This window comes from Blastococcus colisei (genome assembly GCF_006717095.1).
Classification (GTDB): domain Bacteria; phylum Actinomycetota; class Actinomycetes; order Mycobacteriales; family Geodermatophilaceae; genus Blastococcus_B; species Blastococcus_B colisei.
On sequence record NZ_VFQE01000001.1, the window covers coordinates 3,714,345 to 3,829,687 of the forward strand.

At 70.8% G+C, this 115,343-nt stretch carries 97 protein-coding genes, 2 pseudogenes and 1 riboswitch (2 of these 100 cut by a window edge); of the genes and pseudogenes, 49 read left to right on the plus strand and 50 right to left on the minus strand.

The genetic code is table 11. From position 1 onward, the window contains the following. The 4 genes from FHU33_RS17680 to FHU33_RS17695 all read right to left on the minus strand — a co-directional run. Positions 1-679: the 5' portion of an SAF domain-containing protein gene (locus FHU33_RS17680; RefSeq protein ID WP_142026500.1), read on the minus strand. It extends 8 nt beyond the left edge of the window; 679 of the gene's 687 nt are visible here — the first part of the coding sequence; the start codon lies at positions 677-679; the stop codon falls past the left edge of the window. Next, on the minus strand, positions 679-1,593 hold the full coding sequence (locus FHU33_RS17685) for an ATP/GTP-binding protein (RefSeq protein WP_142026501.1): 915 nt from the start codon (positions 1,591-1,593) through the stop codon (positions 679-681). The genes FHU33_RS17680 and FHU33_RS17685 overlap by 1 nt, the downstream gene beginning before the upstream one ends. Continuing rightward, positions 1,587-1,970: a hypothetical protein gene (locus FHU33_RS17690; RefSeq protein ID WP_246063795.1), complete on the minus strand. Its 384-nt coding sequence runs from the start codon at positions 1,968-1,970 to the stop codon at positions 1,587-1,589. The genes FHU33_RS17685 and FHU33_RS17690 overlap by 7 nt, the downstream gene beginning before the upstream one ends. A 412-nt stretch (positions 1,971-2,382) precedes the next feature. Then, the gene (locus FHU33_RS17695) at positions 2,383-2,832 is read right to left on the minus strand and encodes a helix-turn-helix domain-containing protein (protein WP_142026503.1); all 450 of its coding nucleotides are present in this window, start codon (positions 2,830-2,832) and stop codon (positions 2,383-2,385) included. Positions 2,833-3,718: 886 nt separating this feature from the next. Here FHU33_RS17695 and FHU33_RS17705 point away from each other — a divergent pair. After that, complete coding sequence (locus FHU33_RS17705; RefSeq protein WP_170182499.1) at positions 3,719-4,684, plus strand: M48 family metalloprotease; 966 nt, start codon at positions 3,719-3,721, stop codon at positions 4,682-4,684. Between the two features lie 127 nt (positions 4,685-4,811). On the opposite strand, the gene FHU33_RS17710 is transcribed toward FHU33_RS17705, so the two are convergent. From FHU33_RS17710 to FHU33_RS17725, 4 genes are all read right to left on the minus strand, one after another. Beyond that, complete coding sequence (locus FHU33_RS17710; RefSeq protein WP_142026505.1) at positions 4,812-5,036, minus strand: hypothetical protein; 225 nt, start codon at positions 5,034-5,036, stop codon at positions 4,812-4,814. Between the two features lie 340 nt (positions 5,037-5,376). Continuing rightward, positions 5,377-6,831 carry a protein kinase domain-containing protein gene (locus FHU33_RS17715; protein WP_142026506.1) on the minus strand — a complete coding sequence of 485 codons (1,455 nt, stop codon included), beginning with the start codon at positions 6,829-6,831 and terminating at the stop codon, positions 5,377-5,379. A 787-nt stretch (positions 6,832-7,618) separates the two neighbouring features. Further along, on the minus strand, positions 7,619-7,915 hold the full coding sequence (locus tag FHU33_RS17720; RefSeq protein WP_142026507.1) for a twin-arginine translocase TatA/TatE family subunit: 297 nt from the start codon (positions 7,913-7,915) through the stop codon (positions 7,619-7,621). 37 nt (positions 7,916-7,952) lie between these two features. Continuing rightward, positions 7,953-8,369: an NADPH-dependent FMN reductase family protein gene (locus FHU33_RS17725; protein ID WP_170182500.1), complete on the minus strand. Its 417-nt coding sequence runs from the start codon at positions 8,367-8,369 to the stop codon at positions 7,953-7,955. 578 nt (positions 8,370-8,947) lie between these two features. Here FHU33_RS17725 and FHU33_RS17730 point away from each other — a divergent pair. Next, the gene (locus FHU33_RS17730; RefSeq protein ID WP_142026511.1) at positions 8,948-10,363 is read left to right on the plus strand and encodes an alkaline phosphatase PhoX; all 1,416 of its coding nucleotides are present in this window, start codon (positions 8,948-8,950) and stop codon (positions 10,361-10,363) included. A gap of 669 nt (positions 10,364-11,032) precedes the next feature. Here the strand turns inward: FHU33_RS17730 and tatC are convergent. From tatC to FHU33_RS17750, 4 genes are all read right to left on the minus strand, one after another. Then, a complete protein-coding gene (gene tatC, locus FHU33_RS17735) occupies positions 11,033-11,890 on the minus strand; it encodes a twin-arginine translocase subunit TatC (RefSeq protein ID WP_142026512.1) in 858 nt (285 codons plus the stop codon). Between the two features lie 79 nt (positions 11,891-11,969). Continuing rightward, positions 11,970-12,260 carry a Sec-independent protein translocase subunit TatA gene (gene tatA / locus FHU33_RS17740; protein WP_142026513.1) on the minus strand — a complete coding sequence of 97 codons (291 nt, stop codon included), beginning with the start codon at positions 12,258-12,260 and terminating at the stop codon, positions 11,970-11,972. Positions 12,261-12,530: 270 nt separating this feature from the next. Then, entirely contained in the window at positions 12,531-13,178 is a 648-nt protein-coding gene (locus FHU33_RS17745; RefSeq protein ID WP_142026514.1) for a class F sortase, read from the minus strand. 11 nt (positions 13,179-13,189) lie between these two features. After that, positions 13,190-13,597: a hypothetical protein gene (locus FHU33_RS17750; RefSeq protein ID WP_142026516.1), complete on the minus strand. Its 408-nt coding sequence runs from the start codon at positions 13,595-13,597 to the stop codon at positions 13,190-13,192. A 402-nt stretch (positions 13,598-13,999) separates the two neighbouring features. Here FHU33_RS17750 and FHU33_RS17755 point away from each other — a divergent pair, with 402 nt between their 5' ends. Both FHU33_RS17755 and FHU33_RS25090 read left to right on the plus strand, forming a co-directional pair. Next, the gene (locus FHU33_RS17755; protein ID WP_142026517.1) at positions 14,000-14,212 is read left to right on the plus strand and encodes a hypothetical protein; all 213 of its coding nucleotides are present in this window, start codon (positions 14,000-14,002) and stop codon (positions 14,210-14,212) included. A gap of 40 nt (positions 14,213-14,252) precedes the next feature. Next, on the plus strand, positions 14,253-14,411 hold the full coding sequence (locus FHU33_RS25090) for a hypothetical protein (protein WP_170182501.1): 159 nt from the start codon (positions 14,253-14,255) through the stop codon (positions 14,409-14,411). A 1,128-nt stretch (positions 14,412-15,539) separates the two neighbouring features. Here FHU33_RS25090 and FHU33_RS17760 read toward each other — a convergent pair. Beyond that, the gene (locus FHU33_RS17760; protein WP_142026518.1) at positions 15,540-16,172 is read right to left on the minus strand and encodes a TetR/AcrR family transcriptional regulator C-terminal ligand-binding domain-containing protein; all 633 of its coding nucleotides are present in this window, start codon (positions 16,170-16,172) and stop codon (positions 15,540-15,542) included. Positions 16,173-16,467: 295 nt separating this feature from the next. On the opposite strand from FHU33_RS17760, the gene FHU33_RS17765 reads away from it, so the two are divergent. Next, positions 16,468-17,268, plus strand: coding sequence for a Dph6-related ATP pyrophosphatase (locus FHU33_RS17765; protein WP_142026519.1), 801 nt, complete (start codon positions 16,468-16,470; stop codon positions 17,266-17,268). Between the two features lie 149 nt (positions 17,269-17,417). On the opposite strand, the gene FHU33_RS17770 is transcribed toward FHU33_RS17765, so the two are convergent. Beyond that, entirely contained in the window at positions 17,418-19,151 is a 1,734-nt protein-coding gene (locus FHU33_RS17770; RefSeq protein WP_142026521.1) for a PP2C family protein-serine/threonine phosphatase, read from the minus strand. A 249-nt stretch (positions 19,152-19,400) separates the two neighbouring features. Between FHU33_RS17770 and FHU33_RS17775 the strand changes: the two genes are divergently transcribed. From FHU33_RS17775 to FHU33_RS17790, 4 genes are all read left to right on the plus strand, one after another. Next, positions 19,401-19,823: an ATP-binding protein gene (locus FHU33_RS17775; protein ID WP_142026522.1), complete on the plus strand. Its 423-nt coding sequence runs from the start codon at positions 19,401-19,403 to the stop codon at positions 19,821-19,823. Between the two features lie 52 nt (positions 19,824-19,875). Continuing rightward, the gene (locus FHU33_RS17780; protein ID WP_142026523.1) at positions 19,876-20,178 is read left to right on the plus strand and encodes a hypothetical protein; all 303 of its coding nucleotides are present in this window, start codon (positions 19,876-19,878) and stop codon (positions 20,176-20,178) included. 35 nt (positions 20,179-20,213) lie between these two features. Next, positions 20,214-20,798 carry a biotin transporter BioY gene (locus FHU33_RS17785; RefSeq protein ID WP_142026524.1) on the plus strand — a complete coding sequence of 195 codons (585 nt, stop codon included), beginning with the start codon at positions 20,214-20,216 and terminating at the stop codon, positions 20,796-20,798. A 576-nt stretch (positions 20,799-21,374) separates the two neighbouring features. Further along, positions 21,375-21,563, plus strand: coding sequence for a DUF5999 family protein (locus tag FHU33_RS17790; RefSeq protein WP_246063801.1), 189 nt, complete (start codon positions 21,375-21,377; stop codon positions 21,561-21,563). A gap of 164 nt (positions 21,564-21,727) precedes the next feature. Here FHU33_RS17790 and FHU33_RS17795 read toward each other — a convergent pair whose 3' ends face one another. Further along, positions 21,728-22,057, minus strand: coding sequence for a histone-like nucleoid-structuring protein Lsr2 (locus FHU33_RS17795; protein WP_142026528.1), 330 nt, complete (start codon positions 22,055-22,057; stop codon positions 21,728-21,730). A 414-nt stretch (positions 22,058-22,471) separates the two neighbouring features. Continuing rightward, a complete protein-coding gene (locus FHU33_RS17800; protein WP_142026530.1) occupies positions 22,472-24,439 on the minus strand; it encodes a sensor domain-containing diguanylate cyclase in 1,968 nt (655 codons plus the stop codon). 479 nt (positions 24,440-24,918) lie between these two features. On the opposite strand from FHU33_RS17800, the gene FHU33_RS17805 reads away from it, so the two are divergent. Next, the gene (locus FHU33_RS17805; protein WP_142026531.1) at positions 24,919-27,129 is read left to right on the plus strand and encodes a putative bifunctional diguanylate cyclase/phosphodiesterase; all 2,211 of its coding nucleotides are present in this window, start codon (positions 24,919-24,921) and stop codon (positions 27,127-27,129) included. Positions 27,130-27,984: 855 nt separating this feature from the next. Here FHU33_RS17805 and FHU33_RS17810 read toward each other — a convergent pair. Together FHU33_RS17810 and FHU33_RS17815 are read right to left on the minus strand one after the other, a co-directional pair. Next, positions 27,985-28,794, minus strand: coding sequence for a TetR/AcrR family transcriptional regulator (locus tag FHU33_RS17810; protein ID WP_211355175.1), 810 nt, complete (start codon positions 28,792-28,794; stop codon positions 27,985-27,987). A gap of 399 nt (positions 28,795-29,193) precedes the next feature. Continuing rightward, positions 29,194-29,706 carry a TetR/AcrR family transcriptional regulator gene (locus FHU33_RS17815; RefSeq protein ID WP_170182503.1) on the minus strand — a complete coding sequence of 171 codons (513 nt, stop codon included), beginning with the start codon at positions 29,704-29,706 and terminating at the stop codon, positions 29,194-29,196. 323 nt (positions 29,707-30,029) lie between these two features. Between FHU33_RS17815 and FHU33_RS17820 the strand changes: the two genes are divergently transcribed. From FHU33_RS17820 to thiD, 8 genes are all read left to right on the plus strand, one after another. Then, positions 30,030-30,647, plus strand: a complete 618-nt coding sequence (locus FHU33_RS17820; protein WP_142026533.1) for a TetR/AcrR family transcriptional regulator C-terminal ligand-binding domain-containing protein — start codon at positions 30,030-30,032, stop codon at positions 30,645-30,647. A gap of 490 nt (positions 30,648-31,137) precedes the next feature. After that, positions 31,138-31,250, plus strand: a riboswitch (TPP riboswitch). Next, positions 31,240-32,619, plus strand: a complete 1,380-nt coding sequence (locus FHU33_RS17825) for a purine-cytosine permease family protein (RefSeq protein ID WP_142026534.1) — start codon at positions 31,240-31,242, stop codon at positions 32,617-32,619. It overlaps the preceding riboswitch by 11 nt. After that, positions 32,616-33,386 (plus strand): thiamine phosphate synthase, encoded by a 771-nt coding sequence (thiE, locus tag FHU33_RS17830; protein ID WP_246063803.1) that lies wholly within the window; start codon positions 32,616-32,618, stop codon positions 33,384-33,386. Before FHU33_RS17825 ends, thiE begins: the two co-directional genes overlap by 4 nt. Further along, positions 33,383-34,492, plus strand: coding sequence for a glycine oxidase ThiO (gene thiO, locus FHU33_RS17835; RefSeq protein WP_142026536.1), 1,110 nt, complete (start codon positions 33,383-33,385; stop codon positions 34,490-34,492). The genes thiE and thiO overlap by 4 nt, the downstream gene beginning before the upstream one ends. 5 nt (positions 34,493-34,497) lie before the next feature. Then, positions 34,498-34,701 carry a sulfur carrier protein ThiS gene (thiS, locus tag FHU33_RS17840; RefSeq protein WP_142027251.1) on the plus strand — a complete coding sequence of 68 codons (204 nt, stop codon included), beginning with the start codon at positions 34,498-34,500 and terminating at the stop codon, positions 34,699-34,701. A 4-nt stretch (positions 34,702-34,705) separates the two neighbouring features. Then, entirely contained in the window at positions 34,706-35,518 is an 813-nt protein-coding gene (locus FHU33_RS17845; RefSeq protein WP_142026537.1) for a thiazole synthase, read from the plus strand. Then, positions 35,515-36,102, plus strand: coding sequence for a thiamine phosphate synthase (locus FHU33_RS17850; RefSeq protein ID WP_142026538.1), 588 nt, complete (start codon positions 35,515-35,517; stop codon positions 36,100-36,102). Before FHU33_RS17845 ends, FHU33_RS17850 begins: the two co-directional genes overlap by 4 nt. Continuing rightward, positions 36,099-36,929, plus strand: coding sequence for a bifunctional hydroxymethylpyrimidine kinase/phosphomethylpyrimidine kinase (gene thiD, locus FHU33_RS17855; RefSeq protein ID WP_142026539.1), 831 nt, complete (start codon positions 36,099-36,101; stop codon positions 36,927-36,929). The genes FHU33_RS17850 and thiD overlap by 4 nt, the downstream gene beginning before the upstream one ends. 114 nt (positions 36,930-37,043) lie before the next feature. On the opposite strand, the gene FHU33_RS17860 is transcribed toward thiD, so the two are convergent. Then, complete coding sequence (locus FHU33_RS17860) at positions 37,044-37,664, minus strand: hypothetical protein (RefSeq protein ID WP_142026541.1); 621 nt, start codon at positions 37,662-37,664, stop codon at positions 37,044-37,046. 562 nt (positions 37,665-38,226) lie between these two features. Between FHU33_RS17860 and FHU33_RS17865 the strand changes: the two genes are divergently transcribed. Then, positions 38,227-38,793, plus strand: a complete 567-nt coding sequence (locus FHU33_RS17865) for a hypothetical protein (RefSeq protein ID WP_142026542.1) — start codon at positions 38,227-38,229, stop codon at positions 38,791-38,793. Between the two features lie 1,442 nt (positions 38,794-40,235). After that, positions 40,236-41,276: a flagellar motor switch protein FliG gene (gene fliG / locus FHU33_RS17870; RefSeq protein WP_142026544.1), complete on the plus strand. Its 1,041-nt coding sequence runs from the start codon at positions 40,236-40,238 to the stop codon at positions 41,274-41,276. Positions 41,277-41,770: 494 nt separating this feature from the next. Here the strand turns inward: fliG and FHU33_RS17875 are convergent, their stop codons facing one another. Further along, positions 41,771-42,664 carry a glycerophosphodiester phosphodiesterase gene (locus FHU33_RS17875; RefSeq protein ID WP_142026545.1) on the minus strand — a complete coding sequence of 298 codons (894 nt, stop codon included), beginning with the start codon at positions 42,662-42,664 and terminating at the stop codon, positions 41,771-41,773. A 604-nt stretch (positions 42,665-43,268) separates the two neighbouring features. On the opposite strand from FHU33_RS17875, the gene FHU33_RS26495 reads away from it, so the two are divergent. Next, positions 43,269-43,775, plus strand: a complete 507-nt coding sequence (locus tag FHU33_RS26495) for an alkaline phosphatase family protein (protein WP_170182504.1) — start codon at positions 43,269-43,271, stop codon at positions 43,773-43,775. A 408-nt stretch (positions 43,776-44,183) separates the two neighbouring features. Beyond that, the gene (mobF, locus tag FHU33_RS17885) at positions 44,184-49,838 is read left to right on the plus strand and encodes a MobF family relaxase (protein ID WP_142027252.1); all 5,655 of its coding nucleotides are present in this window, start codon (positions 44,184-44,186) and stop codon (positions 49,836-49,838) included. A gap of 256 nt (positions 49,839-50,094) precedes the next feature. On the opposite strand, the gene FHU33_RS17890 is transcribed toward mobF, so the two are convergent. The 3 genes from FHU33_RS17890 to FHU33_RS17900 all read right to left on the minus strand — a co-directional run bounded on the left by FHU33_RS17890 (position 50,095) and on the right by FHU33_RS17900 (position 53,187). Further along, the gene (locus FHU33_RS17890; protein ID WP_142026549.1) at positions 50,095-50,331 is read right to left on the minus strand and encodes a hypothetical protein; all 237 of its coding nucleotides are present in this window, start codon (positions 50,329-50,331) and stop codon (positions 50,095-50,097) included. A 20-nt stretch (positions 50,332-50,351) separates the two neighbouring features. Further along, on the minus strand, positions 50,352-52,391 hold the full coding sequence (locus FHU33_RS17895; protein ID WP_142026551.1) for a DEAD/DEAH box helicase family protein: 2,040 nt from the start codon (positions 52,389-52,391) through the stop codon (positions 50,352-50,354). Between the two features lie 325 nt (positions 52,392-52,716). Continuing rightward, a complete protein-coding gene (locus tag FHU33_RS17900; protein WP_142026553.1) occupies positions 52,717-53,187 on the minus strand; it encodes a hemerythrin domain-containing protein in 471 nt (156 codons plus the stop codon). Between the two features lie 247 nt (positions 53,188-53,434). Here FHU33_RS17900 and FHU33_RS17905 point away from each other — a divergent pair, with 247 nt between their 5' ends. The 3 genes from FHU33_RS17905 (at position 53,435) to FHU33_RS17915 (ending at position 55,315) form a co-directional block, all read left to right on the plus strand. Continuing rightward, on the plus strand, positions 53,435-53,659 hold the full coding sequence (locus tag FHU33_RS17905) for a DUF2188 domain-containing protein (protein WP_142026554.1): 225 nt from the start codon (positions 53,435-53,437) through the stop codon (positions 53,657-53,659). Positions 53,660-54,030: 371 nt separating this feature from the next. Next, on the plus strand, positions 54,031-54,426 hold the full coding sequence (locus tag FHU33_RS17910) for a hypothetical protein (protein ID WP_142026556.1): 396 nt from the start codon (positions 54,031-54,033) through the stop codon (positions 54,424-54,426). A 181-nt stretch (positions 54,427-54,607) separates the two neighbouring features. Then, entirely contained in the window at positions 54,608-55,315 is a 708-nt protein-coding gene (locus FHU33_RS17915) for a TIGR02391 family protein (RefSeq protein ID WP_246063955.1), read from the plus strand. Positions 55,316-55,354: 39 nt separating this feature from the next. Here the strand turns inward: FHU33_RS17915 and FHU33_RS17920 are convergent, their stop codons facing one another. Both FHU33_RS17920 and FHU33_RS26265 read right to left on the minus strand, forming a co-directional pair. Beyond that, positions 55,355-56,530, minus strand: a complete 1,176-nt coding sequence (locus FHU33_RS17920) for a hypothetical protein (protein ID WP_211355176.1) — start codon at positions 56,528-56,530, stop codon at positions 55,355-55,357. A 61-nt stretch (positions 56,531-56,591) separates the two neighbouring features. Beyond that, the gene (locus tag FHU33_RS26265) at positions 56,592-58,106 is read right to left on the minus strand and encodes an exonuclease domain-containing protein (RefSeq protein ID WP_170182505.1); all 1,515 of its coding nucleotides are present in this window, start codon (positions 58,104-58,106) and stop codon (positions 56,592-56,594) included. 464 nt (positions 58,107-58,570) lie between these two features. Here FHU33_RS26265 and FHU33_RS17930 point away from each other — a divergent pair, with 464 nt between their 5' ends. Continuing rightward, positions 58,571-59,164: a hypothetical protein gene (locus FHU33_RS17930; protein ID WP_142026562.1), complete on the plus strand. Its 594-nt coding sequence runs from the start codon at positions 58,571-58,573 to the stop codon at positions 59,162-59,164. A gap of 156 nt (positions 59,165-59,320) precedes the next feature. Here FHU33_RS17930 and FHU33_RS17935 read toward each other — a convergent pair whose 3' ends face one another. From FHU33_RS17935 to FHU33_RS17965, 7 genes and pseudogenes are all read right to left on the minus strand, one after another. Further along, positions 59,321-60,526 carry an AlbA family DNA-binding domain-containing protein gene (locus FHU33_RS17935; RefSeq protein WP_170182506.1) on the minus strand — a complete coding sequence of 402 codons (1,206 nt, stop codon included), beginning with the start codon at positions 60,524-60,526 and terminating at the stop codon, positions 59,321-59,323. A gap of 301 nt (positions 60,527-60,827) precedes the next feature. Beyond that, positions 60,828-61,325: a recombinase family protein gene (locus FHU33_RS17940; protein ID WP_342778687.1), complete on the minus strand. Its 498-nt coding sequence runs from the start codon at positions 61,323-61,325 to the stop codon at positions 60,828-60,830. A 1,915-nt stretch (positions 61,326-63,240) separates the two neighbouring features. After that, positions 63,241-64,032, minus strand: coding sequence for a DUF3152 domain-containing protein (locus FHU33_RS17945; protein WP_246063805.1), 792 nt, complete (start codon positions 64,030-64,032; stop codon positions 63,241-63,243). A gap of 602 nt (positions 64,033-64,634) precedes the next feature. Then, positions 64,635-65,943: pseudogene (locus tag FHU33_RS26500) on the minus strand (SpoIIE family protein phosphatase). A gap of 174 nt (positions 65,944-66,117) precedes the next feature. Beyond that, positions 66,118-66,459: a PAS domain-containing protein gene (locus tag FHU33_RS17960; protein ID WP_170182508.1), complete on the minus strand. Its 342-nt coding sequence runs from the start codon at positions 66,457-66,459 to the stop codon at positions 66,118-66,120. Positions 66,460-66,784: 325 nt separating this feature from the next. Then, entirely contained in the window at positions 66,785-67,303 is a 519-nt protein-coding gene (locus FHU33_RS26270; protein ID WP_281281658.1) for a PP2C family protein-serine/threonine phosphatase, read from the minus strand. A gap of 380 nt (positions 67,304-67,683) precedes the next feature. Next, positions 67,684-68,634 (minus strand): annotated as a pseudogene (locus FHU33_RS17965) (PAS domain-containing protein); the annotation flags it as partial. A gap of 369 nt (positions 68,635-69,003) precedes the next feature. Here FHU33_RS17965 and FHU33_RS25100 point away from each other — a divergent pair. From FHU33_RS25100 to FHU33_RS17995, 6 genes are all read left to right on the plus strand, one after another. Then, positions 69,004-69,513: an ATP-binding protein gene (locus FHU33_RS25100; RefSeq protein ID WP_246063807.1), complete on the plus strand. Its 510-nt coding sequence runs from the start codon at positions 69,004-69,006 to the stop codon at positions 69,511-69,513. Positions 69,514-70,371: 858 nt separating this feature from the next. Next, the gene (locus FHU33_RS17975; RefSeq protein ID WP_170182509.1) at positions 70,372-72,312 is read left to right on the plus strand and encodes a putative bifunctional diguanylate cyclase/phosphodiesterase; all 1,941 of its coding nucleotides are present in this window, start codon (positions 70,372-70,374) and stop codon (positions 72,310-72,312) included. A gap of 1,395 nt (positions 72,313-73,707) precedes the next feature. Further along, on the plus strand, positions 73,708-74,040 hold the full coding sequence (locus FHU33_RS17980; protein WP_142026570.1) for a hypothetical protein: 333 nt from the start codon (positions 73,708-73,710) through the stop codon (positions 74,038-74,040). Positions 74,041-74,651: 611 nt separating this feature from the next. Next, a complete protein-coding gene (locus FHU33_RS17985; RefSeq protein WP_142026571.1) occupies positions 74,652-75,596 on the plus strand; it encodes an ABC transporter ATP-binding protein in 945 nt (314 codons plus the stop codon). After that, positions 75,593-76,441, plus strand: coding sequence for an ABC-2 transporter permease (locus tag FHU33_RS17990; protein WP_211355179.1), 849 nt, complete (start codon positions 75,593-75,595; stop codon positions 76,439-76,441). The genes FHU33_RS17985 and FHU33_RS17990 overlap by 4 nt, the downstream gene beginning before the upstream one ends. Before the next feature lie 227 nt (positions 76,442-76,668). Further along, on the plus strand, positions 76,669-77,085 hold the full coding sequence (locus FHU33_RS17995) for a GtrA family protein (RefSeq protein ID WP_142026575.1): 417 nt from the start codon (positions 76,669-76,671) through the stop codon (positions 77,083-77,085). Positions 77,086-77,136: 51 nt separating this feature from the next. Here the strand turns inward: FHU33_RS17995 and FHU33_RS18000 are convergent, their stop codons facing one another. The 5 genes from FHU33_RS18000 to FHU33_RS18015 all read right to left on the minus strand — a co-directional run bounded on the left by FHU33_RS18000 (position 77,137) and on the right by FHU33_RS18015 (position 80,926). Beyond that, complete coding sequence (locus FHU33_RS18000) at positions 77,137-77,835, minus strand: response regulator (protein WP_142026576.1); 699 nt, start codon at positions 77,833-77,835, stop codon at positions 77,137-77,139. Then, entirely contained in the window at positions 77,832-79,016 is a 1,185-nt protein-coding gene (locus FHU33_RS18005) for a sensor histidine kinase (RefSeq protein WP_246063960.1), read from the minus strand. The genes FHU33_RS18000 and FHU33_RS18005 overlap by 4 nt, the downstream gene beginning before the upstream one ends. 432 nt (positions 79,017-79,448) lie before the next feature. After that, positions 79,449-79,625, minus strand: coding sequence for a hypothetical protein (locus tag FHU33_RS25105; protein ID WP_170182510.1), 177 nt, complete (start codon positions 79,623-79,625; stop codon positions 79,449-79,451). A gap of 104 nt (positions 79,626-79,729) precedes the next feature. Continuing rightward, the gene (locus FHU33_RS18010; protein WP_170182511.1) at positions 79,730-80,071 is read right to left on the minus strand and encodes a PAS domain-containing protein; all 342 of its coding nucleotides are present in this window, start codon (positions 80,069-80,071) and stop codon (positions 79,730-79,732) included. Positions 80,072-80,614: 543 nt separating this feature from the next. Further along, a complete protein-coding gene (locus FHU33_RS18015; protein WP_142026581.1) occupies positions 80,615-80,926 on the minus strand; it encodes a hypothetical protein in 312 nt (103 codons plus the stop codon). A 940-nt stretch (positions 80,927-81,866) separates the two neighbouring features. Between FHU33_RS18015 and FHU33_RS18020 the strand changes: the two genes are divergently transcribed. Continuing rightward, positions 81,867-82,499 carry a TasA family protein gene (locus FHU33_RS18020; RefSeq protein ID WP_170182512.1) on the plus strand — a complete coding sequence of 211 codons (633 nt, stop codon included), beginning with the start codon at positions 81,867-81,869 and terminating at the stop codon, positions 82,497-82,499. 546 nt (positions 82,500-83,045) lie between these two features. Beyond that, the gene (locus tag FHU33_RS18025) at positions 83,046-83,399 is read left to right on the plus strand and encodes an STAS domain-containing protein (RefSeq protein WP_142026584.1); all 354 of its coding nucleotides are present in this window, start codon (positions 83,046-83,048) and stop codon (positions 83,397-83,399) included. 215 nt (positions 83,400-83,614) lie between these two features. Here FHU33_RS18025 and FHU33_RS18030 read toward each other — a convergent pair whose 3' ends face one another. The 3 genes from FHU33_RS18030 to FHU33_RS18040 all read right to left on the minus strand — a co-directional run bounded on the left by FHU33_RS18030 (position 83,615) and on the right by FHU33_RS18040 (position 88,099). Continuing rightward, positions 83,615-85,558, minus strand: a complete 1,944-nt coding sequence (locus FHU33_RS18030; RefSeq protein ID WP_170182513.1) for a putative bifunctional diguanylate cyclase/phosphodiesterase — start codon at positions 85,556-85,558, stop codon at positions 83,615-83,617. 770 nt (positions 85,559-86,328) lie between these two features. Next, positions 86,329-86,544 (minus strand): helix-turn-helix transcriptional regulator, encoded by a 216-nt coding sequence (locus FHU33_RS18035; protein ID WP_246063809.1) that lies wholly within the window; start codon positions 86,542-86,544, stop codon positions 86,329-86,331. A gap of 541 nt (positions 86,545-87,085) precedes the next feature. Further along, complete coding sequence (locus tag FHU33_RS18040; protein ID WP_246063811.1) at positions 87,086-88,099, minus strand: tyrosine-type recombinase/integrase; 1,014 nt, start codon at positions 88,097-88,099, stop codon at positions 87,086-87,088. A gap of 1,183 nt (positions 88,100-89,282) precedes the next feature. On the opposite strand from FHU33_RS18040, the gene FHU33_RS18045 reads away from it, so the two are divergent. The 4 genes from FHU33_RS18045 to FHU33_RS18060 all read left to right on the plus strand — a co-directional run bounded on the left by FHU33_RS18045 (position 89,283) and on the right by FHU33_RS18060 (position 95,051). Beyond that, positions 89,283-91,136, plus strand: a complete 1,854-nt coding sequence (locus FHU33_RS18045; RefSeq protein WP_142026589.1) for a DUF4331 domain-containing protein — start codon at positions 89,283-89,285, stop codon at positions 91,134-91,136. Between the two features lie 104 nt (positions 91,137-91,240). Beyond that, positions 91,241-92,056, plus strand: coding sequence for a class F sortase (locus FHU33_RS18050; RefSeq protein ID WP_142026591.1), 816 nt, complete (start codon positions 91,241-91,243; stop codon positions 92,054-92,056). 2 nt (positions 92,057-92,058) lie between these two features. Then, positions 92,059-93,369: a tetratricopeptide repeat protein gene (locus tag FHU33_RS18055; protein ID WP_142026593.1), complete on the plus strand. Its 1,311-nt coding sequence runs from the start codon at positions 92,059-92,061 to the stop codon at positions 93,367-93,369. After that, complete coding sequence (locus FHU33_RS18060) at positions 93,366-95,051, plus strand: hypothetical protein (RefSeq protein ID WP_211355180.1); 1,686 nt, start codon at positions 93,366-93,368, stop codon at positions 95,049-95,051. Before FHU33_RS18055 ends, FHU33_RS18060 begins: the two co-directional genes overlap by 4 nt. Before the next feature lie 587 nt (positions 95,052-95,638). On the opposite strand, the gene FHU33_RS26275 is transcribed toward FHU33_RS18060, so the two are convergent. After that, complete coding sequence (locus FHU33_RS26275) at positions 95,639-95,761, minus strand: hypothetical protein (RefSeq protein WP_281281659.1); 123 nt, start codon at positions 95,759-95,761, stop codon at positions 95,639-95,641. Positions 95,762-95,914: 153 nt separating this feature from the next. Further along, positions 95,915-96,055, minus strand: coding sequence for a hypothetical protein (locus FHU33_RS25110; protein ID WP_170182514.1), 141 nt, complete (start codon positions 96,053-96,055; stop codon positions 95,915-95,917). 198 nt (positions 96,056-96,253) lie between these two features. Between FHU33_RS25110 and FHU33_RS18070 the strand changes: the two genes are divergently transcribed. Then, a complete protein-coding gene (locus FHU33_RS18070; RefSeq protein WP_142026594.1) occupies positions 96,254-96,493 on the plus strand; it encodes a hypothetical protein in 240 nt (79 codons plus the stop codon). A gap of 7 nt (positions 96,494-96,500) precedes the next feature. Here the strand turns inward: FHU33_RS18070 and FHU33_RS18075 are convergent, their stop codons facing one another. Genes FHU33_RS18075 through FHU33_RS18085 form a run of 3 tightly spaced genes read right to left on the minus strand, consistent with a single transcriptional unit; the run spans position 96,501 to position 99,054 of the window. After that, complete coding sequence (locus tag FHU33_RS18075) at positions 96,501-96,800, minus strand: hypothetical protein (RefSeq protein ID WP_142026596.1); 300 nt, start codon at positions 96,798-96,800, stop codon at positions 96,501-96,503. 46 nt (positions 96,801-96,846) lie between these two features. Then, complete coding sequence (locus FHU33_RS18080) at positions 96,847-98,655, minus strand: potassium channel family protein (protein ID WP_142026597.1); 1,809 nt, start codon at positions 98,653-98,655, stop codon at positions 96,847-96,849. 12 nt (positions 98,656-98,667) lie between these two features. Beyond that, positions 98,668-99,054: a DUF6394 family protein gene (locus tag FHU33_RS18085; RefSeq protein ID WP_142026598.1), complete on the minus strand. Its 387-nt coding sequence runs from the start codon at positions 99,052-99,054 to the stop codon at positions 98,668-98,670. A gap of 160 nt (positions 99,055-99,214) precedes the next feature. On the opposite strand from FHU33_RS18085, the gene FHU33_RS18090 reads away from it, so the two are divergent. The 5 genes from FHU33_RS18090 to FHU33_RS18110 all read left to right on the plus strand — a co-directional run bounded on the left by FHU33_RS18090 (position 99,215) and on the right by FHU33_RS18110 (position 105,740). Then, the gene (locus tag FHU33_RS18090) at positions 99,215-101,407 is read left to right on the plus strand and encodes a CocE/NonD family hydrolase (RefSeq protein ID WP_170182515.1); all 2,193 of its coding nucleotides are present in this window, start codon (positions 99,215-99,217) and stop codon (positions 101,405-101,407) included. Positions 101,408-101,558: 151 nt separating this feature from the next. Then, on the plus strand, positions 101,559-102,728 hold the full coding sequence (locus FHU33_RS18095; protein ID WP_142026601.1) for an MFS transporter: 1,170 nt from the start codon (positions 101,559-101,561) through the stop codon (positions 102,726-102,728). Positions 102,729-102,770: 42 nt separating this feature from the next. After that, positions 102,771-103,856, plus strand: a complete 1,086-nt coding sequence (locus tag FHU33_RS18100; protein WP_142026603.1) for an FAD-dependent oxidoreductase — start codon at positions 102,771-102,773, stop codon at positions 103,854-103,856. Between the two features lie 118 nt (positions 103,857-103,974). Continuing rightward, positions 103,975-104,910: an ABC transporter ATP-binding protein gene (locus FHU33_RS18105; protein WP_142026604.1), complete on the plus strand. Its 936-nt coding sequence runs from the start codon at positions 103,975-103,977 to the stop codon at positions 104,908-104,910. Then, on the plus strand, positions 104,907-105,740 hold the full coding sequence (locus FHU33_RS18110; protein WP_142026606.1) for an ABC-2 transporter permease: 834 nt from the start codon (positions 104,907-104,909) through the stop codon (positions 105,738-105,740). The genes FHU33_RS18105 and FHU33_RS18110 overlap by 4 nt, the downstream gene beginning before the upstream one ends. A 32-nt stretch (positions 105,741-105,772) precedes the next feature. Here FHU33_RS18110 and FHU33_RS18115 read toward each other — a convergent pair whose 3' ends face one another. After that, positions 105,773-106,897 (minus strand): helix-turn-helix transcriptional regulator, encoded by a 1,125-nt coding sequence (locus FHU33_RS18115; RefSeq protein ID WP_142026608.1) that lies wholly within the window; start codon positions 106,895-106,897, stop codon positions 105,773-105,775. Positions 106,898-106,984: 87 nt separating this feature from the next. On the opposite strand from FHU33_RS18115, the gene FHU33_RS18120 reads away from it, so the two are divergent. Together FHU33_RS18120 and FHU33_RS18125 are read left to right on the plus strand one after the other, a co-directional pair. Next, positions 106,985-107,479 (plus strand): quercetin 2,3-dioxygenase, encoded by a 495-nt coding sequence (locus FHU33_RS18120; RefSeq protein WP_142026610.1) that lies wholly within the window; start codon positions 106,985-106,987, stop codon positions 107,477-107,479. A gap of 31 nt (positions 107,480-107,510) precedes the next feature. Then, a complete protein-coding gene (locus FHU33_RS18125) occupies positions 107,511-107,936 on the plus strand; it encodes a hypothetical protein (RefSeq protein WP_246063813.1) in 426 nt (141 codons plus the stop codon). Here the strand turns inward: FHU33_RS18125 and FHU33_RS18130 are convergent. Further along, a complete protein-coding gene (locus FHU33_RS18130; protein WP_246063815.1) occupies positions 107,858-109,027 on the minus strand; it encodes an MFS transporter in 1,170 nt (389 codons plus the stop codon). The two genes, FHU33_RS18125 and FHU33_RS18130, sit on opposite strands and share 79 nt — an antisense overlap. Positions 109,028-109,081: 54 nt before the next feature. On the opposite strand from FHU33_RS18130, the gene FHU33_RS18135 reads away from it, so the two are divergent. Beyond that, positions 109,082-109,627 carry a DUF488 domain-containing protein gene (locus FHU33_RS18135; protein WP_142026612.1) on the plus strand — a complete coding sequence of 182 codons (546 nt, stop codon included), beginning with the start codon at positions 109,082-109,084 and terminating at the stop codon, positions 109,625-109,627. 155 nt (positions 109,628-109,782) lie between these two features. Here FHU33_RS18135 and FHU33_RS18140 read toward each other — a convergent pair whose 3' ends face one another. The 3 genes from FHU33_RS18140 to FHU33_RS18150 all read right to left on the minus strand — a co-directional run bounded on the left by FHU33_RS18140 (position 109,783) and on the right by FHU33_RS18150 (position 113,893). Then, positions 109,783-111,174, minus strand: a complete 1,392-nt coding sequence (locus FHU33_RS18140) for a transposase (protein ID WP_142025713.1) — start codon at positions 111,172-111,174, stop codon at positions 109,783-109,785. A gap of 147 nt (positions 111,175-111,321) precedes the next feature. Beyond that, complete coding sequence (pruA, locus tag FHU33_RS18145; protein ID WP_142026614.1) at positions 111,322-112,947, minus strand: L-glutamate gamma-semialdehyde dehydrogenase; 1,626 nt, start codon at positions 112,945-112,947, stop codon at positions 111,322-111,324. Positions 112,948-112,963: 16 nt separating this feature from the next. Continuing rightward, positions 112,964-113,893, minus strand: a complete 930-nt coding sequence (locus tag FHU33_RS18150; RefSeq protein WP_211355181.1) for a proline dehydrogenase family protein — start codon at positions 113,891-113,893, stop codon at positions 112,964-112,966. Positions 113,894-114,068: 175 nt separating this feature from the next. Here FHU33_RS18150 and FHU33_RS18155 point away from each other — a divergent pair, with 175 nt between their 5' ends. Together FHU33_RS18155 and FHU33_RS18160 are read left to right on the plus strand one after the other, a co-directional pair. Further along, positions 114,069-115,217, plus strand: coding sequence for a PucR family transcriptional regulator (locus tag FHU33_RS18155; RefSeq protein WP_211355182.1), 1,149 nt, complete (start codon positions 114,069-114,071; stop codon positions 115,215-115,217). A gap of 43 nt (positions 115,218-115,260) precedes the next feature. Further along, positions 115,261-115,343, plus strand: partial view of a biliverdin-producing heme oxygenase gene (locus FHU33_RS18160; RefSeq protein WP_142026617.1) — the 5' end (the start) only. The gene runs 553 nt beyond the window's last position; 83 of the gene's 636 nt are visible here — the first part of the coding sequence; the start codon lies at positions 115,261-115,263; the stop codon falls past the right edge of the window.

A 115,343-nucleotide genomic window follows, 5' to 3' on the forward strand; every position in this document is an offset into this window, starting at 1 on the left:
CCGGTACCACGACGATGACGACCAGACCGGCGGCCGCCCGGGCGGCCACATCCGCGCCGTCGACGTCGTCCACGAGCACGTCCACGACCCGGAGCCCGTCGACCCCGACCGGCCCGGTGTTGGCGACCGTCGCCTGAACCGGGCCCGGCGTGGGGGCACCGGCCGGTGCCATGCCTTCGGTGGCCATCGGCACCAGCAGCACCTCGTCGCCGGAGCGCAGCGGGGTCGCGGGCACCTGGGCGGTGGTCACCGCAACCCCGACCAGGTGCTGCCCCGGCGGCGGGAACCGCTCGTCGGTCAACGCCTCGCGGGTGAGCAGCGACCCCGCAGTCAGGTCGGTGGCCGCGATCATGCCGATGACCTCGTCGCGGTCGGCGTACGGGATCGGCGACAGTGCCGGATCGGCTGCGATCCGCGCCTCCACCAGGTCGGCGTCGGTGACCTTCTGTCCCCACGGCACGGCGCGGGTGAGCGCGACGACCGAGGTGGTCTGTCCCAACGACGTCGCCACGAAAGAGGCGCCCAGCGCACCGAGGACCACCATCGCGACCGCCAGGGCGAGCAGCGCCGGCCGGCGGCGACGCCGGGGCGGGAACAGCGTGGGCGCCCTCGAGAGACCCGGGGGCTCGACCGGGGTGTCCAGCCGGGAGGGAGAGTCGTCGGTGCGGGCCCGGGTCATCAGGTGCCGTCCTGGTTCAGCACGTGCAACTCACCGACCGAGAGCTCGGCATCCGACGAGAGCTCCAGCACCTCCGTGCCCGACTGGCCGCCGCCGGACCAGGTGATCGTCCACGTGCTGGTGGCGGTGATCGGCCACGGCCCGCCGCCGGGTACGTGATTGGCCGAGGCAGTCGCGTAGGTATAGCCGCAGTCCGGCGACTCGCCGTCCGAACCGGCCGGATACGGCGTGCCTGCGCCGCAGATCACCGTGTTGCCGTCGCCCATGTCCCAGACGATCCGGCTGACCTCGCCCACCGCGGTCACCGTCACGCCACCGGCGGACGCCGACTGCCGGGTAGGCCCGGTGGTGTGCTCGCCGCGCTCGGTCCACATCCAGACCGGCAGCCCGACCAGGCCACTCGCCGAGCCCGGCGGCGGGGCCATGCCGATCTGCGGGGCATGCATCACCATCGATGCGATCGCCTGCTCAGCCAGCATCCGCGGATCGACTTGCGTGGCCGGCGTCGGATCAGCGCCATTGGGCAGGAAAATGCGCGCCACCCAGTCGCGGGAGAACCCGGCTGGCGGTGGACAGACCATCAACCAGATCGTGCCGCTCTCCGGCGTCTGACCGGCCCAGACCGGATCCAACGCCCACGGCTGCGGATCAGCTATCTCGTAGGTGCAGGGATTCGGGTCTTCGGCGGCGCCTTCGCCACCAGTATCAGCCGGTCCGGCCGCGGAGCCGTCTTCGCCTCCGCGACCACCGTCCCCGTCGCCCGGCGGGGCCGGGACCCAGATAACGCAGATACCCGTGCGCGGATCGGTCCGCTGACACTCGACCGGCGGAGCCCCAGCTGCAGTGCCCGGCGCTGCGAGGCTCACTGTCACGAGGGCTGCCGCCAGTCCCGCAATCCGGGCCAGCGTCAGCACGGTTGATCCGTCCGCGGCTCCAGCGTGCTGACCAGCCACGGTTCGCCGGGTTCGGACAGGTACTGGATGACCGTGATGTCCCAGACGTACCGGGGCGGAGTCCCCGGCGGAACGACCTCACCGCTGTCGGCCTTCACCAGCTGCGTGCTCTGGCTGTCATAGCAGCCGGTCATGGCCACGGTCGGCCCCTCCGGCGCGGCAAGACCTACGCTCATGACCTCGACGTCCACCTGCGAGTCGCCGACCTGCCGGAGGCCCAGCACCGCATAGTCACGAGCCGCCTGGACGGCGAGGTAGGCGGCGGGGTCACCGGCGTACTGGCGGATCTCCGGCTCCCAATCCCTCAGTCCCGGGTCTTGGCTGGCCGCGTCCGTCACGCGCAGAAACTCACTGAAGGCGGTAGTCGCGGCCTCCTCCGCCAACTCCTCCCGGGTCGGCGGCGGCGCGGTTGTCGTGGTCGGTGCCGCCGCCGAGCTGGACGTCGTCGCCCGTGGCGGAGTCTCTCCTCCGCTACAGCCGGAGAGAGCCAGGAACAGCGCCAGAGCGGCAGATGTCCGAGCGGCTACCCGCGGGCCTGTCATCGCCGTGGTCCTGCCGAGAGGACCGGCGCCGGGGCTCCGGGCAACGGCACTGGTTCGCAGGACGAAACGTGCGCGTCAGGAGTCAGAACAGCGCTTCGCCAGCACACGACTGTGGCGCTGTCCATAGGGACCTCCCCGACCGGCGTTCGGACGGGAAATTACCATCCCACCCGGTGAGCGCAACCCCCAGCTGAACCGGCTCGTGCAGTTACCTGAGGGAGGTCTCGGCGGGATGGTCACTTCGGGAGCGACGGATGGCTGACTGAACCAGCGCCGCATCGATCCGTAATACCGCGGCGATCGCCGCGATCACCTTGTCGGTCGGTTCTGAACCCGGGCGACCGTCTTCGAGGCGCACGTACGTCATCACAGACATCCCCGGTGCGCCCATCTCGTTCGTGGCCAACCCGGCGGCCACGCGCAACGCCGCTAGCGGCGGATCGTCCGGGTCGACATCGAGCAGTGAGAGCGGTTCGACGCCCAATACTGCCGCGAGTTTCGGCACGAACCGTGGCCTCGGCCGCTCGATGCCCGACTCCCACACCTTGATCCGGGAAGGGCTGGACAGCCCGAGCGCCAGGGTCAGGTCCTCCCTCGTCAGTCCCACGGCCTCCCGGGCGGCCAGGAGACGATCACCGCGGAGAAGTGGCCGCGCCACAGCACCTCCATCGACCCAGCCCGGTCAGATGCCCGCCGGTAGTCGTGCACCCTATCGACGGCGGTAGGCGCTGGCAGCAAGTCCCGGTGCGCGCAAATCCCGTCGATGTCATACGGCCGTCGACCGTGCCTCGCGATAGCCGGTCTCATGGCCCCGCCTTCCGCTCGCCGGCAGGAGGACGTCCCAGGAAGCTTTGTGCGCAGGCCGCCTGGAAGCAGACTCGGGGATCGCGACCGAGTGGTGTGGCGGCAAGGTGAGGAGGTCGTCCGCTCCAGTGGCTTCCCGCGCTCTAGCAGCGCCGAGTCATCCGTCTAACGCGAGAGAAGTGGTCCACGCCATTCTCCTGCAGCCGTGATGGCACCGATCCGACCGGCGCGGGAACCGAGCGGACGATCAACGGGCCCAGCTCAGCGACCTCATGAAGTACTGAAGAGGCACTGGAGAATCTGAGGCAGTGTCATCGGCACAGGATGCCTCTGCGGACCTGCGGGGTGAGCTCGACGGGACTCGACGGATGGCTGGGCGACCCGCTCGCGGCTTCCTCGAGAGTTCTCTCGCCGATCCCCGCTTCCTGAGACCGAGAGAATGGCCATGGATTTGGCCCGGGCGACAGAAACCGCGACGCATCAGCAGTAGCTGACCCTGATCGAGGCGGCTGCCCTCCTTCGACCCCGATCGCAGCACTATGGTATTGGCGGCAACGAGGTCTAAGTGCCGACGGCTTCCGGCTGGGTCGCCGTGTCGTCTACCAATCGCGCGGACCACGACCGCTGAGGCCTCATGCGCCCCCAACGCCGAGACACACAATAGGTCCACCCGGCATTGTTGTCAGTACCGGCTGACAGTGTCGGTCATCTCAAATGTCACGCAGGGCAAGGTGGCCGACATGAAGCACAGCTGTGAACGTCCCCGACACTCCGCAGAGTGGCGCCTGCTGTGCGCCGCCCCGGCGATCCTGCTCAGCGCGATGCTAGTGACGGTCGCCTTCAGCTGGTTGAGGCCGTACACCCTCCTGCCCGTCGCCGCCTGGTTGCTCCTGGTCCCCGTGTTGTTGCTGATCCGCCCGATCGAACGGCTCGCGGTCGGCACTGCCTACCGGTTCGAGATACCTACCGGCCGAGACGCCGAATGGCTGACCTGGCTTCAACAGCGGACCGAAAACCGATGCGGGGTCGCTGCTGACCGCCTCGACTGGTACGTCCGCACCGACCCAACACCGAATGCGTTCGCTGTCGGTCTGCGCTCGATCACCGTGACCACCGGTTTCCTGCACCTCCTCGAGAGCGGCCGACTGACCCCGGAACAGGCGGTAGCCGTGGCCATGCACGAGGTGGGACACCACATCACCCGCGGCCCCCGCTACGGGCTGATCATCAACTGGCTGACCCTTCCGTGGCAGATCCTCTACCGGGCTGCTATCCGCATCGGCCACAGGCTTCCGCTCTCCCGCGCCGGCACGCTACTGATGCCGATCGTGTCCGTCGTCGCCATCGTCGACCTCGTACGCGAAGATCGCCCACCCCAACATGTCGTACCCGTCCTCATCACGCTGATCACCGTGGCCATCGCCGTCATGGCCTCTCCCGTCGCTGACGCCGCTGCCTGCCGCGCCGGCGAACGCGCCGCCGACTCCTACGCCGCCGGACTCGGTGCGGGCCCGGACCTCGCCCGGGCACTGGACCAGGTGGCCCCCTGCTACGCCGGGACCCTGCTCGAGATGCCCCTGTCCAGCCACCCGGCGACCGCCGCCCGGCAACTACGGCTCTCCAGCGCTCCTGCCGGCCTCGCCCACGCCGGCCCATACCAGGCCGACCTTGCAACAGCGGATGGCAGTGCACTGACGAAGGAATGACCCGGGGGCGGGTTCAGGTTTGCGCAGACCGTGTTAAGCGCGGGACGGCCAAAGTCGGAACGGGTGGCTATTCCCGCAGGAGGCCGGCGCTGTCCGTTCACGCCCTCCGCGGGTAGGGATCCCCGGGTCAGTCGTCCTGATCGTCGTCCTGATCGTCGTCCTGGTCGTTGTCGTCGTTCTGGTCGTTCCCGTCGTCGTCGTTGACCGTGTCCTCGATGACGTCGGTTCCCGCCTCAGAGCCGCATGCGGTCAGCGTGGCGCTGCCACAGAGCAGGGCCGTCAGGGCAGACAGGACGGCGATTGAGCGTCGCATTCGCATGATCGGACCGTAACGGCTCACCTGAGAAAGCACTCCCTCGATGAGAACCCGCTCATACCGCTCTCATCCAGCTGTCGGCGTACACGCGCTGCCCGAACTCCTGAGAGAAGCGCCGAGCGGTCCTCCGCCCACGCGGCTATCCTCCGCATCCCTTCAACGAGGAGGGGACCGAGCGAGCCGGCCCTCGTGGTGGGCGACTGATGCCCGACGATCAGCTCGTCGCATTCGGTCAGCTTTAGGAACCGGTCGAGGTACTCCCTACCTCGGCAAGGGTGCCCATCGCTATGTCAGCGTGCCCTGCTGCACACGTCAACCCGCGGGGCGACTCCCGCCGACATCCCCCTCTGTGCGACATCCCTCCGCGCGACCGACGTCAGTCATCATCGTCGTCGTCACGCTCATCACCGTTCCCGCGGCCGTTCCCGCCGTCACCGTTCCCGCGGCCGTTCCCGTCCTTGCCGCTGTCCTCGTCCGGGTCCCCGTCGTCGTCGCGCTGCTCGTCCTGGCCGCGCTCGACCGGTTGCTCCACCGGCGGGGGTACCACCACCGGCGGGGGCACCACCACCGGCGGAACGGCGTAGGTGACGGTGACGACGCCACCCGGCGCCACCTCGCCCACGGGGTCGATGCCGGTCACCTGTCCCGCGAGGACGTCCGCCGTCTCCGCCGGCACAAGTTCTACGCGCAGTCCGCGGCCGATCAGTTCGGCCTGGACCTCCGCGACGGGCCGGTCGAGGTAGTCCTCGGCGACCACACTGATGCCGGGCTCGGCCGTCTCCTCGGAAGTCGCGCCGTCCGCGGGGACCTGCCGGCTTCCCCACGAGAGGGCGAGGACCGTCGCGTGGACCATCAGGGCGGCCAGCGCGCCGAGGAGGACACGGACCGCGGTCCGGCGTGGGGTCGCCCTGGCCCGGGAGGCTACGGACGTGGTCGCTCCTGTGATCCCTGCGGGCGGGAGAGGCATCACGGCGGTGCGCGCCGCAGCCGGCGCCGCCCCGGGGCGGCCGGCGATGACGTCGTCGACGGCGGCGAGCAGCGCGGCGCCGTTCGGAAAGCGTTCGGCGGGGTCCTTGGCCATCGCCCGCCGGACCAGCCTGCGTACGCTCTCCGGCAGGTCGGCCGGCAGCGGATCGGGCTCGTCGCGGATCTGCATGACCGCGATCTGGACCGAGCTCTCCCCGTCGAACGCCCGCCGGCCCGCCAGGCACTCGTAGGCCACCGCGCCCAGGGCGTAGACGTCGCTCGCCGCGCCGGCCTTCGCTCCCTGCGCCTGCTCCGGGGACAGGTAGTGCGCGGTTCCAATGACCTGGCCGGTCTGGGTCAGCGGCACGCTGGACGCCGACCAGGCGATCCCGAAGTCGGTGATCTTGACGACGCCGTCGCCGCCCAGCAGCACGTTGCCCGGCTTGACGTCGCGGTGCACCACGCCGGCGGCGTGCGCCGCGGCCAGGGCCGCCGCGCACGAGCGCACGATGCCCAGAGTCGTCGGGACGTCGAGACGCCGTTCGCGGGCGAGCAGCGTCGCCAGCGACTCCCCCTCGACCAGTTCCATGACCAGATAAGCCAGGCGCTCGCCGTCCTCGTCCAATTCCCCGTAGTCGAACACCGAGGCGATGTTGGGGTGGGTCAGGAGGGCGGTGTGCTGCGCCTCGGCGCGGAAGCGGCGGAGGAATGCCGCGTCACCGGTGAACTCGCTGCGCAGCACCTTCACCGCGACCGGCCGCTGCAGCACGGTGTCGCGGGCCCGCCAGACCCGGCCCATGCCGCCGCTGGCGAGCAGGGCCTGGAGCTCGTAACGGTCACTCAGGAGGCGTCCCCTCGGTTCCATCCGATCCCCCCCGCTCGTCGGCGCTGCCTCGGAATGCACATCGTCCGCGTCCGTGCAGGTATTGCCCGCGCCAGTGTGGAGGGTGCCCCGCGGACTGGCGCCTCAACTGAACGACGCGCCAGAGCGGAGGGCCTAGACCGCGGCGACCCGTAGAGCACCAGACGACACCGAGCATTCCGGGAGCGCCTCGACACGGGCGAGCACCAGACATTCGACGCGATGAAACCTGTGCCCGCGACACCTGACCGTCCGCGGCCACCGAGCGACGCCGGATGGCTCAGTCGCGAGAGGCCCCACTGCCTCGGCCAGCGGGGAGGCTGATCCTCGCCGGCGTAACCGGTCGTTGATCAACGTGACGGTGGGACCCGGATCCCGCGGGTCCCACACACTCGTGACCGCACGTCCACCGCGCCGTCACGGTGAACAGCTTGCTCCACTCGCACGTCACCGACCGCGCACGATCCGCTTAAGCCTTCCCGACGCCGGGAGTGTGGTTGCCGAGCTGGTCAGGGACCTGCACAGCCTCGCTCGCCTGGTGCGGGGCTCCTGCGTCAACCGCAACCCAACTGATAGGTCAGGCCAGCACTCCGGCCCTCCTCGGACGCTGCCCGTCGACGTCACGACACGGGCCCGGTGGCGCGGCGAGATTCGCGCCGACGTTGACCCACGGTCGTGGTCGATCAGCTGCGAGCGCGTGCCACTACCGGTTCCTGAACGCGCACGGCACTCGACGACGGCCTTGGTCGCAATCTGTTCCCAGCCCCCGCCCGATCCCTGAGCCCTCCGGTCAGGGTGAGCCGGGACGGTGGCCGCGCTGCGCCGGGGGCGTGTCGTCCTCACCGATGAGGTGCTCGCGGACGAACGTCTTCGGGTGGTACCTGCGCAGGTCAAGGTCGCGCAGGTGGTCGAAGTCCTCACCGAGTGATTCGTGCACCTGGCTCCGCACCCCGGTCATCGCGCCCCGAACGCGCTTCAGACCCCCAGCGGCGTCCTTCGCCAGGTCCGGAAGCCGCTCCGGGCCGAAGATGAACAGGGCGGACAGACCGAGGACGACGATCTCGCCCCAACCGATCGAGTTGAACACCGACGCTCCCTTCGTGTGATCGGCACGGCGCAGGCCTTCAGCCCGCCATGGGGGCTGCCTGCCGAGCGGCAAGTTCAGTGGCGATCTCCCCGGCCCAGGCACGGACGGCCGGCCAGTCCCGGAAGTCTCCCGCCATGCCTGGCCCTGCGCCCCAAGCGTGCCGCTCGGCCGCGGACAGCACCCGCCGCTCCACCCGGCCAGGGAACACCTGGTGACCGAGTGCGCCGATCGAGTCGCCGATCCATCGGCCGTCGTCCCCACGCTGCGGAAACGGGGTGGGTCCGCCGGTGATCCCGCTGGAGAACAACCACGTGGGGCGGGCTCGCAGTTCCGGAGCGACCGCCCCGACGTAACGACAAGCCGGCTGCAGCCACCCGCCCGCGTAGACCGCACTCCCGAGCACCACCGCGTCGAAGGCCGCCGGATCCGGACCTCGCTCGACCGGCGCGAGCACTGCGGACAACCCAACGCGTCGACCGTCGTGGCACTCGGGCAGCCAACGGGCCAGCCCTGTGCCGCCGCGATCTCCCGGGTGGCCCCGTGCCGACTGGCGAAGGCAACGAGCACCCGCGGGCCCCCACCGCCCGCACCGAAGACGGGTGCCGCGCCCGGCCGGGACCGCCACCGGTGCGAATGGCCGACGGACCGTCGCGTCGCAAACGCCGGATAAGCGGTCATCGTTCTCCCTGCATCGAGTCCCTGCATCGAGTCGGCCACCCGACGGACGCTAGGTGCCAGGCGAGGCGCCGACATGGTCGACAGGAGAACAACAGGGAAAATCGAACCTCGCGGCCGTCAGCCACCGACGACGAATGATCCCGCTGATCGCCGCGTCGCACCGCGCCATTCCGGTCAACCGGTCACGGACCGCAGCCGACACGCGGCACCAACCGTCGCATCGGCGGTCTCTCCTGATACCCGAGCCGGGGTGCCCACCGTTTCCCTGGGATTCGTCTGCCCGCCGACTGCTGGCTGTCCGCTCTACCTAGCGTCCAAAGCGCCCTATCTCAGGACTCCCAAGGAGCGCATTTCATGACCACCTCATTCGATCGCCGCAAATTCCTTCAGCGCGGGGCCGCGGTCACCGCCGGCACGCTGCTCGTAGGCGGCGGCACCCAGGCTCTGGCGGCGCACGGTGCCCTCGCCGCCCCCGGCCGACGCGGCCAGGAGCTCAAGGCCGAGAACAACGGTGGCTACGGGCCCATTGCGCCGGTCAACGACATGGCGACCGGTCTGCCCCTGCTGGCCCTGCCGTCCGGCTTCGACTACACGTCGTTCGGCTACAGCGCTGCCTACGCGACCGCCCTGGGCAAGCCCGCGACCGGCTCCGACGGCTACCCGACGCCGGACCGGCATGACGGGATGGCCACCTTCGCCACCGGCGACGACAACGTCATCCGACTGGTCCGCAACCACGAGCGTGGCTACGGGCCCGCCGAAGGGCTGCAGGGCGACCCCGACAACGCCTACGACCCGGTGGGCGGCGGTGCCTGCACGACGCTCACCTTCGACACGGACCGCTTCGAGCTGACCGACAGCTTCATCAGCATCAACGGCACGTCGGTCAACTGCGCCGGCGGTCCCACCCCGTGGGGCTCGTGGCTGACCTGTGAGGAGACCGTCAACGGCAGGCAGAACGGGTTCACCCGCGACCACGGCTACGTCTTCGAGGTGCCGGCGGAGGGCGGCGTCGTGACCGACCCGGAGCCCTACCGCGCCATGGGTCGCTTCGTGCACGAGGCCGTGGCCATCGACCCGGCCAGCGGCATCGTGTACGAGACCGAAGACAGCGGAAACACCTCCGGCTTCTACCGGTTCCTCCCAACTGACCCGCGGAACCTCGCCGCCGGCGGGCAGCTGCAGATGCTGGCCGTGAAGGGGAAGCCCGGGTTCCAGACCTACACCGGCGTCAACGACCGGGTCGGCAACCCCATGCCGGTCGAGTGGGTGACCATCGCAGACCCGGACCCCGCGGCCATCACCACCGAGTCAGTCTTCAGCCAGGGCGCCGCGCAGGGTGGTGCCGCGTTCGCCCGGCTGGAGGGCTGCTGGTACGACGGCGGCAGCATCTTCTTCAACGCCACCAGCGGTGGCGACGCCCAGGCCGGGCAGGTCTGGGAGTACCGGCCCCGCGGCCGTTCCGGCGGCCAGCTGATCCTGCTGTTCGAGTCGCCGTCACGGGAGGTGCTGGACGCGCCGGACAACATCACCGTCAGCCCCCGCGGCGGCCTCGTGCTGTGCGAGGACGGAGGCGGCGACCAGTACGTCCGCGGACTCAACGAGCGGGGCGAGATCTTCGACTTCGCACTGAACAACATCCAGACACCGGCGGACGCAGAGTTCGCCGGAGCATGCTTCAGCCCCGATGGCGAGATCATGTTCGTCAACGTCCAGACCCCGGGCGTGAGCTTCGCCATCCGTGGCCCCTGGGAGAACGGCGCCCTCTGAGCCCAGCACCGCGTGGGCACCACCGGGAGCTGAACTCCTCCGGGTCAAGCCCTCGCCCGTACTACTGCGCCCCGGCATCCCGCCCCGGATGCCGGGGCGCAGCCGGCTCTACGGGTAGGACGGATGCGACTTCTTACAACTTCTCCGCCTCGCCCCTCGGAATCGGCTTCCTCCGAGCCTTCCGCCGTCCGGCAGATTCGATGCCGGTAAAGGCCCGCGGGATCGGCACACGTCGCACGGAAACCTTCCAGACTGCAGCCGGTTCCAGTTCTGCTCTGAACTGGTTGATCGGTCCGCCCAGATGCGGATGCCCGCGGTGCCGAACCAGTCTGACGTGGCCCACAGGCACATCCGCAGCGACCTGTAGCGGCCGACGGGGCGCCAATTCCCGTGGTGCTGGAGGCAGCGCCGGAACTCCTCGAGCGGCTCTCCGACCCCACCAATCACGCCCGACTGCTTCACGATCATCGCCGTCCTGAGGCCAGGCCATCCCCGCGACTTGCAGATCAAGCCGCGAGGATTTCTGGGGCGACCGGGCGCTGGGCGCGACCAGCGGACATCGAGGACCCCTACGTGGTCGGGGCACCTATGCAGCTGATCCCTGACTCGACTGGGGCGCCCTTTCCCTCCGGACGGAGCAGCACCCGGCCGCGCCCGGGTGCGTGAGGTTCATGTCGACGGGCTGTGCAGCGGTTCGCTTTGAGTCGCCCGACCATCGAGTGCCGACGGAGCCGCGTCCAGCGGCGAGGCCTCGTCGTCGTCGAGATCGTGGAAGGACTCGATCGCCGCCCGGCGGGCGCGCCGCTTGTCCACCACCCGCGCCACCTGGATCGCCCCCTCGAACAGCACGATCATGGGCACGGCCATCACCAGCATGGTGAACGGATCCTGGGTCGGTGTCACGAAGGCGGCGAAGACGAAGGTCAGGAAGACGATCCAGCGGCGCGCGGAGGACAGCGCCGCGTAGCTGAGGGCGCCGACCAGATTCAGCATCACGGCGATCAGGGGCAGCTCGAAGGAGACCCCGAAGGCGAGCAGCAGCGAGATGACGAAGCCGATGTAGTCCTGCGCGGTGAGTGCGACGATGACGCCGTCGCCGGCCAGGCCCAGCAGCAGCCGAAGCCCCGCCGCGAGGGATACGTAGGCGAGCGCGGCGCCGAGCGCGAAGAGCCCGGACGAGGCGGCAACGAAGGACACTCCGTAGAGCTTTTCGTTCCGCTTGAGCCCCGGCGTGATGAAGCGCCACAGCTGGAAGAGCCAGAACGGTGCCGACAGAACGATCCCGACGATGAAGCTGATCTTGAGCCGGATCAACGCGCCGCCGAAGACATCGGTGATCAGCAGTCCGCAATCACCGTCGGCGTCGTTGTAGCGGAGGTCTTCCGGGAGGCCGCAGTACGGGGCCCTGATGAAGGCGCCGAGCCCGTGCTCGTACCACCAGAACGCCAGTGCGGTGCCCAGCAGGATGAACAGCAGCGACAGGCCGACCCGCTTCCGCAGTTCGGTGAGATGCGCGACGAGGGTCATCGTGGCCGTGCCGTCCCTCGAGGAGCGACGACGGCGAGGGCGCCCGCGACCCTGAACGTTCACGGTGAGTCGGCGTCGGTCAGCGGGCGCCGTCGAGCCCGGTTGACAGCGCGCCATCGTGCCGGCGGGGGCTCCCGCCCGAACGGGCATCGATGTCCGTGGCCCGCACCGGGGCGGCGATCTCCCGGCTGACCGGTATGCCGTCGTCAGCGGTCTTGCCGCCGTCGTCGTCCTTCATGCTCTTTATCTCGCCCTTGAAGATGCGCAACGACCGGCCCAGCGACCGAGAGGCGTCCGGCAGCTTCTTGTAACCGAACAGCAGCAGGATCGCCAGGAGGATCAAGCCGATCTCCATGGGTCCGAGACTCATTGGGTTTCTCCTTCGTCGTGGGGGCACTGCGGGGCTCACCGCGCTGCGGGCCGACGTGCTCGGCCCGGGATGCGGGCTGAGTCGCAGCTCACTGACGGCGACGCTACGAGGTGCCAGAGACACGGAGGTGGCCGAGGAACAGAATCGGGGTGAACCCACCGCTTCCCCGTGTCCGGCCGAACGAGCCCAGGGCGCACCGAGCCCGGAGACTCGGCCCTCTGCTCTCTCGCGTCACGGGTCGGTCCTGGACGCGGGCGTCGAGGACCCGCCTCACCGGCGGACCAGGTCGGCGTAGACCACGACGTTGCCGAGGTAACTGCGTTCGGTGCGGTCGAACTCCCCGCCGCAGGTGATCAGCCGGAGTTCCGGGTCCGGCGTCCTGCCGTAGACGCGCTCGGTGGGGAACTCGTCCTTCGCGTACGCCTCGACCGCGCGCACCCGGAACGTCGCCGTGGTGCCGTCCCCCCGGTCGATGAGCACCTCGTCACCGACCTCGAGGGTCTCCAGCCGGTGGAAGACCGCCGGCCCGGTGTAGTCGTCCACATGACCGACCACCACGGCGGGTCCTGGCTCCCCCGGTTCCGGGCCGTCCACATACCAGCCGGCCGCGTCGAAGTCCGTGGGCACCTCCAGCGCGCCACAGACATCCAACCCGAGCCCGCCGACCGGCGCGTCCACGTCGAGAACCGGGACGCGGACCCGCGACGGGTCTGCGACCGGCAGGTTCTCCGGTGCGGTGGAGACAGCACGGGGCACCGACGGAGGCGCCGTCGGCGAGCCGGAGTTCGCGCCACTCGGGTGCGCAATGTCCCGGTCCGCCGTTGTGGCCGAGGTGGCGCAACCGCTGAACAGCGCGGTGGCGAGTGCCACGGTGGCCGCCGCCGCACCCGGCGTACGACCACCGCGGGCCCTCGTCATCAACGAACGGATCATTCGCGGGTCTGCTCCGGACGCCGCCGGAGGAGCACCGACCCGGCGACGGCACCGGGGCCCAGCGTGCCGGCACCGAGCAGGATCACCGAGCTGACGCCGCCCTCCTCCGTGCCCGCCGTACCGCCGACACCGGTGTCCACACCCCCGGCCGGGGCGCTGCCGTCGTCATCGTCGTCGCTGCCGTGGTTGCTGGTGAGCGTGCCCCCGGCACCGGTGTCGACGCCCCCGGCCGGGGCACTGCCGTTGTCGTCGGCGTCGTCGTCTCCGTTGTCGTCGTGCTGACTGGTGCTGGTATCACTCCCGCCGTCGGCATGCGCGATGCCCACGACGCCCAGGGTGGCAGCTGCCGTCGCCACGAACGCGGCGGCAGTGAGGGTGGTGAGTCGCTTGAGAGTGACGTTCACGGTGACCTCCTGTGCGGACTGGTGTCGGTACAGGAGGAACTGTGTCCGCGCGGAGTGAACGGCTGGTGGCAACGAGCTGAATCGCGTGGATGCCCCCCTGCCGGGCCGTCGGGCGCCGCCGCGCGACAGCGGGGGCTCAGCCTCCGTAGTGCCCGCCGGGGGTACGAGCACCCAGCCCCGTGATGGTGCGGCCCCTGACCCGCGGGGGCCCGCACGCGCGGGCGTCGTCCCGGTACGGGGTGGGCGGGCCGGCCTGGAAATCACGTGTCGCGGCGTGTCCGGCACCTAAATGCAGCGTGTTGCTCCGCCGGCCTGGACATCGCCTGCGAACCGGACCGACCATCTGTCATGGCGTCAGCGGCGCGTGGTGTCACGGCGAGACAGCCCGGCCCGTCGGGTCGGATGCGCCTGGAGATCACCCGCCAGCTACGCCAGCTGGCGATGAATCGGCAGTCGGCGGCCGTGCTCCGCGCGCGGGCCGACCGGGCCGGCCGGAACGCGCAGCCGCAGGTGGCCGAGCTGCTGGGCGCGCTCGCCCAGCGGCGCCGGGAGGCAGCCGAGAGCAGTGCGCGGGCCCTGGCCATGCTGGGGGTGACCGTTGGCGGTCGACGCTAGGCGGCGTGACCGCCGCCTCGTCGTTGGTATGGGCAGCAGGATGGAGCTGCGGCCACAGTGGACGGTGCAGCTCGAAACGCTGTGCCACCACGGTATGGACCTCTCCGGCCGGCCACAGCAGGGTGCCGGCAGGCTCGACGATAACGGTGATCGTTTCCCGCGCTTCGACCGCGACGTCCTCGACGCGCATACGCGCTAGTCGGAGGGCCGCGGGACAACGGCGGCGCATCAGCACTCACACCGACCGCACCGACTGGCCAGGCAGCCTCTCCAGCGACGACAAGGTGCACACAGCCAGCTGCGGCTGTGCGTGTGCTCACTCTCACGGGTCAGCCAGGCGCGCCCGCCGGTTCAGGCGGGGCGCCAGCGTGCCGATCGTTCCGATCATGACCGCAACGCGACCGGCTTCCCCGGCCCGGCACGGCGCCGCCGGACCGGTGAAGGTGTGGTGCTGGTGGGCCCACGACAGCGCCTTGGCTGAGGACCTAGTGTTCATCGTGGCGGTGCGCCGCCGCGCGCAGCTGGCCGATCTCTGCCGACAGTGGGGGGCCGGCAGGCCCGAGCGGGCACGGCCCCTTCATCCCGGTGAACGCGGATACTCGGACGCCATGCTCTGCCCCGAGCGCCTGCTGTGGATGACATTGGATCGATTCGTCAACCGTGCCCACGCCTGGCGAAACGAAGCGCAGTTGGCAACGGCGCGGGCCGAGGCAGCCCCGGTGACCGAGGCCGGGCGGTCGATGCCCACCCGGTGTCGGCCGACCGAGATGCCCTTGGCTCGGAGCGCGCGGTCAATCCACGGAACGCCGTAGTAGGCGAATCGTCCGTGCAGCACCCGGATCTGGGCGATCGGCTCAAGGTTCTCCGCGACTCTGCCCCGGGTGGTGCATGACTGCGGGCGGCCCAGTCGTATTGGCCGGGCGTGGAGACCCCCAGTAGCTGGCAGAGCACGGTGATTTGTAGCGTTGGCTTCCTCGCCTTCCGCCGCGATGTAGCGGTAGATCTCTACTGCTCCGAACTTCGGCGCGCGGGGAGCCTCGTATGCGGGAGCAGCGGCGGCTGTGACGGGATGATCGGCGTGTCCCAGATCCGTGTCATCGCCGGGGCCGACACAGGGACTTCGCCGACCCCTACGCCTCCGGCTCAGCGACCGGAGAACAGGTCGGGCACGCCCTCGCGCTCAAGCTCTGATACTTCACCCCAACCTGCCCCTGCGCGCTCCGCTGGCCCGACGAGCACCGGCTCAACCGGAGGGGTGCGCGCTGTTGGACGACCGTGCTGCCTGGCATGCCTCAGCACTGACACCGCCCGGCACGCCGCTCGGCGGTCAGTGCCGCCGCAGCAGCGGAAGCAGGATCTCGTCGACGACGACGGTGACCACCGCGGAATCCAGCGGCTGCCCGGTCACTGCCCACCGCTGAAGGAGGATGCCCGGCCCGGCTTCAGCCGCCATCCGCACGCCTGTTCCCGGTCGGAGCTCTCCCCGGTCCACGGCGCGATCAATGACCTCAGTGAAGGCCTTCTGCCAGCGGGCCAGCGGCCCCTGCCGGAAGACCTCGGCCAGCGTGGGTTCATGGTGCAGGGCGCCGAGCAGGGTGCGGCTCGCCCGGCCTGAGGGGCCGGCGAGGACCTCGGCGAGGGAGTGCAGAAGGACCAGAAGATCCTCACGCAGACAGCCGGTGTCGGGTCGGGTCAGCTCGTCGGCGGTGGCATCGTCGATGACGCTCAGCAGCAGATCGCCCTTGCTGGCCCAGCGACGGTAGATGGTGGCCTTGCCTACCCCGGCCGCGGCGGCGACGGCATCCATGGTCAGACCGCAGTAGCCGGCCCCTGCCAAGACCTGCAGCGCAGCGACCTTGATCGCATCATCACGGGAGGGGTCGCGTGGACGCCCCACGGGAGGGCGCTGACACGCCGGATCCCGTGCCCAGGAGCGCTGGAAGGCATCGTGTCCAGGCACGGTGACCGACCGTAGCTGCGGCGTTGCTGCGGCGCTACCCGCTCACCGGAAAGAATGAAGCGCCGCCGGTGCCCGGAGCGGAGCTGTTCGCGTACCGGCATCCGACCACGGTTCCGCGCAGCCGCACGACATGGTGAAGAAGACCCGCGGGCACAGGGCTCCAAGACCACCCCACCAGCTCGATCTGCCTCGACCACGCTGCCGCAGCACCCGCCATCCGCGAGGCCTGCCGGGGCACGCTATCGCCGAACTGCGGCCCGATGTCCCTCGTGGATCTGATGCCTCGTGATCATGGATGAGCCTCGCCGTTGTGCTGTGGATGCGTGACCTGCCCGATGCCGAAGATGCCGGTGTGCGCACCCGGTCTGCGAACGGAAGGATCCATGACGTGGATCGGAGGACAGCCGCGTTGCACTGGAGCGGCGGCAAGGACTCGGCACTCGCCCTCACCGTGCTGCTTGCCCAGGCCGACGTCCATGTGGAGCGTCTGGTGACGACGGTCCACCCCCGGCGTGATGAGTCCACGGTTCACGGGATCCCGGTGGAGCTGCTCGAAGCCCAGGCGCGCAGCATCGGGATCCCGTTGCAGACGGTCCCGATGCGAGGAGCGGGCTTGGACGGATATGTGGATGTCATGAACGCGGCTGCGGTGCAGATGCGCCGCGAAGGCATCGATGCTTTCGCGTTCGGTGACTTGACCTCCTCTGACGTGCGCCATCACAAAGAGGAGCAGTTCGGACCGTTGGGCATCGAGGTGCTGGAACCCCTGTGGGGATTGTCCTCCCGGGCGTGCGTCGAGAAGTTCCTGACTTCGGGCATGCGTGCAGTGACCGTGGTGGTCAATGCCGACGTGCTGGACGTCGGTCATGTCGGGGTGCCCCTCGACAGGCACTTCATCGACCACCTGCCCGAAGACATGGACCCGAGCGGGGAGCTCGGCGAGTACCACACGTTCGTCTTCGACGGGCCCTTGTTCCGGTGCCCGATTCCCTTTCGGCCTTCCGGGCCGCGACTCCTCGAGCGCGAAATCGAAACCACCGAGGGTCCGCGCTGCTACAAGTACTGGCTCGCAACCCCGCAGCCCCACCAGGGGTAACGGTCCAGCCCGGCAGAGCACCGGTCATCGCCAGGGCCGGGATGGCTGAGGATCGGAACACCGCCGGGACCGGCGCCCGCGGCCGGCGAGAAGTGGGCTCGCACACCCGCTGACCTGCGATGGAGCCGCTCGGCGGCGCCCCGCAAGTGCTAGTCCTTGGCGTCGACCGGCTGGTCGTGAGAAGACGGGCCGGAGGCGTCGTGGGGGTGGCATCGCACCACCACGATCGCGATGTCGTCGTCGGAGCGATGCCGGACGATGCGCTCGAGCAGCTGGTCGCACAGCTCATCGACGGTCAGGTGAGCGGCTTCGGCGGTCACGCGGACGAGTCGGGCGATCCCCTCGTCGATCAAGGAGCGGCCGTGCTCGACCAGCCCATCGGTGTAGAACAGGAGCGTGTCCCCGGGCCGCAGTCGGGCTTCGTGGTCAGTGCGCCGGTTACGCGATTCCGCGCCGAGGAGGATCTCCGGCCGGGTGTCCAGCACCGCCACGCGCCCATCAGGATGCAGCACCAGCGGCGGGAGGTGCCCCGCTGAGGACCAGCGGAGGGTGCGCAGACCGTCCTGGGCTCGTTCGGTCGGCTGTTCGAGCCGGGCGATGAGCGCGGTCGCCAGGGTGCCGATCCGCAGCCCGGTCAGGACCTCGTCCACGCGGGTCAGGATGCTCGCCGGTCCTTCCTGCCGGTCGTAGGCGATGCCACGCAGGATGCTGCGGACCTGCCCCATCGCCGCTGCGGCCTCGACGTTGTGGCCGATCACGTCACCGATCACCAGCAGCGTGGCGCCGTCGGGCTGCTGAAAGGCGTCGTACCAGTCGCCGCCGACATGCATGTTGCTCGCCGCCGGCTGATAGCGGACGGCGATCTCCAGATGATCCGGCTGCGGAGGCGGCGTCAACAGACTGCGCTGCAGGGTTTCGGCGACCTTCGACTGTTGCTCATAGAGGCGGGCGTTGTCCAACGGCAGGGACGCACGCCGGGCCACCTCCATCGCCGTGGCGATCTCCATCTCGCTGTGCGGTGGCCGCTGGGACGTGTTGATGAGCCCGATTGCGCCGAACGTCTCACCCCGGGCCCGCAGCGGCACCATCGTGAAGGAGCCGGCATCCAGCCGCCGCCACGCCTCCCGAACCTCCTCGGTCGCCAGCGAGGCCTCGACGAGGCTCGGGTCGATGACGTCCATCTGCACCGGCTCACCGGAGAACAGCGCCGCGGCCAACGGGGAGTCGTCACCGGTCCCCCGCACTCGCCCGGTGAGGTAGGTGTCCAGATCGGCCAGCCTTCCGGGATCGCGGTGCCCCCGGCCCACTTCGGAGGGGCGACCGTCCTCCCCGATGACGGTCACGATCGTCCAGTCGCACAGCCGCGGCACCAGAAGGTCGACCAGCCTGGCCACCGACTCGCCGGTGTCCAGGGTGCCGATCATCGACTCCCTGATCTCGGCCAGAAAGCGGAGCCTCTCCAGGTCAACGCCCCCGGGGCCCTCCACCGGCCGTTCGCCCCGGTGTGTGGCCAGCGGGTGCTCCTCCAGTGGTGCGGGGACCTCGCGGAAGCTCACCTGCAGCCGGTCGCCGATCCGCACGGCTGTGGCGCTGAGAAAGCGGCCCGTCGGCGCGTAGTAGCCCTGCCACGTCAGCTGTTCACCGATGCTGCGGGCGTGCAGCAGAAAGCTGTGAAAGATGGATCCGCCGAGCTCGGGCAGGGCGATCCAGATGTTGCGGTCGACCAGCTGGTCCCGCCCCCGCGCCAGCAGCCCCGCGCCCACCGGGTTCACGTAGACGATGGTCCAGTCGACGTCGAAGATCGCGATGCCTTCGGGGAGCGCGTCCAGTGCCGCACCCAGCAACTCCGGCGGGAGCAGCGCGGAGGAGGCGGCATCAGTCATGATGCCCCTCCCCCGCGCGCATCGGTACCGACAGTTGTTCGGCCGTCTGTCCCCGGACATTACTGCAGCCGTCACCGCCGTCCGTGGATACGACGACGGGCACAGCGACGACGGCCCGATCAGGACAGACGCCGCCCGGAGGGTCCCTGCGGACAGGCCCCAGCCCGCTGTCGCGGAATGTTCGGCGGGATGCTTCCCTGGAAAACGCCCACCCTTACCCGGTGAGCCCTGTCGAACCGATGTGAGGACATGCTCGACGACTCCTGGCCGCAGAAATCCCCGCCCGGCCTGCGGGGCGACGTCTGGCAGTGGGACCTCTCATCCGTCGCGCAGCTGCCGACGGTGCGAGCCGACCTGCGCCGGGTGCTGGGCGACGCCCCGGCCGTCGACACGGACGAGTCGTTCGAGGAACGCTTCCTGCTGGCCTTCGAAGAGCTGGCCTCCAACGGCCTACGACACGGGGGCAGACCAGTACGGGCTCGCGTGACCGCTACCGGGGACGGCTGGCTCATCGACGTCAGCGACTCACTGACCGAACGGCCACCGCAACCGGCGATCGGACGCGACCCCGCCCAGGGCGGGCTCGGCCTCCTCCTGACCGCCAGGCTCACCTCGGCGCACGGCTGGCACGTCACCGCCGGCCGCAAGCACGTCTGGGCCTGCTGCCGGTAGCAGCGAAGTCTTCCCGGAGTTTGGCTGGTCGCGGCTGGCAGGCCGTCATTCCATGGATGATCTCGGGCTGCCTTCGCCCTCCACCGCTGCCAGTCCCGCGGATCCGCGCCGCTCGCTGCTGTGTGCTCTGCATCTGCTGTCGGCCGATCAGATGACTCCGGTCGTCGCTGAGCATGCGCGCGGCCTGGGGTTGCACGACACGGTCATCTACCTGATCGACTACGAGCAGCTGGCGCTGGTTCCGTTGCCAGGGTCCGCTGTCCCGCCCTGCCACGCGCTGTCCGTGGACGGCACGGTCGCCGGTTTGGCGTTCCGCCGGGTGGCAGGTCAGGCGAACGCCGGCTCGATACGGTGATCCTTCCTGACCTCGGAAGGAAGGACTCGGTATCGATGTCGAATGCCGCTCATCCTCTGCCCCGACGCGTCATCGCTGACGCCCTACCCGGCGGCCTGGCTCGAGACGTCACTCTGGTCATTGGGGCGAGGCTGTTCTTGGCGGTGTTCAACCAGATCTCAATTCCACTGCCTTTCACACCCGTGCCGGTGACCGGCGGGACGTTCGGCGCCCTGGTCATCGGCGCAGCCCTGGGGCCAGTGCGGGGTGGCGCCGGTGCGCTGCTGTACCTGGCCGTCGGCGTCGCAGGACTGCCCTGGTTCGCCGACGGGCAGGCCGGCTGGGCGTTCGCCTCGTTCGGCTACCTCCTCGGATACGTCGCGGCGGCCATCGTCGTCGGGGCGCTGGCCCGCCGCGGAGCGGATCGCACTGCGCTGCGGACGTTCGCCCTCATGGCGCTGGGCAGCCTCACCATCTACGCCCTCGGCGTCCCGTGGCTCATGGCCTTTCTCGGCATCGACCTGGCCGAAGTCCTGTCGCTCGGAGTGCTGCCGTTCCTGCTCGGGGACACTCTCAAGGCGCTACTGGCCGCAGGTCTGCTTCCCGGAGCCTGGAAACTCCTGGACCGGCGGCCGCGCTGACACCGGAAGCTCTGACAGGGCGACGATCAGCGTCGACGCAGGAGGGGGCCATAACCTCGTCGACTGGCTGCCCGGTCATCCACCACCGCTGAAGCAGGATCCCCGACCCCTCGGCGGCCAGCTCCCCGACCGAGCTTCACCCCGGATCACGGCCCGGTCGCCGACCTGGGTGAAAGCGTGCGTCCAGCAGGTCTGAAGGCGGATCCGCCCCCTGAGGCGATCCGGCGACCTGATGCGACTGGTCCTCTCCAATCAGACCGACCAGCTACTGGACGACGCCAGCATTCGTCTTGATCGAATGGCCACCGGCGCGGAGCAGACGCTGCAGCTGTGACCGTCGGGGACGGTTCCGCGGCGGTCTGGCCCGTGGATCGGGCGACCCAACGAGGTGTTGCCTGCGACAGGGCGACATATGGACAGACCCGACAACCTCATGCGCTGGACACTGTGACATGCATCGCATGACGGGGCGGGACGCGAGGCGCACACTTGATCTCGCCGAGTAATCGGCTCGGCACAAAGCGTAACGCCGCTCCCCCGGTCCGAACGGATGCGATCACCATGTGCCACCACAGCATGCCCTGCCCCGACGCAGCCAACGACGCGCGCGACCTGGCCGCCGTGGTCAGCAGCCACCCCGAGCAGGGTTGGAGCTTGCTGTGCAACGGCGTGGTCCTGTTCGACGACGATGGCGAACTGCTCCCCGACGGCAGCGTCGTCCGGCACCACCACACCTGGCTGACCCCGGAACTCGTAAGCCGCTGACCCTTGCTTCCGCGCACCCCGCGGGCGGTCGAGCGCCGCTTGCTTCCACCAAGCTGCTCCGCAGCTGGTCGGAGAGCCGCCCGTCCCGCTAGCAGGCCGTCACGGACAGCGGACAGGCCGCTGCCCGGGGAGACGACGGGCGGACCGTCGACTGGATGGGGCGCTCAGTTGGCGGCTTCGTACGCCTCGACGATGGCGCTCGGGATGCGGCCACGCTCGGAGACGTCATGCCCATTCTCCCGCGCCCAGGTGCGAATGACAGCGGTGTCCTGGCGGGCCCGGGCGCCGCGCCGCCCGGCGGACTGGCGACCGACCTTCCGGCCGGCCTCCACGTAACGCTTGAACAGCTGCCGCAGTGCGTCGGCGTCGTCCTTGGTCAGATCGATCTCGTAGGACGTGCCCTCCAGGGCGAAGCTGACCGTTTGACCCTGACCGTCCGGCAGTACCTGGCCGGTCAGGTCGTCCACGAGCACGACCTTCGTCTTCTGCGCCATACGTCAATCTCCTCAGGGTGCGGATCGCTTGACCGCATAATGGCGGTAGCCATGATCTCAGGGTTCGTGGCCCACACTAGAGGTTCTCGGGATGGCCTTGCGTGCTGATTTCACCAGGAATGAACGACCCGAGACGCTCCCTGCCGGCGACACCCAGCTTGCCATTCTGGTGGCCTGTTGGAGGCATGCGCGCCCCACGTTTACGAGGTCTGTAACGATGTGGCCCGAAGCGAATGCGGCCGGCTAGATGGCTCGCCTGACTGTTCGAACCGCTCTCCGTCTGCCGCCCTGCGGGGACGCTGATCGCCTCGGCCTACCGGCGGCGGGCAAGCCCTGGCCGGGCATGTCGTGGGCTCGGCCGCTGTGTCCACATCCCCGACAGCGACTGGGCCGATTTGGCATGCGCCGCAGTCTTCATGCGAAGAGGGAGATCGCGTCGTGCAGCTCCGCCCGGCCTCGTCCGTTGGCCTTGGCCCGATACATGGCGGCATCGGCGTGGGCGATGAGTCGGTCGGGGTCGGCTCCGGGGTGTTCGGCGAGCGCGATACCGACGCTGACGGTGACCGTCAGCTCGAGGCTTGGTAGCGCCAGTGGGGTCCGAAAGGCGTCGATGATGCGCTCGGCGATCGCGGTGGCGTGGGCGGCGTCGACGACGTGCTCGCAGAGGATGGCGATCTCGTCTCCGCCGAAGCGGGCCACCGTGTCCTCCGGGCGGAGGGCGTCGGTGAGTCGGGCACCGAGCGCGCAGAGCACCTGGTCGCCTGCCCCGTGACCGAAACGGTCGTTGATCTGCTTGAACCGGTCGACGTCGAGATACATGACCGCCACCGGCCCGGGGTGACGCTCCAGACGGGTGAGGGCGTGCTCCAGGCGCTCAAAGAACAGCGTCCGGTTGGCCAGGCCGGTGAGGGGATCGTGCAATGCTTCCCGGCGCAGGCGTTCGGCCTCCTTGGCGGGGGTGACGTCGCGGAACACCGACAGCCCTCCGACCACCCCGCCCGAGTCATCGCGGATGGGCGAGTAGGCGGTGGTGAACCAGCCCTGCACACCGGTCTCCGGGACGTCGAAGTAGCGCTCGGGGGTGCTGACGTGCTGGCCATCGAGCGCGTCCCGGAAGAACCGGTCGTCACCGGACTCCACAATGGAGGGGAACCGCTGAAAGGCCACCTGGCCGAGCACCTCGGAGGCAGGAACACCGGTGAGCTTCTCCATCGCCGGGTTCCACAACGTGTACCGGAAGTGTTGGTCGAAGGCGAGGATGCAGTCCGACGTGCTCTGCACGAGACGCGCGGAGAAGTCCCGCTCCCAGTTGAGGGCCTGCTGCGCCTCCCGCTCCGCCTCGGCGAGCCAGATGCGTTCCAGGGCCAGATCGAGCAGGCTCGCCAGTGCCTCGACGCGGTGGAGTTCCTCCTGCCCGAAGAAGGGCGTGTAGGGGCTGACCCAGAGGGACAGCCGTCCGGCGCGCAGGCCGAAGTCGATGCGGTGCGGCGACGCAGCACCCTCGGCAGCGTCGAGGCCGCTCGCGCGAGGCGACTGCTCGGCCCCGGGGAGGTCACCGTGGGCGGCGAGCACGCCCTGTTCCTCGTCGAGCAAGGCGGCGCCGCGGCCGCCCACCACCCGGACCAGGTGGGGCAGGAGCGCCTCGGCGATGTCCTCGCGCCGGGTGGCCGACACCAGGCTCTGCACGGCCTGGTTCAGGTCGGCCTCGTCCCGGTGACGCCAGGACGCCAGCAGGAAGCGAGGGGGCATCAACCCCGCCCAGAACAGCACGGTGGCGGCCGCGGCCAGGCTCTGCACCAGCAGCCCGGGCCACTGGCTGGAGACGTCCCGGGTAGTGCCTGCGGTCAGGATGGCGAAGCTGAGCCCGATCGACGCGCACGCGAGCAGGCGCATACGGAGGCGCACCACGCTGGCCTGGCCGCGACCGGCCAACCACAGTCGCAGCGCGACCAGCAGGGACAGCGCCGTCCACAGGAGGAGAACCGCCCCGATGTACCACGGTGACCACGCCGGTGCGGCGTCGCCCGCTTCGGGAAGCGGGGCCAGGGTCAGTGTGGCGGCGACCAGCAGGACCGTAGCCGCGGCGGCCGGCATCTCCACTCGCCGGGACACCCCAGCGAAGGCGGCCGCGAACCGGTGCAGGCAGTACGGGAAGCAGATGAGGACGGCGACGTACAGCTTCCTGGTCCACTCGACCGCCTCACCGCCCGTGTCCGGAATCACCATCCCAACGGTGGTCACGCCGGCGAGCAGCGCGAAACTCACCGCCGCCCACTTCGCCGGCGCGTCGCGCCGCCGGCCCCACAGCACGAGCGACGTCGCTGCCAGAGCCACGAACAGGCCCCCCGTCAGCGCCCGCAGAAGGTCGGCCAGGGGATCCATGAGACTCCAGGTCGTGGGCCCGCCGCTGTCGAGCGGCGGTATGGCAGTGAGATGGCACCGGCGGCAGACAGAGGCTGGCCAGCACTCACTGTGCTGGCTGGATGACAGACAGTCAAGACCGTCGAAGCCGTTCCTGCAAGCCCTGAACCCGAGCCGCGACGGTGCCGCGACCGTTCCCGCGGCAGGACGGTCGCGGGTCGCATCAGCACAAGTTGCGGCGCCCAAGAGAGGGCAGGACGGACGTCCGTGGTGGGGTTACATCGTTGACATTCACCGTCCCGAATGCCACGGTACTTGAGCGGCCGAGACGATGCACAAGGTCGCACGCCGGGCGGGCCCGTTCATCGAAGTGGACCGGCACGCAGCATCTCGCGGCGGCGGACGGCGACCGGGCCTGTTCACATCGGCCCTCAGTGCGCCCCAGGTAGTTCCCACCCATAGGGACACCGCATCTGCATCATCAGCGGGGGGCGGACATCATGGCGTGGCAACTGAGCGCAGTCGGCAGCGGTGTGATCGCGGTGGCCTATTTCGCCATCGCCGTGGCCGTGTTCGGGCCGCTGACCCGCACCGGTCAGCTGCGGTCCAATCGGCTGGGGACTGCCACCGGTCTCATCTTCTTCTCCTGCGGGGTCGGCCACGCCCTGCACGCCGTGCACCTGCTGCCGCTGCCCGGGGTCGATGCGCACCACCTCTCGGTCCTGCAGGCCGGCTTACCCTGGCACGACACGATCTGGATGCTGGTCACCGCTGCGGTCGCCGTCTACTACTGGTCGCTGCGCCGCACCTACGGGGCGCTGCTGGGCGGCGCGGCCCTGTTCGCCGACCTCAAGGAGAAGGAGGCGGCGCTCGCCGCCAACCAGCACCTGCTCGCCCAGCGCACGTCGGCGCTGGACGCACTAGCCGTCTCGGAAGGACGCTTCCGGTCCGCGTTCGCCGACGCGCCGACCGGAATGGCCCTAGTCAGCCTGGCCCCCGATGCGCTAGGCAGGTTCCTGGAGACCAACGCCGCGCTGGGCCGTCTCGCCGGCCGTTCCGCCGCCCGGCTGGGGCGCCTCGAGGTGGGTGACCTCGCCCATCCCGAGGACCGGGCGGCGACCCGCACGGCGCTGGAGCAGCTGGCCGCCGGAGAGGTCATCCACCACCTGGTGCAGCAGCGCTACGTGCACGCCAACGGCGGTCTGGTGTGGGCCGACACCAGCATCTCGGTCGTGCGGGACATCGCCGGGCGGCCGGTGCACGGCGTGCTGCAGCTCGTCGACGTCACCGGGCGCCGCCAGGCCGAGGAACTCCTGGCCCACCACGCCCTGCACGACAGCCTGACCGGGCTGCCCAACCGGCGCCTGCTCGCAGACCGGCTGGAGCAGGCGTTGACCCGGGCCCGCCGGCATGGCACCGCGGTGGCGGTGCTGTTCGTCGACCTCGACCAGTTCAAGACGGTGAACGACTCGGCCGGCCACAGCGTGGGCGACGAGCTGCTCCGGGTCGCCGCCGAACGACTGTCCAGGCACCTGCGCGCGGTGGACAGCGCGGCCCGGTTCGGCGGCGACGAGTTCGTCGTCGTCTGCGAGGAGATCAGCGGCGACCATGAACTGCTGGTCATCGCCGACCGCCTCGTGGCCGCCATGGCCGAACCCTTCCGGGTGGGCAAGGAAGAGTTCGTGCTGGGCGCCAGCATCGGCATCGCCGTCTCCGCGCGCGGGAACGACAGCGCCGAAGCGCTGCTCCGCGACGCCGACCTGGCCATGTACGAGGCCAAGGACCGCGGCCGGGCCCGCTACGTCGTCTTCGACGGCGCGCTACGCGGGGCGCTCGAGCTGCGCCAGCAGGTGGAGGCCGACCTACGCCGCGGCATCGACCGCGGCGAACTACGCCTGCTCTACCAGCCGGTCGTCGACGTCCAGTCCGGCGAGATGACCGGGGTCGAAGCGCTCGTCCGCTGGCAACACCCCACCCGCGGGCTGCTCGCCCCCGACGAGTTCATCCCGGTGGCCGAGGACACCGGCCTGGTCGTCCCCGTCGGCTCCTGGGTGCTGCACGAAGCCTGCCGCCAACTCCAGGACTGGCAGCGCAAATCGGACCTGGCGTTGACCGTGGCGGTCAACGTCTCCGCCCGCCAACTCAGCGACTCCCGCTTCCCCGAGGCCGTCGGCGACATCCTGCAGGCCACCGGCGCCGACCCTGCCGCGCTGTGCCTCGAACTCACCGAAACGGCCCTGCTGGACGCCACCGACGCCACCACCGCCACCCTGCAGGCCCTCCGCAGGCTCGGCGTACGCCTGGCCCTGGATGACTTCGGCACCGGGTTCTCCTCCCTAACCTTCCTCAAGCGCTTCCCCATCGACGTCGTCAAGGTGGACCGGTCCTTCGTCCGCGACATCGCCGTCGACCCCGACGACGCCGCCATCGTCGCCGCCGTCATCAACCTCGGACGCTCCCTCAACCTGGAAACCGTCGCCGAGGGCGTCGAGACCCCCGAGCAGCTCCGCTGCATCCGCCGGCTCGGCTGCCACCTTGCCCAGGGCTACCTGTTCTCCCCGCCCCGGCCACCGGAGGACATCCCGGCCCTGCTCAACGCCCTCGAGCCAGCCGGCATCCGAGATGGGATGGACACGGCGGCCCGTGCACCGTCCGCCCGGCCACGCACCGGTCAACCACCGATTCCCCGAGCACAGAATTCACGGTCGTGAATCCGACGGACGTTGTGCCAGTCCTGAGAACCGAGCGGCCCCTGAAATCCCTGGGCAGCCCGACCATCCCGTCGAGCGACCTGTGATCGACATTGCTGAGCCCGCCTGCCGGGGCCCTGCTCGCAGACAACCCCACCCGGTGCTGTCAACTGGTCGACCTTGCCCACCGCCGAGGCGCCCGCCGTTGCGGAGCAGTTCGAGGCCGCCCCGGTCAGTCAGGAACCCCGCGCCCCAAGACGAGTGGCGAGGCGCGGGGTCCACGGCCAATGTAGGTCGACCCGACGGTCCGGCAACGGCCGCCTGCGATAGCCGGTCCCGGCCGCGCGGCTCAGCAAGGCGTCCTGACCGCTCCTCAGGTGTGAGCTGTCCTACGCCGGCCAACGTCGGACACATATTGATGTGGCCCATCGTGGGCTGAGCCGACCGTTTGAGATGATCAATCGATGCGGATGTCCAAGACCGAAGGAGCTGCCGTCCTGGGCATCCTGCTCGGCGTGGCCCTGTTAGGCGGCGTCATGGGCGGCATCGAGGGGGCGATCGGTGGAGTCGTAGGGACGGTAGCCGCCGTGGGGCTCACCCTTCTGACTAGACGGGCCTGGAGCCACCACCGTCACCGCGAGCGACAGACTCCCTGAGCAGGAGGGGTTACCGCTGGTCTGTCGCGCGTGTGGCCTTCATCAGCGCCCCCAGCCCCGGCCACGTCGACCGCGCGGACACCGCCGCTGATCGCAGGAGTTCCCCAGCGGGTCGGCTTCCTACGACGCTTGGCCTCCTCAGCGAGCTGCCGAGCGGCGACGATGGATGCAGGGACGATGGATGCAGGCTCGTCGCCACTGCTCTGTCGCGATCGATCGGTCACCTCAGCCGACCAGCCCCACCACTACCCAACGACATCTGCCGAGCGGGCCGCTGTTGGGGGGCCGGCTGCCGGGGCGCCGCAAGCGGCTCCGACGATTCAGTCCGGGTGAGGACACCGCAACTCGTCGAACCATGCTCGCCGGACACGATGCCAAGCCCGTTCTGCAGGCCATCGAGGATCCGCTCGGCCAACTCGACCACGGCGGCGACCGCCGCGGTACCGGGCGCGGGCGGCGGTGCACTGCGCAGGTCGAGCAGCAGTGCCCGAATGGCCGCCAACCACACCGACGCAGTCAGGGACGCGATGATCGAGACGTCCTCCGGGTCGCGTCCACGCCGGCACCCGCTTTCTTCTTTCCATCCCTGGCTTCCCGCTTCGATCAACGCCTTGGTCAGCCGGGTAACCGCCTCGTGGTACAGCTCCCGCTCGTAGACGCGGAGAGCCGGTGCGGCCTCGAGCGTGGCGACGAAACGACGGTGCTCCTCCGTGGCCGCCGCCACGATGTCAGCCCGGACCCAGTCGACGAGGTAGCTGCGTAACGCCGTCAAAGCAGACCGCTGTCGCCCCCGGGAGCGGACCGCCTCGGCGAGACCCTCAACCCAGGGCACACGCCCGGCGAAGAAGAGCTCTTCCTTGGTGGCAAAATGATTGAAGACCGTCTGCACCGACACACCTGCCGCGCTGGCAACCTCTGCGACGGTCACGGCGCTGAAGCCGCATGTCTCGAACAACTCCCTGGCGACCTCGAGGATCCGCGCTCGGGTCTGGGCCTTCCGCTGAGCTCGCACACCATCGAGGTCACTCACCGTGCTGAGATTAGAGCAGAACGTATGCGCACGAGGTGAGGCTGCAGGAGGTGTCCAGGGCTTCAGCCGTCGATCAGCACGAACCCCGTCGACGCCTCTCCTGCGGTGCGTCTCTCGGCTCGCGCAGGATGCGGGCATCCAGTCCCCCGGCACGGGGCACTCACCGCGACCACCTGTCGCAGCCGAGAGATTCGTCCGGTGGGCAACGGAGCTCCATGTGCACTTCGCGCGCAATGGAACGGCGCAGCGTGTGCTCGTTGTCCGGGCGGACACCGAACCGACGATGCTGACGCAGTGGTCAGTGGCGATCTGGGATGCGATCTCCAGTGATCGTTGGCGCCCGCGCCCATGCCGAGTTGGCAGGCGGGCACCGACAGTGCGCACGGGGTATCCGGGATGCTAGAGCCGCCGGAGCAGCGGCATCATGACGTCGTCGACCACCGCCACGGCCAGCTCCTGATCGACGTCCATGCCACTGATCATCCAGCGGAGCAAGAGGATCGCCGGGCCCGCCTCGGCAGCCAACGACGCTGCGCCACTCGCCACCAACTCGCCGCGATCGACGGCACGCTCGCAGACCGTTCCGAAGGCTTCCGCCCAACGCGCCATGGGACCACGTCGGAAGGCTTCCTCCAGGGCCGGTTCCTGGTTCATGACACCGATCAGCGCTCGACTGGCGCTTCCACCCGGGCCCGCCAGCACCGCGGCCAGTGCGGTCAGCAGCGCGACCATGTCATCCCGCAGGGAACCAGAGTCCGGGATCACGAGCGTCTCATCGCTAGCCGTATCGATGAGGCTCACCAGCACGTCCGCCTTGGACGACCAGCGCCGATAGATTGTCGCCTTGCTGACGCCGGCGGTTCTGGCCACCGCATCCATGGTCAGTCCGGCGTAGCCGACCTGCGCCAACACCTCCAGGACAGCAGCCTGAATCGCCCGGTCACGAGAGGGATCCAGTCGACGCCGCCGGGGTCGCGCACCCGCCGGGGGAACGCCCCAGGACAGCGAGCTCGGCTGACGCAGTGACACTGAGTGAGCCTAACGAGGGATCGTCGCGACAGACAAGATCGCTGAGGGGGAAACCCGCTGCTCGAAGACGGGGTACGCCGAACGTCCAGCGCCCTCCAGTAGAAGGAACCCCCGAGTTCCGCCTGTCATCCCTAGCCTCCCGTAGGGCAGCGCGACGCGCACGGCATCCCCCTCGTCGGGCTCTGTCGGCAGGGAAGGCGGGTGGCATGAGCGAGGTCTTCAGTTCGCAGTCACCGAGCTGTCGGCATGTCCTCAGTGCCGTGCTCGACACGTTGGCCCAACTGGGCTGCGCCGGCCTGACCGCCGATGAGATCAAGGCCCGAGCGGGCGCCGCCGGTCCGGCCCTCGGGGATTCGCCCGATCTGGAGGCCTTGGTGGTCAGCGCGCTCGAGCATGTACAGCTGTTTCCCGCGTTCGAGCCTTCGGGAGATCTCGACCGGGACTTGCACACGCTGCTGCAGCCGTGGCGAACCGCATCGAGCAGGGACGAACGTGTCGTAGCCGCAGTGCTCAGCGCCGCCATCTGGAACCCGCGCCTCGAGGTCGCGGTCCATGACGCGCTCGACCGGCCCCTGATGCATGCCGTCTCGGCGGTCGTTGCGCGCGCCGAGGGCCACGGGACGATTCCGGATTACGCTATCCAAACTCTGTGCTGGGTGCTGCGCGGGCTGCTGATCGACCGACTGCGCTCCAGGCCCCGGGCGGCGGTCGACATCGACCGCCTCGTCCACTTCCTCATCGCCGGACTGCAGATGGAAGCGGCAGTCGCCGCCCGTGGACGGTCCCAGGCCCTCGATAGATCTCTGAGAGAGCCGCCGGCGTGACCGCCGTTCAGCTGGCGCTGGTCGAGGTGGAATCCCTCCCCGAAGCCCGACGACGAGGACCTCGCCGAGGAGATCGCGCTGTCCGGCCCGGCGCGTACCCGCACCGTCGAGGAGGCGCAGCCCTCGATCGGGGCCACCATTGTGTCATCGACGAGCGCTGCCAGCTCTTCGGAAGCGGACCCGACCCCGCACGCGATGTGGGCGGCAGGAGGAAGTTGGCTCACCAGCGTGCTGGCCCGACGGGGTCTCCGCGGCGGTCGCCAGGTCGGGCCGCGCCGGGCAGCTGCACGCCTACGCCACGGACCTGCCACGCATGGAACACATGCCCGAGACGCTGAGAAGGCCGGGGGTCTCGGGCCGGCCTTCTCGCTCGCCGGGGAGCCGGGGCGCCGACCGTCGCGGACCTGCGCATCTGCTCAGGCCGGTTGTGCGCTGTGGTGGCAGAGCAGGGGGCGGCGCTCGGCGAGCGCGGATATCTCGGTAGGCTGGATGCGCGATGTGCGGGAGCTCGGAGGTACCGGGCTGAGAGGGCGGCTGACTGTGCCGCCGACCGCTGGAACCTGACCGGGTAATGCCGGCGTAGGGAGCGATTATGAGCAGGTCCGGCGCTGTCGGTGCCACCACGTCATCGGGGGATGCACCGATCACGCTGTCCCAAGCACCGCCTCGGACGCTGGGCCTGCGGGACACGGCGGGGTTGTGGGGCAGCCTGGGGGTCAGCCTGCTGTTGCCGGTGGCGGCCACCTACGTGGTCCTCGCCGACCGCCCGCTGTCGGTGACGATCGGCGCGATCGTGGTCGGTGCGGTGATCGGATCGGTGTTGCTGGGCCTGGGGGCGGCGGCCGGCGCCCGGGAGGGCGTGCCGGCGATGGTGCTGATGCGGGGGTTGCTGGGTCGGCGGACGTCGTTCCTGCCCACCGCTTTCAATCTCGTGCAGTGCGTGGGCTGGGCCGCCTTCGAGGTGTGGATCATCGCCGAGGCCGCCTCCCGGGCGCTGGATGCACCGCGCTGGCCGTTCGTCCTCGCCGCGGGCGCGCTGGCCACGCTGATGGCGCTGCGCCCGCTGGGCGCGGTGCGGGTGCTGGCGCGGTACGCGGTGTGGGCGGCGCTGGCCGCGATCGTCTACCTGTACATCCAGGTGTTGTCCGAGCCGCTGCCGGCGGTGACCGAGCGCGGGGCCGGATCGTTCTGGACGGCGGCTGACATCGTGATCGCGTTGCCGGTTTCCTGGTTTCCGCTGGCGGCGGACTACACCCGGCACGTCCGGCGGGGGCGGGACGCGTTCGTGGGCGCTGCGGCCGGCTACGGCGGCGCCGCCATGGCTCTGTTCACTCTCGGCGCGCTGGCGCTGGTCGCCTACGGGCGGGGCGGTCTGGACGTCGTGGATGCGCTGCTGGCCGTTCCGCTCGGGCTGCTGGCCGTCCTGGTGCTGCTCGTGGTGGAGGTGGACGAGGCGTTCGCCAACGTCTACTCGACGGCGGTGTCGGCGCAGAACGTGGTGGCCCGGCTGGACCGCCGGGTGCTGGCCGGGGTCGTGGGCGTGGGAGCCACCGGGCTGGCGCTGATGGCCGACCTGGTCGCCTACGAGCCGTTCCTCTTCCTGATCGGCGCGGTGTTCGTTCCGCTGGTCGGGGTCTTCGTGGTCGCCTACTGGCTGCTGCCGCGCGGCCGCTGGGATGTGTCGGACACTGCGCCGGCGCGCCCGGCCCTGCTGCTGGCGTGGGCGGCCGGTTTCGTGGCCTACCAGCTGACGCTGCCGACCTTCTTCGCCGGACCGGGTGGGGGCTGGACGGCGTGGTGGTCCGCCCGCCAGGCCGAGCTGGGCATCGACCCGGCCAACGGCTGGTCAGCCTCGCTGGTCAGCCTCGCGGTGGCCGCGGCACTGACCACGCTGATCTGTCTGCCCGGCGGCCTGTCCGCCCGCCGCCGCCGGGCCCGGTTCCCGGTCGCCCCGTCCAAGGCCCTCCGGTGACGGGCCGCCGAATGGGCGCCGCCGGCCGGACCGACTCCCCGCTACCGGTCGGCCCGGACCGTGCGGTGGAGGTTCGCCGGCGGATCGGCGGATTGCACGTGCTCACCGACGCCCGTCAGGGCAGGGACGCCCTCGGTGTCGTCTCCGCGGCGGTGGCGGCCGGCGCCCGGATCGTGCAGGTCCGGGTGAAGTTCTGCCCGGACCGGGCGCTGTACGACTTCGCCGCCCGGGTCGCGGAAGTCTGCGCGCGGCGCGGAGCGACGTGCATCGTCGACGACCGGGTCGACATTGCGCTCGCGGTCGGCGCGGCGGGCACCCACCTGGGCGCCGGCGACCTGCCGGTGGCCGCGGCGCGCTCGATCGCCGGCCCGAACCATCTGCTGGGTGGCACGGCGCGGACCGCCGCGACCGCCGCCGAGCTGGTGGCCGCCGGAGCGGACTACCTCGGGGTGGGCCCGGCCTTCGCCACCGCGACCAAGACCGGGCTGCCGGACCCGCTGGGTGTCGACGGGATCGCGGCGGTCGCGGCGGCGGTCGCCGTACCGGTGATCGCCATCGGCGGCATCACCGCCGACCGGATCCCGGCGGTGCTGGCGGCCGGCGCGTCCGGGGTGGCCGTCGTCTCCGCCGTGTCCGACGCACCCGACCCGGGAACGGTCACCCGGGCGCTGCTGGCGGCGCTGGTCGCGGCGCCGCAGAGCCGCCCGCCGCGCCCGGAACCAGGCCCGCCCCCGGCCGCCCGCGTCCCCCGGTCGGCGCCCCGGTGAACGAGATCGCCGTCGCCGGTGGCGGCCTGATCGGGCTGGCCGTGGCCTGGCGGTGCGCGCAGCGCGGGCTGTCGGTGACCGTCGTCGACGAGGCTCCCGGCACCGGGGCCTCCTTCGCCGCGGCCGGAATGCTGGCGCCGGTGACCGAGGCCGCCTACGGCGAGGAGCCGCTGCTGCGGCTGTGCCGGGCCTCGCTGCAGCGCTATCCCGGCTTCGCCGCGGAGCTGGCGCAGGCCTCCGGCGTCGAGGTGGGGCTGCGCACCGCCGGAACCCTGGTGGTGGGCTTCGACGAGGACGACATGGGCGCCCTGTCCGCGCTGCACACCTTCCAGCAGGAACTCGGACTGGACGCCGAACGACTGACCGGGCGCGAATCCCGCCGACGGGAGCCTTCCCTGACCCCGCGGGTGCGCGGCGGCCTGCACGTGCCCGGCGACCACTCGGTCGACCCGCGGGCGCTGCACCGGGCGCTGCTGGCCGCCGCGGCGGCCGCCGGCGTTCGGATGGTGCGCGCACGGGCCGAGGCGGTGCGGGTCGAGAACGGGCGGGCCAGCGGGCTGCGGCTGGCCGGCGGCGAGGAACTGGACGGCGACGTCGTCGTCCTGGCCCTCGGCGCGCACAGCGCCTCACTGCCGGGGGTGCCGCCGCTGCCCGTGCGGCCGGTCAAAGGCCAGATCCTGCGGCTGCGCGGCGCCGCCGGCCTCCTCGACGGCACCGTGCGCGCGCTCGTGCGGGGGCGGCAGGTCTACCTGGTGCCCTACGCCGGCGACCGCCTGGTCGTCGGCGCCACCGTCGAGGACCGCGGCTTCGACACCACGGTCACCGCCGGTGGCGTGCACGACCTGCTGCACGACGCGATCGACGTCGTCCCCGGGGTCAGCGAGCTGGAGCTGGTGGAGACGCTCGCCCGGTGGCGACCCGGCAGCCCGGACAACGCGCCGGTGCTCGGGCCCTCGGACCTGCCGGGGCTGGTGCTGGCCACCGGCCACTACCGCAACGGCGTGCTACTGGCGCCGGTGACCGGCGAGGCGATCGCCGAGCTGCTCGTTGCCGGCACCCTGCCCGAGCTCGCCGCGCCCTTCACCGTCGACCGGTTCCGGAGGTGATCGAGATGCAGGTGACCGTCAACGGCGCTCCGGCCGAGGTCCGGGAGTCCACCACGGTGGCGGCCCTTGTCGCGGCGCACAGCGGCGGCGCGGACCGTCGCGTCGCCGTCGCGCTCAACGCTGCGGTGGTGCCGCGCAGCCGGTGGGAGACGACCAGACTCACGCCCGGGGACAGCATCGAGCTGCTCGCCCCCACCGCAGGAGGATGACCAGATGACGACATCCGACGCAGCTCCGGCCCTGCACCGGCAGGAGGCCGCCGACCCGTTCGCGATCGCGGGCCAGGCGTTCACCTCCCGGCTGCTGCTGGGCACCGGCGGCGTACCCAGCCTCGACGTGCTGGAGCGGGCCGTCGTGGCTTCGGGCACCCAGCTGGTCACCGTGGCGCTGCGCCGCATGGAGGCCGTCACCGGCGGGCCGCTGCTGGAGGTCCTGGACCGCTGCGGTGTCCGGCTGCTGCCCAACACCGCCGGCTGCCGCACCGCACGCGAGGCGGTGCTCACCGCCCAGCTGGCCCGCGAGGCGTTCGACTCCGCGTGGATCAAGCTCGAGGTCATCGGCGACGAGACCACCCTGCTGCCCGACGCGGTGGAGCTGCTGGATGCCGCCGAGCGACTCGTGGCCGACGGGTTCACCGTGCTGGCCTACACCAACGACGACCCGATCCTCGGCCGGCGCCTCGCCGACGCCGGCTGTGCCGCCGTCATGCCGCTGGGCTCACCGATCGGCAGCGGCCTGGGCATCCGCAACCCGCACAACATCGCCCTGCTGCGCGAGGCGGTGGACGTGCCGGTGGTGCTCGACGCCGGTATCGGCACCGCGTCGGACGCGGCACTGGCGATGGAGCTCGGCTGCGACGCCGTCCTGCTCGCCTCCGCCGTGACCCGCGCCCGCGCCCCGGAGCGGATGGCACACGCGATGCGGCACGCCGTCGAGGCCGGCCGACTCGCCCGCGGCGCGGGCCGCATCCCCCGCCGGTGGCACGCCGAGGCCTCCACCCCGACCGAAGGCCTGCCCGAGCTGTGAACCGGCCCCGCCTGCTGGTGCTCACCGACCGGACGCAGTGCGACCGGCCGCTGGCCGATGTGGTTGCCGCCGCCGTCGACGGCGGCGCCCGGGGGGTCGTGCTCCGGGAGAAGGACCTGCCCGACGACGAGCGCGACCGCCTGGCCGAACAGCTGCTCACCGTGCTGGCCCCGGTCGGTGGCCTGCTGGTCCGCGCCGGTGCCGCAGGTGCCGCGGGCGCCTCCGCCGTCCATCTCGCGGGCAACGACCCCTTTCCCCGGCCGCGGCCGGCGCTGGTCGGGCGCTCCTGCCACTCCCGCCAGGAGGTGGCCGCGGCGCGGGTCGAGGCGTGCGACTACGTGATGATCTCCCCGGTCTTCCCGACTGCGTCCAAGCCCGGCTACGGACCGGCCCTCGGAGCGGCCGGCCTCGCCGCGCTGATCGCCGGAGCACCCCGGGCCTACGCCCTCGGGGGCGTCCGTCCCGCGGACGTTGGTTCCTGCCTGGCCGCCGGCGCGTACGGGGTCGCCGTCATGGGCCCGATCATGCGCACCCCCGGCACCGTTCCCGCCTACCTCGACGCACTGCTGGAGGCGGCCGCATGATCCCGCCCGTCGCACTCACCATCGCCGGCTCGGACTCCAGCGGCGGCGCCGGCATCCAGGCTGACCTGAAGACCTTCGCCGCGCTCGGCGTCTACGGCACCTCGGCGGTCACCGCGCTCACCGCGCAGAACACCCAGGGCGTCCGCGCTGTCTACCCGGTGCCGGCCGACTTCGTCGTCGCCCAGGTCGAGGCGGTGCTCGACGACCTCCCCGTCGCGGCCGTGAAGACCGGCATGCTCGCCACCGTCGAGATCGTCCGGGCCGTTGCCGACCTCGCCGCCGCCGGCCGGCTGCCCACGTTGGTCGTCGATCCGGTGATGGTCTCCTCCAGCGGCGACCGGCTGCTCGAGCCGCAGGCCGAGCGCCTCTACCTGGACGCGCTCCTGCCGCACGCGGCAGTGTTCACCCCCAACCTCCGCGAGGCCGAGGTCCTGCTCGACACCGCGATCCGCACCCTCGCCGACCAGCGGGAAGCCGCCCGGGCGCTCGGCGCCCTCGGCCCCGCCACCGTGGTGGTCAAGGGCGGCCACGCAGTCGCCGACGTCGCCGGCGAGGCGGTCGACGTCGTGTGGGACGGCGATCGGGTCCACGACCTTCGTGGGTCCAGGATCGACACCGGCAACAACCACGGCAGCGGCTGCACCTTCGCCTCCGCAACGGCCGCCGCCCTCGCGACGGGTTCCGACGCGCACCAGGCCGTCGGTCACGCCAAGGACTTCGTTACCGGGGCCATCACCGGAGGCGCCGCCTGGCGACTCGGCCACGGCCACGGGCCGCTCGACCACTTCGCCGACCGCAGACATCGCTCTACTGGGGTCCTCGGCTGAACGGTCCCACTTACGGTCACCGTCGTCCGGTTGGGCGGCGATCCGACCGTGGACACGGCCCCGCTCCCGCCCTGCAGGCGGGACGGGCGGGGTCGGTGCGCAGCTGCGCCGGCGTCAGCCCGATCGGACGACGCAGCTCCCGGCGCTGCCGAGGCGGTCGACGGTGAATCCGCGCAGCAAAAGTAAGTCCGAGACGGCTCCGGTCATGATCTGCCGCACGGTGGCGTCCGTGTCGACCCCGAGGAGCTGGTCCAGGCTGGACCGGTCATGGGCTCGCCACGCAACGACGACGGCGTCGAGCACCGGCTCCGGGCTCAGACACACTCCGCCGGTCGAACCAGCCGGGTCATGCAGCGGCAACCCCGCCTCGGCCAAGGCCGCCGTGATCTCGAGAACCAGGGTGACCAGTGGATCGTCGTCGTCTACCCCGGCGTCCCAGCCCTGCGGCAGCCGGTCGATCTGCGCGCCAAGCTGGTCAAGCCAGGCACGGTCTTCCGGAGTCGGACAGGTAACCAGGGCCCCGTCAGGCCGACGCAAGCCATAAGCCGGGCGCACCGCGCCGGCCGTCCCGGGCTCCGAAGTGCTCGCCACCCACGTCGCGTCGGTGCGATCGCGGAACGGTCCCGCGACGATCATCTCCCGTTCCCCGTCACTCCCGCCGACGAGCCACCAGCTCGGCCGACGCAGCTCGCCGAGCAGGAGGTCACCGCTGGTCAGGCTGCTAGCGCCAGTCATCCATCACCATCCTTGAATACAGCCGACGGGAAAAGGCACGCCGGCCACCGCACCGTCCGTAGTGCGCGAGTGGTCGAACCGTAAATGACAGACGCGCGGGTTGCGGACGCCGCCGACCCGGCTGTGATGCCGCGTGCCCGAATCGTTGCGAAGAGACTGCCCTGCGTGCGTCGACGCCTCCGGCGTCCATGGCCGCGGCAGATCGGGAGCGGAATGGCGCGTCGGGGCCCTCGATGAGGTGACGGCCCGCCCTCTGCGGCCATCCAGCGAGCTAGTGCCGTGTCAGGTGCCCTGAAGTCACCACGACGGCGGCGCTTCGGTGCGTGGAATGCCGAGCGGCTCAGCGGAACCGGCCTCGTGACCCCTCGCACCAGCAGCATCTCGTGCCGGACTCATGTGTGCAATAGGAACCCGTGCACCGGTGGCTCGTTGACCGTTCGAACGGGCGATGAACAGTCCGTGCAGGCCCATGGCCCGGCGACAGCCGCCGGGGCGGGGACTTGTGGAAGGCGTAACGGCGGCAAGGCTGCCGACGGGCTGCCAGCGGGTGGAGGGAGCGTGCGTGCTGACCGCGGAGAAGGACGAGTTGCGCCGGCAGCAGATCTCAGCTTCGGAGCAGCTCGGTGGTCTCGCTTGGGGGGCGCGCCGTGGAGCCGCCACCATGACCGCGCTGGTCACCGCGGCGGCCGCGACCGTCATCGTCCTGACCCTGACTGGCTGCGGCACCGGGTCTGCGGAGAGCGGGTCCCCCTCCGGAGGCGCGGGGACGGCCGGGTCCCGTGGCGCGGAACGGATCTGCCCTGCGATCGACTACGGCCGCACCCTCATCGTGCAGTTGGCCGACGGCTGGCCCCTGGCGGAGGGACGCACCGTGGTTGCCACGTGCCCGTCACCATACGGTCAGGTGCGACGGGGCAACGACGAGTTGACCCGCGAAGTGACCGGCGCGCTGACCGGCTCGACCGCACGGCTCCCGATGATGGCCATGCCGGAGGTCGTTGTCGGGGCCGTGCTCGGTCCCGAAGGTTCGGTGGTCGAGGTCGAGGCGTCTCTATCCTGGCGGCGGGTGGGCGGCACCGAGGAGTGCGGCGGGCCGAGGGAAGCTGTGGTTCTCCTTCCCACCAGCTGACCTGCACTTCGGCTGGATCGCTCGGCGCGGTGCGGCCGGGTGCGCGGGCCGATGCCCGCCAGCCGCACTTCCTCATAGCGCCCGCGGAGATCCGGTGTCGGGTGACGACGACGTCCTCGCCCGGCGACTGCTCCGTTCGGATAGGCGTGGACGAAGACAGTCCTCCGCGCCCGAGGAGAGGAACCGGCCGCACAAACCGTGCGCGGCTGTGCGGTTCCAGAGTCCACCCCGCCGACGCACCCACCACCGGTTCGCCGCAACCCCCGGCGTGCTGCGGGCTGACGTATATGCCACCTCAACCGGAAATCAGGCCGACATCGGCTAGATCCGCTGGCGCATCGTGAGTCGACGGGAGCAGCATGCAGGGCGGGGGCGCCCGGCGCGCCAACGCCGACCACCCCCTTGATCCACCCGCCTAACGAGGAGGCGACTGGACCCCGTGTCGAACGTTGCGCCCGTTGCGCGGACCGAGGCAGAGCTTTTAGACCCACCCCATCCGCTGGCGGTGAGGCGGCGATGACCACCCCCTGCCAGCGGCCCCTGATCTGCTCACGCTGCGGCGAAAAGCAGCCCACCGACGGCGCTCTCACCACCGATGACGGGACACCGATCAGCATCCCCCAATACGTTGCATTGGCCGGCCTCGTCGACAGCGCACTGGTGTGCTCAGACTGCGTCACCGCCTCCGCGCTGACGCCGGCGATTGGGCAAGCGCAGGCACCGTGCGTCGCCCGAACCAGGGAGTGCAGAGACGGCCGTGAGTGAACGAGTCACCTGGGAGACCTGCCCCCACTGTAGGCAAGCCGCCGCCGTCGGCTGGGTCGGCGACGATAAAGTCGAGTTCCACTGCCCGGCCGGCTGCCGCATCCCGGAGTCGGGGATGGCCTGTGCCTTTCCGGTCGCCACCCAGGCACCGCGCCGCAAGATGTTCGACGACGAGAGCCGGCACAGTGTTCGGTAACGCCATCTCCGCTATCACCGCCGGAGCCGCCGCGGCGCAAGCAAGCGGACGCCGGGAGCGTCCACCGGCCGCGCGCTTCACGCAGCGTAGGCGCAGTTATCCGTAGTGTAGCGACATGACCCACCCAGCTCCGCAGCTCATCCCGCGCGCTTGGCTCCCCGTCGACCACGCCACCCACGGAGAGCAGGTCCGGGAGACGTCGGCGGTTCCGGCCATGCCCGCCGAGGCAACAACCGACAGTCACCGAGCGGGCAACGCCGGTCGGCACCGCGCCCCCGAATACGACGCGATTCGGCCCCTGACAAGGTCGTGGCAGGACCACACGATACGATTTCCACTGACCCGGATCGCCGTCCCACTTCCGACCGCCGCCCTTCGGGTCAGTCGCCAGGAATCCGTGAACGACCGGCATCCCGACCCGCGGCAGCATGATCCCAGCGGCACTCGGTGATTCCAGGTGACCGTCCTCAGCAGTGAGCCCGTGCCGGCCCCGTCCGCGCCGCCCCCCGCGGTGGCGCTTCCGGAGCCCTCCGGCCTGCGCAAGGCGGCGGTCTTCCTGGCCCAGTTGAGCAGAGACGAGGCCGGCGTCCTCCTCGCCAAGCTGCGGCCGCGTGAGGTAGAGGAGATCACCCGCCAGCTGATGCGCCTCGGTTCGGTCGAGCCGCAGGACGTCGACGACGTCATGAACGAGTTCCACGGCCTGATGACCGCCCAGCAGTTCGTCGGCCGGGGCGGGGTCGAGTTCGCCCGCGAAATCCTTGCGGCGGGGTTGGGCGAGGGCAAGGCCGACGACCTGCTGGCGCGGGTGAATGCCGCCTACCGAGAGGTGCCGTTCTCCTCACTGCGCAACGCCGATGTCCGGCAGCTCGTCACCTTCCTCAAGGACGAGCACGCGCAGATCATCGCGCTGGTCCTGGCCCACCTCACCGCCGCGCAGGCGGCCGAGGTGCTCTCGGGTTTCGCCCCGGACCAGCAGGCCGAGGTCGCCCACCGGATTGCCACCATGGACCGGACATCCCCCGAGTTGGTCCGCCTCGTCGAGGAGGAGCTCGGCCGCCGGATGGGCTCGCTGCTCGCCCACCAGGACATGACCACCGTCGGCGGCGTCGAGACCCTCGTCGAGATCATCAACCGCTCGCCGCGGCCCACCGAGCGCTCCATCCTCGAGTGGCTGGACAACACCGACCCCGAGCTCGCCGCCCAGGTGCGCGACCAGATGTTCGTCTTCGAGGACATCGTCACCATCGACGACCGCTCCCTGCAGCAGGTGCTCCGCGAGGTCGAGGCCAACGACCTCGCCACCGCCCTCAAGGGAGTCCGGCCCGACGTCCGCGACAAGATCGTCCGGAACCTCTCCGAACGCGCCGCCGAGAACCTAGCCGAGGAAATGGATCTGCTCGGTCCTGTGCGGACCCACACGGTCGAGGAGGCGCAGGCCAAGGTCGTGGCGACCATCCGGGCCATGGAGGAACGCGGCGAGCTGACCATCAACCGCGGTGGCGACGAAGAACTCATCTCGTGAGACTTTCAACCACGCCGCTTGGGCCGCCCTCGGCGGGCGCACCGATGGCCGCCCCGCGTGCCGGCCGGACTGCTGGTGACATCGACGAGGCGTTCGAAGAACGCTTCCTCCTGGCCTTCGAGAAACCAGGCCTTCAATGCCTACGACACGGGGGCAGACGCAGCACGGGCTCGCGTCACCGCGACCGACTGACCACGGCCGACGCCCGCTGCCGCAGGACGGGCGAGTAGCCACCGGGGGCTACGAACCGCCTGCCAGAGAACGCAACGGTCGACTCGGTATGCCCAGGTGGGCGAAGGCAGGGCCGCTGCTCATCGACGGCCAGGACGCAGCCAGGCTGTTGCGGCCCGGTGCTCCCCCGGCGCTCTTGACCTCCGTCGTCCAGGGCCTCCGTTTGAGTCCGAGCGACATCGTCACCGGCGACGCCTCTTCCGATGCAGCGAGAGGAGCCCCGCCGGTGGGCGGGGCTCCTCCGGTGCAGCGGGGGCGACCCGTCAGGCGGCCTGACGCTCGCCCCGGCCCTCCTCAATCACGTCGATCAGGACGTCGGGGAAGTTGGTGATGATCCCGTCGACGCCGAGGTCGATCAGCTGCCGCATCCGCTCGGCGTTGTTGACCGTGTAGGGCCAGGTCTCCATGCCGTAGCGGTGCACCGTCTCCACGAACGCGGGGGTCACCCGAGTGTGGCTGGGGTTGATCTGGTCGGCCCAGGCCGACAACTCGGCCATCTGTGCCTCCGACGGCGGGCCGCCAAGCAGACCGGCGGGGACCTGGGGCGCCAGCGTGTTGAAGTGCTCCATGAACTCCCAGTCGAAGGACTGGACCACCAGGCGACCGGAACGTGCGCCGGCGCGCAGCCAGCCCTCGCCGTCGAGATCGGCGACGATGGCCTCGGCGATGCCCGGGTACAGGTGCGGGCTCTTGACCTCCAGCAGCAGGCCGGCGCGGCCGCGCAGCGTGTCCAGCACCTCCTGCAGGGTCGGCACGCCGGTGCCGGTGAACTCCGCGCCGAACCACGAGCCGGCGTCGAGAGTCTGGATTTCCTCAAGGGTGAAGTCCCCGACGTTCCAGGGCGCCCGGTCGGGGTAACGCTCCTCGACGTCGGTGGTTCGGCCGAGCGTGGTGTCGTGCATGACGACCAGTTCGCCGTCGCTGGTCATCTGCACGTCGATCTCGACGTAGTCGGCGCGCATGTCCGCGCCGAGGTCGACCGCGGGCAGCGTGTTCTCCGGCGCGTAGGCCGAGGCGCCACGGTGGGCGATGACCTCGACTTGACCGGTCCGGTCAGTGCGCTGGGAGTGCTGGTCGGCGAGGGCTCCGGAAGCGCCTCCCACTAATGAGGCGGTGACGAACAGCCCGGTCAGGGCCGTGCGAGCGGAACGCAGCATGATACTTCCTTTGGTGTCGGGTACGAGGACGCCGACGACGCTAGGAAGCGAAAGCGACCGGCCTAAGTGCACAGCGCGACACCCCCGTGACGGGCTGATGAAGGGCCCGCGTGCCACGAATCGGATCGCCCGTAGAGCCCGCCGAACCGGGTGAAAAAGGGAGGCCGGAACCCGTACCGCTCCGTCCTCCTCCGAGGACCGCGGCCGCCGCTGCGGGCGCGCCTCCAGAACCCCGAGGCCCGCCCCTCGTCGACCCGAAACCGGTAGAAGTACTCACCCCCTGGCTGCAGCCCCGACACCCGTGTACGCCATCGGCGCCTCCGGTGCCGTCATTTTCAACAGCCTGCTTCATTTGCGCGTCACTGACCGCGCACGGGGACGGGTCTTAGCCCTCATGGACCTGCTCAAGCTGGCAGGCCGGACGCCTGGCCGGCCTGGGCCTGGCGGCCTGCTCGCCGACACCCTCGCGGCATCCGCGCGGTCTACTACCTGGCGGGTGGCACTGCTGCTGCTTGCCCCACCTGCGGCTCCGCCGTCGAGCCGGAGGGCGGAGCCGCGGCGGGATCAGTTCCGGTCCGGGTAGCGCTTGGGCAGTTTGAGGCCGTTGGCCTGCATCAGACCACCCTGGCCAAATCTGCCATCGCCTGACTCGCCACCGTGCTGGCCGCGGTCAGGAACGTCGCCACCCGGCAGCCGCCGGCCCGCCGGAGGACGACGCCGGCCGCTCCCCACGGCACGGTGTGCTGATTACTGGGACGGCTTCGACCCCGCGTTCCTCGACCGGGCCGTAACCCCGACCCTGGACGCCCTTGCCGAGCCGGGCGACCTCACCGTCGGCTCCAGCACGTTCCAGACGGTGTCCAACCCCGGTTCGGCCTCGATGTCCACCGGCGCCTACCCGGACACTCACGAGAACGCCGCCTACTACCTCGACGCGGCCTCGAATACCGTCCGAGGGCAGGAGCGGTACCTCGTGGCGGTGACCCATCGCCGACTCGCTGGCCGAGGAGGGCTACACGGGCTGCCCCGGTTGTGTCAATCTCTTGGTCAGCCCCTTGTCGGGTGGAGTCGGGTTGCTGGATTTCCACGGTGGACTTGGCCACCCTGGTGAGGGATATGCCGAGGTCGAGCATGGCCCGCACCCCGCGTGCTTCCTCTACCGCGGACAGGCCCTCACCGGCTCGTCTCGCGGTACAGCACCGTCTCGCACTCCTGCTTGCTCCCCACGGTGCCGACCACGGCGACCCGGGATGAGCCGGTCACTGTCGCCGCCGAGATCGGGAAACCTCAGCGAGAAGGGGATCCGTGCCCGAGCTGGAACGACAGTCACAATTCTCTCGTGGCCCTAGGATCAGCCCTGACAAATCACGGTCAACGTTTCCACTAAGCATTACGCCGCTACCATGAATAGAAACTCCCCGTCGCAGGACTAAAGATCCGAAGGCCGGCGAAGGAGTAGCCCTAAAATCGCCACACACCTCATGCACTAATGGTTTTTCGCGGCTACCATCCGGGTGTGATGTCGCTGCATAAGCTGTCGGCGGGGGACGGTTACGCGTACCTCACCCGGCAGGTCGCGGCGATGGATTCCACCGAGCGAGGCCATGGCGGGCTCGGCGACTACTACTCGACGCGGGGCGAGTCGCCGGGGATATGGGCCGGTGCCGGGCTGGCCGGGCTGCAGGGTGTGGAGCCGGGACAGCCGGTGAGTGAAGAGCAGATGCAGGCTTTGTTCGGCCACGGCCGACATCCCAACGCCGCCGCACTCGAACGGGCGGCTGCTGCCTCCGGTCGAGACCGTGGGGAGGCAGCGGCCGCCGCCGCGCTGGGCCGGGCGTTCCCGGTCTTCGCCACTGCTGCGGACGGGTTCCGGGCCCGTTGTGCGGCGGAGTTCGGGGCGGTGAACGCCGCGGCCGGGCTCCCCGCCGGCGCGCCGGTGCCAGCCGACGAGCGTGCCCGGATCCGCACCGAGGTCGGCCGGGCCATGTTCGCCGAGGTGCACGGCCGCCTACCGGTGGATGCGCGGGAGCTGTCGGGATTCATCGCCCGCGCGTCCCGCCCGGCGACCACCGCGGTCGCCGGCTACGACCTGACGTTCTCCCCGGTGAAGTCGGTGTCCGCCCTCTGGGCACTGGCCCCGAGGGAGATCGCCCAGCGCGTCGAGACAGCGCACCAGGCCGCGGTCGCCGACACCCTGTCCTGGCTGGAGAAGGAAGCGTGCTTCACCCGCACGGGGACGGCCGGCATCCGGCAGGTCGAGACCACCGGATTCATCGCAGCGACGTTCACCCACCGCGACTCCCGGGCCGGGGACCCCGAACTGCACACCCACGTCGCGGTGTCCAACAAGGTGCAGACCCGCGACGGAAAGTGGCTGGCGCTGGACGGGCGGGTCCTGCACAAGGCCAACGTCGCGGCCTCCGAGCGGTACAACACCCGCCTCGAAGCGCACCTGGTCGCCGGCCTCGGCGTCGCATTCGCCGACCGCTCCGGCACTGAGGCGGGCAAGCGGCCGGTGCGGGAGATCGTCGGCGTCGACGCCCGGCTGTTGACCGCCTGGTCGGCCCGTCGACGGGCGATCAACGCCCGCCGCGGCGACCTCGCGGCCGTGTTCGAGGCCGATCACGGACGCCCACCGACGGCGGTGGAGGCGATCGGGTTGGCGCAGCAGGCCACGCTGGAGACACGTGACACCAAGCACGAACCGCGGTCACTGGGGCAGCAGCGAGAAGCGTGGCGGCGGGAGGCGAGCGGCCTGATCGGCGGGCCACCCGGCATCGCCCGGATGCTCGACCGCGTCCTCGCCCCGCACCGCCCCACTCCCTCGCCACGGGCAACCGATACCTGGGTGCGCAAGGCGGCCGAGCGGCTGCTGGAGACGGTCTCCGGGCAGCGGGCCACCTGGCAGTTCTGGCACGTCCAGGCAGAGGCCGAGCGGGTCGTCCGCGGCGCCGGTATCGCCCCGAACGACGTCGACACCGCCGTCACCCTCCTTGCCTCCGAAGCCCTGTCCCCCGGTCGTTCCATGCCGCTGGGCGACCGCGATCCGGTCGAGGAGCCGGCCGAACTGCGCCGCATCGACGGTGCCAGCGTCTACACCGTCGCCGGCTCCCGGCTCTACACCTCCCAGGCCGTCCTGGACGCCGAGCACCTGCTGGTGGCCGCCGCCGGGCGCACCGACGGCCGCCGCGCCGAGCCCACGGCCGTGGAGTGGGCGTTGCTCGAGTCGGCGGCCAACGGCGTCGTCCTCAACCCCGGCCAAGCCCACCTCGTGCGCCAGCTGGCCACCTCCGGCACCCGTTTGCAGTTGGCACTCGCCCCCGCGGGATCGGGAAAGACCACCGCCCTGGCGGTGCTGTCCCGGGCGTGGACCGACGGCGGAGGCACCGTGGTCGGCCTCGCACCCACCGCGGTCGCCGCGGCCGGACTCGGGCAGCAACTGGTCGGGCACTGTGACACCCTCGCCAAACTCACCTGGCACCTGCGCACCGACGGCCAGCTGTCCGGGGCCGTCCCGGGATGGATCAGCGGCATCGGCCCGGGCACGATGGTCATCGTCGATGAGGCCGGGATGGCCGGCACCGTCGACCTCGCCACCGCCGTCGACTTCGTCCTCGGCCGCGGGGGCAGCGTGCGGCTGGTCGGCGACGACCAGCAACTCGCCGCGGTCGCCGCAGGCGGGGCGCTGCGCGACATCGCCGACACCCACGGCGCGACCACCCTCTCCCAGCTGACCCGCTTCCACGACCCCGCTGAAGGGGCCGCGACCCTCGCGATCCGGGCCGGGGAGACCGCCGGATTGGGGTTCTACCTCGACCACGGTCGGGTGCACGTCGGTGATGAGGCGACCGCCGCCGACCAGGCCTACGCCGCCTGGGCCGCCGACCACACCGCCGGCGTGAACGCGGTGATGCTCGCCCCCACCCGAGAACTGGTGGCCGGGTTGAACGCCCGCGCCCGCGCCGACCGACTCACCGCGACCGGCACGCCCGCCGGCCGGGAGGTAGAACTCGCGGACGGAAACCGGGCCAGCACCGGGGACCTGCTGGTCAGCCGCCGCAACGACCGTGCCCTGCCCATCACGCGCACGGACTGGGTGAAGAACGGGGACCGGTGGACCGTGACCAAGGTGCACCGCAGCGGTGCTATCACCGCCGCCCACGCCGGCACCGGCCGCCGGGTCACCCTGCCCGCCGCCTACGTACGGGAGCACGTCGGGCTGGGCTACGCCTCCACGGTGCACGGCGCCCAAGGAATCACCGCCGACACCTGCCACACCGTGGTCACCGGCACCGAGACTCGACAGCTGCTGTACGTGGCGGTGACCCGCGGCCGCGGTGCCAACCACCTCTACGTCACCACCGCCGGAGACGGCGACCCGCACGCCATCATCACCCCGCACGCAGTCCGGCCACCCACCGCGACCGACCTGCTCACCGCCGCCCTCGCCCGCGACGGGGCGCCGCGTTCCGCGGCGAGCACCGGCCGCGAGCTCACCGACCCGGCCACCCGGCTACAGGACGCCGCGGCCCGCTACCGGGACGCCCTCGGTGTCGCCGCCGAAACCGCACTCGGCCCGGCGGGCATCGCCGCGCTGGACGCCGCCGCCGAACAGGTACGGCCAGGCCTCAGCCAGGCGCCGGGGTGGCGGACCCTGCGCGACCGCCTGGCGCTACTCGCCGTCGCCGGCCACGACCCGATCACCGCGCTGCGGCAGGCGGCCGGCGGCCGGGAGCTGGACAGCGCCGCCGATCCGGCTGCAGTGTTGGACTGGCGCCTGGATCCCACCAGCGGTCAAGACCGGCCCGCTGGTCCGCTGCCCTGGCTGCCCGCAGTCCTGGCAGCGCTGGCCGGCCACCCGGAGTGGGGTCCCTACCTCGCCGCCCGCGCCGGGCACGTCACGAGCCACGCCGGCCGAGTCATCGAGGAAGCGGCGACGTGGACGCCGACCACCGCACCGGCCTGGGCGGCACGGCTGACCGAAACGGAGCACGCGGGGCTGCGAGGGCAGCTGGCGGTGTGGCGGGCCGCGACCGGCGTTCCCCCGGCTGACCGGCGACCCACCGGTCCCCCACAGCTTGCCGCCGCCGAGCGGCGACACCAACGCCGGCTGGACGCCGCCGTCACGACTGTGCTGGGGGCGGCGGGCGCGGCCGCCCGCTCCTGGGCAGCGGTGGCCGACAGCATCGATCCACGGATCAGCCACGACGAGCACTGGACCGACCTGGCCGATCGGCTCACGACGGCCGACCGTGCCGGAATCGACGTCGCCAGCCTGCTGATCGCCGTGACCGGCGAGCGGCCGCTGCCCGACGACCTGCCTGCCGCCGCCCTGTGGTGGCGGCTGTCGGCGCACCTGTCCCCCGCTGCTCTCACCAGCGACGGGCTCGACGCGGCCACGCTGCACCCTGCCTGGATCGCCGCGCTCGGGGACGCGGTGACGCCCGAGCGCGCGCAGCGGGTGGTGGCCGACCCGGCCTGGCCGGCCCTGGTCGCCGCGGTCACCACCGGTACCCGCGGCGGCTGGGATCCCGCCGAGCTGATCACCGCAGCGGCCAGCGGCCTTCCCCAACGCGGCGGCCCACGGATGCCGTCGGGCGATCTCGCCGCCGCCCTGGTCTTCCGGGTGTCGATGCTCACCGACCCCACCCCGGTCACGGTCGACGAACCTCTGCCGGCCGACCTACGACCGCCCGACGACGTGCACCTGCTGGCACCCGCAGCCGATCCTGAGACGGCGACGGTGATCGACCGGTGGCCGACCGGGGCGCTCGACGTGGACGTGGAGCCGCCGTTCGACCCCGACTTCGACCGCGTGCCCCCCGACACGGCCGACGACACCGCACCCCGCGACCGTGGCCTCCCGTATGTGACGCCCGACCCCTTCGCCAGGAACGAGACCCCAGGCGACTCGGACCCTGCCGACTATCTACTTGAGGAGCACTTCTGGGCCACCGCCACCGTCGGTCGCCAGCGCTTGATCGAGCTGAACCAGCAGGCCGTCGAGTACTTCGCCGACCGCTACCCCGACTCCTGGGCGCCGGCCTACCTGCAAAGCCGGCTCGGCACCGACCTGACCGGCGACACGAGATTCAGCCCCGGCTACGCGCCCGCCGGCTGGACCACGCTCACCGACCACCTACGCTCCGACGGCGCCACAGACGAGGAGATCCTGGCCGCCGGACTCGGCGTCCGGGCGCGCACTGGCCGGGTCATCGACCGGTTCCGCGACCGGCTCACCTTTCCCATCCACGGCCCCGACGGCGCAGTCCACGGGTTCATCGGGCGCCGCAATCCAGCCCGCGACGATGCCGGACCTAAGTACCTGAACACTGCCGGCACCGATCTGTTCAGTAAGGGCGCGCAGCTGTTCGGCCTGCACGAAGGCGGCGATGCGCTGGCCGCCGGCGCCGCCCCCGTGCTCGTCGAGGGACCATTGGACGCGATCGCGACCACCCTCGCAGGCGATTGCACCTACGTCGGCGTCGCCACCCTGGGAACCGCGTTCAACGACCGGCAAGCTGACCAACTGCTCCCCTACCTTGGCGGGCGGTCCGGCATCGTCGTTGCGACCATCGTCGCGACCGACGCCGACACAGCCGGACAGCAAGCGGCCGAACGCTCGTACTGGCAGCTCGCCGCCCGCGGCGACGACCCCCGCCGGCTGCCCATGTCCGAGGGGTACGACCCTGCCGACATCCTGAGCACCGGCGGCCCAGGTGCGCTCCGCGAGTTGCTGGATGAGTCCGGCAGCCTGGCCGAACACCTCATCGACCGGATGATCACCGCTACGCCCGCCGATCCCGTGGGGGCCGCAACGACCATCCACGCCGCTGCCGAGATCATCGCTGCGCTGCCGCCGACCCGATGGCTGCACCACGCCGACCGGGTCACCGCTGCGCTTCAGAAAGCGCCGGGAAGCGTCCACCAAGCCGTCCTGAACGCCGACCACGCCCGGAAACTCGACCCCGCTGGGCAGACCCAAGCGGGAAGGCGCACCACCGCCTATGACCTCTTGCCCACACCCAAGTCGGTCTTCGAGCCACCCGTCCCCTTGCCGATCCAGCAGAATTACCCGGCCACGGCCTCCACGCCAGACCGGCGCTCCGACGGCCATGACTCACCACCGTCCCTCAGCAAGGACCGCGACCGGCCCACCGGCATGGAACGGTGAGGCAGGGACCGCTCATCCCCGACACGTCCCGTAGGCCGCCCGTGTCCCGGGATCTATCACCGGACGGGTCTTACGGGCACCGCAGGTCAGTGCCCATGCTGTAGCCGCTACACGAGCAGGGACGAGTCCGCTGAACGTTGGCTTGCGGACGTCGGCGTGTGCGCCACGACCGTGGGGAGAGCGACCGACGGCAGAGGAGAGCCGACGGTGGCAAGAATTGAGATCGGGCCGAATGGTCCCGTCTGTCAGCGGCTCCCTAGATGCCGAGCGACTTGCGGAGCGCGGCGAGGTCGTTCTCCGCCAGGTCGAGGATCTCCTCGGCGGACTCCTGGCAGTAATTTCGCTTTGAGCCTTCGGAGCCCTTGACGACGAGGCACGCTTCGTCCTTGACGATGGGATGCGCGGCCTTCCCGGACTTGTGACGAGAACAGTTCCTCTTCCGCTGCGCGGTCTCGACGGACAGGTGGCCGAGGACCGCCTTCACCTTTGGCATGAGCCGCTCCTTCTCCGGGGCTACAGCTTGGCTGCGATGTCGTCACGGACCTCGTCGGCGATGGCGTCGAGCTTGGTGTACGCGCGTTCGAGGTCATCGGCGGACGCCTGCTCCCGGTCCACCCCGACCTCGTCGGACACCGCCTTGTTCAGCAGCCGCGTCACGATCTGTGTGTTCGGGCCCATCGGGCCCTTTACGATCTTCGCGAGCTGCCGCCCCTGCCGGGGGAGATTCAAGCCATCCAGGACCCGGTTTGCGACCGACCCGACCCGTTGGTTCAGCCGCTTGCGGGCCGACTGACGGCGACGCTGTGGAGACACTGGGATAGCGGTCGGGACGTCGGACGGCCGCTCGGCCTGCTTCGCCAGCAGCGCTGTCCGCAGCTGTTCCAGCGTGGTGAAGTCACCGATCTTCAGCCCCGGAGCGACCTCCTTGGCCAGCATTTCCTCAAGCACCCGGTCATCGGTCGGGTCCAGGTAGGCCTGGTCGATGAAGTTGCTCAGGATCTCGCTGTTCACCAGCATGCCCTGGTCGAACCGCCGGGACTGCGGCTCGCCGGTCGACTCTGCCGGCTCGGCATCGTCCTCGTTCCCGGCGACCCACCCGTGGATGAGCTCCTGGTCGTCCAGGTCGAGTTCACGGAACTCCGACCATCGCTCATCGTTGTTCAGACCGACGTGCGACACCACGTGCCCCTGGTTGTCGGGGTGCTCGGGCTTGCTCTCCTGAATCACCCGCATGACCCGGCCGACGAACTGGATGTACGGCGCCAGCGAACGGAACGGCCGGAAGATCGCCCCGACGCTCAACCTCGGGTGGTCGAACCCCTCGCCAAGCATCTGGACCTGCACGATGCAGTCCAGCGCACCGGTCCGCAGCCGCTCGAGGACCGCCTCCTGCTCGTCTTCGTCCATGTCAGAGTGGATTTCCGCCGCCCGGTACCCGCACTCCACATATAGCGCGGCAACCTGCCGGGCGTGGTCGACTGAGCACGCCGCCGCGATCACTTGGTGCTTCACTCCGGTGGCGGCGCGCATCGCATTGCACTGCTGGATGCTGGCTTCGACGATGTGCCGGTTGCACTCCGGGCTCAGGGCGACACCGCGCCGGAACCATGCCTCCTCGCGTAGCTCGAGAACCTCCTCCAGGGTGTGTTTGACGGAGGTGTCGTCGCTGTAGGTGAAGTACAGCTCGGCCGGCGCGACGTTCCGGGAGTGGATCTGCTTGATGTAGCCGTTCACCATCGCCTTGGTGAACGAGAACTTGTACAGCAGTTTGCCGTGCATCTGCTTCTCGTCGGCCCGGAACGGCGTCGCGGTCAGGCTGACCACCTTCGCTTCCGGGAACCGCCGGAAGACCTTCTGCCAGCTCTCCGCCGGGGCGTGGTGGCCCTCGTCTACCAGGATCATGTCGAAGAAGTCGGGCGGGAATTTCGGCAGCCACCGGTCGGCACTACTTGCGAGCTGCTGCACGTTCGTCACGACGAAGTCGCTCTCGATGGCGTCGTGCACATTCGCCGCCGGCCCGTCCAGCACCGCAGTCCACGGGCCCGCCGTAAAGTCCGACAGGACGCGCATTTTCGTCCAGAAGCACTCCCGGCTCGTGACGTCCAGTGCCGCCTGCACGCCTTTGCGGATCGTCAGATTCGGCGTGATCACGAGCACCCGACCCTCAGCGATGCCGAACGGCAGGGTCGACATGATGCCGGTCTTCCCGCAGCCCACCGGGATCTGCAGGATGCCGGGCTCGTTGGAGGACGCGAAGTGTTCCCGTACCGCCTTGTGCGCCTGCCGCTGCGGCTCGCGCAGGAGGTCGTTTGCCTCGATGTCCGCGTTAGCGGTCGCGAAGATCGACACCTTTCCGGCCGCGTCCTGCGCACGGCGGTACTCCAGTCGGAACTCTTCCAGGTCCGCCCGCCGGAAGTAGCGGTGACTGCTGCCCGGCCGCTTTACCGCCGGGAGCCGCCCATCGCGGTCCCAGCGCCGCAGCGTCTGGGCGGACACGCCCACGTACTGGGCGGCCGCGGCCACACGCATGAACTCGGTCTCGTCCTCTTGCACGGCAGAAGTCTACCGAACCTTCCAGTTCTATCAAACCTGGACGGCTGGCCAATCGGTCCCCTAGCCCTCTTGGAAGCGCCCGGAACTGCCGCGGGGCAGCTGCGTTCCGGTGAGAGATCCTGCTGCGGACGTGCGAAACGCGGGCCGGCTCCAGTACTCATCGAGGCGCCGCGGTAGGTCAGCCAGTGTCGGCATGCCTGGCCTCCACTGCGCGGGAGCCCGGCGCCCGCCCCAGGGGCCCACCGGGCGTGAAGGTGAACGTCGAGGTCGACGCCGTCGTGCTTGAGCTGGCGACTTAGCGCTGGCGCATGCGTCGATGCCGTCGTCACAGCGGTCCCAGCGACTCGCCCGTCTCGGCGTCCAAGTCGAGGGTCTCGAGCACTGTGAGCAGCTGGCGCTCCTCGTAGCGGAAGAGGTTCTCCATCACCGCGGCGATCCCCTCGATGTGTCGGTCCAGCTCCGCCAGCGGCGCAGCTCGCTCGGTGGCCACCCGCAGGCTCCGAAGCAGGTGGGCGATCATCGAGTGATCCTGCTTCGGGGAGCGCAACACGGAAACAAGGTCGGGATGGGCAGCCGCGATGGCCGGGAACAAGGTGCGGTCCTCGCCGCGGTGGTGTCCGTCGAGAGCGGAGCAGAACCCGCGGCAGTACAGCATCAGGTCACGGGTGGCTGCCTGCCCCGGCGCACCGTCTGTTAGGGCGTTGCGGGTGAGTGCCAGGGCTGCTCGCAGACGTTCGTGCACCTGACGCAACTCTCGGCTCCAGGCGATCAGCCTGGTCGTCTCGCGCTCAGTCACGCGAGGACGAAGGGTGCGACGAGGGCATCGTCGTCCTCCTTCGATCCGGCCCCTCCCCGGCTGACACGGTCTGCCACCGACACGCGACGCTGCCGTCAACCTAACGTCCGGACGATCAGGCGTCGCTCACCGCAGGGAGCACGTCCCCTCGATGAGCGATCTCGCATCGAGAACATGAATTGTCGGCAGCCGGGTGCAGTCTTGCCAAGAGACCCGATGCGCGGGTTCCTGACATCAAGGAGCAACGATGGCCAAGCCGAGCGTCGAAACCTACAACGAAGACGGTCAGTGGAAGAGCCGGCGCCAAGGCAGCGATCGCGCCTTCGCCGTCGGCGGCACCAAGGCCGAACAGCAGGCCCAGGGGCGCGAAGCTGCCAAGCGCGACGGCGTCGAGCATGTCATCAAGAACCTTGACGGCACGATCGGCCAGAAGAACAGCTACGGCAACGACACCTCCCCGCCCAAGGGCTGATCAACGCTGTAGGCCGGCGGCGGGACCAACCCGGCCGCCGGCCGACAGATTGAGCGGGGCGCCGAGATCAGGCCCACACCGACGCCGCCCTCGCCACCGAGAACGGGCAGCAGTGACCCCGCGAGCTCGTCTGACGATCGCTATGCGGCACCTCGAGTCACAGGGAGTGCACCGACGCAGCCCCGGGCATAGGGAGGCATTGATCGCCGGGGGCCGGTTTCCCATCGGACATCACCTACCTGCTGGCCGGCGAGATCGTCCCCTCGACGCCGAGCTGTGGAGCAATCTGCATGACGAGTGAGCAGGTGCCGCCGGACCCGCGATGGGCACTGTTCATCGGTGGACTCGACGCGGCTGGACGACCTCGCCCCATGGCCCACGCAGACCTCGTTCGGCTGACCGACAAGTGGCCGACGACGGCCGCCACGCCCCCGGGTGTCGCCGACTTGCTAAGCACCGCCCGTGCCCTCATCCCGTTGGCCTGGTTTCACTACGAGTCGATGGTCGTCGCCGGCATGTGGTCCCTCCTGGCGGTCGAGGCGGCACTGCGCGTGCGGCTCGACAGCGAGCAGCAGCTCGTCAAGCTGATCGGACGCGCCCAACGGGACGGGCTCATCACCGACCAATGGGCGACGCGGCTTCACGCGGCCCGGCATGTGCGCAACGACCTCGCCCACGCCCGACAGCAGGATGCCTGGACGGTCGGCATGGCCGCGCCGGTACTCGCTACGGCCCACGAGGTGATCGCGGTCCTGTACCCGGATTGAACAGGCTGTCTAGATAATCATCCCCTTCCGCGCGTCCCGCGCGACGTTTCCCTCATGGGACGGGTTGCAGGTCGATCAGCCGGGAAGCGCGCCCCCATAACAATCTAAGGGAGACCGGGCGGTATACCGCTCGCGGGTCGCTGATCCCGGCAGCTTTGGCGCCTACCCTCGCTCCGTGACCATGACCTGGGGGGTGCCGCTGGACGCCGAGAAGGCACTCAACTGGCCAGTCGACCGCGTCGCGCTGCACCTACTGGCCGGCTTCAAACGCGGCGGCGAGCAGCACTGGCACAACTTCCTAAACTCCGCCGCACAGGCCTACCAGCGCAATGGCTTCCCGGCGCAGGATTCTCACCGGATCACCCAGGCACTCGCCGAGGCTTATGACTGGCTCATCATTCACGGGCTGTTGTCCGGCATCCCCGGCAAGGGCGAATGGCTGTTCATCACCCGCAGGGGGCTCGGCGTCTTGGACGCGGACGATGGGCTCACGCTCATCCGGGCCGAGGCCCGGCTTGACGTAGACCTCCATCCCCGAATCGCCACCAGGGTTCGCACACAGTTCCTGCTTGGCGAGTATGAGCTCGCAGCCCTCGCCGCCATGAGAGAAGTCGAGATTCGCGTACGGGAGTTGGCCGGAGCCCAAGCGCGCGACATCGGTGTAGGGCTGATGCGGCAGGCCTTCAAGCCGGAGGGCGGCCCGCTAACCGACGCCACAGCGGACAAGGGCGAGCAGGAGGCGCTGTCAGCGCTGTTCGCCGGGGCGATCGGCGTCTTCAAGAACCCCGTGAGCCATCGCCAGGTCGACTACGAGGACCCGACGTTGGCGTCCGAAGTCGTCCTCTTGGCCGACCTGCTGCTGCGCATCCTCGACACGCGGAGCGGCTGATCAGCCTGGGTCGGCTTCTCTTCGCCATGCGGGACGTCGCTATGAGCGCTCGGCGCCGGCAAGGCGCTCTTCGATCGCTGGCACGGCGTCACGGAGCCGCCGAAACACCAGCGCTGGCCGTCTCAGGCGCTTGAGACCCTGGGTCAGCACGTTGCCCATGTGACGCTCGCACACGACGAAGTCCGCGTACCCGGCTGCACAGGACAGGTAGACCATGTCCGTCAGGTCGTTGTGCCTCCAAACCGTTCCCTTATTGAGGTGCCGTTCGTGCAACATCTCGCGGAATACGCCCGTCGTGGGGAGTTTCGGAATGTCCTCGAACAACTGGTCCGGTAACCAGTCCTGGAATTGCCTCAGGGTCCCGCCTGCCGCGTGAGCCTCCTCCGCCAATTCTGTCCGGAGGTCCGATAGAAGTAGGGCATCGATGGACTTGCGCTTCTGCTGGGAGGTGCGATCCACGCCGTCCAGCCAGTCGCTGAATTGCTGGTTCGCCATCGCCCAGCCGGTATCTGGGCCCGGCTCGATCCGTTCGGCGTCCAGCATGACGTCGATCAGGGCTGTGGCGGACGTCAGCGCCTGGTGTTGGAACGCCGCGTCCGGGGGGAGGTCAGCCGGGGGCACGTAGGGCGTTCCACCGCGCCAGTGGCCGTGCAGGACGTCAGGCATGAGGGTGAAGACGGCCGCGTTCCGAGATCCGGCTGTCCCTGCGAAACTGCAGAACGCGTCGTGGAGCTCGTCGCGCCGCACTTGGACGGGGTCACGCATCTGCCAGCCCCGGCTGAGTTGGAGAACCGTGAGGCCGAGCGCGTACCGCTTCTTCTCGTCGAACCGTTTGGTGGTCTCGTAGTAGTGGCCAGAGGACGCCGGCAAGACGATCTTCCGCTGCTGCACCCACTCGGCGAGTTGTCGTGCGGCATCACGCTCTTCGTCGGCGACCTTGGCCGGATCGTGCCGGGCGCTGGCGACGGCGCTCCACTGGTTCTGGTCTAGGTACACCACAAGGCGTCCGGCGAGCTGTTCGCCGCTGCTTGACTTCGGAAGTTCGAACACGATGTCGTCACCTGAGCGCGTGGTCGCCAGGAGGCCGTCAAAGGACGGCGTGACGTGCAGGCGGGACAGAGCGCTGGTTTCAGCGAAGGGTGAATCCCCGAGCGGGAACCGGGCCTCCTTGCCGTCCGAGCGTGTGAACACGACCGAGGACGTCTCGCGATCCATCGTGATCATCGTGATAACCGGGTGGTGCGCGTCGTCCACAGCTGACGGCCGGTGCGACCGGTCAGGCCTGGCCGGTCGCCTCGTGCGCGCGGTGGTAGGCCTCCACCAGCTCCGCTGGCAGGCGGCCCCGTTGACCGACCTCGTGGCCGTTCGCGCGGGCCCAGGCCCGCACAGCCGCCGGGGAGATGGCCGCATGCGTCTCCAGCGCGATGCCCGCTGCAGCAGGTCGAGGAGCGGGTGATCTGACCGTCGTGTTCCCCGCGGTACGCGGCCGCGGGAACGGGGCCCGCGCCTTCTTGACCGCCGGCTGCAGGTGCTTGAGCAGGACTGCGAACTCGTCGGGGTGAATACAGCGCGTGCCATGACCGGCGGCCTCGTCGGCCTTTCCGCCGCAGAAGCTGCCGTCGGTGACCAGGAGCGCCGTGCGGGACGAAACGTTGTTCATCACCCGCACGCCGAGCTTCTCGGCGCGCAGTTCCAGTCGCTCCCGCACCGTCCACTCGCAACCGGTGAAGGCGACCTTGTCGCCGACCCGCAACGGGTCACCGAGCGCCCAGTCAGCAGGCAGCGGGCGCAGCCCTGCGGATAGCCGCTCGCGGCGCGCGGCCTCGGCGGCGTCGAGGGTGACCGTAACCAGCTTCGCCGACACGTCGATCATCTCCGCGGTGGCGGTCAGTTCCGCCTTCTCTGCCCGGCTCACCTTGCCGTCGTCGAGCGCGAGGTGTGCGAGCGCGAGCAGGAAGCCGCGGTGGGCGGCGTGGACGGCGTCGCCGTCGAGGTCGTAGATGGAGGCCACGTCGACCAGTGCCGCCCGCTCGTCGTCGGTGAGGACACCGTCCTCGAGCACCTCGGCCAGCAACTCGAGGTAGGCCAGCGAGCCCTCAGGTGCACCTTCGTCGAGAGCGTCGGCGAGGCGGAAGTCCTCAAGCAGCGTGACCAGCGACGGCGCGGGCGGCGCGGCGGCCCACGTCGCGATCTTGCGCTGTGCCTGGATGGGTAGACCGGCGGCGGGCGGGCGCACGCCGCCAGGCGCGGTCGGCCAGGCCACGGCCCAACCTTGGTGCGGGAGGTCGAGCAGCTCGCGGCGCGGCGGCCGGCCGAAGGTCGGGTCGAGGTAGTTGGCGAGTAGCCGCGCGGTGGCGCGGGCGTCGTGAAGGGCGGAGTGCGCGCGGTGCAGCGAGATTCCGACGGCATCGCAGCAGTCGGCCAGGCGGCGGCGGTTGAGGTGTGGCAGGTGGTCCCAGCTGTGCTCGAGAGTGCAGGCAGCGGGCAGGTGCGGCAGCGCCCAGCCGGCGCGGGCGTACTCCGTGCGCAGGAAGGCCAGGTCGAAGGTGACGTTGTGCCCGGCGATCGCCGCTCCGGCGAGCCGGGTGCTGATCTCGGGCAGCACGTGGGCGAACCGCGGCGCACCCATCACGTCGGCGTCGCGGATGCCGTGGATATGCGTGGCGCCGACCGGACCTTCGGGGTCGAACCGGCACACCCACTCGTCCAGCACCCGCCCGCCGGAGTCGGTGCGCACGATGGCCATTTCCAGGATGCGGTGGCTGTTCGCCGACAGGCCGGTGGTCTCCACGTCGATGACCGCGAACCCCGGCAGCGGCCCGGACGCCGCGGGCGCCGTTGCGGGTGAGCGCCGAGGAGGCGGCACGGGCGGCAATGACGACAGCCGGGGCGTCACAGGCACAGGTACCGACTTGTGCTTGCGAAATCTGTCGAAGAAGCCCATTGCTCACCCTCCGTCGTTGGTCGACCGCGAGACAGCATGTCAGCACGCGACGACAGCACGATGCTTTTCGGTGCCCGCAGGTTCCGGTGAGTCCTCGACGGGTGCGGCCAGCCGACACCTGGGCAGCAGCCGGGTTGCCTTGCGAGACTGACGGCCAATTGCCTCGGCCCGGCGGTCGTCGCCTCAGCGGGTTGGGCATACGGGCGCATGGACGATGTAAGGCAGGCGCGGCGTCTCTAGGCCGAAGCGGAGCGATCGAACCAGTCCCGGCGAGCCGCTCGCCTGTGGGTTAGCTTCGGCAGACTGGCCCCATGAAGCCGAGTCAGCGGTACTTGCAGGACTCCAACCTGATGATGGAGTTCCGCAACGCCTACGTGGAGCTGATCAACCACGCTTACGCGGTCCCTACGGGCCTCACCCTGACGGTACTTAAGGCGGCGCCTGGGGTGAGCCAAAGCGAGTGGACGCGGCTCTACTCGGAGGTGTCCCAGGCAGCCGGCGCCGCGGCATCCGCCTATCCCCGATATGGCGGAACCTTCACTCTGCGCAATGCGGCGTACATCATGAACAACGTTGACCCGGTCGCGAACTGGCAGATGAGCATCCAGGACCCGCAGCAGCTCGAACCGACAACGGTCGTCTCCACCGTCGAGGCCGCGATTTCCCGGTCGCGGCAGGCGTCGGTAGAGGCAGCCGAACGTGAAAGCGGACTGACTGGCCTACTCGCGGCGTTCCTCCGCTGGCCGTCCAACCTCCGCGAGGCTGTGGGGCCCGATCGCTCGGCGCAACGCACCGCAGCCGGAGTCATCGGCATACTTGGCCAGATCCTGGTCGGGATCGTCGCTTCGCTGTTGGCGGCGGGCCTGATCGCGGGAGGCGTTGCGCTCTGGGGGACAGTGTTCTAGCCGTCAAAGAAGTGGCAGCGGCGTAGACGAGGCCTCGCGATCGGACCGCTGCAGCCCGGTAGCATGAGTTGGAGCAGGCTCAATGCTGGTCCCGGCAGACGATCCATTGGCGTCCGCAACCGGATCTCGCAGCAAGCTCGCCACATACGGGAGTGCTCAGGTGGCGCCGAGTTGGACATCGAGCTGCCGTTGATCCCCCAGCACACGAAGCAGCGGGGTCAGCAATCTGGTCAACACGTCGTCCGGCCGGTCGACCAGCTCGCCGGTCGTGGTCGTCGTTGACCACAGGTACTCGTTTTCTGGGTAGGCGGTCCCCATGGCCCAGAACCGGTGGCCGTCTCCGTGGGCCTTCACGCCTTGAAGCCCGGTCACGACCACCGCGGCGTCCCACTGACCGCCATAGCCTGCGTAGTCGGCCAGGCGCGCGGCCAGCCGCAGCGTCTGGCGGGGAAGTGCCACCACTGCCTTGGTCGACAACCAGCGTTTCGTCGAGCCGGTCTCCGTTTCTGTGAAGACCAACGTCGTGACGGTGAGGGCCACTCGGCCGTCGTCACGTAGCGAGACCGCCTTTCCATGCAGTTGGCTGAAGTCGGAGGACGCGACCGCGTCGCCCAGCGGGACATTGCTGATATCCAGACCACGCAGCGTCAGTCGGCTCTGTGAAAGAGCCTCCAGGTTCCAGCCGGTCCTATCCGTAGCGCAGACCTCGTTGACGAGCTGCTGAAGTTGGAACGGCTCCTCGAGAAAGTCTCGCAGCGCGCCGTGCTGGCCGGCGCGGGGAGTCAGCAGCACATGCAGGCTCCCGGGAATGGCCAACGGACCAGCATCGACATATTGCCTGACGACTTGCATGAAGTCTTCTCGCTGCTGAGCGTTGAGGGCCAGGAGACGACGCACATCCGCGTCGATCAGCGGGCGCTTACCAGTGGCACCGCGGCCCCAGTAGCGCTCGTCGACCATGTGCGGCGCCTCGGGGCTGGCGTCAACAGTGACGAGCAAACAGCCGCGACCCGGGCGAGTCGGGTCCACGATGGGAACAGGACGGACCACAAGAGGTGGGTGCACCCGGTCGCGAGCGACTTGGTCGACCCTGTCGGCCAGATCCGCCAGCTCGACGCCGCTGACAGCGCCGGCCCTGCCTTTGTCGTCTTCGATGCCAATGATCAACAAGCCGCCGTCTACGGCCAGTGACGCCAAGTCTCGGGCCAGTTCCAGGTTGGCGGGCTTGGAATGCGCAGGCAGTGCCGCCTTCAACTCGACCCACTGCGTCTCATCGAGGGTGCCGGCGACCGCAGCGTCCACGACGTGCCGCCAGGTGTCCGGTGTCCACCGTGTCCGATGAGGACCGAGGTAGTAGCTCATCAGCCCATGCTCCTCCGTCTGCATCCCGACCAACGCCACTCTGACAGTCAGCGGCACCAGGTGAGACGGCTCCGCTGCCCCCACTGTGCCGGGGCGCGCTTCTCGACCGATCTGTCAGCTCTCGGCGATCCGATGCGAGAAGCCTCCACCCGTTCACGTCCGCGAGGCGGCAACGGCGCCCGGCGCCCGGTATCCCGCAAGGGAACCTCCTGCGGCACCTCGCGATCGGCCATGCAGTCGTGGCGGGTTGTCCCGCGGGGTCTGGCCTGCGGGACAACCCTGCGGTCGCCGGCGGCGAAGCTCACCCGCGAATGCTCGCGCTGTTCGACGCTGCTCGGTGACCGTTCGTCTGGTCGCGTTGCAATGCCCGGTAGACGGTGGAGCGGGCGACGCCGAACAGATCGGCCAGCTCGGCGGTGCTGTGCTCGCTCCGCCGATAGAGGTCTACCAGGTGTGCTTCCTGGCGGGGGTTGAGCTTGGGCTGCTTCCCGCGGAGTCTCCCCTTGGCCTTGGCCACCCGCATGCCTTCCTTCGTACGGACGCGGAACAGGTCGGATTCGAACTCGGCGACCATGGCCAGCACGTTGAACAGCAGTCGCCCGACCGGGTCATGCGGGTCGTACACCGCGCCGCCGAGGCTCAGCCGCACCTGCCGCCGGGTGAGCTCCTCGGCGATCGCCCGGGCGTCGGGCAGCGAGCGAGCCAGCCGGTCGAGCTTGGTCACCACCAGGGTGTCGCCCTCCCGGCAGGCGGCCAGCGCCTCCCGCAGCCCGGGGCGCTCTCGGTTGGTGCCGGTCAGGCCGTGGTCGACGAGAGCCGCCCCGGATCCACTCCGAGTGTGAGCAGTCCCTCGCGTTGGGCGGTCAGGTCCTGGGCGTCGGTGTCCATCGTCCGTCCCAGGGCGCCGAACCGCTCAGGGGCGCGGCTGCCGGCCAGCGGGGACAGTCCCCGCTCCGCCAGGCACGCGCGGATGAGAGAACCGAGACGCCAAGAGGTGCCGGTGCACCTACGGCGCCCTGCTCGGTGGCGCGTTCCTGTTCGCCGACCTCAAGGAGAGGAGGCGGCGCTCGCCGCCAATCAGCAGAGTGAACCCCTGCCGTCTCGGGGTCGATGGAAGGGGCGGACTGTGGCGATCGGCTGCCCCGATCGCTTGGCCGACGACGAGAGCGACGGTGAGCGCCGCGCCCGCCCAGAGCAGCAGCCACGCCCACCAGCTCATCAGCGCACCCCTCCTTTCGGCCTTCCTGGAGATCTACGCTCTCCCGGAGTCCAGCTCCCTGCAACCGGACGGTGACGGCTCGTAACCTGCGGCAGCGCCAGCTCCTCGATAGGGAGGGCGGCCAGCCGCTGCGGCAAACCCGCTGCCTTCGGGCCGATACAACAGAAGACTGATGCTTGGCCGAACCAGACTTAGGTGCGCGCCTTGCTGCGCACGAATGGTTGTCCCCGCCGCCGTACCTAGACGGGTCACCATCGCCGATCGCGCGGTTCTGGTGGCGCAAGCGGGTTGTCTTGGGTGCCCCGCGGGAGGCCCTCGCCGAAGCCGTCGGCCTCTTCGTCGGGGGGTGGTCAGCTGGGGGTACGACGCACCTGCCGGGCGTGCCCGCGGCAGTGAAGAGCCTGACGTCGAACGGGAGCACTGCGGCCGTTGGGTGGCGGCCGTGTTACTGCACCGGGCGGTGCGACGACCCCGCATCACCCCTGGGTTTTGCGAGACCACTCTCGGGCGCGCACCTCTCACGCCAAGCACCGCTTCCCCTCCGATGGGCACCTGGGCGATCGATGACGACCGGACTGGCCGACCAGCAGCTCAGAGGTGGCCTCAATCCACTTCGTCGGACTCGACCCGGCACTACACAACGCCGAAGTCGCCAGGAAGCCGCACGTCGCGGCCGTGTCTCTCGAGTGTCTGCGGCACGTGGTGGATTCGCGTCACCAAGACATCTGCGGTCGTCCTGAGACGCCGAAGAGCCCCCCGCGCACCACCACGAGGTAGCGAACGGGGGGCTCTTGGCGGCCGGGTGTCAAGGCCGGCCGAGTGTTCCTCAGAGAACTGCAAGAGCTTCCCATGGCCACCGTGCTGGACGTCCACGACGCGCCGGTGACGGAGTTGGAGGTGGTTCTCCCTTCGGAGGGCTCAGCCGGCGCTTGCCCATCTTGATGCGTGGCGGGCGTGCCGCCGGAGGAGGCCGGTGTCGCCAGCGCACTGCTCGACGCCGGCCAGCAGGTCCGCGGGGCCCTGCGTCTCGCCATCCTGACCGCGGTCAGTACGGTCCGCACGGACAGCAGGCTCGTTGACCACAGCCAATCGTCCTCCCAGCACGCGTCCCGGTGGACGATCCGCTGCGGCACGTCGACACCTGACTACTGGTGCCGCGCGCACTCGTCGTTGCAGGCTCTCCGTACAGGCGTGGTCTCCCCGCGTGCGTGGTCACGGTCGGAGCGGCTCGGGTTGCCGACTTCGCCATCCACGCACTGTTCTCTGACACGTGAGCCTGGACTGGTCGGTCCTGAACCTCGAAGTGCCGGACCCTGGCCACGCTGCGACCAGTAGCACTGATCGCCGTCGTGGCCGCGTTGCTGCTGTTCCGGATGAAGTGGTCGGTGCTGCGGACCCTGGGTGTCTGCGCGGTTCCCGGCCTGCTGGCCGGCCGGCCCGTGGCCTGAGGACACCGACGTACCGGATACCGACGCGCAGGAAGAGCCATGCTGGGTCAAGGGTAGGGCCACGCATTCTTCGCGCAGCCGTTCAGGCCCAGCGTCTGCTGCTGCATCACCGGCGCGAGTTGACCGGGTCCGGGACACGGCGGGTGCGCGCTGTTCCCGAGTGCGTGACCGACTTCGTGGTTCACGACGTAGTGGCGGTAGGTGGCGACGTCGCCCTCGTAGTCGGGGACGGCGGTGACCCAGCGGGCCAGGTTGATGACGGCCCGCTCGCCGTACCGGCAGGAGGTGTAGCCGCCGGTCCCCACGCCGGGGCAGTAGGTCTCCATGCTCCCCGGGCTGACCAGGCTCACCCGGAAGTCGTACTGCCCAGACGTCGCCTCGGCCGCCCCGACGCGCTGGAAGGACATCCGGCCCCCGTTGCCCCAGGACCTGGGGTCGGCGAGCGTCTCCTCCACCGCCTGGGCGAAGCCCGCACCATCCACGCCGATGCCGTCCTCCGTCTCCACGACGAAACGCTGCACCGGGCCGGTCCCGTAAACCGGCGACGTGCCGTCGATGACGGAGAGGCTGCCCGCCCCCTGCTCGACATAGGTCTCCTCACCGACGACCTGTGGCGTCAGACTCGGACCGGCGTCGCCCTCGGCGAGCGCCGTGGGTTCCGTGGTCTCCTCCAGGAGAGGCAGCGTTGCGGGCGGCAGGGCCTCCGTCGCGCTGCCGCCCGTGGGCGAGCTCACCGCCGCGTCGTCCACCGCCACGTCCACGAGGGCGGCGATCGTGGCGACGATCAGCAGGGGGACGGCATAGACGCGCCATCCGTACTCGTGGACGAAGCGCCGCACCCGACCTGCCTGGCGAACTGGTGTCCGCACGCGGGGGCTGTCCAGCAAAAAGGTGGGGCCGGGCGACGAGAGGGCCGGTCGGAGTACCGGTCCGGCCGGGCTGCGGCCGATGCCCGTGAGCGGCTTGTCCCAGGCGCGCTGAGATCGGCGGCAGGTCACCCGGGCCCCGCACACGGGCGGGTTGGCCATCGGCCGGTCCTCGCCCCACAGGCCGCCCTCGCTCCTCGTCCGTCCGCCGTTGCTCGCGCCCGAGCGTCTCACGGAGTGTGCTGGATCGGTAGCAGTCGCGAATCTCGATTTGGCTGCCGGCGTGAGGGCCTCCCACGCACCTGCCGTCGTCCTATCGACGCGTTGCGCCTGCATGCTGAAGTAGGCCATGCCGCCAGTAATCACGTTCGATGAGCCTCCCGAGTTCGACATCGGTGATCGGGTGCTCACCACGGAACGAGTCGGACCGGTGTGGCACGGGGTGGCGCGTGGCACGCCCGGGGTGGTCGTTGCCCGGACGGCCGACCGATTGATCGCGGTCCGATTCGATGGCGGTCGCGTTGAGCACGTGCACCCAGGCTGCTTGCAGTTGGATCCTGTCGGCGGCTGAACCGTTAGGACGCGCGCTCATGCTCGGCGCTGCCGACGGTTAGGAGATCACCGGCGTAGTGCACGTCCGCGACCCCCTCACCCAGCCCGACCGAGCGCAGGCGGCACCGTTCGCCCGCCCGCTGTTCGCTCGCGAGACGGCCACCACCGTGCACGCGGCGCTCAAGGCGATGTGGAGACGCGCAACCAGGCCCGTCGAGGTCGCGGCCGGCGAGGTCGGCCAGGGTGCGCTGGAGGCGGTGGAGGCCGTGGTCGAGGTACTGGTCGCGGCGCTCGACAAGCCCGTCGGTGTAGAGCAATACCACCGCGTCTCGGTCGAGGGGCACCAGTGACTCCCGCCGGGCGGTGCCGGGGTCGACGCCGAGCAGCAGGTTGCTCGGCGGTGAGCAGCTGCACTCGGCCGTCGGCGGTGATCATCGCCGGGGGTGGATGACCCGCGCTCGTCCAGCGCAGCCGCATGACTGCCCGGGCCCAGTCACCCCCGGCCTCCTCGAGCCGGGCGACCACTGCGGTGGCCAGGATGCCGGCCTGCAGGGTCTCCAGCAGCCGGTCGGCTCGCCGCATCAGGTCCGCGGGCCCGTCGTTGCTCTCGGCGCCGATGGTGCGCACGTTGCTGCGGATCTGTCCCGTCGCGGCCGCGGCCTGGGTGTCGTGCCCGACGACGTCGCCGATGACCAGCGCCAGCGCGCCGCTGGGCTGACGGAACGCGTCGTACCAGTCGCCGCTACTGCGGCGGCCTGGCCGGCCGGCACGTACCGCGCGGCGATCCGCACACCATCGCACTCCGGCGGCCCAGTCAGCAACGACCGCTGGAACCCCTCGGCGAGACCGCGCTGTTAGCGGTACGGGCGGGCGTTGGCCAGCACGAGGCCGGCGCGGGCGGCGACGTGGCCGGCTGTGGCCAGCTGCTCGGACGTGAGCGGGCCGCGCGGCGCCGTTCGCCACGGTAAGCCTCCCGACCGGACCGTTCTGCGCCGGCAGGGGAAGGACGGCGAGCGACTCCGGCACCAGCTCGGTGATGAGGCCGCGCAGAAAGGCGGAGTCCAGCAGCGCCAGGGTCTCCGCGGTGGCGTTGGCCTGAAGTACCTGGGTCTGCCCGGTGCGCAGCGCGCGGATGGTCAACGCGTCATCGTTGATGGCGCTCAGCTGCACCCGAGCGTAGGAAGCCGCGGTTGAGCGCGGGGCCGGATCCACGTGCCAGGCCGCGACGGTGCGCAAGACGCGCCGGGAGCCGGCCGCCTGGTCGTCGTCGAGCAGGGTGACGATGCACCGGTCCGCTACCACGGGCACGACCAACCGGGACAGTCGCCGCACGGCCTCATCGGCGTGCTGGGTGCCACCCGGCCGCTCGCTGACCCGGCTGCGCAGTCACTCACGCCAGCCAGAGAGCTCCGACTGCCACTGGACTCCGTGGCTTCCGGTGGTGACCCGGGCCACGCGGACGGGGGTGCCGCGCTCGTCGGACAGCACCCGGCCCCGCGCGGTCAGTCACCGCTGGCCCCCTTCGGGCAGCATCACCCGGAACTCGTCCTGGTAGGACCCCCAGGCGTCGATCGTCTGCTGCAGCTGCGCGCTGACGCCGGAAGCGTCGTCGGGGTGGAGACGGGCGCGGAAGGCCTCGATCGTCTGGTCGACGGCTGACGGGTCGTAGCCGAACAGCTCGATGAGGCGCTCGTCCCAGATCAGTGTGCCGGTGAACAGGTCCCAGTCGAACGTGCCGACACCCGCAGCGGCGACGGCCAGCTCAGGATGGGTCCGGCGGGTGTCGGCCGCGTCGCTGGCCAGTCCCGGCCAGTGCGCCTCGGCATCCTCGCCGCCGTGGTCCTTCATCGGGCCTCCGTCTCCCATTGCTGTGGCCCGCTCCGAAGACCCGTGGTCCATTGTCTACGACTGATCTGCCCGCCCGGTACTGAGTTGTGCGCAAGACCGCCCGACCGACGCGGCCGTCCCCGCGGTATCAGCAGCTCCGGGGGACCATTTCTGTTCTGATCCCGCGCTTACTGGCGCGACGGAGGGCGGCCCTGGTTGCCAACGCGTGCCCCCCATTGGCGCAGCTGGCGAGGACAGCCCGCCACGCCCCGGTGCCAGCTCCAACTATCGGCCGGCGTCACGGTCGCCAGCTGGGGCGCTCACCGTTTCGCCTTTTCGGCGGCGGTTATTGGGTGATTGTCGGTGGGGCGCACACGGTGGGTGGGATGAGATTCGGGCCGGCTTCTGCGGGGCGGGGTCGGTCTTGGCGGTGTAGGCGGACGGCGACGAGGGCGACGTCGTCGTCGGGTCGGTCGGGCAGCAGGCGCGCCAGCAGGTCGTCGAGGAGTTGATCGAGGTTGCGGCCGGCGAGCTCGGCGAGGGTGCGCTGCAGGCGCTGTACGCCGTCGTCGAGTGGCTGGTCGCGGCGTTCCACGAGGCCGTCGGTGTAGAGCAGCACTACCGCATCCCGGCTGAGGCTGATCTCGGCCTCCCGGCGCGGGGTGTCGGGGTCGACGCCGAGCAGCCGGTCGTGGTGGTCGCCGGTGAGGAGGTCGACCCGCCCGTCGGGGTGGAGCACCATCGGCGGGGGGTGCCCGGCGTTGGACCAGCGCAGCCGGGTGATCCCGCGGCGCAGTTCGGCGGGGGTCTGTTCCAGGCGGGCGACCACGGCGGTGGCGAGGGTGTCGACCTGGAGGGTCTGCATGACCCGATCGGCCTGGCGGAGCAGGGCGGCGGGGCGGCGGGGCGGCGGTTGGTGGCCGCCCCCAGCGCCCGCACGATGGTGCGGACCTGTCCCATGGCGGCGGCGCGCATGTCGTGGCCGGCGACGTCCCCGATGACCAGCATGGTGGCCCCGCCGGGCTGCAGAAAGGCGTCGTACCAGTCCCCGCCGACCTGCGCGGCTTCCGCTGCTGGGGTGTAGCGCACGACGACCTGCAGGTGATCGGGTTCCGGCGGTGGGGTCAGCAGGGAGCGCTGCAGGGTCTCGGCGAGCTCGCGCTGCTGGCGGAAGAGCCGGCCGTTGTCCAGCGCGAGCCCCGCGCGGGCGGCAATATCGCGTGCGTTGGCCAGGTCCTCGGCGCTGAACGGGGCCCGCTGCGCCCCGGTGTAGAGCGACAGCACGCCCACGGTGCGTCCCCGCGCGCGCAGCGGCACGAGGACCCCGTGTCGGGGGGCCAGCTGCGCGAGGAGGTCGGCGGCCTCGCCGGGCTGGGTCAGCGCCAGAACCGATTGCGCGGCGTCGGGGGGAATGAGCACCGGCCCGGGGGCGGTCAGCGCCCGGTGGACGTACGCGCCGGGCTTGGCGGCGGCCAGGCGGGTGGCGGTGTAGCGCGCGACGACGGGGCGCATCGCCGGGTCGTCGTGCCAGCTGGCGACGTCCCGCAGCCCCCGCAGCGAGCCGGCTGGGGCGTGCTCGTCGACGACGGTGACGATGCACCAGTCGGCCAGGGCGGGGACCACGAGCCGGGCCAACCGGCCCACCGCCCGGTCGGTGTCCAGCTGTTCGGTCAGTTCGCCGGCCACCCGGGCGAGCAGTTCCGCGCGGCGTGCGGCGGCGTCCGCGCTGTGCTGCGCGTTGCGGCCGACCGTGATGTCCCAGGCCGCGCCCAGCAGCCGGACCGCGGCGCCGGCTTCGTCGCACAGCACCCGCCCGCGGGCCTGGATCCACCGCAGCCTCTGGTTGGGCAGCACGATGCGGTACTCGGCCTCGTAGTCCGCACAGTCAGCGATCGCCTGCTGGAGCAGCTGGGTGACCCGCAGAAGGTCTTCCGGATGCAGGCGGGCGTTGAAACCGCCGATGGTCTCGTCGAAGGAGATCGTGTCGTAACCGAACAGCTCCAGCAGGCGCTCGTCCCAGCTCAGGGAGCCGGTGACCAGGTCCCAGTCGAAGGTGCCGATACCGGCGGCGGTGACGGCCAGATCCAGCAGGGTCCGCTGGCCGTCGCCGCCCACGGTGTCCAACCCCAGTGCCGCTCGGACCGACGACGGGCCATCCGGCGTCGGCTCGCCGCGGTCCCGGCCCCCGTACGTCACAGTGCAGTCCCCACGCTTGCTCGCGAGCGCGGACCGCCCGACGTAACCCCATTGTGAGCATCCAAACGCGGCACGTTATGTGATGCGCAACACGTGCAGGCTCTACACGAGCCGCTGCGATCCCGGGGCTGGTCTCCATGAGCCCTCCCCCATCCCGGGACAGGCGACCGACAGCGGTTCAGCGCCGGCGATCGACAGCATGACCTCGACGCCGGAACGGTCCTGCCGTGGTCGTCTCGATCAGGTACTTTCTGGGGCGATGGCTGTAGCAGTACGGTCGCGGGTCGTTCATGGGTGCGCGGAAGGTCGCCGCCCAGTAGTGGTCAGGATCCTCGGTCGGGGCTGACACTCGACCCGAGGAAGAGGCGCATGAGCGAGCCGATGTGGGGCGAGCGGATTGCGCCGCAGCCGGGCGCCTCGGACTCCGCGGCTATCTGGGACGGGCGGCCCTGGACGGTGGCCGACGTGACCGAGCTTCGGTTGCAGATGCGCGCCGGTCTCGCCGACGGTGCCCGCCCCTGCGACGCCGATGACGATGACATCGAGAAGCTGCTGCTGGTCTTCGAGGAGCTGACCTCCAACGGGCTCCGGCACGGTCAGGCGCCGGTGCGGGTGGTGGTCACCACCACCGCCTCCGGCTGGCTGATCGACGTCAGCGACGCCGCGGCCGACCGCCCGCCCACGCCAGCCGTCGGCCGAGACGCTGCCGACGGCGGCCTCGGCCTCTACCTGGTCGCCCGGCTCAGCGCCGCGCACGGCTGGGCGGTACACGGCGACCGCAAGCACGTGTGGGCGCGCATCGACTACGCCTCCCCGCCCCCGCCGACACCGGCGCCGCCGCGGCCTCGGTCACGCGGCGGCCAGGATGCGTCCCGGTAACGCATCCTCTGCGGGATTTCCCTCTACTCCGTTCGGCCGGATGTAGCCGGAGCGGGTTGGGTGCCGTTAGTTCGGCCAGTCCGTGGTCAGGATGGCCACGGCACCGCTCTCGTCGTCGAGTTGCACCACCAAGCCGAGAAGGCCGTGGACGCAGGATTGACCAACCGCCGAAGGCGTCGCGTTTCCATCGCCCCAGACTGTTGGTGCCCTGCCCTGCCCGGCAGCGGCGCATGCGATGCAGATGCTGCGCCGGACGCCGGCGGTGCCCTTCGCATCCACCTCACCCTGACCCGGCGCCACCGCTGGGAGCCGATAGCTCCGGCCGAGCAGGTGCCTTCGCTGCTTGACCAGGACGGATTGCTGTTCATGACCCGACCCGAAGCGCGCGGGGAGTCATTGCACCGGCATATCTGCGTTCGGCATCTGGCGGGGCTATCGACCTGCACGGTCCCGTCACATGTGGTGGTCATGTCCCTGGAATCGGTGACGGCAATCGCCACCTGAAGCGTGCACAGGCCAAATCTTCCTCTTATCGAGGGGCGCCTACCCGGGTGGGTGACGGGTGAATGAACTTGGTCTTGCTCGGTATGTTGGCCGAACCGCCAAACGTCACTCCGGCTGCAGCTAGCAATAGGCCATGCGGCCCGATCTCGACAGGCCGACCGGACAAAACACGTTGCCCTCTGTCCGGAGGACCTGCGGTTTCGCATGGGATATTCAAGCTGGACCGCGTGCAGTTAGGCATCAACGGGGCATCAACGACGACACCCGAATGGGTGCACGCCACCTCGAGTAGCTCAAGGCCGGCGCTAATGCGCCGATATGGCTGGAGTGATCATTGGTCGGAGGGGGTTTCGCGTGCGCCGAGTCTTTATGTCGCGGCTGCTCCTGCTGGTTGTCATCAGCCTAGTTCTGGCCGCCATGGTGTGGCTGATACTGGGACTCCAAAGCCGGGGCCAGGAGCGCGCCGCCGCCCAAGGCGAGAAGACCGCCGAGGTCATCGCCGCCACCGTCGTCCGCCCGCGTCTGGACGCGAGTGACCTCGCCGGAGGTCAGCTATTCGCCGAGGACCTTGCTGAGCTGCGTGATGACGTCGATCAGCTGCGCGGTGACGGACAGTTGCTGGGCCTGAGCGTCTGGCGTCTGGACGGCACACCCTTGTTCGACGGTTCCCCGGCCTCCGACGCCCTCCAGCCTTCCGACGGCGATCTTCACCGCGCCCGGCAGGGTAAGTCGTGGACGGCGTCCGGGCGGGCCGCGGACGGGCAGGACCAGCTGCGGGTCTTTCTTCCCTCGCCGACCGCGGAGGAAGACGCCGGCTCGGGCGGGTCACTGGTCCAGGTGGTGATCCCGCACGGCGACCTCACCGCGGCCGCGGAGGACCGGCTGCTGCGCCAGCAAATGGCGGTCGTTGTGATCTTCGGGCTGGTGATCGTGGGGCTGGTGTGGTTGCGGCACCGCCTGCTGCGGCGCGAGCGGCACGCCCGCCACGACCCGCTGACCGGGCTGCTGAACCGCCGCGCCCTGTACGAGGACGCCCACGGTCCGCTGGCCAAGGCGAGTTTCAAGCGTCCGCTGGCGTTTCTCCTTCTGGACCTCAGCGAGTTCAAGTCGGTCAACGACACCCTCGGTCACACCGCCGGCGACCTCCTGCTGCAGCAGGTCGCGGCGACCCTGCAGGCCGCGGTGCGGCCGGAGGATCTGGTGGTCCGCCTCGGCGGCGACGAGTTCGGTGTTCTGCTGACCCACCTGCCCGACACCGCCGCGGCGCAGGACCGGGCTGAGCAGCTGCTCCGCCGGCTGCGGGAGGCCCCGTTCACCGTGGAAGGTGTCGACCTGTCCGTCGACGCCAGCATCGGGGTGGCGCTGGCCCCCGAGCACGGCAGGACTCTGCCCGAGCTGCTGCAGCGCGCCGACGTGGCCATGTACCAGGCCCAGCGCAGCCGTCGCGGCACCGCGGTCTATGACCCGACGACCGACCAGCACACCGTCGGGCAACTGGCCATGGTCACCGACCTGCGCCGGGCGCTGGACAACGACGAGTTCGTCCTGCACTACCAGCCCAAGGTTTCCCTCCGGGACATGCAGGTCACCAGCGTGGAGGCGCTGGTGCGCTGGCAACACCCCACCCGGGGGCTGCTGGCGCCCGGGGAGTTCCTGCCGGTTCTGGAGCGCAGCGGGCTGATGCAGCCGCTGACCCGCTGGGTGCTCAGGGAAGCCATCGGGCAGGCCGCCAGCTGGCGCCGGGCCGGCATGCCGCTGCAGGTGGCGGTCAACATCAGCCCCCGCAGCCTCCTGCAGGACGACCTGCCCGCCCGCGTCCTGGCCGCCCTGGTGGCAGCGGAGCTGCCAGCGTCGCTGCTGCAGCTGGAGATCACCGAGACGGCCGTGATGACCAACCCCGAACGCGCCGCCTTCGTGCTGACACAGCTGCAATCCCGGGGCGTCGCGGTCGCCATCGACGACTTCGGCGCCGGCTACACCAGCCTCGCGTTCCTCCGCATCCTGCCCATCACCGCCCTGAAGATCGACCGCAGCCTGATCCACCACATGCTCGACCACGACGAGGACGAGGCGGTCACCTCGGCAGTGACCGACCTGGCCCACCGGCTGGGCTTCAGCGTGATCGCCGAAGGCGTCGAATCCCAGGCGCTGCTCGACCGACTCGCCGCCCTGGGCTGCGACCAGGTGCAGGGGTACGTCATCAGCGCCCCGCTGCCCCCCGCCGCCCTCGAAGGCTGGCTCGCCGACTGGCGGGCCCGCAGCAGCACGTCCGTCGAGACTGCTGCGGCCTCATAACGGCCTCTCAAGAATCAGCGTCTCCCGTGCGGGAAGGGCTCAAGGTGTCACCCCGAATGGCCGAAGTACCGGGAGTGAAGCTCCGAAGACGCCTGACGGCCCGCTTCGTGGGCACCGCCCGTCATGTCGGGCGGCGTGTCCGCGATGCTTGGCAGTCGCGCAAGCCGATCTGGCTCCCGAGACTTCGGCGTGCACGCAAGATTGTTGTGGTGGCAGCTGTGCTAGTCCCCCTCATCGTGCTAGGAATCGCGGATCAAGTCAGCAGGCGCCTGGCTGATGCGTCAGCGCTCACCGCCGGAACCGTGGCGGAGACAACGGACGGGAACGCATTCGTACACCAACCGTCTCCGTGGGACGTCATCATCCAGAAGGTCCGCGACGTCGCTCCGGACATTCCCAGGGTCCACATCGGATTCGGGCCGCTCGCGGACCTGTCACTCACCCCGGAGACCGACGCGGACACCGGTGGCGCGTCGCCGGCAGCGGCGGGCAGTCAGCCCCAATTCATGACCACTCCATTCGGGCTCGTCATGGGCGTAGCCGCGTTGGCGGCAGTTGGCCTCGGCATAGTGCGACGGCAACGTCGCGGCCGCCAGGACGAGACATCGAACGGCGACAGCCAGCGCTCCCCGGGCGATCTGAGTATGGACTTCCCGCAGCGGGACGTCGAAAAGGCGGTCAAGGACCATAGCCGTTTGCCCAGGAGCGAGGACCCAACCCTGCAACTCGCGTTCCAGTCCCCAGTCGACCTACATCGCAGTCCGCCTGACGCTCCCCAGCGTCGACCCGCGCGCGACAACGCAGTCCTTGCCACGCCAGCAGTCAGGACACCAACGATGGGACATGAAGGCGACCGCCACCAAGCGCCACAGGAGGACGTCCGCACCGATGCCCGTCGCTCCCCGGCGCCTCCCGCCCGTTCCCCGAAGGTCCCGCCCGCCGGTGCCCTCAGCCCGCGAATCCCACTGGCGACCCCCGAGGCGAGAGAACGCGTTCACGCAGAAGACACGACCAGCCGCGTCGTCCTGTTCACTGCAACGAAGTGGCATAACTGAACCGCGAGGCAGCCCGGGCCGAGAAAGTCGGCGTAAGCCCGGCTTCGGTGCTCGCGAGCGGAATACGGCCTAAAGGCACCTGCCTGCGTCAGTCCGGCGTAAAGCGGAACGTGCTACGAAAGTTCAACGGGCCCAGTGGGGGCGCGTCGTGTCCGGTGACGTCCCGCCCGAGTCGCGAGAGTGAGCCTTCGCGCACCAGCCCAAGAACTGCACAACAATGGAGCCCCCTGGCGTCTCGGAGATTGTTGCGTAAGACACCTGGACTCTTGCTTCAGGTTGCCGGGGTACGCGCCGATGTATCGGGGGAAGACGACTGTGTAAATCTGGGGAGGAGCCTCGAGTGATCGTCAGCTGCCGGGTGAGGACGCCGGCCACCGACCTGCAGGTGGCTGCCGGCGTATCGGACATTCTCGACCGCCGCGCCGAGCTGAAGCGACCGCCGGCCACACTGGCCATCTCCGATGCCATCGCCCTCGGAATCGCGGGACTCTTCAGCAGCGCGACCCCCTCCGGTCGCGTGTTCGGTCACTTCTACAGACGCGGCTCGGTAGACAGCGCGGAGCTGATCGAAGCGGCACGCCTCGAGCAAGGCTTCGCCTCGCCCGAGGGGCACGCGGCGCTGCACTGCCTCATCGGGTGGGTTCGGAGTCGGGTGAATGGTCAGACCCATTAGCGTCTGCGGTGCTGGAGAGAGCTAACCGCCTGCGCGGTGCGCTCCGGGTGCCGACGGACGACCCAGGCGCCTCGCCTCGCGCCTCGCGCCTGGGGAGCACGCCGAAGCGGCGTTGTACGTCCACGGCCTGGTGATCGCGCGAGACGGGACTGGGACTCGACCTCCTGCTGCTGGCCTCGCTCTGCACCGGCACCACCCCCAGGTGCTAGCCGACTCCGTCGGCGCCGCGGGAGCCGGCGCGCTCAAGGCGCTGCTCATCGAAGCCGTCAACGAGCACCTACAGCCCCAACGCGCCCGCTGGCGCGATTCGCCGCTGATCTCGGCCACCTACTCCAGGTATTGCGCTCCTGCAGCACCCCGCTAACCACATCCGCAGCAGCACCCTGGGGCAGGTCTACCGAGAACGGGCATCAAGTCGCAACGCCGCCTGCGGCCGGCAGTGAGAGATGTGAAGACGGGGATCCCGTCGTCGTCAGTGGGCCGCGTGTCGTCCGGCCGTACTGCATCGGCGGTACGGCCGAAAGCCCACGTAGGGACGACGACGATGACCCCACGGCCGGGCAGGCTGGCGGTGTCCCCGCGACTGCGGGTCGACCGGCGTCAGGAGAACGATGATCGAGGTACGTGGCCTGAGCAAGCACTACGGCGAGAAGGTGGCCGTCGATGACCTGACGTTCACCGTACGTCCCGGTGTGGTGACAGGTTTCCTCGGGCCGAACGGGGCCGGGAAGTCAACGACCATGCGGATGATCGTCGGACTGGACCGGCCGGACGCCGGCACGGTCACGGTCAACGGCCGCCCGTTCCGGGAGCACGCCGCGCCGCTGGCCGAGGTGGGGTCCCTGCTGGAGGCCAAGGCCGTGCACACCGGGCGGTCGGCCTACAACCACCTGCTGGCGATGGCAGCCACCACCGGGGTGCCCCGCCGCCGCGTGGACGAGGTGATCGACCTGGTCGGGCTGCACGAGGTGGCCCGCAAGCGCGCCGGTGGCTTCTCCCTGGGCATGGGCCAGCGGCTGGGTATCGCCTCGGCGCTGCTCGGCGATCCGCAGACGCTGTTGCTGGACGAGCCGGTCAACGGGTTGGACCCCGATGGGGTGCTCTGGATCCGCAACCTGCTCAAGGGCCTGGCCGCCGAGGGGCGCACGGTGTTCGTCTCCTCGCACCTGATGAGCGAGATGGCGGTCACCGCCGAGCACCTCATCGTCATCGGGCGGGGCCGGCTGATCGCCGACTCCCCCACGGCCGAGCTCATCGACCGCGCGTCACACAGCAGTGTCCGGGTCCGCTCCCCGCAGCTGTCCGAACTCCGCGAGGTGCTGGCCGGGCCCGACATCACGCTCACCACTCACCCCGACGGATCGATGCAGGTCACCGGGTTGCGCGCGGAGGACATCGGCTATCTGGCGGCTAGTCGCCAGATAGTGCTGCACGAACTCTCCCCGCAGCAGGCCTCCCTGGAACAGGCGTTCATGGAGCTCACCCAGGACGCCATCGAGTACCACGCCACCACCACCCTCACCGACACCCTCACCGACACGAAGGCCGCATCGTGACCACCACCGCCCCCTCCCCCGCCCGCCCGCGGCAGGGCGACCTCCGTCTGACCCAGCGGCGCGTCGTCGTCTCCGAGTGGGTCAAGCTCCGCTCGCTGCGGTCCACCGTCTACACATTGGTGGCCGCGGTGATCGTGATCATCGGGTTCGGCCTGCTCGCCTCCGCCGCCGTCTCCGGGCAGCTCGAGGGCCCACCCGGCGGTGGCCAGGGCGCCCCAGGCGGCGGGTTCCCCGTCGACGCCACGATGATCAGCCTCGCCGGCGTCCAGCTCGCCCAGATCATCATCGGCGTGCTCGGGGTGCTGGTCATCAGCGGGGAGTACGCCACCGGCATGATCCGGTCTTCACTGACCGCCGTCCCCCGGCGGCTCCCGGTCCTCTGGGGCAAGGCGATCGTGCTGTCCGCCGTGACCGTGGCGCTCATGCTTGTCGCGGTGCTGGTCGCGTTCTTCGCCGGCCAGGCCATCCTGGCGGGCAAAGACATGGACGTGGCGCTGACCGACGACGGCGTCCTCCGTGCGGTCGTGGGCTCCGCGCTGTACCTCACCGGCATCGGCGTGATCGGCATCGCGCTCGGCGCGCTGCTGCGCCACACCGCTGGGGCGATCACCACGCTCTTCGCTGTCCTGCTGGTCGTGCCCGGCCTGCTCGGTCTCGTCCTGCCCGACAGCTGGGCCGACGCGATCGCTCCGTACCTGCCCGCCGCTGCCGGGCAGGCCTTCACGGCCGTGGCCGACACCGGGCAGGGACTCCTCGGCCCCGGCGCCGGGTTCGCCGTCTTCATCGGATCGGTTGCCGTGCTGCTCGTCGCGGCGGCCGTGGCCCTCACCCGCCGCGACGCCTGACGCCCGAACCGGAGCCGCGCCGGGGCGGGTTGCGCCGCCCGGACGCGGCCCGGTCCTGATGACCAGGGCCCGACCGTACGAACCGAATCTGCGCTCCGCGGCAGCGTGCGTTTCCAACTAGGAGGACCCGTGACCTGCCCGCCCCTCGCCCGGCGGATCACGGCCCACCGGGCGGACGGCCGACGGCCCGGCCCGCGCCGGGGGAAGCGGCATCCCAGGAGGTCGTCATGACGGGACTGCCGGCGCTGCTGCGCAGCGACGCCGGTCGGCCGCAGTTGCTCCGGTTCGCTGCCGTCGGTGGGGTGTCGAACCTCGTCTACCTCGCCCTGTTCGCCGCGCTGCACGGCCTGGGCGCCCAGCCGGCCAACCTGGCCGCGGCGCTCACCTCGACCGTCCTGTCCAACGACCTGCACCGCCGGCTGACTTTCCACGCCGATGAGCGGGTGACGTGGTCGACCGCCCAGTGGCGGGGCGGTCTGCTGGCCCTGGCCGGGATCGTCACCACCGCTGTCGCCCTGGCGGTGCTCGACGCTGCCGCCGGCACTCCGGGACTATGGGTCCAGGCGGCAGTGATCGGGGCCGTGAACGGAACCGTGGGCCTGGTACGCTTTCTCGCCCTGCGCCGGTGGTTCCGTCCGCGGTGACCCCTACCGCTCCTCGGGCCACCACAGCGGGCCCCACCTGACGTGGCCGGCTCAGCCCCGCAGCGATCCCCTCCCGGCGTCGGAGGCGACCAGCCCGCTCTGGTAGGCCACCACCACCAGTTGCGCGCGATCACGAACGCCGAGCTTGGTCATCGCGCGGTTGACGTGGGTCTTGACCGTCAGCGGGGAGACGACGAGACGAACAGCGATGTCCTCGTTGGACAGGCCGTGCGCCACCAGGGCCAGGATCTCGCGTTCGCGTTCGGTGAGGACGGTGAGCCGTTCGGGGCTGCCCGTGGCGCGACCGCCAGAGTCAGCTGGTTGCTGGAGGAATCGGGAGATGAGACTGCGGGTGGCTGCCGGGGACAGAAGTGCTTCACCGGCGGCGACGATGCGGATGCCCGCCAGCAGCTCCGCGGGCAGCACACCCTTGCCGAGGAACCCGCTCGCTCCCGCCCGCAGCGCCTGCACGACGTACTCGTCGGCCTCGAAGGTGGTCAGCACCAGCACCCGGACACCGGCCAGGTCGTCGTCCCCGGCTATCCGGCCGGTGGCAGCCAGGCCGTCGGTGCCCGGCATGCGAATGTCCATCAGGACGACGTCGGCGCGAGTGCTGCGTGCCATCGCGACGGCCTCGTCCCCGGTCGCGGCTTCACCGACCACCTCGAGGTCGTCGGCAGAGTCGATCAGCGCCCGGAAGCCGGCCCGGATCAACGCCTGATCGTCGGCGATCAGCACCCGGATGGTCACCGCGCCGCCGATCCGACCACCGAAGGGGCCGGGACGACCGCGCGGACCCGGAACCGGGCAGGCCCCGGCTCGACCGACAACTGTCCGCCCAGGGCGGTGGTCCGCTCCCGCATGCCCAGCAGTCCGTGCCCGCCGCCGGTCGCCGCCGCCCGGCCGGCGGTGACCGGGTTGACGACCTCCACCTCGAGGGTGTCGGCGGTCCAGTGCAGGGTCAGCCGCGCGCTGTCTTCCGCGCCGTGCTTGTGTGCGTTGGTCAGCGACTCCTGGATGACGCGGTAGGCGGCGAGATCGCTGGCGGCCGGCAGTGGCCGGGGCAGCCCGGCCACCGTGAACTCCAGGGCCATCCCGGCGGCGGTCAGGCGCTCGACCAGTTGGTCGAGATCGGCCAGGCCGGGGGTGGGCTCGGTGGGCGCCGGGCTCTCGTCCTGCGGACCACGAAGCACGGCCAGCACGCTGCTCAACTCCTCCAGGACAGCCCGGCTGGCGGCCCGGATGTGCTCCAGCGCCGCCACCGCCTGCTCCGGTCGCCCCGGCAACAGGTGCGCGGCCACACCGGACTGCACGTTGATCACCGCGACGTGGTGCGCCACGACGTCATGCAGCTCCCGAGCGATCCGCACGCGCTCCTCGGCGACCCGGCGCCGGGCCTCCTCCTCGTGCGTCTGCTCGATCCGCCGGGCACGCTCCTCCACGGCGCTGACATAGGCACGCCGGCTCCGGACCCCGTCCCCGATCGCGGCCGCGAAGCCGATCCACGCCGCGAAGATCAGCACCCCCGGGTCACTCCACCGGCCACCGGAGACGGCCAGCGCGCCCACCACGACCCCAGCGGCAGCGGCCGCGCCGGTCAGGAGCGTCACCCGCCGATCGGTGTACGCACCCACCGTGTACACGGTGATCAGCACGGCCAACAGCAACGCCGGCCCCGGCTGACCACTGCCCATGGTGGCCAACAAGACCGTGACCGTGACCGCCACCGCCGGCACCGGCCAGCGCCGGCGCACCCCGACAGCGCCGGCGGCGACGCACGCCCCCAGCAGCAGAAGCCAGGTCAGTCCCGGCTCCGGCCCGTCACCCACCAAGAACCCGACAACGCCCCCGGCCAACACCAGCACGGCGAGCACGCCGTCCAGGACGCCGGCAGGCAGCCGGACACGACGCCGACCACCCCGACTCCCCATCACACCCCGACGCTAAGACACCCATCTGCCCGACCGCGGCATCGCGCCGCAGAATTCCGATAATCGGTCGAGGGCTGCACCGCCGGCCGGTGATGACGGTCCCGACGCCTGTCGCTGACCGCCGGGACTCACTCGAGTTCTTGCACGGTTCCCCGAGTCACCTTCCCCATAGCCTGCACCCGAGGAGGTCCACGATGCCGCTGCCCACCACGTGTCCAACGATGCGACCCTGCCCTCGATCCCGGACACATCGCCGGTCAGGCGGTCTACCTCAACTGGATCGCCGAGGGCGACTCCGTGGGGCCGGTCACCCTCGGCAAGCAGCATCTGGCCACGGGGTCACTGTTCCGCCCGCCGATGCTTCCCGCCGCCCGGTGCAGCTCCTGCAGCCTGGGCGTCTTCGAGGCGTGAGCCCGACCACAGGCGGCAGGATCAGTCGGCGAACGTGAACCCGGCCGGCTGGCCGCCGGGTCCTGCCGAGCGGCCGATCGCCCCGGCGACTCGGCCAATGCGGCGATGGCCGGTGGAGATCCCGAAGAGGGTGCGGGTCATGGCGTTACGTGGGTCGAGCAGCTCGTCGAGTGCCCGGCCGGGGTCACTGGCGGCCACCGCCGGTGGTTGCCCGTGCCCCACAGGTCGCTGGGTTTCCGCGAGAGCCGACACCCACCATGCGCCTGGGCCTCGTTGACGACGGCGGTGATGACGACGGCGGTTCAGAAGCGGGAGCCGTCCTGAGGCAGCCGCCAGCCCTCGTACCGCAGCTCTCCCCAAGCCGCGGGCGCCGCCGGGTGTCGTTCGGGAAAGCCCCACGCACGGTCCCCTTCCGGGTAGAAGACCTCGAAGCTGCGACCCAGGATCTCCTCGGCCTCGTAGCCCTGGATGTGCCGGGCGCCGGCATTCCAGCTCACCGCTCGACCGTCGAAATCGAGCATAGAACTGTCGTAGTCGCGCACGCTGGACACGAACAGCCGGAACTGATTCTCGCCCTCCGGCGACCAAAGGTCCCGAGCAGTGCCGGTGGGCCTGTCCGCGCCCGTCAACAAGGTCTCGTGCACGCTCGCTCCTCGATCTGCGTTCAGAGATTCCGCTCGGCGCCCGCGGATGCGCGCGCCTGGCAGCGGGGCCGCGCCTCGACGCCCTGGAGTACACGGATCGCCGCGATCGGCTCGGCCGACACCGCAACGGCCGGGCCCTCTGGAGGCGAGCGACGGAGGTACCGGTCAACCGGCAACCATGCCACCAGCGACCGGCCGGCGGACGGCCGTCCGGGTGAGGACGAGGCCCTGCCCGGGCGAGGAGGCCTCGGTCTGCGCAGCCCTGTCGCGGCGCCGTCGGGCACCCGCACAGGACCGCGCTGCCAGGGCTCGGCCGGTACCGCTCCCCTTCATTCTCCAGCACCGCCGTTGTCTACACATTGACGGCCAGCGATCGCAGCTGCTCGACGAGACACTCGTGGCTCGCTGCCGGATCTCGCGGCCTGGGAAGCCCAGGGGAGGCCGGTCCACAGTCATGTCAGCGAGCGTGTTCCAATCGTCGTCCCCGCGCCAGGGTCATCGCGCGCCCCGACCCCGCAGCACATCGGTGGCGACGACGGTCGGTCACCAGTAGGCGACGCGCTGCTCCTCGGAACGCCAACCGTCTACCCCTCGGGCGAACTGGTCCAGCGGCATCCAGATCAGTGTGAAGGGCTGCGCCATGGCCTCGGCGAAACCAGGTTCGAAGGGTCGCAGCCGCGCCTGGAATGCCGGCTTTGGCAGCCGCGCCCGGCGGCATATCCAGCCCACTTCTCCCCGGCTGTAGGTGGCCACGGAGAAAACCAGGTCCTGCTCGGAGTGCGGTTCATAGCACCACCAGGACCATGCCGTGAGCAGGTGGCGACTTGCCCGGTCGGCGCCGCTGACCTCTGCCATGTCACGGTTCCCTGCAGTGGGTGCCTTTGCCAGGAATGGGCGAACCTGGCCTAGTCCGACTCGTTCCGCAGATTCCACCAGACAGGTATCGGCAGTCACCGCGACGACCCTTAGCGAGTTCGCGAGGATCTACCCATTTCGGACGGGGTAATCTGCATCTCGCTCGCGTTGTTGCGGACCATCGAAGGTCGATGCATTGCGCCTTGCCCGGGCAAGGCGGTTGGCTGAACGCCAGGAGGAGGATGGCGAGACACGCCGAAACGACACGCGCGGCGGCTCTAGCGCTATGCCGAGGCTTACCTTCACCCCTCGTGGTCGTGACCCTCGAGGCACTTCTACCTGGGCTGCGCAGGCGGCGGGAATCCTACGAGAACCGCGAAGCACTGGGCGAGCGGCTGCGACGCATGGCTTTGTTCCTGGAGACCGCCGCGGTCCTGGAACTACAGGCCAGAGATGCAAGTCGAGCCCCGGAAGCACGGTGCTCTGCCAATGCGCCCAAACGGTGCCGCAGGAAAGCCGCCCGTATCGGGAAAGGCTGGCCGCAGTCGGCGTGACGCTGAATTCAGCGAGTCATCGGGAAAGGCGCATCTGAATCCAGGGCGAGCAGTCCAGCCAGCAGAGGTACAGGAACGTCCGGGCGACATCCTTCCGCGAACGTTGCCGCGCTTTGACCTGCGACAGCGCCCCTGCGCCATGAGATGTCACCGGACCGCTCAGCGTCCTTACTGGTCGGTCGGTCGTAGGGCCGGATTCGCCACTCGGCCGGCCTCGTGACCGACGCCCCCCGCGCATAACGAGGCGCGCGGGCGCAGCAGCCCGCGATGCCATGTGGGCCTTGCGGCTATCTTGCGGAGCCCTCCAGCCAGCCGTGCGGTCCTCCCTCCAGAGTCGTCCCTGTCGCGGGGCAGGCCCACGGCAAGAGCCAACTGGAGGAGACGTCGTGAACAGCCCGGTCACCGCCCGTCCCGCCCGGAGCCGCACCGCTGTGAAGATCGTCGGATCGCTGGCCGTACTGGCCGCTGCCGGCGCGGTCGCCGGACTGGGCACCTTCGGCACGTTCACCGACAGCACGTCGGTGGACACCCTCATCGACTCGGGAACCGTCTCCATCGACGTGGGCGTCCCCGGCGGCCCGAAGACCATTCCGGTCACCACCAGCGGCTTCGTTCCGGGGGACTCCCTCAGCCGCGCGGTGAACCTGACCAACGACGGCGACTCCGCGCTGGCATCGATAGCACTCGCCAACTCGACGGACGCCGCCAACGCCTTGGTCACCGACGAGGTCAACGGGCTGCAACTGACCCTGCGGGCGTGCTCGCGGGCATGGACCATGACCGACCGCAGAGCCGAGGTGCCCGCTTACAGCTGCGAAGACACGGAGCAGACGCTGTACTCCGGCCCGGTCCTCGCCACGCAGACGCTGAGTGATCCGGCCAGCCTGAACCCCGGCGGTGGGGACCACCTGGTGTTCACGATCTCGCTGCCGACGAGCGCCGGCAACCAGTTCCAGAGCCTGAGCGCGACGGTCAGCATTGCTTTCACAGCCGTGCAGCGGGCCGGAGCCGTGCGCTGAGCACGCCGGCCGAGCGGAGCTGACTCGAAGCCGTTGCCTGCACGCCGTGCGCGGTGACGAGGGCGGCGATGAGATGCAACCCGTGGCCGCCGACGGCCGGGTCCCGATCCACCGCGATCGCCGCGGACAATCGGGGGCGCCGTGGCTGACCTCGATCATCCAGCCGTCGTTGGCGTAGACCAGACGGCGCCGACCGGATCGGTGCCGTGCCGCAGCGCGTTGGGAGCCAGCTCGTCGAAGTCCGTCAAGAAGGAGTCCAGATCCACCCGCTCCGGACCCCATCGGCGCAACTCAGCGCGGGCCGTCGGCAGCTGGCGAAGGTCATTGAGCTCCCAGTCCGCCGAAGGCGACTGTTCACCGGGCGCCGGCGCGGGTGGGCACCGGTAGGGCCACCGTGGCGGCCTGTCCCCTCCCCGTTCATCACCGGAACAGGAGACCATGGCCGCGCCCCGGCCGATCGGCGGCCACGGCGGCCGACCACGCAGCGTACCGTTCTGATTCCGGAGAGCACTTGATCTGGGGGGCGACGAGCTGCAAGATGAGGCCATGACGCTCGCCAACTCCCCGCAGCCGCCCGGGCGAATCAGCCTCGACTGTGAAAACGGGCGCCGGGTGATTCGACTGGCCGGTGAGATCGACACGAGCACGATCGACGCCTTCGAGGCGGCTCACCGTCTCCAACTCACAGAGGACAATGCTCCTCTCCGGGCCGACGAGGCGATCTCCATGGTCGACCTGGCAGATGTCAGCTTCCTGTCTTCCACCGGGATCAGCTTTCTGGTCCGCCACACCAGAGCAGCCCGCGAGCACGGGCACCGACCCGCCCTGCGCGGCCTGCACGACCCGGCACGCCGCGTTCTGCAGATCACCGGAGTCGACTCCCTGTTCCACGTCACCTGACCGGCGGCGTCGGCCGGGCGAGTGCGCGGCCTCGGCTGGCACGGCAGGGGCTGGCCGCTCCACGGGGGAGAGCGACCAGCCCCGGCTCACCCTGCCCCACAGCACGGCGGATCGTCCACCCCCTGGACAGTCGGCAGCCACGGTTCACTCCTCGGATGGGACACCTGGTTATCGGCGCTCCGCACGACCCTCCTGCCACCTCCGGCGCTTCCGGGTCAGCCGTGGGACGGCGAGATCCGCTGGGGCGGCGTGCCCGACCGGCCCGCCGTCGATGAGGTTCGTGCCCGCCAGTCGGTGAGCCATCCCTCGAAGGCCGCAGGCGGCAGCGGGGCGCTGACGACATAGCCTTGGGCCTGGTCGCAGTTCAGCGCGGCGAGTCGGTCGAGTAGTGCGTCGGTCTCGACGCCTTCGGCGGTCACGCTGAAGCCGAGCCGGTGGGCGAGGTCGATGACGGCCTGGGTGACCGCCTCGTCCGCGGCGTGGTCCAGCATCTGGCTGACCAGGCTGCTGTCGATCTTCAACGCGGTGATGGGCAGGATCCGGAGAAGCGCGAGGCTGGTGTATCCGGCGCCGAAGTCGTCGATGGCCACCTCCACCCCGCGGGCCTGCAGCTGCGTCAGCACGAACGCCGCACGCTCGGGGTTGGTCATGACTGCCGTCTCGGTGACCTCCAACTGCAGGAGCGACGCCGGCAACTCGGCCCCGCGCAGGACGGCCAACACCCGGGCGGGCAGATCGTCTTCCAGCAGGCTGCGCGGGCTGATGTTGACCGCCACCTGCAACGGCATGCCAGCTCGCCGCCAGCTGGCGGCCTGCTGCACCGCCTCCCGGAGCACCCACCGGGTCAGCGGCTGCATCAGTCCGCTGCGTTCCAGAACGGGCAGGAACTCACCCGGTGGCAGCAGTCCCCGGGTCGGGTGCTGCCAACGCACCAGCGCCTCGACACTGGTGACTTTCAGATCCGCCAGGGACACCTTGGGCTGGTAATGCAGCACGAACTCGTCGTTCTCCAAGGCCCGGCGCAGGTCAGTGACCATGGCCAGCTGGCCGACGGTGTGCTGGTCGGTACCGGGGTCGTAGACGGTGGTGCCGCGGCGGCCGCGCTTGGCCTGGTACATGGCCACGTCGGCGCGCTGCAGCAGGTCGGGCAGGTTCCGGCCGTGCTCGGGCGCGAGAGCGACCCCGATGCTGGCATCCACAGCCAGCTCCATGCCGTGCACCGTGAAGGGCGCCTCCCGCAGCCGCCTCAGCAGCTGGTCGGCCCGGTCCTGCGCCGCGCCGGTGTTGGGCAGGCTGGTCAGCAGCACCCCGAACTCGTCGCCACCGAGGCGAACAACCAGATCATCCGATCGCACCGCGCCCTGAAGGGCGGCGGCAACTTGCTGAAGCAGCAGGTCCCCCGCGGTGTGACCGAGCGTGTCGTTGACCGACTTGAACTCGCTCAGGTCGATCAGCAGCAGGGCCAGGGGACGCGTGGAGCTCGCCTTGGCCAGCAGGCCGCGGGCGTCCTCGTACAGCGCGCGGCGGTTCAGCAGCCCAGTGAGCAGGTCGTGGCGGGCGTGCCGCTCGCGGCGCAGCAGGCGGTATCGCAGCCCCCCCAGCCCGGCGACGATCACCGCGAAGATCACGCCGACGGACACCTGCTGCCGAAGCAGCCTGTCCTCCGTGGCCGCGGTGAGCTGGCTGTGCGGAATCACCACCTGGACGACGGAACCGGCCGATGCGGCTGTCCCCTCGGCCCGGAACGGCAGGAACACCCGCAGCCGGGCCTGGCCGTCTGCGGTCTGGTCGTGCACCGTCCAGGACTGACCACCCTGGGCACGCTCAAGATCGCTCTGGGAGAGGCGCACCACATCGGAGCCGCCCGGGGAGCCCTCGAACAGAGGGGTGCCATCGAGCCCCCAGACGCCGATGCCGAGCAGCTGACCGTCGTGGCGCAGCTGGCTGACGTCCTGTCGGAGATCAGAAAGTGCCTCGTCGGCGAACCGGCCCGCCGTGAGAGCACCCGCGTTGAGATGGGGGCCGACGACGGTGGCGGCAATGACCTCCGCGGTCTGCGCCCCCTGGGCGTCGGCCCGCGTGTGACCCCGGCTGTCCAGTGTCAGCATCAGCCACACCATGGCCGCCAGGACCGGGCCGATCACGACCAGAAGAAGCACCCGCGACATAATAAAGCGCCGCATGTCTAGTCTCCTCCGGTCGACGACCACTCCCGCCGTATCGGCACAATGACGCCGGTGCTGGCGAGGGACGGTGTTCACCTCCCCACATCGGGTGCCCCGGTCGCCCGCGCGGTCGGCCGCCCGCCGCCCACAATTCACGGCAGGACAGCAGGCGCGACACGGGAGGGCACGGGCCGCAGACACAGCAATACCGCAACTAGCCCCACAAAGCGACCATCCGAGTGACCGCCGCGAAGAGATCAAGGGAACTGCCTCGGGTTCAGTTGACTCCCTGGGATGCCCCCGGTTCGATGGAGTCGAGGCAGTGCCTGCATCCGGTAGCGCCGCCGAGATGGTCGACATGCCGCTGCAAGGCCGGGGGAAGCCACCGAGGTCCGGCCTGGAACACCGGCGCTCCCCGTGCTGTACCTCGCCGCGAGGATGTCCTCTGTCGGCGCGGGAAGCTCTACCGGCACCGGCCTGCTGATGGGCCCAGCCTGTTGTGTCAGGGCGCCTAGCAGCCTAATGGCCGCCCGCAGTCGTGCCCCGCGCTCGGCGGTATTTGGTGGGGGCGGCGCCGAGGAAGCGGGCGTCGGCGGCCGACCGGGGTCCACAGGCGCCGGTTGTGGCAGTTCGCGCGACCGTCCCTTCGCCGCTCCCGAGGAACTTGGCGGCGACTGCAATGTTTCACTCGCTGCGCTCTTCGGCGCGGTGGCGGAGTCGCTCGCTGAGGCGTCCCCTCCGGATCATGAGCCGGGCATGAGTGGCTATCGGCGCAATGACTGCGCGTGCTGCTGTTCAGCTACCCAGCGGTCCACGTCTTGCCGCCGGTACACGACACGTCGACCGAGGCGGAAGCCGTCCGGCCCGACACCCAAATGCCGCCAGTAGCGCAGCGTGGCAACGGGAGTCCGGAGAAGCGCGGCTGCCTCGTCGAGGGTCAGCAGCTGCGCCGCCACGGTTGGTGCGATCTCATCGTTCACAGCCAAGGCCCTCCATGCAGTCAAAGCGGCGTAGTCGAAGTCGACCTGGGGAGCAACGCGGGCCGCCTGTGCTTCAGCCCCCGCATAACGAGCCTGCCGGCACTCCCCCTGTCTTTCTCCAGTCGCGTCCGGCTCTCTCTAGCGGCGAGTGTGTGCCACTCCCGGGCTCGGCATTCACGCAGACAGGAGAAAAACCGGAGGCTGCTGTCAACAGCTCCGCCCGGCGCCGGGCTCCGGCCTGTCCGCGCCGCCGGCGCGTTCGCGCAGTGCGGCAGCGCCCGCCCGGCATCATGCGGGCTGCGTGACGACGCCGCACGGGCCCTTGTGGGGAGATGACAAGCGAGTCGAGACGCGGCGCCGTCGCGCGCGAGTGCCTCGTCCTCTACCGAATCGACGACCTCCGCGCCTGGATCGACGCCCAACCCGACCACGGCGATCTGAATAATGACATGTCCCTCAGCGGCCGATACCGGCGCCGGTTGAGTACGCCGCTCACGGGCTTGCTCATCGCAACCCGTTCAACCGCAGGCGGACAACGGCCTCAGGCCAATTGTTCGAGGACCTGCGCCGCTCCCGTGGCTCGCCGCTTGCGCCCGTAGTAGACGTCTTGCGTGATCGACGGCTTGGCGTGCCCCAACTGGTCGGCCGCGCTCCTTGCGGACAGACCGGCCTCGTCCATGAGCGTGGCCACCGTCTTGCGGAAGGCGTGGGATGTGACCCCCGGCATCCCCATTTGAAGAAAGGCCTCACGGAGGGCCCGGCGGGTGTTGCTGGGATCTCGAAGCCTTCGGCTCCGCGGCGCGGGGAAGACCGGCCCGCTCGACGGCCCGCGTCGTCGCAGCATCTCGACACACCAGCTCGGCAGCTCGAGCACCCGCTCCCCCGCCACCGACTTGGGGCGACTGACAACCAGTCCTTGACCCTTGACCCGCAGGACCGTGCCCCGCACCGTGACGGTGCCGGCGGCGAGGTCGACGTCTGACCATGTAATGGCACAGGCCTCACCGATGCGCAGACCGGTGGCGGCGATGAACGCCACCAGCTCCGGCAAATCTCGCTCGCGCGCCCTCGCGTCCCCGCTGAGCCACGTCCGCACGGCCTTGACCTCGACCACCGTCAGCGAGCGAGGCGGATGCCGTGGCTTGTTCGGGATGCGGGCCACGTCCCGGCAAGGGTTGGACTTCAACGCATCGTGGCGACAGGCGAGTGCGCAGATGCCGCTGATGACGGATTTCGTCATCTTCGCCAGGGCAGGACCGTGCGCGGCTCTCACCGCCGAGAGGTGACGATCCAGCAGCCCGACGCTGATCTCCCGCAACCGCACGCCGCCCAACGCGGGGAGCACCTGGCGGTCGAGCCGATCTCGGTAGGCCTGCATGGTCGACGGGCTCTTGCCTTCGAGCTCACTGAACCACTTCTCCGCGACGTCGGCGACCTTGGTCTCCGGCGCGATGTCGTGGGCATCCCCGGATCGCCCGCGTTCTCGTAGGGCCACGGCCAAGGCCCGCTCGGCGGCGCCCTTGGTCTTGGCTTGTCGCTCGACCTGCCGAGTCACCCCGTCCCAGTCCCGGAAGAGACACGTTGCGCGGTAGCCAGAGGGCTGTCGATAGATCCGGACGCGGCCGTGCGTCCCGAGCTCCAAGTGCGGTCTTCCCACGAAGGCCTCCTCGTGCAGTGAAGTCGGACGCTGCACACGTGGTTTCAGACCCCCATAGCTTATGGCCCTGAGCCATAGTTTACCCATAGAAAACGTTCAGCATCGCTCGATGATGATCAACGGTGTCAGACGAGCAACGAGCCGATGAACTGGACTTTTGCGACACAGCCGTCAGGGTCCGATAACGATCAATCACCAAGACTCTTAATCAGCGGGTTCGGGGTTCGAGTCCCTGATGGCGCACCACACGGTAGGCCCCTGACCAGGGGTTTCGGTCCCACAGAGCAAGATCGTCCCGACTTCGAGGCGGCTGGCCGTCCGCGAACAGTCCGGAGAAGTTCTCCTCAGCCTTCTCCGAATGGCCTTTGCGCATAACGCCGGCGAGTCAGCGGCTCCTCCGTGGAGGGGGCACCAGGGGGCGTATTCGTGGCAGGTGACCAGCGGGCGATGACAACCTCCCACGCTGGCCACCCATTTCGATCTGACACGAGTTCAGCCGGGTGTGAGACATCTAGAGCGGTAGTGGAGGAGGGCCTGAAGGCGCGGGGCGGCTCCCTCGTATGAGACCGCGTCCGCCTCGATGCCTCACCGTCCGGGAGGGCGACGAGTGGACGTAGGGCCGCGCCCAGAGCGCGTCCAAGATCCCGATGGGCGAGCCGCCGCGGCTCGACGGGCTTTCCCGAGGCCGATCCCCTTACGTCATCTGCCGCAGCGGCGGCCGGCAAGTCCATGGTGAGCGAGACCGGCCAGGCCCCCTTCGTGCGTTGAGTGACCGGCGCGCCGAGTCGGATGATCCAGAACTTTCGAGGTGCGCAACTCGGTGGGCGCCGACCGTATCGTGTGAGTCTCCGTCACGTGACGCATTGCGACCGCCGTGCCGTCGGTTGCGTACTTTCCTGACAGCTCCATCGCGGCCGCAGTAGTTCGCTGATTTCCTTCGCGCGTCGCAGTAGGACATGTGAGTTCGATCGCAGACAGGACCCGAGGAGCGCCTTTCCGGCGGCTCGGATCTCCTGGTTCGAGTCGGCTGCGACGTCATGTCGGTGACCGCCTGCAGTGGGCGGTCGTGGGAAGGACGCGCATGCTCAGTTCCGAACGACTGCTCCAGAGGCGGGGTAGCCGTGCCACCGCCCTGTTCGCCGCAGGCGGCCTGCTCGCCGGCTCCACCGTGATCGGGCTCCTGCCCACCATGGCCGGAGCCTCCAGTCACCGCGAGGCACCGCTGATCCTCGGCGACCCGCTCGTGGACAACACCGACGTCTACGCCTTCTCGAGCCCGGAGAACACCGACAACGTCGTGCTGATCGCCAACTGGGGACCGTTCCAGGAGCCCGTCCAGGGACCGAACTTCTACCCCTGGGCCGAGGATGCCGAGTACCTGATCAACATCGACAACAACGGTGACGCCGTCGCCGACCTGATCTACCGCTGGCGGTTCACCACCGAGGACCTCCGCGGCACCGACACGTTCCTCTACAACAACGGCCCGGTCACCTCGCTCGACGACGAGAACCTCCTCTACCGGCAGTACTTCACCCTGGACGTGAGCACCGACGGCGGGGCGACGTACGGGGCCCCGGTGGCCGAAGGTCAAGCTTCGCCGTCCTACACCGGCATGGCCAGCATGGGCACCTCTCAGGACTACGTGGACAACCTGCGGACCCCGGCGGAGACCGAGGTCGAGGGCGGGGGCATGACGCTGACCACCCAGACGGAGGACCCCTTCTTCCTGGACATCCGGGTCTTCGACCTGCTCTACGGCGCCGACCTCTCCGAGCGCGGCACGGACACGCTGGCCGGGTACAACGCGAACAGCATCGTGCTCGAGGTCCCCAAGGACCAGGTGGCGATCGGCGGCAACGCCGGCGAGAACCCGGTCATCGGGGTCTGGAGCACGACCACCCGCCCGACCCTGCGCGACGCCGACGGCACGGCCGCCGATGCCAACACCGGGTTCACCCAGGTGTCCCGCCTCGGCCAGCCCCTGGTCAACGAGGTCGTCGTCCCGGCGGGCCTCAAGGACGCGTTCAACTCGATCTCCCCCGCCCAGGACGCCGATGCGGCCGACGGCGCAGTCGTCGCCCGGGTCCTCGACCCGGAGGTGCCCAGGTTGATCGAGGCCATCTACGGCATCCCGGCACCGCCGACCCCGAGGTACGACATCTTCGAGGTCTTCCTCACCGGCATCGTCACCAACGAGGTGGTGGACGTCGACGGTGACCCGGCCACGCCGAACCCGATCAACGTGGACCTCAACTCGCAGGCGCTGAACGCGGCAGCGGATCCGGCCGCCTTCCAGCCCTCGGAGATGCTTCGGCTGAACATGTCGATCACCGGGCCGACCGGGCTGGACGAAAAGCCACTGCACGAGGCCAGCCGGCTCGGTGTCGTGGGTGGTGACATCCAGGGCTTCCCGAACGGTCGCCGTCTGGCCGACGATGTCGTGGACATCGAGATCCTCGCGCTCGAGGGGATCTACGACGTCAGCAACGTGCCGGCCGACCGCCAGGCTGCCTTCGAAGCACTGAAGGGTGGCGACCTGGTCGACTCGAACGACAACGCCTTCAGCGCCTCGTTCCCCTACATCGCCGGCCCGAACACGCAGGCGGTCAACAAGGGCGGCGGCACGGGTGCCGGCGGAACCGACACGCCCGACGGGAACGGCACTCCCGGAAAGCCCGTCGCTCCGGCGGAGCAGCCGGCCGCGCCGGCTCCTGGCAAGCCGATTGCTGACAAGCCGGCCGCCTCGGCGGGTCAGCCGGTGGCCAACAGGTACCCGCGGGGTGGGGTGGAGACCGGCGCGGGTGGCGTCGAGGACACCCTGATCCCGGCACTCACGGGATCGGCCGCGCTCCTGCTCATCGGGGCCGGCGCCGGATCGCTCATCCGCGGCCGGGCGCTGCGCCGAGCGGAGGGTTCCACCACGGAGGGCTGACCGCTCGACGGCTGTGGGGTGTGGCTTCCCGCCGCACCCCACAGCCACGCCCCCCGGGCGAACTTCTTCCCGACGGCGCGAGAACAGGCCACAGGAGGTCCTTGTTGTCCAGCACGAACCCCGAACAGCCCTCGTCGGCTCCCGATGACGGTTCGGGCCGAGCCCCATTGGTCGAGTCCGAACTGCGCCACGCCGACGAGCCCGGCCCCGCCCGCCGCCGCGGCATCCCGGTCTGGCTGCTCCCGGCACTGGGTGCGCTCGCGGCCGGACTGCTCGTGGGCTATGTCGTCTTCGGGGACGCTGAGGCGTCTCGTCCGGCGAGTGCCGCCCCGTCGGTCGCGGCCGAAGCCCCTGGCGACCAGGCACAGGTGCCGACGGTGGTCAGCGCGCTGGCCCGGGCCGAGCCCGTCCAGGTCGACATCCCGGCCATCGAGGTGAGCTCCCCGCTGGTCGATCTCGGTCTCAACGGGGACGGCACCCTCGAGGTGCCGGTCGACTACGCCAAGGCCGGTTGGTTCACCGGCGGCAGCTACCCGGGGGACCCCCAGGGGCCACCGGCGCTGATCGCCGGCCACGTCGACGACGTCACCGGCCCGGCCGTCTTCTACCGGTTGACGGAGCTGGCGATCGGTGACGAGGTGCTGGTCACCCGCGCCGACAACACCGTCGCGGTGTTCGCCGTCAGCGACGCCCAGCAGTATCCCAAGGACGCGCTACCGACTGACGAGATCTACGCGCCGGTCGACGGCTCGGAGATCGTGCTCATCACGTGCACCGGGGACTTCGACCAGTCCGCGCGGTCCTACGAGGACAACTACGTCGTCCGGGCCACGCTCGACTTGGAGCGGTCACTCGAGGAGAGCGACGAGCGCATCGCCGCCGGCACGACCGCTCCCGTCGGCGACCTGCCGAACGTCTGAGCATGCGCACCCGTACCGCGGTCAGCGCGGTGATCGCCGGCGTCCTGCTCCTCGTGGTCGCCGTCGCAGCCGCCTACACAGCCTCCGTCGACAAGGACGCCGCCGCGCCGCAGCAGGTCACGGCGGTTGCCCGGGTCGATCCGATCGCGGCGTCCATCGACGCCGCGCAGCGCAGGCTGGAAGAGGTCCCGGGTGACTACACGACCTGGGCGCAACTGGGCTCGGCCTACGTGGAGCAGGCACGGGTGACCGCAGACCCGTCCTACTACGACAAGGCCGACGGCGCCTTCCAGGAGTCGCTCGCCCTGCGGCCGGAAGGCAACGACGCCGCGCTCAGCGGCCAAGGCGCTCTCGCCAACGCCCGGCACGATTTCGCCGCCGCGGCCGATCTGGCCGAGCGGGCGCTGGCGATCAACGACTACAGCGCGACGGCGTGGGGTGTGCTCACCGATGCCCGCACCCAGCTCGGGGACTACGCGGGGGCGACCGAGGCGCTGCAGCGGATGCTGGCGCTGCGGCCGGGTCTAGCCTCATTCACCCGGGCGTCCTACGACGCGGAGCTGCACGGCGACCTGGTCGCTGCGCGTTCGGCGCTGGAGCAGGCGCTGGCGACCACGGACGGTGGCGCAGGGGAAGCCTTCTGCCGCACCTACCTGGGCGGCCTGGCGTTCTCCACCGGGGATCTGGACGAGGCTGCCGCGCAGTTCGACGCCGGCCTGCAGGCCGTCCCGGGCGACACCGCCTTGCTGCTCGGCCGCGCCCGCGTGCTCGCGGCCCGCGGCGACGAGACATCAGCGGTGGAGACCTTCCAGGCGGTGGTGAACGCGAGTCCGCTACCGGAGCACCTGGTCGAGTTCGGCGCCTACCTGGAGTCGCAGGGACGGACCGATGAAGCCGAGCAGCAGTTCGCGCTGGTCGAGACGGTGCGTGCCCTGTTCGAGGCGAACGGGGCGTCCGACGACCTGACCATGGCCCTGTTCGCCGCCGACCACGGCGATCCGGCGACCGCACTGGCCGCGGCACAGGCGGAGTTCGAGCGGCGGCAGAACATCGACTCCCACGATGCGCTGGCCTGGGCACTGCACGCTGCCGGGCGCGACGCCGAGGCGCTGCCCCACGCCCAGCAGGCGACGGCGCTCGGCGGCGCCAGCGCACTGTTCCTCTACCACCGTGGGACGATCGAGGCGGCGCTGGGCCAGGTCGACCAGGCACGCGCGACGCTGACGAGCGCGCTGGACACCAATCCGCACTTCTCCCCGCTGCACGCGCCCCGAGCCGAGGACCTACTGGCCTCCCTGGGCGGCCGTCCGTGAGAGGACGGCGGTCGTTCGGGGTCGCCCTCGCTGCCTCGGCGCTCTGGCTCGCCGCTCCGGCCGGGATCGCGGATGCCCATCCCCTGGGCAACTTCACCGTCAACCACTACGACCACGTCCAGCTGTTCCCCGACCGTGTGGAACTCACCGCCGTCGTCGACCGGGCCGAGATCCCGGCCGCACAGGCGTTGCAGACGATCGCGCCGGACGGCACACCGAGCACCGAGCAGCTCACCGACGCGGCCACGGCGGAGTGCGCCGATCTCGCTTCGGCCGTGCGCGTCGCCGTGGACGGCAGGTCGGTGGACTGGCTGGTCGTCGGCGAGGCGATGGAGACGGTTCCGGGCACGGCCGGGTTGCCGACTCTCCGGCTGACGTGCGACCTGCGTTCGGATGCCGAGCTCGACGCCCCGGCCGAGATCGCCTTCGAGGACAGCTACCTGGCCGACCGGGTCGGCTGGCGGGAGGTGACGGCGGACGGCGAGGGGGTCCGGCTGGTCGACTCGCCGGTCCCGGTCGACAGCATCAGCGACGAGCTCCGCGACTATCCCGATGACCTGTTGGCCTCACCGGTAGACGTCCGATCGTTCACCGTGGTGACCGAGCCCGGCGAGAACACCGGTGCCGGAGCAGCGATCACGCCCGAGACCGGTGACCCGTTCAGCAGCGCCTTGGCGGCGCTGGACCGTTGGCTCGAGGACCTCATCGGAGAGCGGGCGCTGACCCCGCTCGTCGGCACGCTGGCGGTGCTCCTGGCGGTACTGCTCGGCTGCGGACACGCGCTGCTGCCCGGCCACGGCAAGACGGTCATGGCGGCGTATCTGGCGGGCCGCCACGGGCGCAGCCGGGACGCGATCACCGTCGGGGCCACGGTGACAGCGACTCACACGGTGGGTGTGCTGGTCCTCGGGCTGGCCTTGTCCGTGTCGAGCTCGCTGGCCGGGGACCAAGTGATCCGCTGGCTCGGGGTGGTCAGCGGGCTGATCGTGGCTGCTATCGGCGTCGTCATGCTGCGCGGAGCCCTTCCCCGGTGGAGGGCGGCACGGTCACGACGGCTGCCGGCAGTCGAGGCCCTGCCCGAGCCGGCGGTGGCCGCCGCCGTGAGCGGACACGCCGGCAGCAGCCAGAGACACAGGCAGGCAGCACACAGCGACGTGCCTCCGCACGACCATGACCACTCACACGATCACGGGCACTCCCACGGGCACGGACACGGACACGGACACGGGCACGGACACGGACACGGACACGGACACGGACACGGACACTCCCACGACCACTCGCACGACAGCGGTTGGTGGGCAGGCGGCCACAGTCACGGACCGGGTGGACACACCCACGGACCGAGCGCGGGCCGCGGCGGCCTGATCGGGATGGGGATCGCGGGTGGACTCGTCCCCAGTCCATCCGCCCTGATCGTGCTGATCGCCTCGATCGGGCTGGGACGCACCGTCTTCGGCGTCGTCCTCGTGCTCGCCTACGGGCTCGGCATGGCGGCGACACTGACCGCCGTCGGCCTGCTGCTGATCAGGCTGCGCGGTCGTCTGGAGCGGCGGGTGGCCGACCTGCGTCGGGCCCGCCTGCTCTCTCGCGTCCTCTTCGCGGCTCCGGTGCTGACGGCGGCGTTGGTCCTGCTGGTCGGGCTGGCGCTGGCCACCCGTGGTGCCCTCCTCGGCGCCTGACTGGCGCACAGAGAAGGGCCACCTTCGCGGGGACCGCCGCCGGGTGACGTCGCCCTGGCCACAGAACAACCTGCTTCGCAGTGATGGATCGCCTGGACCGCTGTCCTCGTCGTCGAAAATCACTTCGTGAGCGCCGCTCGGTTCCCCCGGTCTCTCCGACGACGTGGCCGGGCGACGCGAGGGCCGGCCCGGCCGTGCAGGTATCGGCACTCGTGCGTTACCACGCCCGAGCCGGATCGCCCGGGCAGCTGCCTCCGCGGGGTCGGCTCCTGTTCGCGGTGGCTTCGTCGTCGCCGTCGGCTTCGGCATCGTGGCCCCCGCCATCCCGCTGTTCGCTCGCTCGTTCGGCCTCGGCACCACAGCGGTCGGACTGGCGGTGAACGCCTTCGCGTTCTTCCGAGTCGTTTCCCTTCGGCGGTGGGCCGCAGCTGGAGCGTCTCGGCGAGCGCGCCGTCGTCACCACCGGAGGCACGAACCAGACTGAGCCGAGGCCCGTCCGATGAGCGCCGCCTGATGGGCGATCACCATTGCGCCGTCGCGCTTCATGCGACCCCCGGTGTCAGGGCGCCGCGGCGACAGGCCGGTAGTCAGCTGACCTGCTGCATCTCGAACGTCTGCGCGAACGAAGCGGCGAAGGCGGCCTCGTCCAGGGGCGCTGCACCGGTGCCGGTCCGCTGCAGGAAGATCAGCCGCTGTCCGTCGGTGGCCACGGCCAGCAGGCCCGCGTTGTCAGGTTGGTGCCGTCGGGGCTCCGGAGGGAGACGGTGAAGCGGACGTCGTCGCTCGAGTCGCCCAGCTCGGGCACCTCCAGCTCGGCGAAGTTTGATGGTGGCGGTGCTGCCGTCGGGCGCGTCGACGGTCACCTAGGAGCACTGGGCTAGCAACCCGTCGAACTGCGACGCCTGACCCGCGACCTGCTCGCTCTCCGCCAAGACCTGGACGATCACGCCGGAGGCACTGGTGTCCGACTGGGCGACGATGGCGCCGAAGTCCTCCGGCGTCATCTGTATCGCGCCGACGCTCTGCCCGCATTCTTCCGTCGTGTTTGACCCACCTTTGCGGCTCGGACAGCGCGATGCCGGCTGGCTCCTCGAGCGCGGCGTCCCTGATGGCGCACCCTCTCGACAGCGGCCCGGTCCACCAGGACCCGGGCCGCTGTCGAGAGGGTGCATCCGGATCGGCCCTCGTGCGCGAATACCGTCGTGGGTTCTCTGTCTCCGCAGCAGTGCGAGTGGGTGGTCCGTCCCCTGATCGACGCGGGCCTGGGCCTGGACCGGATCAGGGATCTCGTCTTCCGGCTCGGGTTCGAGGCGATCGTCAGCGAGGGCCGGGGCACGGTCGCGCAGGTGACGACCATGGTCAGCGACGAACCGGCTCACGTACGTGCCGCCTGGCACGAGGTCATCGACCGGATGATCGCGCTGCACGGAACGACGGTCTGATCGGGCTTCAGCCCAGGTCGTCGTCGCGGACCAGACGCAGGTGCGGCCGGGTCGTGATGCTCTCGCGGTCGTCGGCCACCAGCGGCAGATCGGCGGCGCGACGGACGCGGTTCTCGGGCACGTCGAGAGCTCGGGCGAGGAAGCCGGCCAGACCCTCGGTGATGAAGCTCGTGCCGCCGGTGCGGGCCATGCGCCTGAGCGTCTCCGGCGGGATGACCCAGCGGGACAGACGCGATGCGTCGTCGGGGCTGCGGGACAGCTCCCACAGCCGGCGCCGCACGAGGTCCTGGAGGTCCTTCGCGGCCATTCCAGCAGGCTAGTGCCCGGGCCGGGGCTGCTGCATCCCCTGCGGCTCAGCGGTTCGGCTGAGGGGTCGGCTGCAGCTTGCGCCAGATCCAGCTCGACGGCACACGGCGTCCGGTCACGACGTACTCGAGGACGCCGTCCACGACGAGGATCGTGTCGAGCGCCCGTCGGGCGGCCGCCCAGCCGGCGAAGAGCAGCTCGTCGCCCGGGCGCAGGACGAAGTCGTCGTCCGGCGCGAGAGTCGCGTCCCTGCCCCGCAGGGCCAGCAGCACGGTCGTGTGCAGTGGCTCGTCCCTGTTCTCCGGGTTGCGCAGGAGCTGGCCGAGGCGCGCCTCCCCCGACGCCAGCCACGGCCCGAGGGTCGGTGCCTCCTGCGCCGTCAGGCGCACCTTCCAGAGCGTCTGGAGCTGCGAGCCGCACAGCCCGGTCAACCGGTCGACGATGCCGGCTGCCCACGCGTCACCCTTCGCCGGCAACTCGCGCAGGAACCGCCAGAGCAACGGGGTGGACAGCTGCGCGTACACCTCGTGGGCGATGACCTCGGTCGGCACCAGCAGGGCGTCGACCTCCATCGCGGCGAACAGGGGCGCGCTGGCCGCGTGGTTCTGCCGGGCGGCGAGGAAGAGACGCGGGTTGCTGCGCCGGGCCGCCGCCACGAGGGACAGGTTGGTCGTGTCGTTGTCCGTGCCGGCGACCAGCCCGACGGCGCGATCGAGGTCGGCCTGGGCCAGCACCCAGGGGTCGGAGCCGTCCCCGGCCAGCAGGTCCGCGTCGGCGACGTCCCGGGTATCTGCGTCGATGACGGTGACCTCGAGGCCTTCGGCGCGCAGGTCGGCGGTCAGCTCCCGGCCGAGCCGGCCGTATCCGCAGACGATCCAGCGGCCGCTGCGCGGGGGCGCACCGCGCTCGGGCAGCGCGGCGCCCGGGCCGCTCTCCAGCCAGGTCATCAGTTGGTAGGAAGCCGGAGCCCGCAGCGCGAGGCGCAGGTGATCGCCGAACCGGTCGAACGCGTTGACCGTGCTCGGGCTGCCGAACGCCTGCATGCGCTCGGCGATCGTCCGCGAGGTCACCCGCGCGATGACCGGCAGCTCGGGGCGCAGCAGCGCTGCGGCCATGACGACGGCGAGATTGGCCTCCTCGTCGTCGGTGAGCGCCACCACCGCCTCGCAGCAGGCGTGCCCGAGGCCGGCGACCGCCAGGTGGCCGGGGTTGCGGGCATCGGCGACCAGGCCCGGCACGTCGGCGTGGTACGAGTCCAGTTCCAGCCGGTCGATGCGCTCGGAATCGTGGTCGAGGACGACGAACCGCCGGCCCAGCGCGTCGAAGGAGTGCCCGAGCAGTTCCCCTGTACGCCCGTACCCGGCGATCAGCAGGAACGGCTCGCGCAGCCGCTTCACCTTGCGGCTGAAGTGCTGCAGGGCCAGGGCGGAGCGGAAGGCGCGGTCCTGCAGGAGGGCGAGCACCGACCCGATGGCGTAGGCCCAGCCGACCACCGACAGGTAGATCGCGATGGTCACCCACATCCGCTGGTTGTAGGTGAACTCGTGCGGGATCTCCCCGAAGCCGATCGTCGTCGCGGTGTAGCTCATGACGTAGAAGGCGTCGAAGAAGCCCATCCGGACGGGGTTGCCGTTCGCGTCCTGACCCGGGATGAGCGTCAGCCCCAGCACGCTGACGGAGAAGATGACGATCAGCACGATCAGCGGGGCCCGCATCCGCCGCAGGATCAGGAAGATCGTGGCCGTGGCCTGGGCGGCCGAGGAGGCGGCGACGCGTCGGGTCGACCGGCGGATCCGCCGGTCGTCGGCGTCCTGCCCGAAGATGTTCTTCCAGAAGACGAGCAGCGGGTTGCCCATGGCGGCCTCCGATCAGCCGCGGTGGAAGGAGACCGTCTCCACGACGAGCAGGACGACGGACACCAGGTTGGCCAACAGCGCACCGCCCGACAACGACACGATGCTCGCCGTCCAGCCCTCGGTCATGCCGGCGGTGGAGACGTACGTTGCGTAGCCGAGCATCAGTGCGGCGCCGATCAACTGGAGATCGGCCACCAGGCTCGTCGCCAGGTGGACCGCCCCGATCTGCGTGCGGTCGCCGAACTTGAGCACGGTCGCGATCAGGTTGACCACGACGGCGGCGAACAGTTCGTAGCGGTTGTGCTGGTCCGGGTCGTCGATGTCGCCGAGGAAGAAGCCGAAGTTCAGTGTCGCGGCGAGCACGACGAAGAACCCGAAGACCACCTTCTCGAGGTTCACGCGCCCCTCCCCGTCCGTCGGCCTGCCGCCGATCCTGGCCCGACGGCCCGGATTCCGCGCCCCGGAACGCCTGACTTTTCTGTGACCGGGCGTCACCTCTGAGCGAGTGCGTCGTTTCCTGAGCAACCTGGCCACGTCAGCCGAAAGGCCCCTGATGACCATGACCACCCGATCGGGACGACGCGTCGCCCGCACGCTGGGCGCCGCACTCCCCCTCGTCGTCGCCGTCGCGCTCGCCCAGCCCGCGTCGGCTGCCCCGCGCCCGGACAACCCCGGCAGGGGGCACGACCGAGCCCCCGTCGCCCAGCCGGAACAGCCGCCCGCAGCCTTCGACTACACGCAGATCGAGGGGCTCACCGCCGACCGGTACGGCACGGTCAAGGAGACCCTGGAACTGCCGATGCACGACGGCACCGAGGTGCACATCGAGGTCACCCGCCCGGCCGACGAGAGCGGGCAGCCGGTCGCGGGCCAGTGGCCGGTGATCCTCGAGGCCAGCCCGTACCACGGCACGCTGGCCGACCGGGAGGGCAGGCGGATCCTGCCCGACCCGCGCGACGAGGACGGGACCTCGCTGGGACTGACCGGCTACTTCGCGCCCAAGGGCTACGCGGTCGTGATGATGGACCTGCGCGGCACCGGGCTCAGTGACGGCTGCCTCGACCACCTCGCCGCCAACGACGCCCAGGACCTCAAGACCGTCGTCGAGTGGGCGGCGGCCCAGCCATGGTCCAACGGCCGGGTGGGCATGACCGGCCACTCCTACGTCGGCTCGACGCCGTCGCTGGCCGCGGCGATGGATCCGCAGGGGCTCGAGACGATCGTCCCCAGCGCCGGCATGGCGACCATGTACGACCACCAGTTCCAGGCAGGCGTGCCCTACTTCCTGCAGTGGGCCGGGCCGATGGAGGCCTACGAGCAGATCGCCCTCGAGCGGGACCTTCCCGACGGCGAGCACTTCGGGCAGAAGCCCGAGGAGACCGGCTGCGGCCTGCCCAACAGCTCGCTGACCGCGGGCGAGGCACAGCTGTCCGGGCAATACACCTCCTGGCACGGCGAGCGTGACTGGCGGGCCGGCGCCACCGCGGCCGACATCCCGGTGTTCATGGTCCACGGCGTCAACGACAACGCCGCCCGCGTCGCCGGCATGGACTGGTTCACCCAGCGCGGGGGTCGCGACGGCGACAAGATCTGGCTCGGCCAGTGGGACCACGGCTCCGGCTGCTGCCCGACCCGCCGTGGCATCCAGTGGACCTACGCCCTGCACGCCTGGTTCGACGCGCACCTCGCCCAGCGCGACGTCGAGACCGGTCCCGCCGCGGAGCTGTTCCTCTCCGACGGCACGTTCGAGGGCGGCCGCACCGGTGATCGGAGCCAGATCCTGGTCGACTCGCAATGGCCGGCCACCGCCTCGCACCTGACGCTCCACCCGGCCGCCGACGGCACGCTGGGCACCACCGCTCCCGCCGTCCCGGGCGCGGTGAGCTTCACCGGTGACCCGAGCGGCTTCGCCGATCCGCAGGGCACCGGCGGCGTCGACTTCGTCTCCGAGCCCGTCGCCGAGGACACCGTCCTCGCCGGCAAGCCGCTGATGGACCTGGTCGCCTCGGTGACCGCCCCACGGGTGCACCTGATAGGCACGCTCTACGACGAGAGCCCGGACGGCGAACGTCGCCGGATCAGCCAGTTCGCCATCAACCCCGAGCTCCGGGTGGGCGTGGCGACGCCGAAGCCGGTGATCCCGGGCCAGCTCATGCAGATGCAGCCGCCCGGGTTCGCCATGGCGCACAACCTGCGGGAGGGGCACCGGCTGACCCTGCGGTTCACCACCTCCGACCCGGACAAGGTGCCGACTTTCGCCGTCGACCCGCGGGTGACCATCGCCACCGGGCCGGGCGGGACCGTCCTCCAGGTGCCGGTGGCGGGCTCCCCCGTCCTGGTCGACGACACCGTGCCGTTCAGCCTCGATGCACCGGCCGAGGCGGGCCCGGCCCAGCCGGAGGAGCAGGCGTCGGTCACCCCGGTCGCCGGCGGGCCGGAGCGGACGCCGCTCACCGTCGCCTTCCACGAGTTCGACGTACAGGAGGGCTTCGACAACGCGGCCCTCCTGGTCAGCGCGGTGCCGAGCATGCAGGCCGACATCGACCTGTACCTGCAGCGGCAGAACGCGGACGGCACCTGGAGCAGCGACCTCACGTCGGGCGGCAGCGCCAGCCTGACCGAGGAGTCGCTGCGGCTGGCGAACCCGGTACCGGGCCGCTACCGGCTCGAGGTGCACAACTGGGCCGGTGCGCCGAGCACGCGCGTCGACGTGACGCTGACCTTCCTCAATTCCGCGGGGGATGCGGGGTGATGGGACCGGCGGGGTGGTGACCCGCCGGTGACCGCGTCGAGCGCCCTCTCCCCGTGCGGGAGGGGGCGCTCGGCGCGTCTCCCGGTCGTCCACGGGCAGGCCCGGCCGGACCCCCGACGTCGAGGTTCGGGCTGCCGGTAGCGTCCGGGGGGTGCGGACGGCGACGGCTCGCCGGGACCCCGCCCGGCGGCGACTGGACGCCCTCACCTTCGCCCTCTTCTCGGTGGCACTGGGCACTAACGTGCCCACACCGCTGCTGCTGGTCTACCAGGACACGCTGGACCTCTCGGAGGCCGAGCTCACCGCGATCTTCGGCTGCTACGCCATCGGCCTGATCCTCGCCCTCAGCGTCTCCGGGGCGGCGTCGGACCGGTTCGGCCGGCGGGCGCTCGTCCTCCCGTTCGGGATCGTCGCCGGCCTGGTCTCGCTGCTGTTCATCCCCGCCGCGGAGAGCCTGCCGCTGCTCTACGCCGGCCGGCTGCTGCAGGGAGCGGTGTCCGGTGTCGTCTTCTCGGTCGCCAACGCCTGGCTGCAGGAGCTCTCCGGTCCCGACCGCCAGCAGTCGGCGGCGACCCGCGGTGCGGTGTCGACGTCTTTGGGCTTCGCCATCGCCCCGGCCATGAGCGGACTGCTGGCCCAGTACGGCCCGGCACCGACCGCCCTGCCCTACCTCGTGCACGTCGCCGTCCTCGTGGTCGGGCTGGCCGCGCTGGCCCTGGTCCCCGAGACCGTGCACGGGCGCCGGCCGGCGCGCCTGATGCACCTCGGCCTACCGCCGGAGGCCCGGCGACCGTTCCGGGCCCTGCTGGCGCCGACGGCCGTGGGAGTGTTCGCCTTCCCGGCGGTGGCCGCCACCCTGCTGCCGCTCCTCGTGGTCCCGGACGGCGTCGGCGTCGCGTACGCGGGACTCCTCGGCGGGCTCGCTCTCGGCGCCAGCGCGGTCGCGGCCCGGGTCGGGCGCAGCGTGGAGCGCGGAGCACCCCTGGGCATGGCACTCGGCGCAATCGGCCACGCCGTCGGCGTGGTCGCCGTCGTCCTGCAGTTCGAGCCCCTGCTCCTGCCCGCCGCGGCCCTCCTGGGGGCCGGCGGCGGGCTGTGCCTGACCGCCGGGCTCACGCTCACCGCGCAGCTGGCGCCACCGGCCACCCGGGGCGCGATGAACAGCGCCTTCTACGCCTTCGCCTACATCGGGTTCGGCACGCCGCTGCTGCTCGCCTGGCTGGGATCCGTCGTCGGCACCCTGCCGGCCCTCGCCGGGTTCGTGGCGGTCCCGACGGCGCTGGCGGTGTGGCTCTGGCTGGAGCTGCGCCGCCGGGCCTGACGGCCCGGGAAGCCCGCGGGCCGCGGTCGCGTTGCTGCCTGCATGCGGGCTGACCGGGACGTCGACGTCGTCGTCATCGGTGCCGGCCAGGCGGGGCTCTCCACGGCCTGGGCGCTGGCCCGCCAGGGCTTCGAGCCGGGGAGCGGGTTCGTCGTCCTCGACGCCGACGACGCCCCCGGCGGGGCGTGGCAGCACCGCTGGCCGTCCCTGACCCTGGGCACCACGCACCGCGTGCACGACCTGCCCGGTCTCCGGTTCGAGCAGCCGGACGCCGACACCCCGGCCGTCACGTCGGTCCCCGCCTACTTCGCCGAGTACGAGCGCCGGTTCGAGCTGCCCGTCCACCGGCCGGTCCGCGTGCGCGCCGTCCGCCGCACCGCCGGCGACCGGGTCCGCGTCGAGACCGACTCCGGCGACTGGACGGCGCGCGCGATCGTCAACGCCACCGGCACTTGGACCCGCCCGTTCGTCCCTCGCTATCCCGGGCAGGAGCTCTTCCGCGGCCGCCAGCTGCACACCGTCGACTACCGGTTCCGGGACGAGTTCGCCGGTCAGCACGTCGTCGTGGTCGGCGGCGGCGCCTCGGCCACCCAGCTGCTGGCCGAGATCGCGACGGTGGCCACCACGACCTGGGTGACCCGCCGGCCGCCGGTGTGGCGGGAGGGGCCGTTCGACGAGAACGTCGGCCGGGAGGTGGTCGCGAAGGTGGAGGAGGCCGTGCGCGAGGGCCGCCGGCCCGGCAGCGTCGTCGGCCTGACCGGCCTGCTCGTCTCCACGCCCTACATCCGCGACGGGCTCGACCGCGGGGTGCTGGAGCGGCTGCCGATGTTCGACCGCATCACCGAGGACGGCGTGGCCTGGGCGGACGGACGGAGCGTCCGGGCCGACGCGATCCTCTGGGCCACCGGCTTCCGGGCCGCGGTCGCGCACCTGGCCCCGCTGCACCTGCGGGCGCCCGGCGGCGGCATCCGCATGGACGGCACCTCCGTCGCGGGCGAGCCGCGCATCCACCTCGTCGGCTACGGCCCGTCCGCGAGCACGATCGGCGCCAACCGCGCCGGCCAGGCAGCGGCCCGCCGGCTGCGCCGGTTGCTGCGGGACCCCGGGGAACTCCCCCGCACCGCCTGACTTCCCTGGTCGGGGTCGGTTCAGGGTCGCTTCAGGGCTTCCCCCGATGTGCTCGAGGGCGCCCGGCCGACAGGGTTCACGGCATGACTCCTCTCCTGTCCCGCAGCAGGTCGATCACGTGATCGTCGCCCGGAACCTCACCAAGACCTACGGCGACAAGCCCGCCGTCGACGGGATCACCTTCACCGTCGAACCCGGCCGGGTCACCGGCTTCCTGGGCCCCAACGGCGCGGGCAAGTCCACGACGATGCGGATGATCCTCGGCCTGGACCGGCCCACCGCCGGCAGCGTCACCGTCAACGGCCACCGCTACTCCGACTGCGCCGCGCCGCTGCGCGAGGTGGGCGCCCTCCTCGAGGCCCGTGCGCTGCACCCGGGCCGCTCCGCGCGTGACCACCTGCGCTGGCTGGCCGCCAGCAACGGCGTCCCCCGGGCGCGGGTGGACGAGGTGCTCGGCCTGGTGGGTCTGGACGGGGTCGCGGACAAGCGCGTCGGCACGTTCTCCCTCGGCATGGGTCAGCGGCTCGGCATCGCCGTCGCGCTGCTGGGCGACCCGCCGGTCGTCGTCCTCGACGAACCGGTCAACGGCCTGGATCCCGAGGGCATCCGCTGGGTCCGGAACCTGGCCCGCGAGCTGGCCGGACAGGGGCGGACCGTGTTCATCTCCAGCCACCTCATGTCGGAGATGGCGCTGACCGCCGACCACCTCGTCGTCGTCGGACGTGGCCGCATCCTGGCCGACTGCTCCATGGCGGAGTTCATCGCCGAGCACGCCTCGTCCTACGTGCGCATCGCCAGCCCGCAGCGCGGCGAGGTCGCCGACCTCCTGCGTCGCCAGGGCCTCGACGTCACCGCGTACGGCCAGGAGTTGCGCGTCCAGGGGCTGGATGCCGCCGCCATCGGGGAGCTCGTCGGGAAGAGCGGCCTGCTCCTCCACGAGCTCACGCTCGTCCGCTCGTCCCTCGAGGACGCCTTCATGACCTTGACCGCCGACAGCGTGGAGTACTCCGCCTCTTCCGCCGCTGCGACCACCACCGCCGGGATCCCCGCATGACCGTCACCGAGTTCTCCAGCACCGTCGACCTCGACCCGAGCCGCAACGTGCCGGGCGTGCGCCGGCCGGGTTTCTCGTCCACGCTCCGCGCCGAGTGGATCAAGTTCTGGACGGTCCGCTCGACGATGTGGTCGACCGTTCTGCTCGTCGTCCTCGGAGCCGGCCTGACCGTGCTGGTCTGCGCGACGAACGCCGCCTGGCTGGCCAGCGGCGAGGCCGACGAGCACCCGGGCTCGTTCATCACGTTCGGCATGACGTTCGCCCAGATCACCGCGATCGTGCTCGGCACGCTGGCGGTGACCAGCGAGTACGGCACCGGCATGATCCGGGCGACGCTGGCCGCGACACCGCAGCGGGGTGCCGTCCTGGCGGCCAAGGCGCTGGTCCTCACCGGGACGCTGTTCGTCGCCGGCACCGGAACCGCCTTCGCCGGCTACGTCGCGGGCAACCGGTTCTTCGAGAACGAGGGCATCGGCATCGCCCTGAGCGACGAGGGAGTGCTGCGGTCGATGTTCGGCAGCGGCCTCTACATGGCCGGGCTGGGCCTGCTCGCGGCCGGCGTCGGACTGCTCGTGCGGCACACCGCGGCGGCGCTGTCGACCGTCCTGGCGCTGGTCTTCGTCGTCGGCACCATGGTGTTCCTGCTCCCCGGCGCCTGGGGCGAGTGGGCAGGCAAGCTGATGCCGGGCAACGCCGGTTCGAGCATCGCCACGCCGGTGTCGTTCAACCCGAACCTGCTCGACCCGTGGGTGGGGTTCGCGGTGTTCGCCGGGGAGGTAGCCGCGGTCCTGCTGGTCGGTTACCTCACGTTCCGGCGTCGGGACGCCTGACCGCTCGTCCGCCCGCCCCGCTGCGCCCCGGTTCAGCTGGGCGGGCGTGCCGACAGGTACCAGCCGTCGCCACCGACCGGCAGCCCCGACAGCTGGCGCGGCAGGTACTGGTCGAAGAACATCCGGGCGGTCAGCTCGTGCCGGCTGCCGACCCCCAGCTTCGCGAAGACCTTCTTCAGGTGGTCCTGGACGGTGGTCAGCGAGATCGACAGCGCCGCCGCCACCTCGGGGTTGCTGTTCCCCGCCACGACCAGCCTGGCCACCTCCCGCTCGCGGGCGGTGAGCCCGTAGGCCTCGGCGATCACCTCGGCCAGCTCGTAGGGCGCGACCGGCTCGATGACCAGCGAGAGCCGCTCAGGGCTGTCATGGTCGGCCGGCTCCAGGACGTCGAGCTGCACGCTCATCCACCGGCCGGTCCGGAGCCGCACGCGCGCCGACTGCCGCCGTCCGCCCGCCGCGACCAGCCGGGCGACGAGCATGACGACACCGACCGGCACGCCGTCGATGCGCGAGTCGGGCATCTGGTCCAGCAGCACCCGCGCCGCCCGGCTGGCCAGCTCGACGTCGATCCGCAGCCCGTCGACCCGCAGCACCGCCATCCCCGGCCCCTCCTCGGCGTCCCGATGGGCAACCTCGCTGACCAGCAGGGTGCGGCGCACCGCCGCGGCGATGTCCGGGGCGACCGCGGCGACCAGCTCGACCTCGGCCTCGGTGAAGTCCGGCGCCCCGGACTCCCGGAAGAGGATCAGCGCACCCCAGGGCCGGCCGCGGTCGCGCAGCACCGCACGCAGCTCCGGCCCCATCCCGGCGGGCAGCATCACCTCGCGGTACCGGGCGCTGCTCTCCGGCCGGCCCCGGGTGCGGCGGTGGATGGTGGCGACCCCCGACCGGTCCCGCGCCAGGGCGGGCAGCTGGTTGACGTCGTCGGTTCCGACCTCCAGCTCGAGCAGGCGGGGCAGGACCTCCAGCGGCAGGCCCTCGTCGTGGTAGCCGCCGGTGTTCATCACCGTGGCGGGGTCGAGGAGCAGGCCGCACCAGCAGTCCGAGGGCACCGCCCGGTCGAGCACCGGGACGACGTCGCGGTACAGCGCCAGGGGGTCGGTCGCCGACCGGCAGAGCCGCTCGATCCGGTCGCGCACCGTGGTGGCCGGTGCCATGACCGAGACAGTAGGGCCGGCGGGCAGCCCGGGAAACCCCATGGTTCAGGGATGTCGCCCGCGTGGCGCCGGGCCGACCCTTCCGGCATGACTCCACCCGACATCGCGCAGGCGGCCCCCGTCGTGCAGGCCCCCGGCCAGGGGACGGCGATCTGGCACCTCGACACCCTGATGACGTTCAAGGCGCTGACCGACGACACCGGCGGGCGGCTCGCGGTCTGGGAGCAGCTGCTCCCGCACCGCTCCTCGCCGCCGTTGCACGTCCACCACGAGGAGGACGAGGCATGGTTCGTCCTCGATGGCGAGCTCACCTTCCAGGTCGGGGACCAGACCTGGGCCGCCGCGCGGGGCGCCTTCGTCTGGGCGCCCCGGGGACTGCCGCACACGTTCCGGGTGGACTCCCCCACCGCGCGGCTCCTGGCGCTCGCCGTACCGGGCCGTTTCGACCGCTTCGTCCGGGCCACCGGCCGGCCGGCCGAGGCACCGACGCTGCCGCCGCCGGAGGGCCCGCCGGACATCGCCGCCCTCGTCGGCGCGGCGAGGGAGCACGGCATGGAGGTGCTGGGGCCGCCCCTCTCGTGACCCGGTCGGGCGCACCAGGGACAGTGGGGGCGTGACCTCTTCCGATCCGGCCACCGAGGGCCGGCGCCGCGCCGGCCAGTTCCTCACCCTCCTGACCGCGGACGACGCCGCCGCCGGGCAGCTGCTCGAGAGCCTCGCCGAGGTGCGCGACCTGGTGTTCCTGGGCGCCGGACTCACCGCGGTGGCCCGCGCCGAGGCCCGGTTCCTGCCGCCGGCCCAGCGCGCCCAGGCCAGTACCCGCCAGCTGCGCCTCGGCACCCTGCGGGACGCCAACCGCGACGACCCCGAGGGCCTGCGGACCTGGCTGCGCCGGGCGGGCGAGGAGATCCTGCTCATCCGTTCCCAGCAGGCGATCGCCGACCGGGTCGAGGCCGCGGATCAGACGCGGACGGCCGCCCGCGCCGCGGCCGAGGCCAACGGCAGCGCCGCCGCCAGCAGCGCCGCCACCACCACGTAGGTCCAGTCCAGCCCGATCCCGGCGGCGACGAAGCCGAGCGCCAGCGCCCCGAACGCCGTGCCGGTGTCGAACGAGGCGTTCCACATGGCGCTGGCCGTCGTCGTCCCGCCCTCGCCGGCCCGGGCGAAGGCGGCCACCAGGGTCAGGTTCTGCGTCGCGCCGTAACCGGCCCCGAACACCGCCACCCCGACGAGCACCCAGACGTCGTCCCCGCTCAGCCCGATGCCGGTCGCCACCAGCCCGACCGCGGCGACGACCAGGGCCAGCGGGAGCAGCAGGCGGGTGCCCAGCCGGTCGGACAGGGCGCCGGCCCGCCAGCGGGTGATCGCGCCCGTGATGCCGAAGACCATCAGGGCGACCGTGGCGAGGACGCCGTCCGGACGCTCGATCGGCAGGAAGGTCACCACCCCGCCGCCGGCCATGGTGACCAGGAGCAGCACCGCGGACGGCGCCAGCGCGGCGCGCACCGCCGCGCGCCCCGATCCGGCCGGTCCCGGTCCCGGCTCCGGCGCCACCGAGCGGACCAGCAGCGGAACCAGGAACGCCCCCAGGAGCGGGGAGGCCGCCAGCCACGACAGCCAGCCCACGTGCCCGTCGAGGACGAGCGCGACGCCGGCCGGGACGGCAGCCAGGTTGGGGATCGCGATGGCCAGGCCGTAGAGGCCGACGGACTCGCCGCGGCGCTCGGGCGGGGCGACCCGGGCAGCCAGCGTCGCACCCAGCACGGTGAGGACGGCGAAACCCGCACCCCGCACGGCGGAGAGGGCGCAGATCCACGCGAGGCCGTCGTCCAGGACGTAGAACGGCGCGGGCAGCCCCATCGCGACCAGCCCCGCCACGAGGACGGGCCCGACGCCGAACCGGACGGTCAGCGCCGGGATCGTCGCCTGGACGGCGACGGTGACCACGAGGAACACGGCCGTGACGACGCCGGCGGTGCTCGCGGCCGCGCCCCCGGTCACCGCGTACACGGGCAGGGAGGCCAGGGTCAGGCAGAAGCTGGCGAACCCCAGCACCGTGACCCCGATCAGCGCCTGCATGCCGCGGCCGCGCCACAGCGCCGTCCGCACCTCGACCGCTCCCCCACTCACCCCGTGAGCATGACCGCCGGTGCGCGCCACGCCGCGACCGGGTAGGCAAGGACGATGCCACTGCTCACCGTCGGTCACGGCCCGCAGGACCGCGTGGCCCTCGGCGCACGGCTCACCGACGCGGGGGTCGAGCTGCTGGTCGACGTCCGTCGCTTCCCCGGCAGCCGGAACAATCCCGACGTCGCCCGCGACGCCCTCGCCGACTGGCTGCCCGCGCTGGGCGTCGGCTACCGCTGGGAGGAGCGGCTCGGCGGGCGCCGTCGACTACCTCCCGGGGAGCCCGTCGAGGACGACTGGTGGACGGTGGCACAGTTCGCCGCCTACGCCGCGCACACCCGCACGCCGGAGTTCACCGCGGCCCTCGACGAGGTGCTCGCGGAGTCCGGCGACACGACCGTCGCGGTGATGTGCAGCGAGAGCGTCTGGTGGCGCTGTCACCGGAGGCTGATCGCCGACGTCGCCGTCCTCGGTCGGGGCGTGCCGGTCATGCACCTGATGCCCGAGGGCCGGCTGGCCCCGCACCGCCCGTCCGAGGGCGCCGTGGTCGACGCCGGCGTCGTCCACTGGCCCGCCACCCCCCGCGATGATCAGCGAACCTGATCGAGCCTGTCGCGCGAACGGTGGCGGATGAGCCGCCGCGGTGCATCGCTGGGTGATGTTGCGCTGTGAGTCGGGGGGCGGGCGCCGGTTGATGGTGGTCGGGAGCGGGGATAGTGGCCCGGTCAGCGCTGTCGGCGGTGCCGGCCGCCCCCGGATCAGGCGGTGGCCAGCCGGTGGGCGTGGATCTTGCGCAGGTTGTGCACGGTGCAGGCCAGCGACCACTCGGTCTTGGCGTTCTGCAGGCCGCGGCGGAGGAGCTGGCGTAGTCCCTGCCGGTCTTTGATCTGGCCGAAGACCGGTTCGACCGTGCGTCCTCGGAGGGCGTATTTCTCCGTGCCTTCGGGGGTGCGCAGCCTGTCCTGGGCGCGGGCGGTGGCCGGGCGGGAGGTCAGCGGTTTGTCCCCGGCGGGGTCCTCGCCGGCGGCGCGGCGTTCGTCGCTGATCATCGGGGCCAGCAGGCGCAGGCCGCGGGTCTCGGCCTCGGTGAAGGTCTCCTCGTTGGCGTAGCCGGCGTCGGCGACCCAGGTGTCGGGCGTCTCCTCGATGCCGGCCTGGTTCAGCTGCTCGGCGGCGTCATCGAGGACGGGAAACAGCTGATGGGCGTCGGTGGCCGCCTGGGTCAGCGTCTGGCCGACGATGAGCTGGTCTTCGGTGACCGCGGCCTGGGCGTTGTAGCCCTGCACCAGCCCCCGCCCGCCCCGCATCGTCCGCGAGTCCGGATCGGTGGCGTTGGCCCGCGGCGGCTTGTCCTTGTCCGGATTGCGGCCCGGTGGATGCTCGCCCGGTTGGGCGCCGCGGCGGGTGCCGGCGTCCTTGCGGCGCTGCCACTCGGCCTTCCTCACCTCCTGCTCGGCCACGGCCGCGGCCTGCTCGTCGTCCAGGCGCTGCTTGGCCTCCTTCAGTCGAGCCAACCGCTCGGCCCGCCGGCGCAGCGGCGGTGGCAGCTCATCCCCGCGGTCGTCGCCGTGTTCGGCGTCCTCGGCCGCGTCGATGCGCGTCTGTTCGTCGAGCAGCTCGGCGGCCAGCTGGTCGTAGCGGGCCTGCTCCTCGGCGACCTGGTGGGCCAGCGACGCCGAGGTGTGGTTCTTCGACCAGGAGGCGTTCGCGGCGATCTTCGTCCCGTCCACCGCGATCACGCCCAGCCGCACCATCCCGGCCTCGTGACACACCCGCAGCACCTGCGCGAACAGCTCCTGCAGCGGCTGGCGGTGACGCGTGACGAACCGGGCGATCGTGGCGTGATCGGGCACCCGATTGCCGGCCAGCACCCGGAACGCCACATCGCGGACACAGTGCCGCTCGATCGCCCGCGACGAGCGCACCCCGACCGCGTGCGCGTACAGCAGCACCGCCACCATCAGCGCCGGGTCGAACGCCGCCGCGCCCTGCCCGTTGGCCCGATACGAGCGCTTGAACCCCGACAGGTCGAACGAGTCCACCGCATCCTTGACCGTCCAGGCCAGCTCCCCGTCGGGCAGCCAATCCCGCACATCCGGCGGCAGCAGGAACCCCTGATCGACATCCCCGCGGATGAAGTTCTGCGGCATACCCCAGTCTCCCGCCGCCCAGGATGATCATCAATCAGGCGCGCTTTGTGCGACAGGCTCGATCATCAGGGGTCCTCCCTCACCGTCGACAGTGAGGGAGGACCCTCGGTGATCAAGTCTCCTGGTCATCAAGGGGCGGGCTCGGCGTCAGTCCATGTGCGGGTAGCGGTGGTCGGTCGCCGGGACGAACGTCTCCTTGATCGACCGGGTGCTGGTCCAGCGCTGGAGGTTCTGCGGAGCGCCGGCCTTGTCGTTGGTCCCCGAGGCCCGCCCCCCACCGAACGGCTGCTGGCCGACGACGGCGCCGGTCGGCTTGTCGTTGACGTAGAAGTTGCCGGCCGCGTTGCGGAGGAACGCCTGCGCGTGGGCGATCGCGGCCCGGTCCTGGGCGATGACGGCACCGGTGAGCGCGTACGGGGCCACCAACTCCATCTGGGTGAGCACCGCGTCGTAGTCGGCGTCGTCGTAGACGTGCACCGCGAGCACCGGCCCGAAGTACTCGGTGCTGAAGACCTCGTGGCCCGGGTCGGTGCCCTCGATGATCGTCGGCCGCACGAAGAAGCCCTCGCTGTCGTCGACCGTCCCGCCGGCGACGATCGACAGGGCCGGGTCGTCCTCCACCCGGTCCAGGACGCCGGACAGCTTGGAGAAGGACTTCCGGTCGATGACCGCGCCCATGAAATTCGAGAAGTCGGTGACGTCGCCCATCGACAGCGACTCGGTGGCCGACACCAGGTCGTCGCGCAGCCGGGACCACACGCTGCGCGGGACGTAGGCGCGGGAGGCGGCCGAGCACTTCTGGCCCTGGAACTCGAACGCACCACGGATCAGCGCCGTCCGGAGCACCTCGACGTCGGCCGAGGCGTGCGCGACGACGAAGTCCTTGCCGCCGGTCTCGCCGACGATGCGCGGGTAGCCCCGGTAGGAGGAGATGTTCTGCCCCACGGTCCGCCACAGGTGCTGGAACACCGGCGTCGACCCGGTGAAGTGGATGCCGGCCAGGTCGCGGTCGGCCAGCGCCACCTCCGAGACCGGGATGCCGTCGCCGGTGACCAGGTTGATCACGCCCGGCGGCAGCCCGGCGGCCTCCAGCAGGCGCATCGTGAGGTGGGCGGCGAACTGCTGGGTGGGCGAGGGCTTCCAGACGACGGTGTTGCCCATCAGCGCCGGCGCGGTGGGCAGGTTGCCGGCGATCGCGGTGAAGTTGAACGGCGTGATGGCGTAGACGAAGCCCTCGAGCGGGCGGTGGTCCACCCGGTTCCAGACGCCGGGCGAGGACTCGGGCTGCTCGGCCATGATCTGCCGGGCGAAGTGCACGTTGTAGCGCCAGAAGTCGATCAGCTCGCAGGCCGCGTCGATCTCGGCCTGGTGGGCGGTCTTGCTCTGCCCGAGCATGGTCGCGGCGTTGAGCGTCTGCCGCCACGGTCCGGCCAGCAGGTCCGCGGCCTTGAGGAACACCGCGGCGCGGTCGTCGAAGGAGAGCTCCTGCCAGCCCGGCGCCGCCTCCTTGGCGCAGCGGACGGCGTCGTGCGCGTCGGCGTGGGTGGCGTGTGCGGAGGTCCCGAGGACGGCGGCGTGCCGGTGCGGCTGCACGACCTCGAACTTCTCGCCCGACGCCATCCGCTGGCGCCCGCCGATCGTGGTGGTCAGCTCCAGTGGCTCGGCGGCCAGCTCCTTCAGCCGGTTCTGCAGCTCGGCGCGCTCGGCCGAGCCCGGGGCGTAGGTGAGAACCGGCTCGTTGCGCGGGGCCGGGACACGGGTGACGGCGTCCATGTGCGGGACCTCGATCTCAGGACTTGGTGAGCAGGGAACGGAGGAAGAAGCCGACGTTGGCCGGGCGCTCGGCGAGCCGGCGCATGAAGTACGCGTACCAGTCGACGCCGTACGGGACGTAGGCCCGCACGCGCGTGCCGGCGGTGGCCAGGCGGCGCTGCTCGTCGGGGCGGATGCCGTAGAGCATCTGCACCTCCCACGAGTCGGCGGCCCGTGAGTGCTGGGCGGCGAGCTCGTGCGCGCGCGCGACCATGGCGGGGTCGTGCGAGCCGACCATCGGGTAGCCCGGGCCGGCCATGAGGATCTCCAGGCAGCGCGCGTAGGCGGTGTCGACGTCCTTCTTCTTCTGGTGCGCGACGGTCGGCGGCTCGTTGTAGGCGCCCTTGACCAGGCGCACGCGCGACCCGGTGACGGCGAGGGCCTTGGCGTCGTCCTCGGTGCGGAAGAGCATCGCCTGCAGGACCGCGCCGGTGCCCGGGTGCTCCTTGCGCAGCTCGGCGAGGGCGGCGAGCGTCGAGTCGATGGTCCGGTGGTCCTCCATGTCGAGGGTGACCGTCGTGCCGATGGCGGTCGCCGCCTCCACCACCGGGCGCACCAGCTCGAGGGCGACGTCGTGGCCGTCGGGCAGCGCCTGGCCGAAGGCCGACAGCTTCACCGACACCTCGGCGCGGTCCCCCAGGCCCAGGCCGGCCAGCCCCTCGAGGGCCGCGAGGTAGGCGTCGCGGGAGTGCTCCGCCTCGGCGCGGGTGGTGATGTCCTCGCCGAGGTGGTCGAGGGTCACCTCGATGCCGTCGGCAGCCAGCGCCCGGACGGCGGGAAGCGCGTCGGTCAGTGCCTCGCCCGCGACGAACCGGTCGACCACCCGGCGGGTCGCCGGATTGCCCGTGACCACCCGGCGCAACCCCGGGCGGCGGGAAGCCGCCAGCAGGACCTTCTGCAGCACCACGGGACCTCCTGGCACAGGGACGACGGCGACAGGACGACGGCGTCGGACACCTCGACGCTAGGCACCGCCACCCGATGGGGCCAGGGGCAGATGTCCAGAACCGCCGGCCGTGCTCTCATACACCTGTATGACGAGATGGCGTTTATGGCCATAAATGCCCATGAGGGGGTGGCGGGTGCGGGACGATCTGCAGGAGCTCGTCGACGAGGTCTCGCGGCTGCTGTCCGCCCCGGCCACGCTCGAGGACGCCGACTTCACGCTGCTCGCCTTCTGCGCGCACGACGACAGCGCCGCCGGAGCGATGGACGCCGTCCGCACCCGTTCGATCCTGACCCGTGGCTCCCCGGCCGCGACCCGCGCCTGGTTCGAGGAGTTCGGCATCGCCGCAGCGGTGGGTCCGTTGCGCACCCCGGCCGATCCGGACGCCGGCATCCTGACCCGGCTGGTCGTCCCGGTGCGCCACGCGGGCCGGACCCGCGGCTACCTCTGGCTCCTCGACGGCGGCCGGATCGACCCTGCGGACACCGGTGATCCCGCGCTCGCGGCCGCCGTCGACCTCGCCGCCGAGGCCGGGCGGCTGCTGGCCGGGCGCGCAGCTGCCGACGACGACCTGGGCCGGCCGCTGTCCGAGGCGCTCACCGGCACCGCCACCGCCCGCGCGCAGGGAACGCGCACGCTCGCCGCAGCCCTCGGCGACGCACTCCCCCTCGTGGTCGTCGCGCTCGTCCCCGGTGCCGACGGGCTGCCCGACCGCTGGCAGCGACCCGGTGCGGGGGCGGTCGCGGCGGTGATCGACGAACCCGCCGGGCCGGTCGCGGCCGTGCTCGTGCCCCTGACCCGGGCGGCGGACCTCCGCCCCGCGGGTGCGCTCGCGGCCGCCTCACTGGCCGGCCTCCCGCGCGGCAGCGCCGCCGGGGTCTCGCAGGTGCGCCCCGGCGTCGCGGACCTGCCCGATCAGTGGACGCAGGCCCGGGCGGCCGCGCGGGTCGCCGGCGCGGTGCCCGCCCTCTCCCCCGTGGCCCACTGGGCGGAGCTGGGCGCCTGGCGGCCGGTCACCGAGCTGACCGGCCCGGACCCGGCCGTCGTCCCCCTCCTGGTCGACGCCGCCCTCACCGAGACGGCCGAGGTGTTCCTCGACTGCGCCGGGAGCGCCTCCCGGGCGGCCACGGCGCTGCGGATCCACCGGCAGACGCTGTACTACCGGCTGTCCCGCATCGAGGCGCTCACCGGGCTGGACCTCGCCGACGGCGGCGCCCGGCTGCTGCTGCACACGTCCCTGCGCGCCGCCCGTCTCGCCGCCGCCCGTCTCCCCGCCGGCCGCTGAGCGCGCCGGAACGGGCGGGGCGCCGTCACCTACGCTCGGCCCGATGGCTGCGGGAGAGACGGCTGCGCGCGCCCACGACCGCAGCGGGAACGACGTCCTGCGCCGGCTGCGCAGCGGCACCGCTCG

Bases quoted from the DNA above. Each gene is read 5' to 3' on its own strand.
- FHU33_RS17765 (WP_142026519.1), top strand. From the start codon at position 16,468: ATGAGCCTCGCCGTTGTGCTGTGGATGCGTGACCTGCCCGATGCCGAA.
- mobF (WP_142027252.1), top strand. From the start codon at position 44,184: ATGTCGCTGCATAAGCTGTCGGCGGGGGACGGTTACGCGTACCTCACC.
- FHU33_RS18115 (WP_142026608.1), bottom strand. From the start codon at position 106,897: ATGGCACCGGCCACCACGGTGCGCGACCGGATCGAGCGGCTCTGCCGG.
- FHU33_RS17780 (WP_142026523.1), top strand. From the start codon at position 19,876: ATGGATGATCTCGGGCTGCCTTCGCCCTCCACCGCTGCCAGTCCCGCG.
- FHU33_RS18090 (WP_170182515.1), top strand. From the start codon at position 99,215: ATGACCACCCGATCGGGACGACGCGTCGCCCGCACGCTGGGCGCCGCA.
- FHU33_RS17755 (WP_142026517.1), top strand. From the start codon at position 14,000: ATGCGCCTGGAGATCACCCGCCAGCTACGCCAGCTGGCGATGAATCGG.
- FHU33_RS18015 (WP_142026581.1), bottom strand. From the start codon at position 80,926: ATGGCAGAGGTCAGCGGCGCCGACCGGGCAAGTCGCCACCTGCTCACG.
- FHU33_RS18055 (WP_142026593.1), top strand. From the start codon at position 92,059: ATGCGCACCCGTACCGCGGTCAGCGCGGTGATCGCCGGCGTCCTGCTC.
- FHU33_RS17890 (WP_142026549.1), bottom strand. From the start codon at position 50,331: ATGCCAAAGGTGAAGGCGGTCCTCGGCCACCTGTCCGTCGAGACCGCG.
- FHU33_RS17775 (WP_142026522.1), top strand. From the start codon at position 19,401: ATGCTCGACGACTCCTGGCCGCAGAAATCCCCGCCCGGCCTGCGGGGC.
- FHU33_RS18135 (WP_142026612.1), top strand. From the start codon at position 109,082: ATGCCACTGCTCACCGTCGGTCACGGCCCGCAGGACCGCGTGGCCCTC.
- FHU33_RS18110 (WP_142026606.1), top strand. From the start codon at position 104,907: ATGACCGTCACCGAGTTCTCCAGCACCGTCGACCTCGACCCGAGCCGC.
- FHU33_RS18080 (WP_142026597.1), bottom strand. From the start codon at position 98,655: ATGGGCAACCCGCTGCTCGTCTTCTGGAAGAACATCTTCGGGCAGGAC.
- FHU33_RS17985 (WP_142026571.1), top strand. From the start codon at position 74,652: ATGATCGAGGTACGTGGCCTGAGCAAGCACTACGGCGAGAAGGTGGCC.
- FHU33_RS17705 (WP_170182499.1), top strand. From the start codon at position 3,719: ATGAAGCACAGCTGTGAACGTCCCCGACACTCCGCAGAGTGGCGCCTG.
- tatC (WP_142026512.1), bottom strand. From the start codon at position 11,890: ATGACCCTCGTCGCGCATCTCACCGAACTGCGGAAGCGGGTCGGCCTG.
- FHU33_RS17875 (WP_142026545.1), bottom strand. From the start codon at position 42,664: ATGCTGCGTTCCGCTCGCACGGCCCTGACCGGGCTGTTCGTCACCGCC.
- FHU33_RS17820 (WP_142026533.1), top strand. From the start codon at position 30,030: ATGAGCGAGGTCTTCAGTTCGCAGTCACCGAGCTGTCGGCATGTCCTC.
- FHU33_RS18045 (WP_142026589.1), top strand. From the start codon at position 89,283: ATGCTCAGTTCCGAACGACTGCTCCAGAGGCGGGGTAGCCGTGCCACC.
- FHU33_RS17770 (WP_142026521.1), bottom strand. From the start codon at position 19,151: ATGACTGATGCCGCCTCCTCCGCGCTGCTCCCGCCGGAGTTGCTGGGT.
- FHU33_RS18075 (WP_142026596.1), bottom strand. From the start codon at position 96,800: ATGGCCGCGAAGGACCTCCAGGACCTCGTGCGGCGCCGGCTGTGGGAG.
- FHU33_RS18100 (WP_142026603.1), top strand. From the start codon at position 102,771: ATGCGGGCTGACCGGGACGTCGACGTCGTCGTCATCGGTGCCGGCCAG.
- FHU33_RS25100 (WP_246063807.1), top strand. From the start codon at position 69,004: ATGAGCGAGCCGATGTGGGGCGAGCGGATTGCGCCGCAGCCGGGCGCC.
- FHU33_RS18140 (WP_142025713.1), bottom strand. From the start codon at position 111,174: ATGCCGCAGAACTTCATCCGCGGGGATGTCGATCAGGGGTTCCTGCTG.
- FHU33_RS17845 (WP_142026537.1), top strand. From the start codon at position 34,706: ATGACGACATCCGACGCAGCTCCGGCCCTGCACCGGCAGGAGGCCGCC.
- FHU33_RS17715 (WP_142026506.1), bottom strand. From the start codon at position 6,831: ATGGAACCGAGGGGACGCCTCCTGAGTGACCGTTACGAGCTCCAGGCC.
- FHU33_RS17730 (WP_142026511.1), top strand. From the start codon at position 8,948: ATGACCACCTCATTCGATCGCCGCAAATTCCTTCAGCGCGGGGCCGCG.
- thiS (WP_142027251.1), top strand. From the start codon at position 34,498: ATGCAGGTGACCGTCAACGGCGCTCCGGCCGAGGTCCGGGAGTCCACC.
- FHU33_RS25110 (WP_170182514.1), bottom strand. From the start codon at position 96,055: ATGACGCCGGAGGACTTCGGCGCCATCGTCGCCCAGTCGGACACCAGT.
- FHU33_RS17915 (WP_246063955.1), top strand. From the start codon at position 54,608: ATGACCTGGGGGGTGCCGCTGGACGCCGAGAAGGCACTCAACTGGCCA.
- FHU33_RS17825 (WP_142026534.1), top strand. From the start codon at position 31,240: ATGAGCAGGTCCGGCGCTGTCGGTGCCACCACGTCATCGGGGGATGCA.
- FHU33_RS17785 (WP_142026524.1), top strand. From the start codon at position 20,214: ATGTCGAATGCCGCTCATCCTCTGCCCCGACGCGTCATCGCTGACGCC.
- FHU33_RS17790 (WP_246063801.1), top strand. From the start codon at position 21,375: ATGCCCTGCCCCGACGCAGCCAACGACGCGCGCGACCTGGCCGCCGTG.
- FHU33_RS17995 (WP_142026575.1), top strand. From the start codon at position 76,669: ATGACGGGACTGCCGGCGCTGCTGCGCAGCGACGCCGGTCGGCCGCAG.
- thiD (WP_142026539.1), top strand. From the start codon at position 36,099: ATGATCCCGCCCGTCGCACTCACCATCGCCGGCTCGGACTCCAGCGGC.
- FHU33_RS17930 (WP_142026562.1), top strand. From the start codon at position 58,571: ATGAAGCCGAGTCAGCGGTACTTGCAGGACTCCAACCTGATGATGGAG.
- FHU33_RS17800 (WP_142026530.1), bottom strand. From the start codon at position 24,439: ATGGATCCCCTGGCCGACCTTCTGCGGGCGCTGACGGGGGGCCTGTTC.
- FHU33_RS18005 (WP_246063960.1), bottom strand. From the start codon at position 79,016: ATGGGGAGTCGGGGTGGTCGGCGTCGTGTCCGGCTGCCTGCCGGCGTC.
- FHU33_RS17745 (WP_142026514.1), bottom strand. From the start codon at position 13,178: ATGACGAGGGCCCGCGGTGGTCGTACGCCGGGTGCGGCGGCGGCCACC.
- FHU33_RS17795 (WP_142026528.1), bottom strand. From the start codon at position 22,057: ATGGCGCAGAAGACGAAGGTCGTGCTCGTGGACGACCTGACCGGCCAG.
- FHU33_RS17935 (WP_170182506.1), bottom strand. From the start codon at position 60,526: ATGAGCTACTACCTCGGTCCTCATCGGACACGGTGGACACCGGACACC.
- tatA (WP_142026513.1), bottom strand. From the start codon at position 12,260: ATGAGTCTCGGACCCATGGAGATCGGCTTGATCCTCCTGGCGATCCTG.
- FHU33_RS17805 (WP_142026531.1), top strand. From the start codon at position 24,919: ATGGCGTGGCAACTGAGCGCAGTCGGCAGCGGTGTGATCGCGGTGGCC.
- FHU33_RS17910 (WP_142026556.1), top strand. From the start codon at position 54,031: ATGGCCCACGCAGACCTCGTTCGGCTGACCGACAAGTGGCCGACGACG.
- FHU33_RS25090 (WP_170182501.1), top strand. From the start codon at position 14,253: ATGGAGCTGCGGCCACAGTGGACGGTGCAGCTCGAAACGCTGTGCCAC.
- FHU33_RS17960 (WP_170182508.1), bottom strand. From the start codon at position 66,459: ATGAAGGACCACGGCGGCGAGGATGCCGAGGCGCACTGGCCGGGACTG.
- pruA (WP_142026614.1), bottom strand. From the start codon at position 112,947: ATGGACGCCGTCACCCGTGTCCCGGCCCCGCGCAACGAGCCGGTTCTC.
- FHU33_RS17860 (WP_142026541.1), bottom strand. From the start codon at position 37,664: ATGACTGGCGCTAGCAGCCTGACCAGCGGTGACCTCCTGCTCGGCGAG.
- FHU33_RS26270 (WP_281281658.1), bottom strand. From the start codon at position 67,303: ATGCAGACCCTCCAGGTCGACACCCTCGCCACCGCCGTGGTCGCCCGC.
- FHU33_RS18120 (WP_142026610.1), top strand. From the start codon at position 106,985: ATGACTCCACCCGACATCGCGCAGGCGGCCCCCGTCGTGCAGGCCCCC.
- FHU33_RS18025 (WP_142026584.1), top strand. From the start codon at position 83,046: ATGACGCTCGCCAACTCCCCGCAGCCGCCCGGGCGAATCAGCCTCGAC.
- FHU33_RS17920 (WP_211355176.1), bottom strand. From the start codon at position 56,530: ATGGATCGCGAGACGTCCTCGGTCGTGTTCACACGCTCGGACGGCAAG.
- FHU33_RS17905 (WP_142026554.1), top strand. From the start codon at position 53,435: ATGGCCAAGCCGAGCGTCGAAACCTACAACGAAGACGGTCAGTGGAAG.